115 protein-coding genes, 1 pseudogene and 1 riboswitch (2 of these 117 only partly in view) are annotated in these 112732 nt (G+C 54.9%); of the genes and pseudogenes, 57 read left to right on the top strand and 59 right to left on the bottom strand.

The window, feature by feature from the left end; all coding sequences use genetic code 11:
• Nucleotides 1-523, top strand: the 3' portion of a protein-coding gene (gene pnuC / locus ABSH60_RS15840) for a nicotinamide riboside transporter PnuC (RefSeq protein WP_056772028.1). It extends 200 nt beyond the left edge of the window; the window shows 523 of its 723 coding nt (coding positions 201-723); its start codon lies off the left edge, out of view; its stop codon occupies nt 521-523.
• A 62-nt stretch (nt 524-585) separates the two neighbouring features.
• On the opposite strand, the gene zitB is transcribed toward pnuC, so the two are convergent.
• Together zitB and ABSH60_RS15850 are read right to left on the bottom strand one after the other, a co-directional pair.
• Entirely contained in the window at nt 586-1533 is a 948-nt protein-coding gene (gene zitB / locus ABSH60_RS15845) for a CDF family zinc transporter ZitB (protein WP_183846219.1), read from the bottom strand.
• Nucleotides 1534-1660: 127 nt separating this feature from the next.
• Nucleotides 1661-1999, bottom strand: coding sequence for a protein YbgS (locus tag ABSH60_RS15850; protein WP_056771685.1), 339 nt, complete (start codon nt 1997-1999; stop codon nt 1661-1663).
• Between the two features lie 199 nt (nt 2000-2198).
• Here ABSH60_RS15850 and aroG point away from each other — a divergent pair, with 199 nt between their 5' ends.
• Nucleotides 2199-3251 carry a 3-deoxy-7-phosphoheptulonate synthase AroG gene (gene aroG / locus ABSH60_RS15855; protein WP_056771688.1) on the top strand — a complete coding sequence of 351 codons (1053 nt, stop codon included), beginning with the start codon at nt 2199-2201 and terminating at the stop codon, nt 3249-3251.
• Nucleotides 3252-3320: 69 nt separating this feature from the next.
• Here the strand turns inward: aroG and ABSH60_RS15860 are convergent, their stop codons facing one another.
• The 9 genes from ABSH60_RS15860 to modE form a co-directional block, all read right to left on the bottom strand.
• On the bottom strand, nt 3321-3794 hold the full coding sequence (locus tag ABSH60_RS15860) for a GNAT family N-acetyltransferase (protein ID WP_390974712.1): 474 nt from the start codon (nt 3792-3794) through the stop codon (nt 3321-3323).
• 87 nt (nt 3795-3881) lie between these two features.
• The gene (gpmA, locus tag ABSH60_RS15865; RefSeq protein WP_056771695.1) at nt 3882-4634 is read right to left on the bottom strand and encodes a 2,3-diphosphoglycerate-dependent phosphoglycerate mutase; all 753 of its coding nucleotides are present in this window, start codon (nt 4632-4634) and stop codon (nt 3882-3884) included.
• A gap of 206 nt (nt 4635-4840) precedes the next feature.
• The gene (locus ABSH60_RS15870; RefSeq protein ID WP_056771698.1) at nt 4841-5173 is read right to left on the bottom strand and encodes a PsiF family protein; all 333 of its coding nucleotides are present in this window, start codon (nt 5171-5173) and stop codon (nt 4841-4843) included.
• Nucleotides 5174-5314: 141 nt separating this feature from the next.
• Complete coding sequence (gene galM, locus ABSH60_RS15875; RefSeq protein ID WP_390974714.1) at nt 5315-6361, bottom strand: galactose-1-epimerase; 1047 nt, start codon at nt 6359-6361, stop codon at nt 5315-5317.
• Nucleotides 6355-7503: a galactokinase gene (gene galK / locus ABSH60_RS15880; protein ID WP_056771705.1), complete on the bottom strand. Its 1149-nt coding sequence runs from the start codon at nt 7501-7503 to the stop codon at nt 6355-6357. Before galK ends, galM begins: the two co-directional genes overlap by 7 nt.
• Entirely contained in the window at nt 7500-8552 is a 1053-nt protein-coding gene (galT, locus tag ABSH60_RS15885) for a galactose-1-phosphate uridylyltransferase (RefSeq protein ID WP_056771708.1), read from the bottom strand. The genes galK and galT overlap by 4 nt, the downstream gene beginning before the upstream one ends.
• A 19-nt stretch (nt 8553-8571) precedes the next feature.
• The gene (gene galE, locus ABSH60_RS15890) at nt 8572-9588 is read right to left on the bottom strand and encodes a UDP-glucose 4-epimerase GalE (RefSeq protein ID WP_136375552.1); all 1017 of its coding nucleotides are present in this window, start codon (nt 9586-9588) and stop codon (nt 8572-8574) included.
• 297 nt (nt 9589-9885) lie between these two features.
• Nucleotides 9886-11355: a molybdate ABC transporter ATP-binding protein ModF gene (modF, locus tag ABSH60_RS15895; RefSeq protein WP_390974717.1), complete on the bottom strand. Its 1470-nt coding sequence runs from the start codon at nt 11353-11355 to the stop codon at nt 9886-9888.
• Between the two features lie 125 nt (nt 11356-11480).
• Nucleotides 11481-12263, bottom strand: a complete 783-nt coding sequence (modE, locus tag ABSH60_RS15900; protein ID WP_390974719.1) for a molybdenum-dependent transcriptional regulator — start codon at nt 12261-12263, stop codon at nt 11481-11483.
• Nucleotides 12264-12435: 172 nt separating this feature from the next.
• Here modE and ABSH60_RS15905 point away from each other — a divergent pair, with 172 nt between their 5' ends.
• From ABSH60_RS15905 to modC, 4 genes are all read left to right on the top strand, one after another.
• Nucleotides 12436-12591, top strand: coding sequence for an AcrZ family multidrug efflux pump-associated protein (locus ABSH60_RS15905; protein WP_072158040.1), 156 nt, complete (start codon nt 12436-12438; stop codon nt 12589-12591).
• Nucleotides 12592-12824: 233 nt separating this feature from the next.
• Nucleotides 12825-13598: a molybdate ABC transporter substrate-binding protein gene (modA, locus tag ABSH60_RS15910; RefSeq protein ID WP_056771724.1), complete on the top strand. Its 774-nt coding sequence runs from the start codon at nt 12825-12827 to the stop codon at nt 13596-13598.
• Nucleotides 13595-14284 (top strand): molybdate ABC transporter permease subunit, encoded by a 690-nt coding sequence (gene modB / locus ABSH60_RS15915; RefSeq protein ID WP_122095850.1) that lies wholly within the window; start codon nt 13595-13597, stop codon nt 14282-14284. The genes modA and modB overlap by 4 nt, the downstream gene beginning before the upstream one ends.
• Before the next feature lies 1 nt (nt 14285).
• Complete coding sequence (modC, locus tag ABSH60_RS15920) at nt 14286-15347, top strand: molybdenum ABC transporter ATP-binding protein ModC (RefSeq protein ID WP_390974722.1); 1062 nt, start codon at nt 14286-14288, stop codon at nt 15345-15347.
• On the opposite strand, the gene ABSH60_RS15925 is transcribed toward modC, so the two are convergent.
• Nucleotides 15344-15607: a helix-turn-helix transcriptional regulator gene (locus ABSH60_RS15925; protein ID WP_056771734.1), complete on the bottom strand. Its 264-nt coding sequence runs from the start codon at nt 15605-15607 to the stop codon at nt 15344-15346. The two genes, modC and ABSH60_RS15925, sit on opposite strands and share 4 nt — an antisense overlap.
• A 136-nt stretch (nt 15608-15743) precedes the next feature.
• Here ABSH60_RS15925 and ABSH60_RS15930 point away from each other — a divergent pair, with 136 nt between their 5' ends.
• A complete protein-coding gene (locus ABSH60_RS15930) occupies nt 15744-16013 on the top strand; it encodes a helix-turn-helix transcriptional regulator (RefSeq protein WP_056771737.1) in 270 nt (89 codons plus the stop codon).
• Nucleotides 16014-16101: 88 nt separating this feature from the next.
• Here the strand turns inward: ABSH60_RS15930 and ABSH60_RS15935 are convergent, their stop codons facing one another.
• Nucleotides 16102-16923 carry a pyridoxal phosphatase gene (locus ABSH60_RS15935; protein WP_390974724.1) on the bottom strand — a complete coding sequence of 274 codons (822 nt, stop codon included), beginning with the start codon at nt 16921-16923 and terminating at the stop codon, nt 16102-16104.
• A gap of 206 nt (nt 16924-17129) precedes the next feature.
• On the opposite strand from ABSH60_RS15935, the gene pgl reads away from it, so the two are divergent.
• The gene (gene pgl, locus ABSH60_RS15940) at nt 17130-18131 is read left to right on the top strand and encodes a 6-phosphogluconolactonase (protein WP_390974726.1); all 1002 of its coding nucleotides are present in this window, start codon (nt 17130-17132) and stop codon (nt 18129-18131) included.
• Nucleotides 18132-18396: 265 nt separating this feature from the next.
• On the top strand, nt 18397-19908 hold the full coding sequence (locus tag ABSH60_RS15945; RefSeq protein ID WP_390974728.1) for a methyl-accepting chemotaxis protein: 1512 nt from the start codon (nt 18397-18399) through the stop codon (nt 19906-19908).
• Between the two features lie 69 nt (nt 19909-19977).
• On the opposite strand, the gene ABSH60_RS15950 is transcribed toward ABSH60_RS15945, so the two are convergent.
• The 4 genes from ABSH60_RS15950 to ABSH60_RS15965 form a co-directional block, all read right to left on the bottom strand.
• Nucleotides 19978-21258: a putative acyl-CoA thioester hydrolase gene (locus ABSH60_RS15950; RefSeq protein ID WP_183846236.1), complete on the bottom strand. Its 1281-nt coding sequence runs from the start codon at nt 21256-21258 to the stop codon at nt 19978-19980.
• Nucleotides 21259-21378: 120 nt separating this feature from the next.
• Nucleotides 21379-21861, bottom strand: a complete 483-nt coding sequence (locus tag ABSH60_RS15955; protein WP_122095845.1) for a kinase inhibitor — start codon at nt 21859-21861, stop codon at nt 21379-21381.
• 37 nt (nt 21862-21898) lie between these two features.
• Nucleotides 21899-22594 carry a DJ-1/PfpI family protein gene (locus ABSH60_RS15960; protein ID WP_390974731.1) on the bottom strand — a complete coding sequence of 232 codons (696 nt, stop codon included), beginning with the start codon at nt 22592-22594 and terminating at the stop codon, nt 21899-21901.
• Between the two features lie 27 nt (nt 22595-22621).
• Nucleotides 22622-23659 carry a zinc-binding dehydrogenase gene (locus ABSH60_RS15965; RefSeq protein WP_390974733.1) on the bottom strand — a complete coding sequence of 346 codons (1038 nt, stop codon included), beginning with the start codon at nt 23657-23659 and terminating at the stop codon, nt 22622-22624.
• Between the two features lie 271 nt (nt 23660-23930).
• Here ABSH60_RS15965 and aphA point away from each other — a divergent pair, with 271 nt between their 5' ends.
• Complete coding sequence (gene aphA / locus ABSH60_RS15970; protein WP_390974735.1) at nt 23931-24644, top strand: acid phosphatase AphA; 714 nt, start codon at nt 23931-23933, stop codon at nt 24642-24644.
• A gap of 76 nt (nt 24645-24720) precedes the next feature.
• On the opposite strand, the gene ABSH60_RS15975 is transcribed toward aphA, so the two are convergent.
• Nucleotides 24721-25500 (bottom strand): ABC transporter substrate-binding protein, encoded by a 780-nt coding sequence (locus ABSH60_RS15975; protein WP_136376809.1) that lies wholly within the window; start codon nt 25498-25500, stop codon nt 24721-24723.
• A 41-nt stretch (nt 25501-25541) separates the two neighbouring features.
• Entirely contained in the window at nt 25542-26696 is a 1155-nt protein-coding gene (locus ABSH60_RS15980; protein ID WP_390974737.1) for a methionine aminotransferase, read from the bottom strand.
• Between the two features lie 155 nt (nt 26697-26851).
• Here ABSH60_RS15980 and ABSH60_RS15985 point away from each other — a divergent pair, with 155 nt between their 5' ends.
• Complete coding sequence (locus ABSH60_RS15985) at nt 26852-27814, top strand: LysR substrate-binding domain-containing protein (protein WP_390974739.1); 963 nt, start codon at nt 26852-26854, stop codon at nt 27812-27814.
• A gap of 17 nt (nt 27815-27831) precedes the next feature.
• Here ABSH60_RS15985 and bioA read toward each other — a convergent pair whose 3' ends face one another.
• Nucleotides 27832-29109 (bottom strand): adenosylmethionine--8-amino-7-oxononanoate transaminase, encoded by a 1278-nt coding sequence (bioA, locus tag ABSH60_RS15990; RefSeq protein ID WP_390974741.1) that lies wholly within the window; start codon nt 29107-29109, stop codon nt 27832-27834.
• Nucleotides 29110-29246: 137 nt separating this feature from the next.
• Between bioA and bioB the strand changes: the two genes are divergently transcribed.
• From bioB to bioD, 4 genes are all read left to right on the top strand, one after another.
• Nucleotides 29247-30284: a biotin synthase BioB gene (bioB, locus tag ABSH60_RS15995; RefSeq protein ID WP_056771775.1), complete on the top strand. Its 1038-nt coding sequence runs from the start codon at nt 29247-29249 to the stop codon at nt 30282-30284.
• 3 nt (nt 30285-30287) lie between these two features.
• Nucleotides 30288-31439, top strand: coding sequence for an 8-amino-7-oxononanoate synthase (bioF, locus tag ABSH60_RS16000; protein WP_390974743.1), 1152 nt, complete (start codon nt 30288-30290; stop codon nt 31437-31439).
• Nucleotides 31423-32229, top strand: a complete 807-nt coding sequence (gene bioC, locus ABSH60_RS16005) for a malonyl-ACP O-methyltransferase BioC (protein WP_056771782.1) — start codon at nt 31423-31425, stop codon at nt 32227-32229. The genes bioF and bioC overlap by 17 nt, the downstream gene beginning before the upstream one ends.
• A 63-nt stretch (nt 32230-32292) precedes the next feature.
• Entirely contained in the window at nt 32293-32979 is a 687-nt protein-coding gene (gene bioD, locus ABSH60_RS16010; protein ID WP_390974746.1) for a dethiobiotin synthase, read from the top strand.
• Nucleotides 32980-32988: 9 nt separating this feature from the next.
• Here the strand turns inward: bioD and ABSH60_RS16015 are convergent, their stop codons facing one another.
• The gene (locus ABSH60_RS16015) at nt 32989-33699 is read right to left on the bottom strand and encodes an ABC transporter ATP-binding protein (protein ID WP_056771787.1); all 711 of its coding nucleotides are present in this window, start codon (nt 33697-33699) and stop codon (nt 32989-32991) included.
• Between the two features lie 989 nt (nt 33700-34688).
• Between ABSH60_RS16015 and uvrB the strand changes: the two genes are divergently transcribed.
• The 3 genes from uvrB to ABSH60_RS16030 all read left to right on the top strand — a co-directional run bounded on the left by uvrB (nt 34689) and on the right by ABSH60_RS16030 (nt 37696).
• Nucleotides 34689-36695 carry an excinuclease ABC subunit UvrB gene (uvrB, locus tag ABSH60_RS16020; RefSeq protein ID WP_390974748.1) on the top strand — a complete coding sequence of 669 codons (2007 nt, stop codon included), beginning with the start codon at nt 34689-34691 and terminating at the stop codon, nt 36693-36695.
• A 77-nt stretch (nt 36696-36772) separates the two neighbouring features.
• Entirely contained in the window at nt 36773-37141 is a 369-nt protein-coding gene (locus ABSH60_RS16025; protein ID WP_056771793.1) for a VF530 family DNA-binding protein, read from the top strand.
• A gap of 30 nt (nt 37142-37171) precedes the next feature.
• Nucleotides 37172-37696, top strand: a complete 525-nt coding sequence (locus ABSH60_RS16030) for an isochorismatase family protein (RefSeq protein WP_390974750.1) — start codon at nt 37172-37174, stop codon at nt 37694-37696.
• A gap of 81 nt (nt 37697-37777) precedes the next feature.
• Here the strand turns inward: ABSH60_RS16030 and yvcK are convergent, their stop codons facing one another.
• Nucleotides 37778-38686 (bottom strand): uridine diphosphate-N-acetylglucosamine-binding protein YvcK, encoded by a 909-nt coding sequence (gene yvcK, locus ABSH60_RS16035; protein ID WP_217204902.1) that lies wholly within the window; start codon nt 38684-38686, stop codon nt 37778-37780.
• Nucleotides 38687-38938: 252 nt separating this feature from the next.
• Nucleotides 38939-39094: riboswitch (molybdenum cofactor riboswitch) on the top strand.
• Here yvcK and moaA point away from each other — a divergent pair.
• The 6 genes from moaA to ABSH60_RS16065 all read left to right on the top strand — a co-directional run bounded on the left by moaA (nt 39085) and on the right by ABSH60_RS16065 (nt 42645).
• The gene (gene moaA / locus ABSH60_RS16040; RefSeq protein WP_390974753.1) at nt 39085-40071 is read left to right on the top strand and encodes a GTP 3',8-cyclase MoaA; all 987 of its coding nucleotides are present in this window, start codon (nt 39085-39087) and stop codon (nt 40069-40071) included. It overlaps the preceding riboswitch by 10 nt.
• Nucleotides 40072-40102: 31 nt before the next feature.
• Nucleotides 40103-40615 carry a molybdenum cofactor biosynthesis protein B gene (gene moaB, locus ABSH60_RS16045; protein WP_056778225.1) on the top strand — a complete coding sequence of 171 codons (513 nt, stop codon included), beginning with the start codon at nt 40103-40105 and terminating at the stop codon, nt 40613-40615.
• 2 nt (nt 40616-40617) lie between these two features.
• Nucleotides 40618-41121: a cyclic pyranopterin monophosphate synthase MoaC gene (gene moaC / locus ABSH60_RS16050; RefSeq protein WP_056778229.1), complete on the top strand. Its 504-nt coding sequence runs from the start codon at nt 40618-40620 to the stop codon at nt 41119-41121.
• Nucleotides 41118-41363 carry a molybdopterin synthase sulfur carrier subunit gene (gene moaD / locus ABSH60_RS16055; RefSeq protein WP_056778232.1) on the top strand — a complete coding sequence of 82 codons (246 nt, stop codon included), beginning with the start codon at nt 41118-41120 and terminating at the stop codon, nt 41361-41363. The genes moaC and moaD overlap by 4 nt, the downstream gene beginning before the upstream one ends.
• Nucleotide 41364: 1 nt before the next feature.
• Nucleotides 41365-41817, top strand: a complete 453-nt coding sequence (gene moaE / locus ABSH60_RS16060; RefSeq protein WP_122095833.1) for a molybdopterin synthase catalytic subunit MoaE — start codon at nt 41365-41367, stop codon at nt 41815-41817.
• 117 nt (nt 41818-41934) lie between these two features.
• Nucleotides 41935-42645, top strand: coding sequence for a Bax inhibitor-1/YccA family protein (locus tag ABSH60_RS16065; protein WP_056778240.1), 711 nt, complete (start codon nt 41935-41937; stop codon nt 42643-42645).
• Nucleotides 42646-42804: 159 nt separating this feature from the next.
• Here ABSH60_RS16065 and ABSH60_RS16070 read toward each other — a convergent pair whose 3' ends face one another.
• Nucleotides 42805-44010, bottom strand: coding sequence for a multidrug efflux MFS transporter (locus ABSH60_RS16070; protein WP_122095832.1), 1206 nt, complete (start codon nt 44008-44010; stop codon nt 42805-42807).
• Between the two features lie 375 nt (nt 44011-44385).
• On the opposite strand from ABSH60_RS16070, the gene rhlE reads away from it, so the two are divergent.
• Nucleotides 44386-45783 carry an ATP-dependent RNA helicase RhlE gene (gene rhlE / locus ABSH60_RS16075; RefSeq protein WP_056778248.1) on the top strand — a complete coding sequence of 466 codons (1398 nt, stop codon included), beginning with the start codon at nt 44386-44388 and terminating at the stop codon, nt 45781-45783.
• Nucleotides 45784-45862: 79 nt separating this feature from the next.
• Here the strand turns inward: rhlE and ABSH60_RS16080 are convergent, their stop codons facing one another.
• Nucleotides 45863-46513 (bottom strand): metalloregulator ArsR/SmtB family transcription factor, encoded by a 651-nt coding sequence (locus ABSH60_RS16080; protein WP_056778253.1) that lies wholly within the window; start codon nt 46511-46513, stop codon nt 45863-45865.
• 120 nt (nt 46514-46633) lie between these two features.
• Between ABSH60_RS16080 and ABSH60_RS16085 the strand changes: the two genes are divergently transcribed.
• The 5 genes from ABSH60_RS16085 to pbpG all read left to right on the top strand — a co-directional run bounded on the left by ABSH60_RS16085 (nt 46634) and on the right by pbpG (nt 51556).
• The gene (locus ABSH60_RS16085; protein WP_390974758.1) at nt 46634-48079 is read left to right on the top strand and encodes an MFS transporter; all 1446 of its coding nucleotides are present in this window, start codon (nt 46634-46636) and stop codon (nt 48077-48079) included.
• Between the two features lie 58 nt (nt 48080-48137).
• Complete coding sequence (dusC, locus tag ABSH60_RS16090; protein ID WP_122095829.1) at nt 48138-49067, top strand: tRNA dihydrouridine(16) synthase DusC; 930 nt, start codon at nt 48138-48140, stop codon at nt 49065-49067.
• Between the two features lie 51 nt (nt 49068-49118).
• A complete protein-coding gene (locus tag ABSH60_RS16095) occupies nt 49119-49553 on the top strand; it encodes a VOC family protein (RefSeq protein WP_056778265.1) in 435 nt (144 codons plus the stop codon).
• Between the two features lie 326 nt (nt 49554-49879).
• Nucleotides 49880-50407 (top strand): hypothetical protein, encoded by a 528-nt coding sequence (locus ABSH60_RS16100; RefSeq protein WP_136377541.1) that lies wholly within the window; start codon nt 49880-49882, stop codon nt 50405-50407.
• A 210-nt stretch (nt 50408-50617) separates the two neighbouring features.
• Nucleotides 50618-51556, top strand: a complete 939-nt coding sequence (pbpG, locus tag ABSH60_RS16105; protein WP_056778269.1) for a D-alanyl-D-alanine endopeptidase — start codon at nt 50618-50620, stop codon at nt 51554-51556.
• Between the two features lie 307 nt (nt 51557-51863).
• On the opposite strand, the gene ABSH60_RS16110 is transcribed toward pbpG, so the two are convergent.
• Complete coding sequence (locus ABSH60_RS16110) at nt 51864-52496, bottom strand: aspartate/glutamate racemase family protein (RefSeq protein ID WP_390974761.1); 633 nt, start codon at nt 52494-52496, stop codon at nt 51864-51866.
• Between the two features lie 466 nt (nt 52497-52962).
• Here ABSH60_RS16110 and ABSH60_RS16115 point away from each other — a divergent pair, with 466 nt between their 5' ends.
• Both ABSH60_RS16115 and ABSH60_RS16120 read left to right on the top strand, forming a co-directional pair.
• A complete protein-coding gene (locus ABSH60_RS16115; protein ID WP_136377417.1) occupies nt 52963-53538 on the top strand; it encodes a hypothetical protein in 576 nt (191 codons plus the stop codon).
• Between the two features lie 177 nt (nt 53539-53715).
• Entirely contained in the window at nt 53716-54306 is a 591-nt protein-coding gene (locus ABSH60_RS16120) for a Yip1 family protein (RefSeq protein WP_056778278.1), read from the top strand.
• Nucleotides 54307-54380: 74 nt separating this feature from the next.
• On the opposite strand, the gene dld is transcribed toward ABSH60_RS16120, so the two are convergent.
• On the bottom strand, nt 54381-56072 hold the full coding sequence (gene dld / locus ABSH60_RS16125; RefSeq protein WP_217204882.1) for a D-lactate dehydrogenase: 1692 nt from the start codon (nt 56070-56072) through the stop codon (nt 54381-54383).
• 162 nt (nt 56073-56234) lie between these two features.
• Between dld and phnC the strand changes: the two genes are divergently transcribed.
• The 4 genes from phnC to phnE (ABSH60_RS16145) all read left to right on the top strand — a co-directional run bounded on the left by phnC (nt 56235) and on the right by phnE (ABSH60_RS16145) (nt 59922).
• Nucleotides 56235-57071 (top strand): phosphonate ABC transporter ATP-binding protein, encoded by an 837-nt coding sequence (phnC, locus tag ABSH60_RS16130; protein ID WP_183846262.1) that lies wholly within the window; start codon nt 56235-56237, stop codon nt 57069-57071.
• Nucleotides 57072-57137: 66 nt separating this feature from the next.
• A complete protein-coding gene (gene phnD / locus ABSH60_RS16135; RefSeq protein WP_122095822.1) occupies nt 57138-58070 on the top strand; it encodes a phosphonate ABC transporter substrate-binding protein in 933 nt (310 codons plus the stop codon).
• 65 nt (nt 58071-58135) lie between these two features.
• Nucleotides 58136-58999, top strand: a complete 864-nt coding sequence (gene phnE / locus ABSH60_RS16140) for a phosphonate ABC transporter, permease protein PhnE (RefSeq protein ID WP_056778289.1) — start codon at nt 58136-58138, stop codon at nt 58997-58999.
• On the top strand, nt 58999-59922 hold the full coding sequence (gene phnE, locus ABSH60_RS16145; RefSeq protein WP_390974765.1) for a phosphonate ABC transporter, permease protein PhnE: 924 nt from the start codon (nt 58999-59001) through the stop codon (nt 59920-59922). Before phnE (ABSH60_RS16140) ends, phnE (ABSH60_RS16145) begins: the two co-directional genes overlap by 1 nt.
• 66 nt (nt 59923-59988) lie before the next feature.
• Here the strand turns inward: phnE (ABSH60_RS16145) and ABSH60_RS16150 are convergent, their stop codons facing one another.
• Nucleotides 59989-61110, bottom strand: a complete 1122-nt coding sequence (locus ABSH60_RS16150) for a cupin domain-containing protein (protein ID WP_183846266.1) — start codon at nt 61108-61110, stop codon at nt 59989-59991.
• A gap of 221 nt (nt 61111-61331) precedes the next feature.
• A complete protein-coding gene (locus ABSH60_RS16155; RefSeq protein ID WP_056778301.1) occupies nt 61332-62711 on the bottom strand; it encodes an NAD-dependent succinate-semialdehyde dehydrogenase in 1380 nt (459 codons plus the stop codon).
• A gap of 360 nt (nt 62712-63071) precedes the next feature.
• Between ABSH60_RS16155 and ABSH60_RS16160 the strand changes: the two genes are divergently transcribed.
• A complete protein-coding gene (locus ABSH60_RS16160) occupies nt 63072-63401 on the top strand; it encodes a DHCW motif cupin fold protein (protein ID WP_056778304.1) in 330 nt (109 codons plus the stop codon).
• A gap of 66 nt (nt 63402-63467) precedes the next feature.
• Entirely contained in the window at nt 63468-64565 is a 1098-nt protein-coding gene (ddlA, locus tag ABSH60_RS16165; RefSeq protein ID WP_390974768.1) for a D-alanine--D-alanine ligase, read from the top strand.
• A 70-nt stretch (nt 64566-64635) separates the two neighbouring features.
• Here the strand turns inward: ddlA and ABSH60_RS16170 are convergent, their stop codons facing one another.
• The 7 genes from ABSH60_RS16170 to ABSH60_RS16200 form a co-directional block, all read right to left on the bottom strand.
• Nucleotides 64636-64974, bottom strand: a complete 339-nt coding sequence (locus tag ABSH60_RS16170) for a helix-turn-helix domain-containing protein (RefSeq protein WP_056778310.1) — start codon at nt 64972-64974, stop codon at nt 64636-64638.
• Complete coding sequence (locus ABSH60_RS16175) at nt 64958-65311, bottom strand: type II toxin-antitoxin system RelE/ParE family toxin (RefSeq protein ID WP_390974771.1); 354 nt, start codon at nt 65309-65311, stop codon at nt 64958-64960. The genes ABSH60_RS16170 and ABSH60_RS16175 overlap by 17 nt, the downstream gene beginning before the upstream one ends.
• A gap of 193 nt (nt 65312-65504) precedes the next feature.
• Complete coding sequence (locus ABSH60_RS16180) at nt 65505-66719, bottom strand: MFS transporter (protein WP_390974773.1); 1215 nt, start codon at nt 66717-66719, stop codon at nt 65505-65507.
• Between the two features lie 242 nt (nt 66720-66961).
• Nucleotides 66962-67219 carry a DUF1471 domain-containing protein gene (locus ABSH60_RS16185; RefSeq protein WP_056779142.1) on the bottom strand — a complete coding sequence of 86 codons (258 nt, stop codon included), beginning with the start codon at nt 67217-67219 and terminating at the stop codon, nt 66962-66964.
• 151 nt (nt 67220-67370) lie between these two features.
• Nucleotides 67371-67628 (bottom strand): DUF1471 domain-containing protein, encoded by a 258-nt coding sequence (locus ABSH60_RS16190; RefSeq protein ID WP_056778321.1) that lies wholly within the window; start codon nt 67626-67628, stop codon nt 67371-67373.
• A 167-nt stretch (nt 67629-67795) separates the two neighbouring features.
• Nucleotides 67796-68053: a YdgH/BhsA/McbA-like domain containing protein gene (locus ABSH60_RS16195; protein WP_056778325.1), complete on the bottom strand. Its 258-nt coding sequence runs from the start codon at nt 68051-68053 to the stop codon at nt 67796-67798.
• A 427-nt stretch (nt 68054-68480) separates the two neighbouring features.
• The gene (locus ABSH60_RS16200; RefSeq protein ID WP_390974776.1) at nt 68481-68738 is read right to left on the bottom strand and encodes a hypothetical protein; all 258 of its coding nucleotides are present in this window, start codon (nt 68736-68738) and stop codon (nt 68481-68483) included.
• 205 nt (nt 68739-68943) lie between these two features.
• Here ABSH60_RS16200 and ABSH60_RS16205 point away from each other — a divergent pair, with 205 nt between their 5' ends.
• Together ABSH60_RS16205 and ABSH60_RS16210 are read left to right on the top strand one after the other, a co-directional pair.
• Nucleotides 68944-69603, top strand: coding sequence for a TetR family transcriptional regulator (locus ABSH60_RS16205; RefSeq protein WP_390974779.1), 660 nt, complete (start codon nt 68944-68946; stop codon nt 69601-69603).
• The gene (locus ABSH60_RS16210) at nt 69603-70484 is read left to right on the top strand and encodes an oxygenase MpaB family protein (protein WP_390974781.1); all 882 of its coding nucleotides are present in this window, start codon (nt 69603-69605) and stop codon (nt 70482-70484) included. Before ABSH60_RS16205 ends, ABSH60_RS16210 begins: the two co-directional genes overlap by 1 nt.
• 3 nt (nt 70485-70487) lie before the next feature.
• Here the strand turns inward: ABSH60_RS16210 and abgT are convergent, their stop codons facing one another.
• From abgT to ABSH60_RS16225, 3 genes are all read right to left on the bottom strand, one after another.
• Nucleotides 70488-72011 (bottom strand): p-aminobenzoyl-glutamate transporter, encoded by a 1524-nt coding sequence (abgT, locus tag ABSH60_RS16215; RefSeq protein WP_122095815.1) that lies wholly within the window; start codon nt 72009-72011, stop codon nt 70488-70490.
• A gap of 93 nt (nt 72012-72104) precedes the next feature.
• Complete coding sequence (locus tag ABSH60_RS16220) at nt 72105-73559, bottom strand: amidohydrolase (protein ID WP_390974783.1); 1455 nt, start codon at nt 73557-73559, stop codon at nt 72105-72107.
• Complete coding sequence (locus ABSH60_RS16225) at nt 73559-74875, bottom strand: M20 family metallo-hydrolase (protein WP_056778347.1); 1317 nt, start codon at nt 74873-74875, stop codon at nt 73559-73561. Before ABSH60_RS16225 ends, ABSH60_RS16220 begins: the two co-directional genes overlap by 1 nt.
• A 179-nt stretch (nt 74876-75054) precedes the next feature.
• Here ABSH60_RS16225 and ABSH60_RS16230 point away from each other — a divergent pair, with 179 nt between their 5' ends.
• Together ABSH60_RS16230 and ABSH60_RS16235 are read left to right on the top strand one after the other, a co-directional pair.
• Nucleotides 75055-75951, top strand: coding sequence for a LysR family transcriptional regulator (locus ABSH60_RS16230; protein ID WP_056778350.1), 897 nt, complete (start codon nt 75055-75057; stop codon nt 75949-75951).
• 141 nt (nt 75952-76092) lie between these two features.
• A complete protein-coding gene (locus ABSH60_RS16235; RefSeq protein ID WP_056778354.1) occupies nt 76093-77199 on the top strand; it encodes a suppressor of fused domain protein in 1107 nt (368 codons plus the stop codon).
• An 823-nt stretch (nt 77200-78022) separates the two neighbouring features.
• On the opposite strand, the gene ABSH60_RS16240 is transcribed toward ABSH60_RS16235, so the two are convergent.
• Nucleotides 78023-79519: an MFS transporter gene (locus ABSH60_RS16240; RefSeq protein ID WP_122096108.1), complete on the bottom strand. Its 1497-nt coding sequence runs from the start codon at nt 79517-79519 to the stop codon at nt 78023-78025.
• Between the two features lie 398 nt (nt 79520-79917).
• Between ABSH60_RS16240 and ABSH60_RS16245 the strand changes: the two genes are divergently transcribed.
• Genes ABSH60_RS16245 through ABSH60_RS16260 form a run of 4 tightly spaced genes read left to right on the top strand, consistent with a single transcriptional unit; the run spans nt 79918 to nt 83770 of the window.
• On the top strand, nt 79918-80832 hold the full coding sequence (locus ABSH60_RS16245; protein WP_371414303.1) for an ABC transporter substrate-binding protein: 915 nt from the start codon (nt 79918-79920) through the stop codon (nt 80830-80832).
• Between the two features lie 60 nt (nt 80833-80892).
• Nucleotides 80893-82062: an ABC transporter permease gene (locus ABSH60_RS16250; protein WP_122095811.1), complete on the top strand. Its 1170-nt coding sequence runs from the start codon at nt 80893-80895 to the stop codon at nt 82060-82062.
• Nucleotides 82059-83003, top strand: coding sequence for an ATP-binding cassette domain-containing protein (locus ABSH60_RS16255; RefSeq protein WP_390974786.1), 945 nt, complete (start codon nt 82059-82061; stop codon nt 83001-83003). The genes ABSH60_RS16250 and ABSH60_RS16255 overlap by 4 nt, the downstream gene beginning before the upstream one ends.
• Complete coding sequence (locus ABSH60_RS16260; RefSeq protein WP_390974789.1) at nt 83000-83770, top strand: ABC transporter permease subunit; 771 nt, start codon at nt 83000-83002, stop codon at nt 83768-83770. Before ABSH60_RS16255 ends, ABSH60_RS16260 begins: the two co-directional genes overlap by 4 nt.
• Nucleotides 83771-83833: 63 nt before the next feature.
• On the opposite strand, the pseudogene ABSH60_RS16265 reads toward ABSH60_RS16260, so the two are convergent.
• A pseudogene (locus tag ABSH60_RS16265) lies at nt 83834-83935 on the bottom strand (hypothetical protein); the annotation flags it as partial.
• Between the two features lie 223 nt (nt 83936-84158).
• Here ABSH60_RS16265 and yedA point away from each other — a divergent pair.
• Nucleotides 84159-85073, top strand: coding sequence for a drug/metabolite exporter YedA (yedA, locus tag ABSH60_RS16270; RefSeq protein WP_122095808.1), 915 nt, complete (start codon nt 84159-84161; stop codon nt 85071-85073).
• Between the two features lie 50 nt (nt 85074-85123).
• Here the strand turns inward: yedA and ABSH60_RS16275 are convergent, their stop codons facing one another.
• Genes ABSH60_RS16275 through ABSH60_RS16315 form a run of 9 tightly spaced genes read right to left on the bottom strand, consistent with a single transcriptional unit; the run spans nt 85124 to nt 92016 of the window.
• Nucleotides 85124-85672 (bottom strand): DUF3833 domain-containing protein, encoded by a 549-nt coding sequence (locus ABSH60_RS16275; RefSeq protein ID WP_056778373.1) that lies wholly within the window; start codon nt 85670-85672, stop codon nt 85124-85126.
• A 22-nt stretch (nt 85673-85694) separates the two neighbouring features.
• Nucleotides 85695-86222, bottom strand: coding sequence for a hypothetical protein (locus tag ABSH60_RS16280; protein WP_390974792.1), 528 nt, complete (start codon nt 86220-86222; stop codon nt 85695-85697).
• A complete protein-coding gene (locus ABSH60_RS16285; RefSeq protein WP_056778379.1) occupies nt 86219-86710 on the bottom strand; it encodes a DUF2878 domain-containing protein in 492 nt (163 codons plus the stop codon). Before ABSH60_RS16285 ends, ABSH60_RS16280 begins: the two co-directional genes overlap by 4 nt.
• A complete protein-coding gene (locus ABSH60_RS16290; RefSeq protein ID WP_390974794.1) occupies nt 86707-87939 on the bottom strand; it encodes a class I SAM-dependent methyltransferase in 1233 nt (410 codons plus the stop codon). The genes ABSH60_RS16285 and ABSH60_RS16290 overlap by 4 nt, the downstream gene beginning before the upstream one ends.
• Nucleotides 87940-87941: 2 nt before the next feature.
• Nucleotides 87942-88658 carry a DUF1365 domain-containing protein gene (locus ABSH60_RS16295; protein WP_056778383.1) on the bottom strand — a complete coding sequence of 239 codons (717 nt, stop codon included), beginning with the start codon at nt 88656-88658 and terminating at the stop codon, nt 87942-87944.
• Nucleotides 88655-90010, bottom strand: a complete 1356-nt coding sequence (locus tag ABSH60_RS16300; RefSeq protein WP_390974796.1) for an FAD-dependent oxidoreductase — start codon at nt 90008-90010, stop codon at nt 88655-88657. Before ABSH60_RS16300 ends, ABSH60_RS16295 begins: the two co-directional genes overlap by 4 nt.
• A 1-nt stretch (nt 90011) precedes the next feature.
• Nucleotides 90012-90728: an SDR family NAD(P)-dependent oxidoreductase gene (locus ABSH60_RS16305; RefSeq protein ID WP_390974798.1), complete on the bottom strand. Its 717-nt coding sequence runs from the start codon at nt 90726-90728 to the stop codon at nt 90012-90014.
• Nucleotides 90728-91180, bottom strand: coding sequence for a nuclear transport factor 2 family protein (locus ABSH60_RS16310; protein ID WP_122095802.1), 453 nt, complete (start codon nt 91178-91180; stop codon nt 90728-90730). Before ABSH60_RS16310 ends, ABSH60_RS16305 begins: the two co-directional genes overlap by 1 nt.
• On the bottom strand, nt 91180-92016 hold the full coding sequence (locus ABSH60_RS16315; RefSeq protein WP_056778397.1) for a MerR family transcriptional regulator: 837 nt from the start codon (nt 92014-92016) through the stop codon (nt 91180-91182). The genes ABSH60_RS16310 and ABSH60_RS16315 overlap by 1 nt, the downstream gene beginning before the upstream one ends.
• Nucleotides 92017-92193: 177 nt before the next feature.
• Here ABSH60_RS16315 and ABSH60_RS16320 point away from each other — a divergent pair, with 177 nt between their 5' ends.
• Nucleotides 92194-92763 carry a helix-turn-helix domain-containing protein gene (locus ABSH60_RS16320; protein WP_390974800.1) on the top strand — a complete coding sequence of 190 codons (570 nt, stop codon included), beginning with the start codon at nt 92194-92196 and terminating at the stop codon, nt 92761-92763.
• A gap of 27 nt (nt 92764-92790) precedes the next feature.
• Entirely contained in the window at nt 92791-93327 is a 537-nt protein-coding gene (locus ABSH60_RS16325) for a GNAT family N-acetyltransferase (protein ID WP_390974802.1), read from the top strand.
• A gap of 259 nt (nt 93328-93586) precedes the next feature.
• On the opposite strand, the gene ABSH60_RS16330 is transcribed toward ABSH60_RS16325, so the two are convergent.
• The gene (locus tag ABSH60_RS16330; RefSeq protein WP_390974804.1) at nt 93587-93835 is read right to left on the bottom strand and encodes a hypothetical protein; all 249 of its coding nucleotides are present in this window, start codon (nt 93833-93835) and stop codon (nt 93587-93589) included.
• A gap of 102 nt (nt 93836-93937) precedes the next feature.
• Complete coding sequence (locus ABSH60_RS16335; RefSeq protein WP_390974806.1) at nt 93938-95923, bottom strand: DUF4034 domain-containing protein; 1986 nt, start codon at nt 95921-95923, stop codon at nt 93938-93940.
• Between the two features lie 846 nt (nt 95924-96769).
• Here ABSH60_RS16335 and ompC point away from each other — a divergent pair.
• A complete protein-coding gene (gene ompC, locus ABSH60_RS16340) occupies nt 96770-97897 on the top strand; it encodes a porin OmpC (protein WP_056778409.1) in 1128 nt (375 codons plus the stop codon).
• A gap of 91 nt (nt 97898-97988) precedes the next feature.
• On the opposite strand, the gene ABSH60_RS16345 is transcribed toward ompC, so the two are convergent.
• On the bottom strand, nt 97989-98579 hold the full coding sequence (locus ABSH60_RS16345) for a TetR family transcriptional regulator (RefSeq protein WP_390974808.1): 591 nt from the start codon (nt 98577-98579) through the stop codon (nt 97989-97991).
• A 110-nt stretch (nt 98580-98689) separates the two neighbouring features.
• Between ABSH60_RS16345 and ABSH60_RS16350 the strand changes: the two genes are divergently transcribed.
• Nucleotides 98690-99157 carry a DUF1348 family protein gene (locus tag ABSH60_RS16350; protein WP_390974810.1) on the top strand — a complete coding sequence of 156 codons (468 nt, stop codon included), beginning with the start codon at nt 98690-98692 and terminating at the stop codon, nt 99155-99157.
• 5 nt (nt 99158-99162) lie between these two features.
• Here the strand turns inward: ABSH60_RS16350 and ABSH60_RS16355 are convergent, their stop codons facing one another.
• From ABSH60_RS16355 to ABSH60_RS16365, 3 genes are all read right to left on the bottom strand, one after another.
• Nucleotides 99163-99549 (bottom strand): helix-turn-helix domain-containing protein, encoded by a 387-nt coding sequence (locus ABSH60_RS16355; protein ID WP_056778417.1) that lies wholly within the window; start codon nt 99547-99549, stop codon nt 99163-99165.
• A gap of 515 nt (nt 99550-100064) precedes the next feature.
• On the bottom strand, nt 100065-101837 hold the full coding sequence (locus tag ABSH60_RS16360) for a penicillin-binding transpeptidase domain-containing protein (RefSeq protein WP_122095796.1): 1773 nt from the start codon (nt 101835-101837) through the stop codon (nt 100065-100067).
• Between the two features lie 220 nt (nt 101838-102057).
• Nucleotides 102058-102300, bottom strand: a complete 243-nt coding sequence (locus ABSH60_RS16365) for a DinI family protein (protein WP_056778422.1) — start codon at nt 102298-102300, stop codon at nt 102058-102060.
• A gap of 195 nt (nt 102301-102495) precedes the next feature.
• On the opposite strand from ABSH60_RS16365, the gene ABSH60_RS16370 reads away from it, so the two are divergent.
• From ABSH60_RS16370 to ABSH60_RS16385, 4 genes are read left to right on the top strand one after another with little or no spacing between them, the layout of a single operon-like run.
• A complete protein-coding gene (locus tag ABSH60_RS16370) occupies nt 102496-102873 on the top strand; it encodes a copper resistance protein (protein WP_390974813.1) in 378 nt (125 codons plus the stop codon).
• Between the two features lie 55 nt (nt 102874-102928).
• Nucleotides 102929-104968 carry a protein-disulfide reductase DsbD domain-containing protein gene (locus ABSH60_RS16375; RefSeq protein ID WP_390974815.1) on the top strand — a complete coding sequence of 680 codons (2040 nt, stop codon included), beginning with the start codon at nt 102929-102931 and terminating at the stop codon, nt 104966-104968.
• On the top strand, nt 104968-105552 hold the full coding sequence (locus tag ABSH60_RS16380; protein WP_056778432.1) for a DsbA family protein: 585 nt from the start codon (nt 104968-104970) through the stop codon (nt 105550-105552). Before ABSH60_RS16375 ends, ABSH60_RS16380 begins: the two co-directional genes overlap by 1 nt.
• A complete protein-coding gene (locus tag ABSH60_RS16385) occupies nt 105539-106039 on the top strand; it encodes a thioredoxin domain-containing protein (RefSeq protein WP_390974817.1) in 501 nt (166 codons plus the stop codon). Before ABSH60_RS16380 ends, ABSH60_RS16385 begins: the two co-directional genes overlap by 14 nt.
• Nucleotides 106040-106114: 75 nt before the next feature.
• On the opposite strand, the gene yejM is transcribed toward ABSH60_RS16385, so the two are convergent.
• Both yejM and ABSH60_RS16395 read right to left on the bottom strand, forming a co-directional pair.
• Complete coding sequence (yejM, locus tag ABSH60_RS16390; RefSeq protein WP_056778439.1) at nt 106115-107896, bottom strand: LPS biosynthesis-modulating metalloenzyme YejM; 1782 nt, start codon at nt 107894-107896, stop codon at nt 106115-106117.
• Between the two features lie 24 nt (nt 107897-107920).
• Nucleotides 107921-108148: a YejL family protein gene (locus ABSH60_RS16395; RefSeq protein ID WP_056778441.1), complete on the bottom strand. Its 228-nt coding sequence runs from the start codon at nt 108146-108148 to the stop codon at nt 107921-107923.
• A gap of 221 nt (nt 108149-108369) precedes the next feature.
• Here ABSH60_RS16395 and yejK point away from each other — a divergent pair, with 221 nt between their 5' ends.
• On the top strand, nt 108370-109371 hold the full coding sequence (gene yejK / locus ABSH60_RS16400; protein WP_056778446.1) for a nucleoid-associated protein YejK: 1002 nt from the start codon (nt 108370-108372) through the stop codon (nt 109369-109371).
• Nucleotides 109372-109498: 127 nt separating this feature from the next.
• On the opposite strand, the gene rplY is transcribed toward yejK, so the two are convergent.
• A complete protein-coding gene (rplY, locus tag ABSH60_RS16405; protein WP_056778449.1) occupies nt 109499-109789 on the bottom strand; it encodes a 50S ribosomal protein L25 in 291 nt (96 codons plus the stop codon).
• A gap of 160 nt (nt 109790-109949) precedes the next feature.
• Nucleotides 109950-111713: a DEAD/DEAH box helicase family protein gene (locus ABSH60_RS16410; protein ID WP_390974820.1), complete on the bottom strand. Its 1764-nt coding sequence runs from the start codon at nt 111711-111713 to the stop codon at nt 109950-109952.
• Nucleotides 111714-112064: 351 nt separating this feature from the next.
• On the opposite strand from ABSH60_RS16410, the gene rsuA reads away from it, so the two are divergent.
• Nucleotides 112065-112732: the 5' portion of a 16S rRNA pseudouridine(516) synthase RsuA gene (rsuA, locus tag ABSH60_RS16415; RefSeq protein WP_056778457.1), read on the top strand. It continues 40 nt past the right edge of the window; 668 of the gene's 708 nt are visible here — the first part of the coding sequence; its start codon is at nt 112065-112067; the stop codon falls past the right edge of the window.

Here is a 112732-nt window from a genome sequence, read left to right on the forward strand (position 1 = left end):
TTACGCAAGCCTCTTGCTTCAGGTGTTTTTCTTCGGTGCCAATATTTACGGCTGGTATGCCTGGAGCCGTCAGACGGCAGATCAACAGGCAGAGCTGCAAATTCGCTGGCTGCCACGTGGAAAGGCGGTGGTGTGGGGCGTGGTTTGCCTCGCGGGTATTTTACTGATGACGTTCAACATTGACCGTGTATTTGCTGCGCTCACGTTGCTGGCCGTCAATCTGATGCAGGCATTAGGGCTGAATGTTCAGATGCCGGAATTGCAGCCGGATGCTTTCCCGTTCTGGGATTCTTCCATGATGGTGCTGTCAATTGTCGCGATGTTGTTGATGACCCGAAAATACGTCGAGAACTGGCTGCTGTGGGTGGTGATCGACGTGATAAGCGTGGCGATATTCGCTTATCAGGGCGTGTATGCCATGGCGCTTGAATATGTGCTGCTCACACTGATTGCGCTGAACGGTTCATGGTTGTGGATCAAAAGCGCGAAGCAAAACGGTTCACTGCCGCTGCAAACGGCCTGAGTTCCTTGCATTAGCAAAACGCCTCCGGACGGAGGCGTTTTGCTTTATGAAACAGCTGACAGTCAGTGATGATGTGCGTGGCTATGACCGTGATGATCGTGTCCCGCGCTGGCGGCAGGCACTTCGTTGATCACACAATCTGGCGTTTCGCATGTACCGTACTCCATCTGTATCGTTGCATGGCCAATGCGGCATTTTTCCAGTAAGTGATGCTGAATACGGTCAAGCAGTGCGTCGTGGTCATGTGGCGGAACGACCTGAACATGCAACGTCATCAGCCGTTGCTCGCCAATCTGCCAGACGTGAACGTGATGCACATTGCGCACTTCGGGAATGCTCTGCGACAGGTCCCTGCGCAGCTGCTCGATATCGATTTCCTCCGGGGTCCCTTCCAGTAACTCATGGAAACTCTCGCGCAGTAACCGCCACGCATTACTCAGCACTAAACAAGACACCAGCACAGACAGAATCGGGTCAATCGGCGTCCAGCCGGTATACATGATGATGAGCGCTGCACCGACCGCACCAATCGACCCGAGCAAATCTCCCAGTACGTGCAGCGCGGCAGCACGCACATTGATATTGGCTTTTTCTTCACCCTGATGCAGAAGCCAGAATGCCAAAATATTGGCAAAAAGCCCGGCAATGGCGATCACCAACATCGTGGTGCCCATCACCGGCTGCGGATTGAAGAAACGGGCAATCGCCTCCCAGACAATCAGCACGACAATCACCAGCAGCGCCGCCGCGTTCACGAAAGCCGCCATGGTGGTCAGGCGCAGATAACCAAAGGTATGTCGCGAGTTAGGCTTACGTTTAGCGAAACGTACCGCCAACAGCGCTACAAGCAGTGCAGCTGCGTCTGTCAGCATGTGTCCCGCGTCGGCCAGCAGCGCCAGCGAGCCGGAAATTAAACCGCCGATCACTTCCGCCACCATAAAGGTGACGGTGATTAAAAACGCCAGCAACAGACGGCGGCTGTTTTTATCCTGAGGTAAAAAAGAAGACATAGTTGTATTCACAAAGATGATGAATAGAGGGGATTACAATAACGTAATCTTGAGGTGTTGCAAGAAGGGGAAAGGGCAAAAAAAGAGGAACCGAAGTTCCTCCTGTTCAGCATTGCCGGGGCGGGAATTAGTTACCCGTGGCTTTAGACTGGTTAGTGCCTGGGACCTGATCCGGACAACGGCCGTCCTTACACATGGCTTTTTTATGGTCGACTGTTTTCTTACTCATGTTGTGAGTTTTGTCAGTCGTTTTGTGCGTTTTTTTATGGACTTCATCAACGGGTTTATTGGTTTCGTTGATTTTGCTGTTATCGACACCTTTAGGTGCGATTTTCTGAATTGAACCCGGGCTGTCTGACTGATTTGCTGCGCCGTTATTTGAACCAGCGTCTGTGCCTTCTGCAAGCGCGGCACCTGAAGTCAGGGCCAGAGCTGCGGTAAAAAATGCGATTGCGAACTTATTCATATTGTCATCTCCATTATTCCAGAAGGATCCGTCGTCGTTTTTTGTGAACTCTTAAAGCCTAGCTAATGAATTCATGTCCTGAATCAAAATGAGACTATTCGTAAGTGTAAAAGTAGATTTACACCGTCACCCAATACGGCTAGATTGAACGCGGTCAGCGTTTCGCTTCGTCTCTTATGAATACCCGAATGGAACAGTTATGAATTATCAAAACGACGATTTACGTATTAAAGAAATTAAGGAACTTTTGCCACCTGTCGCCTTGCTGGAAAAATTTCCTGCGACAGATAAAGCGGCGAAAACAGTCTCTCAGGCACGCAATGCCATTCATAAGATTCTGAAAGGAAACGATGATCGTCTTCTGGTAGTGATCGGTCCCTGTTCCATCAATGATCCCAAAGCTGCCAAAGAATACGCCGCCCGCCTGATGAAAATGCGTGAAGAACTGCAGGGCGAGCTGGAAGTCGTGATGCGTGTTTACTTCGAAAAACCGCGCACGACCGTCGGCTGGAAAGGCCTGATTAACGACCCGCATATGAACAACAGTTACCAGATTAATGATGGTTTACGCATAGCACGCAAATTGTTACTGGATATTAATGATACCGGCCTGCCTGCGGCGGGTGAGTTCCTGGACATGATCACCCCGCAATATCTGGCCGATCTGATGAGCTGGGGCGCAATTGGCGCGCGTACCACCGAGTCTCAGGTTCACCGCGAGCTGTCCTCCGGGTTGTCCTGTCCGGTCGGTTTCAAAAATGGCACCGACGGCACCATTAAAGTGGCGATCGATGCGATCAACGCCGCGGGCGCACCGCACTGCTTCCTGTCGGTCACCAAATGGGGTCACTCCGCCATTGTGAATACCAGCGGAAATAACGACTGCCATATCATTCTGCGCGGCGGCAAAAAACCAAACTACAGCGCGCAGGATGTGCAGGAAGTGAAAGAAGGCCTGAAAAAAGGCGGTCTTCCGGCGCGTATCATGATCGATTTCAGCCATGCCAACAGCAGCAAACAGTTCAAAAAGCAGATGGAAGTCTGTGAAGATGTTTGTGCGCAGGTCGCTGGCGGCGAGCAGGCTGTCATGGGCGTGATGGTCGAAAGCCATCTGGTAGAAGGTAATCAGAATCTCGACAGCGGCGAGCCGCTGGTTTACGGCCAGAGCGTAACGGATGCCTGCATCGGCTGGGAAGATACCGAAGTGCTGCTGCGCAGCCTGGCTGACGCGGTAAAAGCGCGCCGCGGTTAATTCCACTCTCTGTCATTGCCTTTACAAGCCCCGTCTGTCTTGCGGGGCTTTTTATTATCAGAATGCGCCTTACAGCTCGCAGCGCATATCCATGCAACGCAAATCAGCCTTCGCCATCTCAGAGCGGTGCAGACTCTCTTTCACCAGACTGAACCCGTTCTTCTTATAGAATTCAAAAGCATTGGGCGTGGAAGCCAGCGTCAGCGCTCTGAACCCCCTGGCTTTCGCCTCGGCTTTTATGGCCTCAAGGATTTGCGTGGCGAGGCCTTTCCCTTCGAATTCCGGCAACGTAAAAATCGCTTCAACACTGCCATTTTTCAGATCGAGAAAACCGGTTGCCGCGGGCGTATCTTGCCCGTGCGTGTGCGCGACGAAAAACGGGTTTTCCTCAATCGCTTTGCGGTAGCCGGGAGGCATTTGATCCGGCGTCCACGCCATGACAACCCCGGCATCATAAGTATTGTGACATCCGTGGCGGATAGCCCGGTTACGGATGTCCCACAGTGTTTCTGCTTCATCGGGTGAGGCGAGTCTGACGGGCATAGGTTTTCTCCTGCGGGTGCACAGACAAAAAAGGCACGCTTTCGCGTGCCTCTGTCAGTTTTTCTGCGTGACGCAGAAAACGCGAAATTACTTCGCTTTACCCTGGTTTGCCACGGCCGCTGCTTTCGCTGCGATTTCGTCGGCATTGCCCAGATAGTAATGTTTAACAGGTTTGAAGTTTTCGTCGAATTCGTAAACCAGTGGAACACCAGTAGGGATGTTCAGTTCCAGAATTTCGTCTTCACCCAGATCATCCAGGTATTTCACCAGAGCACGCAGGGAGTTACCGTGTGCTGCGATGATCACGCGCTCGCCGCTTTCGATGCGTGGTTTGATCACTTCAGTCCAGTAAGGGATCACGCGTTCGATGGTCAGCGCCAGGCTTTCAGTGGTCGGCAGCTCTTCCGGTTTCAGTTTTGCGTAACGCGGATCGTGGCCTGGGAAACGCTCGTCGCTTTTTTCCAGTTCTGGTGGTGTCACGGCAAAGCCACGACGCCATTGTTTAACTTGCTCGTCACCGTATTTTTTCGCGGTTTCAGCTTTATCCAGACCCTGCAACGCACCGTAGTGACGTTCGTTCAGTTTCCAGGATTTCTCAACCGGCAGCCATGGCTGATCCAGTTCGTCCAAAACGCTCCACAGGGTATGGATGGCACGTTTCAGCACAGAGGTGTAGGCGAAGTCAAAGTGGAAGCCTTCGTCTTTCAGCAGTTGACCGGCCGCTTTTGCTTCGGTACGGCCCTTCTCGGACAGTTCAACATCATGCCAGCCGGTAAAACGGTTTTCTTTGTTCCACTCACTTTCACCGTGTCTTACCAGTACCAGTTTGGTTACAGCCATAGCTAAACTCCTCAGTTAACTGAATTTTCAATGATAACAATTATCATTATAGGGTCTTGGTATCCTCATCGGCAATCTGTATGTACGCTGATTGGCGGTGTGTCATACCGTTTGAGGTTAAACATAACGAATTTGCTGCGGGGATGTAAAACAAAACGCGCAGACGGTTGCCCGAACCGCGCATTTTGTCTAAAAGTGCAGCGTAATTAGCTGGCTTTTTTGAGGCAGGTACTCATGAACGTTTTACGCGCGTCGCCTTTCAGGTCTTGCTTCGCCGCATCGGCATTACAGGTTTTCATCTTCTTCTGCTGAGGATTCATTTTATCGTCAGTTTTGGCCTCTGCTTTCAGGCAATTACTCATGAATTTTTTGCGGTCTTCACCCTTGAGTGACTGCGTGGTGGCCTGCGAATTACAATCTGTCATCTTTTGACGTTGCGCAGTCTGTGCCGCAGAAGGGGTTTTGACCGGGTCGGCCGCCAGAGCTGAACCGGCGGTGCACAAGGTAGCCAGCAGGGTGAATAAAACAGGTAAGCGCATAACGAACTCCTTAATGAACGTCCTTTTCGCAGGACACCCCTTAAGCGTAGATGCGGCGGAAGTCTTTAGCAGAAAATGTGCTGATGCAGATGCGGGATGAGTCACAAAAAGGACAGGATCGGGCGATCCTGTCCTCAGGGATTACAGCGCGAAGAACTGATAAGTCGTGGCCGACTTATAGGTCTGCCCCGGTTTTATCCAGCAACTTGGCTGCGGCCAGGTGGCGTGGTTGGGGCTGTCTGGCAGGAATTCACTTTCAAGCGCCACACCGCTGTAGCTGGCATATTCACCGCCGCTGCGGTTTGGCGTTCCGCCAAGGAAGTTGCCGCTGTAGAGCTGCAATGCCGGGGCTGAGGTGAAAACGCTCATCTGAACTTTACCGTCAGCGGACCATAAATGCGCCGCCGGGAATTCACCGGAATTGCAGGTACGGTTGAGCAAATACGCATGATCGTAGCCTTTCACACGTTGCTGATCGCGGTCGCTGAGGAAATCTTTCGCCAATGTTTTTGGTGCATTGAAGTTCATGCCGGTGCTTTCCACCGTCGTCGGATCAGCACACGGAATGCCGTCGCTGTCGACCGGCAGGAAGCGATCGGCAAACAGCTGTAACTTGTGCTGGCGCGCATCGGTGCCTTCGCCATCAAGGTTGAAATAGGCGTGATTGGTCAGATTGACCGGACACAGTTTATCCACGGTGGCTTCGTAGCGGATTTCCAGACGGTTATCGTCAGTCAGCTGATAATGCACCGTGGCGGTCATATTCCCTGGGAACCCCTGATCGCCGTCGGCGGAAAACAGCTGGAAACTGATTTTCTGTGCGGTCCGGGACAGGATCTTCCAGCGGCGCGCATGAAAACCTTCCGGCCCGCCGTGCAGCTGATGAACGCCCTGGTTGGCGACCACCAGATGCGGTTTACCGTCGATCTCAAACTGAGAACGGGCTATTCGGTTGGCATAGCGTCCCACGGTCGCGCCAAGGTATGCGCTCTGGTTCATGTAGTCGTGTGGCGACTCACAGCCGAGCAACAGCTCTCGTGTGGAACCGTCCGCCAGTGGCAGCGTGAAAGAGAGCCAGGTTGCGCCCCAGTCCATGAATGTGGCAGTGGCACCCGCCGCATTCTGTAACGTTACCTGTTCAAACGGCTGGCCATCGGGGGCCAGCTGTGTGTTTTCAGGTTTTAACATACGCCTGCTCCTTGAGAAGCGGTGCAGACGTAGAAGGTTTCTTTCAGGCCGCTGTGCGCCTGATATTGCTGTTCAACCGCGTGACGGACTTTTTCCACCATGTCTTCCGGCACCAGCGCCACGATGCAGCCACCGAAGCCGCCGCCGGTCATGCGCACACCGCCTTTATCGCCGATCACTTCTTTGACGATGTCCACCAGCTTGTCGATTTGCGGTACGGTGATTTCGAAATCATCGCGCATGGAGGCGTGAGATTCCGCCATCAGTTCGCCCATACGTTTCAGGTCACCGCTGGCCAGTGCGTCAGCCGCTGCCAGCGTGCGGTCGTTTTCAGTGATAACGTGACGCGCACGGCGGGCCACCACCGGATCCAGCTCGTCCTGAATGGAGAAGAACAGGGCAGGGTCTACGTCACGCAGCGCTTTCACGCCGAAGAAGCGGGCCGCCACTTCGCACTGTTCGCGACGGGCGTTGTATTCGCTGTCCACCAGGCCGCGTTTCACGTTGGAGTTGATGATGACGACGGCTGCATTTTTCGGCATAGACACCGCGCGGGTTTCCAGCGAGCGACAGTCAATCAGCAGGGAGTGATTTTCCTTGCCGAGTGCGGAAATCAGCTGATCCATGATGCCGCAGTTACAGCCGACAAACTGGTTCTCCGCTTCCTGGCCGTTCAGCGCCAGCGCCACGCCGTCCAGCGGCAGGTCGTACAAAGATTTCAGCGCCTGACCCACCGCCACTTCCAAAGATGCCGATGAACTCAGGCCCGCGCCCTGTGGCACGTTGCCGCTGATCACCATGTCTGCGCCGGAGAAATCTTTATTCCGCAGCATCAGATGTTTCACCACGCCGCGCACGTAGTTGGCCCACGGGTGCGTGTCGGAGTGCAGAATAGGTTCGTCGAGAGAGAAGCTGTCTTCATCGTTGTCATAATCGGCGGCGATCACGCGGATCGTGCGGTCATTACGCTGCGCGCAGGCGATCACTGTTTCATAGTCGATGGCACACGGCAGCACGAAGCCGTCGTTGTAATCGGTATGTTCGCCAATCAGATTCACGCGACCCGGCGCCTTGATGGTGATGGTCGCAGGGTAGCCGAATTTATCAGCAAAGATTTCAAGGGTTTTAGTTTTCAGATTCATTGTTTTTCTCCGGCCTCACGATAATGGACATCACTCACCGCCCGCAGACGTTCAGCGGCTTGTTCCGCCGTCAGGTCGCGTTGGGTTTCAGCCAGCATTTCGTAGCCGACCATGAATTTGCGTACCGTGGCTGAACGCAGCAACGGCGGATAGAAGTGGGCATGTAACTGCCAGTGCTGGTGGTCGCCTTCGGTAAACGGCGCGCCGTGCCAGCCCATCGAATACGGGAAAGAACACTGGAACAGATTGTCGTAGCGGCTGGTCAGTTTTTTCAGGGCCAGGGCTAAATCACTGCGCTGTGCGTCGGTTAAATCAGTGATGCGCAGGATGTGTGCTTTCGGCAGCAGCAGTGTCTCGAATGGCCACGCCGCCCAGTAAGGCACCACCGCCAGCCAGTGTTCGGTTTCCACCACCGTACGGCTGCCGTCGGCCAGCTCACGCTGAGCATAATCGACCAGCATCGGCGAACCCTGTTGTTCGAGATAGGCACGTTGCAGGCGGTCTTCACGTTCAGCTTCGTTTGGCAGGAAACTGTTGGCCCAGATCTGGCCGTGCGGATGCGGGTTGGAGCAGCCCATTGCCGCGCCTTTGTTCTCGAAAACTTGCACCCACGGGTAGGATTTACCCAGATCAGCGCTCTGTTCCTGCCAGGTTTTCACCACATCGGTCAGCGCTTCTACGGAAAGTTGCGGAAGCGTTTTGCTGTGATCGGGCGAAAAGCAAATCACCCGGCTGGTGCCGCGCGCACTTTCCAGACGCATCAGCGGATCGGTACTTTCCGGCGCAAACGGTGTGTCTGGCATTAGTGCAGCAAAATCGTTGGTGAACACATGGGTGCTGGTGTACTGAGGATTCACATCACCGGTGACGCGGGTATTCCCCGGACACAGGAAGCAGTCAGGATCGTGCGCCGGCAGAACCTCATCCGAAACGGCTTCCTGCTGCCCTTGCCACGGGCGCTTGGCGCGGTGCGGGCTGACTAAAATCCACTGATCGGTCAGCGGATTGTAGCGACGATGTGGGTGATCAATTGGGTTAAACGTGGTCATAAAGATTCCTTAGTCCGCCTTAGTCTGGGTAACCTTGCGGGTTTTTCGACTGCCACAGCCAGGTGTCATTCGCCATATCTTCCAGCGTACGGGTGACTTTCCAGTTGAGCTCTTTTTCGGCTTTGGCCGGGTCTGCCCAGTAGGCCGGTAAGTCGCCGTCACGGCGTGGTGCAAAGGTGTATTTCACCGGTTTGCCGCAGGCTTTGCTGAAGGCGTTGATCACTTCCAGCACGCTTTGGCCGAAACCCGCGCCGAGGTTGTAAATGTGAACGCCGGATTTATTGTGCAGGGTTTTCATCGCCGCCAGATGGCCGTCGGCCAGATCGACCACGTGGATGTAATCACGCACGCCGGTACCGTCTTTGGTCGGATAATCATTGCCAAATACGGCAACGGACTCACGGCGCCCGACAGCCACCTGTGCGATAAACGGCATCAGGTTATTCGGCACGCCCTGCGGATCTTCGCCCATCAGGCCTGACGGATGTGCGCCGACCGGGTTGAAATAGCGCAGCAGCGTCATGCTCCACTCCGGCTCAGCGCGCTGAACGTCTTCCAGAATTTGCTCGACCATCAGTTTGCTGCGGCCATATGGGCTGGAAGGGTTACCGGTCGGGAAGTCCTCAACGTAAGGTGTTTTTGGCTGATCGCCATATACAGTCGCCGAGGAACTGAAAATCAGGTTTTTGACGCCCGCATCGCGCATGGCTTCAAGAAGGACCAGCGTACCTGTGACGTTATTGTCGTAATACGCCAGCGGTTTGGCGACGGATTCGCCCACGGCTTTCCAGCCTGCGAAGTGAATCACCGAATGAATCTGGTGTTCGCTGAAAATTTTATCGAGGATCGCGCGGTCACGGATATCGCCTTCGTAGAACAGCGGCGTTTTGCCGGTGAGCGTGTTGATACGTTCAAGCACGCTGACTTTACTGTTGTGAAGGTTGTCCAGAATGACGGGTGTGTAACCCGCTTCAATCAACTGCACGCAAGTATGACTGCCGATGTAACCGCTACCACCTGTGACTAAGACGTACATAATCGCTCCCCGATGAGTATCAATGTTGCAACGATATCACGCTGCTAGGCTGAAAAAGGTGATCCATCCCCAATAAAATGGAATCGCTTACACAAACAGTTTACCACCTTTCCACGGCGCTAAACAGGTGATACCGGCGATATCGAAAGCGGAGTGTAAACCATCTCGCCCCACAACAGGCTGCTTGTGTAATCGATTACACTGATTGTTCAGCAGGGTTTGAAAACAGTTTCAGGGGAGAAAAAAGCAGGATGTCGTCAGAAAAGCGGCCTTCCGCAGCATGAAGGCCGTGAGGGATTACAGCTGTTCTGTCTGATACCGGTAGATATCGCCGTCAGGAATAAAACTCAGGCGGTGAGTAATGCACTCAGGCGCATCTTCAGCGTGATGCGAAACAAACAGCAACTGGGTGTCACCTTCGCCAATCAGAATATCGACAAAGCGGCGCACCAGCTGACGGTTGATCGGATCCAGACCCTGTAACGGTTCATCGAGGATCAGCAGCGCAGGGTGTTTCACCAGCGCGCGGGCAATCAGGGCCAGCCGTTGTTGCCCCCACGACAAACTGTGAAACGGCGTCTCTCCGGCGCTGCCGCCGAGGCCGAGAAGAGTCAGCCACTGCGCGGTGAGCAGGCGCTGCCGATCGGAGACGGCCTGATAAATCCCGATGGAATCGAAGAAACCCGACGTAATGACGTTGCGCACGCTGGTGCTGACGCGGTAGTCGAGATGCAGGCTGCTGCTGACGTAACCGATATGGCGTTTGATGTCCCAGATGGTTTCACCGCTGCCACGACGGCGGCCAAAAAGCGTCAGATCGTTGCTGTAGCCCTGCGCGTGATCGCCGGTAATCAGGCTGAGCAGGGTGGATTTACCCGCTCCGTTTTGCCCGGTGATTTGCCAGTGCTGACCGGGGTCAACCTGCCAGCTCAGGTGATGCAGGATTGGTTTATCGTCGTATTGCACCACACCGTCGCGCAGAACGATCAGCGGGCAGTCTGCCGGCGGGCTCACGCGTATCGTCGGGTCTTCGGCTTCCGGTACCGCCATGCCGCTCAGGCTCTCACTGTGCGCCAGCTGCGCCACCAGGGCATCGGCCATCACCTGTTCACGCGGGCCGAATGACGCCAGCGTGCAATCGGCCAGCACGCCGACGTGTTGAACGAACCGCGGGATATCGTCAAAGCGGTTCAGCACCAGCACCATGGTCTGCCCGTGTTCTGCCAGCGTGGCGAGCAACTGTGCCAGCTGGGCGCGGGCGTTGACGTCCAGACCGTCGAAGGGTTCGTCGAGCACCAGCAAATCGGGTTGTTGCATCAGCACCTGACACAGCAGTGTTTTGCGGGTTTCGCCGGTAGAAAGGTATTTGAAGCGGCGATCGAGGAGTTTCTCAATGCCAAATTGGGCTGCGAGGGCGGCACAGCGCGCCGGATCCTTCACCTCTTCCTGAATGATGTCAGCGGTGGTGCGGCCGGTATCGTCCTCGCCTTCACTGAGCAAATCGGTGTTGTTGCGCTGCCATTCATCGGCCACCAGTTTTTGCAGCTGCTCGAAAGAAAGCCGGACGATATGCGCAAAGCTGGTCTCGCGCGTGCCTTTGAGAAGCGTTAAGTCACCGGCAAGCGCACGCGCCAGCGCGGATTTTCCGCTGCCGTTGGAGCCAACGAAGGCCCAGATGTCACCCTGCTGCAGGGTCAGATCGGAAAGTGTGAGGGTTCGGGTATCGCTCAGGCGGAAAATACCTTGCGAGATGTGCAACGACGGCATGATTTATCCCTTTTTATGCAGGCATGTTATGTAAGAAGGGATAAGCGCTGCCGCCGTGCAAGTCAATTGACAATTCTGCAAAGTGTTAACTCTGATTCTGCAAGGATATGATTAACAGGGCATTTTTAGCACAGCGTGGCAAGAATCACTTTATCGTCATCAAACTGAGCAAACACAGACTGACCGGTCGCCAGCCGCAGACTGTCGGTATCCTGGTTCGGCACTGTCGCGCACAACGTCTCGCCGCCGGTGAGTTTCAGCAGCACCTCGCTGTTCAGTTCGCCGCGCTGAATATGGGTCACTTCGCCCGGTAATGCGTTATGCGGATTTTCCGCGCTGAGCCCGAGGGTGATCCACGGCGCTTTGATCAGCACCAGCACTTCTTTGCCGGGCGTCAGCACCAGCCGGTCAGCACTTTGTTCGGTGATGGCGGCGCGGATCCGGGTTTTGCCATCAGCCAGCACCACATCAATATGCTGCTGTACCGTCTCGTGGCTGCGTTCCACCACGTTGCCGAAGAACTGATTGCGTGCGCTGGTCTGCAGGGAGAAGCGCGAAATGGCGGCCAGCAGGCTGTCGAGAGGCAGGGAATCTTCTTTCAGCACATCAAAGGCTTTTTGCTGGATCTGCGCCAGCAGTTCGTACAGCTGGATCAGCCGCTCACCGTAAGGCGTGAGGATCGCGCCACCGCCGCCTTTACCGCCGGTACTGCGCTCGACCAGGGTATCATCGGCCAGCTGGTTCATCTCGTTGATGGCGTCCCACGCGCTTTTATAACTGATACCCGCCAGCTTCGCGCCCTGGCTGATTGAACCGGTATGGCGTATCTGGCGCAGTAATTCCATACGACGCGGGTCAGCGAACAACCGCTCCCGCAGCTTGAGGGTTAACAGGATTTCAGCTTGCATGTCAGCTTCCTTAATGGACGAAGGGGCATTGTCGCCGTTAAACCGGTCTGCAGGCAAGTTGGCGAAATGCTAAAGTAATTGCAGCCCCGTGCTGTTATTATCCGTCACAGTCTGTAATTCAGTTTATGAACATCGCCGTGTTGTGCGATTCAGCCAGTCAAGTGAGGCTATCATGTTAGAATTAATCGAAAGTTTGGTATTCGCTGCCATCATGGTGCCGATCTTCATCGCGGTGATCCTGGGCCTGATCTGGGGACTGGGCGAAGTTTTCAACATCATTTCGGTCGTCGGCCACTCTAAAGAGTCCCGCAATAAGCCTCATTACTGATACCTGCAGTATTGATTCGAATAACCCGGCCCCTGTGCCGGGTTTTCTTTTTTCTAAGCGCAGTTGAAAAGACAACCCTTTGAAAACTCTTCAGCGAAGCCAGATCAACAAACATCAAGTTCCTGCCATTTCCGCCGATAAATCAGATGACACTCCTTTTTCCTGCGCTATATTGTTGCGTACATAACGCATCTTCAAAAGCATGAATAACCCATAACAGGCGAGGAAAAATGATGAAAACTTCTTGGGCTAAATTATTAACGGCGACCGTGCTGGTGGCTGGTCTGAACGTTCAGGCTCAGGCCGCAGAGAAAATCACGGTGTTTGCCGCCGCGTCGCTGACTAACGCCCTGCAGGATATCGCCACGCAGTATCAGAAAGAAAAAGGCGTGCAGGTGGTGTCTTCTTTCGCGTCGTCATCCACTCTGGCACGCCAGATTGAACAGGGTGCACCGGCCGATCTGTTCATTTCTGCCGATCAGCAATGGATGGATTACGCCATCGGCAAGCAACAAATTGTCGATAACACCCGTTATACTCTGCTCGGCAACGAGCTGGTGCTGATCTCCGCTAAAACCAGCAAAATCGATAAAGTCGATATCTCTGAGAAAACAGAATGGCTGAAACTGATTGGCGACAGCCGCTTAGCCGTGGGCGATCCGGATCACGTCCCGGCGGGCATTTATGCGAAAGAGGCGCTGCAAAAACTGGGTGCCTGGACCACGCTGGAACCGAAACTGGCGCGCGCCAGCGACGTGCGTGCCGCGATGGCGCTGGTAGAGCGTGAAGAAGCGCCGCTGGGTATCGTGTACGGCTCTGATGCCATCGCCAGCAAAAAAGTGAAGGTTGTCGGTATCTTCCCGGCTGCAAGCCATAAGCCGGTTGAATATCCGATGGCTATTGTTAAAGGCCATGAAAATCCAACGGTCAGCGCGTTTTACGATTATCTGAAAACGCCTGCTGCCGCTGAGATCTTCACCCATTATGGATTTACGCCACGCAAATGATGTTGAGTGAATATGAGTGGCAGGCGGTATTTCTCAGTCTGAAAGTATCGAGCCTGTCCGTAGTTTGCAGTCTGCCACTTGGTATTCTGATGGCGTGGATTTTGGTCCGCTGCCGTTTTCCCGGCAAATCCCTGCTCGACAGCATTATCCATCTGCCACTGGTGTTACCGCCGGTGGTGATTGGCTATTTGCTGCTGGTGGTGATGGGAAGGCGCGGCGTGGTGGGCGAGTGGTTGTACGCGTGGTTCGGATTCAGCTTCAGCTTCAGTTGGCACGGCGCGGTACTGGCTTCTGCCGTCGTTGCCTTCCCGCTGATGGTGCGCGCCATCCGCCAGTCGCTGGAAGCCGTTGACCCTAAGCTGGAACTCGCCGCCCGGACGCTCGGCGCCTCACCGTGGCGGGTGTTTTTCACCATTACCCTGCCGCTGTCCGTTCCTGGCGTGATTGTCGGCGTGGTGCTGGCATTTGCCCGCTCGCTGGGAGAATTTGGCGCAACCATTACCTTCGTCTCCAACATCCCTGGTGAAACCCGCACCATTCCGCTGGCGATGTACACTTTGATTGAAACCCCCGGCGCAGAGGGCGCCGCCGCGCGGCTTTGCGTGCTGGCTATCCTGTTGTCACTGGCGGCATTACTGATTTCTGACTGGCTGGCAAAGCGCAGCCGAACGCGGCTGGGAGGCTGACATGCTGGAACTGGATTTCAGTCAGCAACTGGGTGAGCTGAATTTACAGGTCACACAAACCTTACCGGCGCAGGGCATTACTGCCATTTTCGGGTTATCCGGCGCAGGGAAAACCTCGCTTATTAACGCCATCGGAGGGCTGACAAAACCCGACAGCGGCCATATTTCCCTGAATGGCCGTCTGCTGTCAGATGTGCAGGGCAAGATTTTTCTGCCGCCGGAAAAGCGGCGTGTCGGTTATGTGTTTCAGGATGCGCGGCTGTTCCCGCACTATCGGGTGAAGGGAAATCTGCAATACGGCATGGCGGCGTCGATGCGCGGCCAGTTCGACAGTATTGTCCGTTTGCTGGGCATTGAAGCTTTGCTCGACCGTTTTCCGCTCACACTTTCCGGCGGAGAAAAGCAGCGCGTCGCCATTGGCCGTGCGTTACTCACCGCACCGGAAATTTTGCTGATGGATGAACCGCTGGCTGCGCTGGATCTTCCGCGTAAACGCGAACTCATGCCTTATCTCGAACGGCTGGCGCAGGAAGTCAGTATTCCGATTTTATACGTGACGCACAGCCTGGATGAAATTCTGCGGCTGGCGGAAAAAGTCCTGGTGCTGGATGCCGGTAAGGTATTAGCGATGGGCACTCTGGAAGAGGTCTGGGCGAGCAACGTGATGCGCCCGTGGCTGCCGAAGGAAGAACAAAGCAGCGTGCTGAACGTCAGCGTGCTGGAGCACCATCCGCGTTACGAAATGACCGCGCTGGCGATCGGCGATCAGCGTTTGTGGATAAGCAAAGTGGAAGAAGAACCGGGCACGCCGTTGCGGGTGCGGGTCAATGCCACCGACGTTTCGCTGGTGCTGCAACCGACCGCCAATAACAGCAGCATTCGCAACGTACTGCCCGCGCAGGTGCTGGAATGTCTGGAGGTCGGCAATCAGGTGGAAGTGAAACTGGCGATGGCCGGCCACGTCATCTGGGCGCGTATCACGCCGTGGGCGCGGGACGAACTGATGATCCGCGCAGGCCAGTGGCTGTATGCGCAGATTAAAAGCGTGTCGGTCAACCGTTAATCTTTTGGCGTATTGAAGTTTTCATACAGGCTCAGAACCTGCTCGGCGAAATCGTCGTCAATAATATAGAAATAGCATTCCGGTACGTTCAGCACGCGCGCGAAATGGCACAAGGTGTCGAAGTTCGGGCTGTACGTCCCGCTCTCATATTGCGATACCCGCGAACGTGCGGTGCTTTCATCAATGCCTCCTAACACACCCAGTTTCTCCTGCGTGAGTTTGGCTTTTTTCCGTGCTGATTTCAGTCTGTGCGGGATCATAGTCAATAACCATATAAACTGTATTGACGTTATGTTAAGCATCCCTTAACATATTGTTGTTTAGAGTTACTGAACGACGTAACGAGAAAGTGTAGACCACATTTCAACGGCTGAACCTACAACAAAAGGAAGAACGATGAAAAAGGAAAGTGACTGGCATCCGGCGGATATCATTGCCGGACTGCGTAAACGGAAAACGTCGCTGGCCGCGGTATCCCGCGAAGCCGGATTAGGGTCTTCGACGCTGGCAAATGCACTGGCGCGCCCCTGGGCGAAAGGCGAAATGATCATTGCGAAAGCGCTGGGAGTGCCCCCGGCGACTATCTGGCCAAGCCGCTATTTCGATGAAGATCACCAGTTAATTCAGCGCCGCGTCCGGCCTGAAAAGCATAAGACGGAATGCTGATGTTCCGCCCGGCATGACATAAAAAAAGCCTTCCTCGTGGCGGAGGAAGGCTTTAACGGTGTGTATGTTGACAGGTGTGAACGCGGGATCAGTTCAGGACTTTACTGCGGATAACCTCCGCGATGCCCGGCGTTTCATGGTCGCCAATCACCAGCGCGGCTCGCTCTTTAATGGCATCGACTGCATTGCCCATCGCGACGCCCAGCCCGACATTTTCCAGCATGCTGAGATCGTTAAAGTTATCCCCGAAAGCCACCACATCCTGCATGCTCATGCCCTGAGATTCGACCCATTCCTGCAAACGACGGCCTTTGCTGTTCCCGCCTTTGGCGACGTCCACCTGATCGTGCCATGACCACTCGCAGGCCAGGCCCAGTTCATTTTCTGCCTGAGCGGCAAAAGTGTGCAGCGCATCCAGATCCTGATGTGAGGTGGCGAATTTCCACACGGACTGCGCTTCATCGGCCGCTTCCAGCAGGCTGTTGACGTGAACGATGTTCGGGCGCTGGCCTTCCGGCAGCGTCTCACCCCAGGCGATGGAACGGCTGACGTGGCCGCTCGGTTGCTGATAAAGCATGGCATCATCCACATACAGCAGGCCATGAATGCCGTGATATTCCAGCAGATCGACCACTTTTTTGGCTTTCACTTTGTCCATCGGATCGGAGGTCAGAACCTTACGTGCCTGATAATCATACAGATAGGTACCGTTACAGCAGATAGCCGGTGTATCCAGCTGTAAGGCCTGATAAAACGGATGGATCGCGACGTGATGGCGTCCGGTGACGATGACCACTTTGATTCCCTGTGCGCGGGCGTCGGCCAGCGCAGACAAAGATTCCGGCAGAATACGTTTTTGACGGTCGAGCAACGTACCGTCGAGATCAAGTGCGATGATGCGATAAGTCATGGGCAGTCCATCATAAAGTGAGAGGATCGAAGAAATTATCATCATGTTACCGTGTTAAGCCTGCTAATTAAACCTGCAAACCCGCCATACTTGTGCAGTGAATGCCCTGCCGGACGGCCAACAGATTTAGGGCATGGCTGCTGCCGGGTTGTTGGGTTATCCTGAACCACGCTTTCAAATCTAATGAGATTTAATAAGGAGTTGTGATGAAGCAAGTTGTCTACGTTGCCAGCCCTGATAGCCAGCAAATCCACGCTTTTCGTTTAGAGGACAAGGGTGAACTGAGCCTGCTGCAAACCGTGGAAGTGCCGGGGCAAGTACAGCCGATGGTGATCCATCCTGACGGTCACCGTATGTATGTGGGTGTGCGTCCTGCATTTGGCGTGCTCACTTACCGTATCGATCACGAAGGCAAACTCGAAGAAGCGTCGATGGCCCCGCTGCCGGGGAGCCCAACGCATCTGGGTATCGATCTGCAAGGGCGCTTTGTGTTCTCCGCCTCCTACAGCTTCAACAACGTCAGCATTCATCCGCTGGATGAGCAGGGCCACGCGCTGGCACCGACGCAGGTTCTGGAAAATATTCAGGCTCCGCACTCTGCCAATATCGATCCGACCAACCAGCTGCTGATGATCCCGGCGCTGAAAGAAGACCGCATCCGTCAGTTTGATTTCAGCCAGCAGGGTGAGGCGACGCCGCATGAATCCGCCGAACTGCGCACGGTGGAAGGGGCCGGTCCGCGCCACATGGCTTTCCATCCGAACCACCACTTCGCCTACTGTGTGAATGAACTCAACAGCAGCGTGGATGTGTATCAGAAAGATGTGACCAGTGGCGAATACCGTCAGGTGCAGACGCTGGGCATTATGCCTGCTGATTTCACCGGCACCTGCTGGGCTGCAGACTTGCACATTACGCCGGACGGCAAATTCCTGTATGCCTCTGACCGCACGGCCAGCCTGATCTCGGTAATGACCGTATCAGAAGACGGCAGCGAACTGACGCTGGCGGGGCATCACGCGACACAAACGCAGCCGCGCGGTTTCAACATCGATCACAGCGGTCAGTTTGTGATCACTGCCGGTCAGAAATCCGATGCCATTGAAGTGGCGAAAATTGATCCGGCAAACGGCCAGTTGACCACGCTGAAAACTTACCCGGTGGGCAAAGGCCCGATGTGGGTCAGTATTCTGGACATTCGTAACTGAAACTGAAGGCTAAACAAACCTCAATCAATGCGTCAGGCTTATGATTCATTTTGTGTGGGTGAATAATACCGTCAGGTAATAATGATCAAGCCCCTGTATTAAGGGGCTTTTTTATCCCTGAGCTTCCCGTGCTATTGTTAAGACTTATTTTCATCTCCCTCTAAATATTGTGCCTATCAGGTCGATAACTCTCCCGCTATTCACTCATTCTGTGCTGGCCTTGCCACCTCAGAGTCAGTCCTTTTGGTCAATCAGGGAGAAGAAAATGAATGTACTTTCAGGGATCGCTGGCCCCGTTCGCCACGCCACTATCGCTAATAAACTGGGAGCCGGTTTCGCACTGGTGTTGCTGCTGGGCTCGCTCGTGGCGGTATCCGGGATCTACCATCTGACCCGTATCAATGAGCGGGCAGAAAAAGTGACGCTGCTCAAAACCGTCAATGATCTGCTGAGCAGCGCGAAATTTTCACGCCTGTCCTACATGGCGACCAAAGATCCAAAGTTTGTCGAAGAGAACGCTCAGGCGCTGGATAAACTGGAGGCCAGACTGGCCGATGTTGCCGCCTATACGTGGGACGAACAGGATCAGCCTCTGGAAGAGGCGATGCCGGAAAACATCCGTCGTTACCGGGAAAGCTGGCAACATACGCTGAATCCTCCGGCCGGAAGCAACACGCAAGACATCGCCGCACAACTCGCCGCCGCCGGGCTGGCGCTGACCTCAGCATCCAACACGATGCTCGATCATGAAATCGCCAACACCCATCACGAAGTCAGCCAGACCATCACAGAAATGGTGGGCATTGTCATCGCCACCATCATTGCAGGGGCGTTGATTTCATGGCGTATGACCCGCCAGCTGACCCTGCCGTTGCGCCGGACGCTGGCGACGGCGGAGCGCATTGCGGCCGGTGATTTGACTGTGCACAACGCCAGCCACAGTTTTGATGAAGTCGGGCAACTGAGCCGCGCCATCGAAGGCATGAACAAGAATCTGCACGGGATCATCGGCAATATCCGCGAAGGCGTGACGCAGGTGTCGCGTGCATCTGGTGAAATTGCTGCCGGAAATATCGATCTGTCGGCGCGCACCGAAGAGCAGGCGGCGGCACTAGGGCAGACCGCGGCCAGCATGGAAGAGCTGACTTCGACGGTAAAACAAAATGCCGATAATGCCACGCAGGCCAGCCAGCTGGCATCCGACGCCGCAGACACCGCTGCACGCGGGGGCAAGCTGGTGAGTGATGTGGTGGGTGTCATGAAAGAGATTGCCGTCAGCTCGAAGCAGATTTCCGAGATAACCACCGTGATCAACGGCATTGCTTTCCAGACCAACATTCTGGCGCTGAATGCGGCGGTTGAAGCGGCGAGAGCCGGTGAACAGGGGCGGGGCTTTGCGGTTGTCGCCAGCGAGGTGCGCAGCCTGGCACAGCGCAGCGGGCAGGCGGCGAAAGAGATTGAAGGGCTGATCCAGAAGTCCGTCGCCAACGTGAATAACGGCTCGCAACTGGTCGCTAAAGCGGGTGACACCATGGAAGAGATTGTCGGATCTGTCCGTCACGTTACGCAGATTATTCATGAAATTGCATCGGCGTCGGATGAGCAAAGCAGGGGGATCAGCCAGATTGCGCTGGCCGTAGCGGAAATGGATACCGTGACCCAGCAAAACTCGGCGCTGGTGCAGCAGTCAGCCAGCGCGGCGGCATCGCTGGACGAACAGGCGGTGACGCTGGAACGAACGGTGTCCGTCTTCCGTCTGGGTAACGAAGCGCAGTAAGGTCTTCTCTGAACGAAAAAAAAACCGCCGGAGGCAACCCCGGCGGTTTTTTCATCGCATCAGACTGAATTACTTCGCAGGCTGAGTCAGCACGTTGTTGTACTGCCACAGGCGGTTGAAGTTTGTGTCGTTCAGGTTGCGCTGCTGTTTTTCATCTTTCGGCACATTGCCCGCGAACGGACGGCCTGAGAATGCTGCTGCGCCCCAAGGGTTCATCTGGTCGTAGCTGTTGTCGAAGCTGCTGTCGCGGATAACCAGCTGGCTGCTGGCACCGTCCACATCCCACGCACGGCCCATTTTCGCTTTCGCTGCCTGCTCGAAACCACGGTCGCCGGTCAGATTACTGTCGATGACCAGGAAGCCATAAGGCGCATTGGCCGGAGTATTCGGGGCGAAGACAGACGCTTCTTTCACGCCACGGCTGCTGACGGTGTGGAATTCCACATGGTCAAACACCGCAAGGGCACGGCCAAACACGTAATCCACATCACCCACGATCAGGCTGTTGTGCACGTAAGCGCGGCTGTAACGGTTGTTGTCCGTTTCATTATGGATGTTGGCGGTATTGACCATATAGGTGTTCTGACGGCCAATCAGGCGCACGTTATCGATCACCACATTGTCGCCATCGGTGCGCAGCGCCACGGCGGAATGATCGCCTGCGTCAACGGTGTCGAGGGTGGCATTACCGATCGTCAGGTTTTGCAGTTGCAGGCCGTTGCTTTGTGACCAGACGGTGGCAGAACAGCCGGTGCCGATAGTGTCGGTGGTCAGCGTTGCGCAGTTTTTATACATGTAGAATGCACGATCGCCTGGCAGGAACTGGCCGTTAGGGCTGACGGTTGCACGGTAAGTTGCCGGTGTGCTGGCCGCTTCCAGACCCTGAGACAGGGTGACGTCAGAAGGGCTGGTGCCTGCACCGAATAAGGTGACTGGCGGAGAACCTGCCGGAATGTAAACCGCGCCGTTATAGGTGCCTGGCAGGATCTTGATGAAGATGCGTTCACCGTGGTTACGCACGGCCAGCGCTGCGTTCACCGCCAGCTGTACGTTAGTGTATGCCGCGCCGTCGGTACCCAATTGCGGGCCGACCACGAAGTCTGTTTTTACGCCATCCGTGCTGGCCAGTTTAGGGAACCAACCCTGTTTCTGAACCTGCAAAGAAGGGCCGCCAAAGGCCAGATAATTTTTTGTTGTGAAGTTGGCCGCTTCGTCCGCAGATAACACGGGCAGGGACGCGGTGCCCGGAGCAACCTGGCTCGATAAGCCTTCGTGGCTGCTGCTACATGCCGCCAGGAACAGGCTGGCTGACAACACAGCGCACGCGCGCGACAGGGTGGAAATATTCACTGTGACTGACTCCTTGATGAAGAACATTATTCTTTTTTTAAAAGTTGCGGTGAAAGCCGCAATAAAAAACGGTGGTCAGCAAAACTGACCACCTTTTCTGGTTCTTTTATACCACAGGAATCAGCTGTATATCACTGTCAGTGATGCTTTGCCGAGCGTATGGAAGTGCACGTTGAAACCGAGGTAGGCACCGCTGGCCTCTTCGTTGACGTCGAGGTGTTCCACATCGAGGGCATACACGGTGAAATGGTAGTGGTGATGCTCGCCCTGCGGAGGTGCTGCGCCGCCGTATCCGGCCTTGCCGAAGTCCGTACGGGTTTGCACGGCACCGGCAGGCAGACCGCCTTTGCCGGAACCTGCGCCCTGCGGCAACTCGCTGACGTCAGCCGGAATATTGGCGACGCCCCAGTGCCACCAACCGGATCCGGTAGGCGCGTCCGGGTCATAGCAGGTGATCACAAAACTTTTGGTGCCTTCCGGTGCGCCGGACCAGGCCAGATGCGGTGACAGATTGTCGCCGGTGTAGCCCATACCGTTGAAGACCTGCGTTTCCGGCATTTTCTCGCCGTCGCGCAGATCGTTACTGGTCAGTGTAAATGCCATAAAACCCTCATCTGATAGTGTGTCGTTGTTCGTCAGATTACTTGCCAGCCGCCTCAGCGCCCAGCATTTTCAACAATGCCTTAGCAACGGCGGTTGAAGAGGCCGGGTTCTGGCCGGTGATCAGTTTTCCGTCGGTCACGGCATAAGAATGCCAGTCGGCCGCTTTACTGTAATCCCCGCCATTTTTTTTCAGCTCATCTTCTACCAGGAACGGCACGATGTCGGTGAGGCCCACGCCATCTTCCTCGCTGTTACTGAACCCGGTGACGCGCTTGTCCTTCACCAGCGGCGTGCCGTCTTCCAGCAGAACATTGCGCAAAACGCCCGGCGCATGGCAGACGGTGGAAACCGGTTTGCCCGCTTTCCAGAATGCCTGAATTAACGCGATGGAATGCGCATCTTCTGCCAGATCCCACAACGGGCCGTGACCGCCCGGATAAAACACCGCATCAAAGTCTGCGGCGCTGACGTCGGCGAGTTTCACCGTCGTGGCCAGTGCGTGCTGCGCCTCTTTATCCTGCCGGAATCGGTCGGTGGTTTCTGTCTGGGCGTCCGGCTCATCGCTTTTCGGATCCAGCGGCGGCTGACCGCCTTTCGGTGAAGCCAGCGTCAGCGTGGCACCCGCATCCAGAAATTCATAATAAGGCGCGGTGAATTCTTCCAGCCAGAAACCGGTTCTCTTGCCGGTTTCGCCGAGTTTATCGTGCGATGTCAATACAATCAGTAATTTCATGTTACCTCCTGTGGACGTCAGCAGGGATTAATCCTGCCCGACACGGACAACCAGTTTGCCAAAGTTTTTCCCCTCAAGCAGCCCGAAGAATGCCTGCGGTGCGTTTTCCATTCCTTCCACGATATCCTCGCGGAACTTCACTTTACCGGCCTCAAACCATTCGCTCATTTGTGCCGCGAATTCATGATAACGGTGGCCGTAATCATCAAAAATAATGAAACCTTGCATACGAAGGCGTTTCTTAAGGATAGTCCCGGTCAGCAGCGACAGACGATCCTGCCCCTCATTCAGGCCGGTGGCGTTGTACTGTGAAACCAGCCCGCAGACCGGAATACGCGCTTTGGTGTTGAGCAGTGGCAGCACAGCATCAAACACCTCGCCGCCGACGTTTTCAAAGTACACGTCGATACCGTCCGGGCAGGCGGCTTTCAGGCGCTTATCCAGATCGGGTGCGCGGTGATCCAGACATTCGTCGAAACCGAAATGCTCAACCGCGTAACGACATTTCTCTTCACCCCCGGCGATACCGACTACGCGGCAGCCTTTGATCTTGCCGATCTGCCCGACCAGCGAACCGACCGGGCCGGTCGCCGCGGCCACAACCAGCGTTTCGCCTGGCTTAGGTTCGCCGATATCCAGCAGGCCCATAAAGGCGGTAAAGCCCGGCATACCCAGCACACCCAGCGCCAGTGAAGGTTGTTTCAGCGCGGCGGCTTCCAGTTTCTTCACGGTTTTGGCGTCTGTCACCGCGTAATCCTGCCAGCCGGTGCTGCCGACCACCAGATCGCCGGTTTTGAAATCCGGGCTGTGAGATTCGACCACGCGGGAAACGGCGCCGCCGGTCATCACTTCACCGATTTGCACGGGCGCAGCATAAGAAGGGGCATCGCTCATACGGCCGCGCATGTACGGGTCGAGTGAAAGCCACACGGTGCGCAGTAATAACTGACCGTCTTTGGCCTGCGGTAAAGGGGCTTTTTCGAGGCGGAAATTTTCGTCAACGGGTTTACCGTGAGGGCGTGAAGCCAGCACGATGCGGCGGTTTTCGGACTGTAATTGAGGCATACCTGTTCCTTTCCGTTTGCGTATAAGAGCGTTAAAAATTCAAACAATAGGGAATAAGTATAGGACGCGAAGTCATTTGCGCATAAAGCGGTTGATGCTGTACCTGGCTAAGTCAGACGATTCTGCATCAAAGTGTGATCATCATCTTTTCCTATGATACCCGCCGGGAAATCCCTTTGCCCGGGAGAGGTACACAGGTATGTTTGGTAAGATTTTTGACCAATTGCTCCATCTTATCTTCAAGATTAATAAGCATAAAAAAGGGATCACGATGCGTAAAACAACACTGGCACTCAGTGCCATTTGCCTGATGCTCAGCCTGAATCACTCTGCGGTTGCCAAAGAGTCCGCACCTGCGCCGCTGTATCCGGGCGTCAACGTGGCGCAACTTGCGCAGCAGTCGCCGGTACACTGGGTATCCGTTGCACAAATCGAAAACAGCCTGCAAGGGCGCGGGCCGGTGGCGGTCGGGTTTGATATTGATGATACGGTGCTGTTCTCTTCGCCGGGCTTTTATCGCGGGCAACTCGAGTTCTCGCCGGGCAAACAGGATTATCTGAAAAACCCGCAATTTTGGGAAAAGATGAACAACGGGTGGGATGAGTTCAGCATGCCGAAAGAAGTGGCGAAAGGCCTGATTGCCATGCACATCAAACGCGGTGACAGCATTTATTTCGTCACCGGCCGCAGCGAAACCAAAACCGAGACGGTCACCAAAACCTTGCAGGAAGATTTCCAGATCCCACAAGACAAAGTGAATCCGGTAATTTTCGCCGGTGATAAAGCCGGGCAGAACACCAAAACGCAGTGGCTGAAAGACAAGCAGATCAAGATTTTCTACGGCGATTCAGACAACGACATCACCGCAGCGCAAGCCGCAGGTGCCAGGGGCATCCGTGTTCTGCGTGCGTCTAACTCAAGCTATAAACCGCTGCCGCAAGCCGGCGCCTATGGCGAAGAAGTGGTGGTGAATTCGGAATACTGACGGGCAGTAAAGCCGCAACACAAAGCGCCTGCAGATAATGCCAGTTGATCATATCAACTGGCATTGGCTCGAAAATTTACTTCACGCTCACATCAATATCGCCGAAATATTTCTTCGACAGCGTTTGCACGGTGCCTTCCTGCTTCACTTTGGCGATGGCTTTGTCGAGTTTCTCTTTGGTGGCGGTATCACCTTTACGCAGACCGAATGCAATGCCGCTGCCGAGGATCTTATCGTCACGCACCGCGTCACCGACAAATCCGTAATCTTTTCCGTCCGGACGGGACAGGAAACCGGTCTGACCGGCAGGAGCCAGCACTAATGTGCCGTCAAGCCGGCCCGAGGAGAGATCCAGATAAACCTGGTTCTGATCCTGATATGACACCACATCCACGCCTTCAGGTGCCCAGTGCGCCTTCGCATAACTTTCCTGAATCGAACCCTGTAACACGCCGATGTGTTTCCCTTTCAGCGAGTCAACGACAGGCAGCAGGCCGGAGTCTTTTTTAGCGATCAGTTTGCTGGGTACGCGGTAAATGACGTCCGTGAAATCAATGGCCTGACGGCGTTTTTCGGTGACGTTCATTGCGGAGTTAATGGCGTCAAATTTTCGTGACTGCAGGGCGGCAATCAGGCCATCGAAAGAGGTGTCGTACCATTCGCATTTTACGCTGGCGGCAGCGCAGACGGCGTTGCCCAGATCGATATCAAAACCCTGTAATTCGCCGGTGGCGCTTTTAGATTCGAACGGCGGATATTGCGCTTCCAGGCCAAATTTCAGCGTGGAACCGTCAGCCAGTGCGGAGAAAGACGCCACGGCGCAACCTAACAGTAATGCGATTTTCAATTTTTTCATTATTCACAATTCCCCAGCGTGATGCAGATAAATACAAAGGCTCAGACGCGACACAGGCGGCGTGCGCCTTCATACAACGTGTCGTTATCTTTGGCGAAACTCAGGCGGATAAGCCCGGTGGGTTTGTTATTGCTGTAAAACGCCGACAGCGGAATCGTCGCAATCTGATGATCACGGATCAAACTCAGCACAAATTCGTCGTCGGAGAGCGGGCTGAAATGGCTAAAACGCGCCAGCATAAAGAAACTGCCACGGCTGGGCAGTAATTCAAAGCGGGATTCACTGAGCGCGTCAGCCAGTAAATCACGCTTTTGCTGATAGAAATCCGCCAGCCCGAGATAACTTTGCGGATCCGCCATCGCTTCGGCGAAGGCGACCTGCATCGGCGTGTCGGCGGAGAACATCATAAACTGATGCACTTTGCGGATTTCATTCATCAGTTCTTCAGGCGCCAGGCAGTAACCGACGCGCCAGCCGGTGACGTGATACGTTTTGCCGAACGACGACACAATGACGCTGCGCTCCGCCAGTTGCGGGTGGCAGGCCATGCTCTCGTGGCGTTCGCCATCAAACACCACGTGTTCGTAAACTTCATCGGACAAAATGATGATGTCGGTGTTTTCCGTCAGCGCGGTCAGGCGTTCAATGTCGAAATCGGAAAAGATGGCGCCGGTCGGGTTGTGCGGGCTGTTGATGATGATCATTCGCGTGCGGCTGTTGATTGCACTCGCCACCTGATCCCAGTCGATGCTGAAATCCTCCATCGACAGGCTGATAGCGACCGGTTTTGCCCCCTGCAATCGCACAATCGGCGCGTAACTGTCGAACGAAGGTTCGAAGTAAATCACCTCATCGCCCGGATGCACCAGCGCGCTGATGGCGGAGTAAAGCCCTTCGCTGGCGCTGGCCATGACCGTGACCTCCGCATCCGCGTCATACTGGCAGCCGTAAAGTGCCTCGACTTTCGCCGATAACGCATGGCGCAATGCCGACACGCCGCTCATCGGGGCATATTGGTTATGACCTTCACGCATGGCTTTGGTCACGCTGTCGATGAGCGACGGCTGACAGGAGAAATTCGGTGCACCCTGCGACAGATTAAGGGCATTGTGCTCGGCGCTCAGCTGACCAATCACCGTAAAAATGGTGGTGCCGACGTCCGGTAATTTTGACTGCGGTAACAGTGCGCTTTTCATGGCAGACTTCCCAAAAATTCAGGCCAGACGGCCATCAGTAGGTCAAAACAGGTGTTCAACGATTAAGCAACAGTTCCCCTGTGCCGACAATAGAAAATTTGTCATACTCGCTATGACTTTTCGTCATGGCTTATTGCGGTTTTAACGAGGTATGTGTGGCCCTTTCTCCTGAACTGTCGCATCTCAATGCGCTGAATTTACCCTCGCTCAATGTGCTGAAAACCTTTGCCGTCGTGGCGCAGACGCTGAATCTGACCCACGCCGCCACCTTACTGCACATCACGCAGGGCGCGGTCAGCCGTCAGATTACCGGGCTGGAAGTGGCGCTGGGCTATCCGTTATTTTTACGTCAGGCGCGCGGGTTAACGCTGACCCCGCGCGGCGCACAGCTGTTGCCACCGGTACAGCAGGCGCTGGCACTGATGGGGGATGCCCTGAAACGTGTCGGTTCTCATCCCGATACCTTACGCATCAAATGCCCGACCTGTTCCATGCGCTGGCTGCTGCCGCGGGTGATCCAGCTGCAAAACGACCGGCCTGATATGCGTATTGAGCTGACGGCGTCGATTGCTCACGGTGTAGATTTCAGCAATGAACATTTTGACGCGGCGGTCATTTTTGGCCGCCCGCCGGAGTCACCGCGCCGCGCACATCATCTGTTTGATGAAGTGCTGACGCCGGTGTGCACGCCAGATTTTTTACCGCGTCACAACGGGCGCACCGAAGTCGCCGATCTGGCCGATAAAACCCTGCTGCATCCGACACGCGATCGTCGCGACTGGCTGATGTGGCTGCGGGAAGAGGGGGTGAAGAGTTTGCCGTCAGGCAAATCTCAGCACTTTGATACGCTGGATCTGGCGATCAATTCGGCGTTACAGGGGTATGGCGTGGCGATCGGCGATCTGACGCTGATCGAAGATGATTTGCAGGCGGGCAGGGTGATAGCACCTTTCCCGCTGTGTGTCGCAAGCGGCGCAGCTTACACCCTGTTATATCCGGAAAATCCCACGCCCGCGCTGACCGTGGCGATAGAGTTTCTGACAGAAGAAGCGCGGCTCAGCCGTGAGAAACTGAGCGCGCTGCTTTCCACCTCTCATCGCCTGGTCAGCGCTTTGTAGCGTTGCTTTCGCAGGCGTTAATACAGCGCCGCCAGCGCACCGGCAATCGCGCCGGTAAGCCGGGTCAGTTCGGCGGATGAGATGATGTAAGGCGGCATCAGATAAATCAGTTTGCCAAACGGACGGATCCACACGCCTTCGGCCACGAAGTGTTTTTGCAACTGCGCCATGTTCACCGGCTGATGCATCTCCACGACGCCGATCGCGCCAAGTACGCGCACATCCGCCACCGCCGGGTGTTCAGCCAGCGGCTGCAATTCGGCACTCAGTTGTTTTTCAATGCTGAATACCTGCGCCTGCCAGCGGTTTTCCGACAACAAGTGCAGGCTCGCATTGGCGACCGCGCAGGCCAGCGGGTTGCCCATAAACGTCGGGCCATGCATAAAGCATCCGGCCTCGCCGTTACTGATCACCTCGGCCACATGACGGGTCGTCAGCGTGGCGGAAAGCGTCATGTAACCGCCGGTCAGGGCTTTGCCGAGACACAAAATGTCCGGCGAAATCCCCGCGTGATCGCAGGCAAACAGCTTGCCGGTGCGGCCAAATCCGGTAGCGATTTCATCGGCAATCAGCAGCACGCCGTATTCATCGCACAAGTGGCGCACGCGTTTGAGATACAGAGGATGATAAATCCGCATCCCGCCTGCGCCCTGTACCACCGGCTCTAAAATGACCGCCGCGATCTTGCGGTGACTCTCTTGCAGCATTCTGGCGAACGGTGCGATATCCGCCTCGTCCCACTCCCCGCCAAAACGGCTTTGTGGCGCATCGGCAAACAGATGCTGCGGCAGGTATCCCTGATACAAACTGTGCATCGAATTTTGCGGATCGCACACTGACATCGCGCCAAACGTATCGCCATGATAGCCGTTACGCAGCGTCAGCAAGGTCTGGCGTTTTTCACCGCGCGCCTGCCAGTATTGCATCGCCATTTTCAGCGCCACTTCGACCGCCACAGAACCGGAATCCGCCAGAAACACGCATTCCAGCCCGGCCGGAGTCATCTCAACCAGGCGGCGCGACAGCGCCACCGCCGAAGGATGGGTGATCCCGCCAAACATCACGTGGGACATTTTGCCGATTTGTTCGATCGCCGCCTGATTCAGCTGCGGGTGATTATAACCGTGGATCGCCGCCCACCAGGACGACATGCCGTCCACCAGCTCGCGGCCATCGGCGAGATGCAACATGACGCCCGAGGCAGATTCGACCGGATAGGCAGGCAGCGGTTTGGTCATAGACGTATAAGGATGCCAGATGTGGCGCTGGTCGAACTCGAGATCGGCGGGGTTCATAAAAGAGTCCTGCGGTGAATAAGTTGTAAACTAAAAAATATAATTATCGTTGACCGTAAACTAAAACGAATCGAGAATGGTTGACAGTATACCGACCATAAAAACGTTCACGAAACATTTATTTTGGAGTTGTCGCGATGACCACCCGCACCCAATGGACGCTTGAGAAGACTCAGGCACTGTTTAACAAACCTTTTCTGGAGCTGATGTTTGAAGCTCAGCAGATCCACCGTCAGCACTTTGATCCGCGCCAGGTGCAGGTCAGCACTTTGCTGTCGATCAAAACCGGTGCCTGCCCGGAAGACTGTAAATATTGCCCGCAGAGTTCCCGTTACAAAACCGGGCTGGAATCAGAGCGTCTGATGGAAGTCGAGCAGGTGCTGGAATCGGCGCGTCAGGCGAAAGCCGCCGGTTCCACCCGATTCTGCATGGGCGCCGCGTGGAAAAACCCGCACGACCGCGATATGCCTTACCTTGAGCAAATGGTGCAGGGCGTGAAAGAGATGGGGATGGAAACCTGCATGACGCTCGGATCGCTCAATACCACGCAGGCGCAACGTCTGGCGCACGCCGGGCTCGATTTCTACAACCATAACCTGGATACCTCGCCGGAATTTTACGGCAGCATCATCACCACCCGCAGTTATCAGGAACGTCTGGACACGCTGGCGGAAGTGCGCGGTGCGGGCATTAAAGTCTGTTCCGGCGGGATTGTGGGTTTGGGTGAAACGGTGAAAGACCGGGCCGGTTTGCTGATGCAGCTGGCGAACCTGCCGGTGCCACCGGAAAGCGTCCCGATCAACATGCTGGTGAAGGTCAAAGGCACGCCGCTGGCGGATAACGACGACGTCGATCCGTTCGATTTTATCCGTACCATTGCTATCGCGCGCATCATGATGCCGCAATCTTACGTGCGCCTTTCCGCAGGCCGTGAACAGATGAGCGAGCAGACGCAGGCGATGTGCTTTATGGCCGGTGCCAACTCCATCTTCTATGGCTGCAAATTGCTGACCACGCCAAACCCGGCGGAAGACAAAGATTTAATTCTGTTTGGCAAACTGGGGCTGAACCCGCAGACCTTCGAAACCGAGATGGGCGATAACCAGCAGCAGGCCGCGCTGGCTGAACAGCTGGTTCATGCGGATACGCCACAGTTTTATAACGCTGCCGTCTGATTCATGAGCTGGCAAACGCGGATCGACGCCGCGATTTTGGCCCGTCAGCAGGCCGCCGCTTTCCGAGTGCGGCAGCCAAACCGGGGCGGCAGCGCGCGCTATCTGACGCAGGGCGACCGCCGCTATCTGAACTTCTCAGGTAATGATTATCTGGGGCTGAGTCAGGACGCTGAGGTGATCGCCGCCTGGCAGCAGGGCGCGGCGAAATATGGCGTCGGCAGTGGCGGTTCCGGGCACGTCACCGGCTACAGCGATGCGCACGCAGAGTTTGAGCAGCAGCTGGCAGCCTGGCAGGGCTATCCGCGCGCGCTGCTGTTCATCTCCGGTTTTGCTGCCAACCAGGCGATTCTGGCGGCGCTGATGCAAAGTGAGGATCGCGTGCTGGCCGACAAACTCAGCCATGCTTCCTTGCTGGAAGCTGCTGCCCATGCGCCTTCGCAGCTGCGTCGTTTTCATCACAATCAGCCGGGATCCTTACAGCGCTTGCTGGAAAAACCGGTGATCGGGGAAACGCTGGTGGTGACCGAAGGCGTGTTCAGCATGGACGGCGATGCCGCACCGCTGGCAGATCTGCATAAGCTGTCCCAGGCGCACGGCAGCTGGATGATGGTCGATGATGCGCACGGGGTGGGCGTTATCGGCGAGGCAGGGCGGGGAAGTTGCTGGCAGCAGGGCATTCGCCCGGAACTGCTGGTGGTGACCTTCGGTAAAGCGTTCGGCTGCAGCGGGGCGGCGGTATTGTGTGATGATGCGACCGCAGATTACCTGTTGCAGTTCGCCCGTCATCTGATTTACAGCACCGCAATGCCCGCCGCACAGGTGTGTGCGTTACAGGCATCGCTGGCGCGGATCCAGCAAGACGACGGCCTGCGTGATAAACTGGCCGCCAATATTGCCCGTTTTCGTTCAGGTGCCGCCGGATTGCCTTATAAGCTGACCGGCTCGCAGACCGCGATCCAGCCCGTTATTGTGGGCGAAAATCAGCCCGCGCTGGATCTGGCCGCCAGGCTGCGCGAGCGCGGGTTGTGGGTCAGCGCCATCCGTCCACCGACGGTACCGCCGGGCAGTGCGCGGTTGCGTATCACGCTGACGGCGGCGCACGGGCCTGAAGATATCGATTTTTTGCTGGAGTCCCTTCATGGGTGCAGTCACTGAATTAGTGAATAAACAAGCGGTGGCCGACGCGTTCAGTCGTGCCGCCATCAGTTATGAAAACGCCGCACAACTGCAGCGTGACGTGGGGGAGGAATTGCTGTCTCTCGCCGCGCCTTATCTGAAAATGTACGGTCTGGACGGGACAGGGAATACCGTCGTGGATGCAGGCTGCGGCACCGGTTATTTCAGCCGCTTCTGGAAAGCGCAGGGGCAAAATGTCATTGCGCTGGATCTCTCCGAAGGCATGTTAAACCGCGCCAGGGAACTGGATTCGGCTCAACAGTATGTGCCAGGCGATATCGAGCGACTGCCGTTTGCGGATAACTCCGTCGATATCTGTTTCAGCAATCTGGCCGTGCAGTGGTGCAATGCATTGCCCCGTGCGCTGGAAGAGATGCACCGCGTGACGCGCAACGGCGGGCTGGTGCTGTTTTCGACGCTGGCGGAAGGTTCGCTCAATGAGCTGGCCGCTGCCTGGATGAAAGTAGACGGACGTCGTCACGTGAACAAATTTCTCACGCCGGACAAAATTGCCGAGGCCTGCGCGCCGTATCGCCATGAAGTCACCTTCAGCGATCACATTGCAGAATTCCCGGACGTGATGTCGCTGATGCGCTCACTGAAAGGCATCGGCGCGACGCACATTAAAAATGGCCGCATCGGCGGGCTGGGTGGCCGGGAGCGCCTGCAATTGCTGGAAAAACACTACGTTCGCCGCGACGGCATACTGCCCCTCAACTACCGGCTGGTCTACGGCATTTTGCAGGTCGAAGAACTGATCCCACGCTGATCAACTCCTCCCCTGTGAAGGGGAGAGAGCTAAACCCACATCAGATTTTTAGCAGAATAAATCATGACAAAATACTTCATCACCGGTACCGACACTGAAGTCGGTAAAACCGTCGCGACTACCGCATTTTTACAGGCCGCAGCGCGTGCCGGACACACCACCGCCGGGTACAAACCGGTGGCCTCTGGCAGTGAAATGACGCCGGAAGGACCGCGCAACAGTGACGCGCTGGCGCTGCAGGCGTTCAGCACTGTGGGTTTACGTTATGACGAAGTGAATCCGTGCACCTTTATCGAACCGACCTCGCCGCACATCGTCAGCGAACTTGAAAAGCGTCCGATCGATCCGGCGGTGTTATCGCAAGGGTTGCGTCACCTCGAACCGCTGGCAGACTGGGTGGTGGTGGAAGGCGCAGGCGGCTGGTTTACGCCGCTCACCGCCAGTTACACCTTTGCCGACTGGGTGAAGGCTGAACAGTTACCGGTCGTGCTGGTGGTCGGTATGCGCCTGGGGTGTATCAACCATGCCGTGCTGACCGCGCAGGCCATCGCACACAGCGGTTTACAGCTTGCGGGATGGATAGCCAACGATATACAGGAAACGGGGAAACATCATCAGGCGTATATCGATACGCTTACGCGTATGCTGCCTGCGCCACTGCTGGGCGAGATCCCGTACCTGTTAACCGGGCCTGACGGCAATCTGGGGCAATATCTCGATCTGACCCGCCTCGGCCACACTGAGCCTTAAAACCGGCTGTCAGAAGGTCAGATAGTCTTTGACCAGCGTATCGTCGAGCTGTGCCAGCGTGCCCTGCGCGACGTTACGCCCGCCATCAACCAGACAGAACCGGTCAGCGACGGTGCGGATAAAGGGCAGCTTATGGCCCACCAGCAGCAGCGTCAGGCCGAGATCACGGTTAAGGCGGTGAATGATATTCCCCATATTCGCTGCCATCGCCGCGCTGGTGTGCTCGGTCGGCTCGTCGAGGATCAGCAGTTCCGGCTGCTGAACCAGCGCGCGGCTGATCGCCAGTTGCTGTTGCTGGCTCTCATCGAGCTCTCCCGCCTTGCGCGCTCCCATCTCCTTAAGTACCGGAAACAGGTCGTACACCTGCTCAGGCACGCGACGCGTCTTATTCCGGCTGGACATCATGGCAATTTGCAGATTTTCATCGACGCTCATCTGCGAAAAAATCTGCCGCCCCTGCGGCACGTAGCCAATGCCCATCTGCGCCCGGCTTTCTACCGGCAAATTCAGCAAACTTTGCGGTTCTTCATTGGCTGATTGCCAGAAAATCGCGCCGCTTTTCACCGGCAGATGCCCCATGATGCAGTTGATCAGCGTGGTTTTCCCCACGCCGTTTCTGCCGATAAGCCCGGTACATTGCCCGCGATAAAGCTCGAGATTGATATCCCAGAGAATGTGTTTTTGACCGTAATACTGATTAACTGATTTTACACTTAACATCAGACCTCCCTCGCTCACGGAGCTTTCCGCTGAACATCACTTTGACGGCCACTGTCATTTTTCTGACATTTTTATTCCACTGTTTGCACCTTACGCAGCGGAATGCTTCATAAAATCTCTCACAGCAGGGAATTTGCAACTCTCAGGCCAAGTTTCTTGTGGTGACAATAAAAAGAGAAGTTACCGGGCTGTTAACGCGGCAGCGGGCAGGGATTTCGGATTATTCATAAGCGTTGCTCAGGTTTTGATGTGGTTCACAGTGCATATGGAGAATAGCGCTGCACTTTGCCAGTGCCGATTCACTGATTTTGGTGCAAGAGGGTGGGGCATATTTTGTTCAGCCGTCCTTCAGAGTTGGGGTTTTGGTTTTTGCAAGAAACTTACGCCCTGAAATTCAGTCAAAATAGGCATAAATAAGGTGATAAAAAAGATAAAAAATAACTAAAAAAGACCACTCAGGGGTCCCGGATGCCTAAATGATGTTTTTTACTAACTCCCGCTGTATGCGGCGCGCTGTGACTTATCCACTATTCCTGTGGATAACCTTGTGCATGAGAGTGAGAAAAGATGCTACAGGCGAGACGGGACGCGGGTTGCGCTCGGTTTGCCCGTATTCGCAGCTTTTTCATGAAGTGATTTATTATCAACAGGTTAGTTAAAAGCAATACGGTCACAATTCTGTCGTCTTCACTGTGTCAGTTTTCGTCAACCTGTTGTCAGTAAGTTATCAGATGATAAATTTTGGGGATAAATGTCATCTGATGGTGAAAAGAAGGGATTGTCATCACCTAAAAAAGTGCAGGTAAGGCAACCGGTTAAGGCTTGTGTGAAGAATAGTCATTGGAGGCTGGTTTTATATACAGTATTATAGCGGCGGTAAAAATCAAGAGTGGCAAAAAGCGCGGAGTCTTCCATACTCATTCACCGCCCACGGTCTTGTTCTTTTAGAATGGTCTTGTGCGTTTTCTTCTTCAGTCAGGTAGCCCGTCATGAGTAAAGTGTTCAAACTGCATTCCGAATTTAAACCATCAGGCGATCAGCCCGACGCGATACGTCGTCTCGAAGAGGGGCTGGAGAACGGCCTGGCCCATCAGACGCTGCTCGGTGTAACCGGCTCCGGCAAAACCTTTACCGTGGCGAATGTGATCGCCGATCTGAACCGCCCGACGATGGTGCTGGCGCCCAACAAAACGCTGGCCGCACAGCTCTACGGCGAAATGAAAGAGTTCTTCCCGGACAACGCCGTCGAATATTTTGTCTCTTACTACGATTACTACCAGCCCGAGGCGTATGTCCCGAGCTCTGACACTTTTATCGAAAAAGATGCCTCGGTAAACGAACACATTGAGCAGATGCGTCTTTCGGCCACGAAAGCACTGCTGGAGCGTCGCGACGTGATCGTGGTGGCGTCAGTGTCGGCGATTTATGGTCTGGGCGATCCGGATCTGTATCTCAAAATGATGCTGCATCTGACCAAGGGCATGATTATCGATCAGCGCTCTATCCTGCGCCGTCTGGCCAAACTGCAATACGCCCGCAACGACCAGGCGTTTCAGCGCAGTACCTTCCGCGTGCGCGGCGAAGTGATTGACGTCTTCCCGGCGGAGTCAGACGATCTGGCGGTGCGCATTGAGCTGTTTGATCAGGAAGTTGAACGGCTGTCGCTGTTTGATCCGCTGACCGGTCAGGTTCAGCATGAAGTGCCGCGTTTCACCATCTACCCTAAAACGCACTACGTGACGCCACGCGAGCGTATCGTGCAGGCGATGGAAGACATCAAAATCGAACTGGCCGACCGGCGTAAAGTGCTGCTGGATAACAACAAGCTGCTGGAAGAGCAACGTATCAGCCAGCGCACGCAGTTTGATCTCGAAATGATGAATGAACTGGGCTATTGCTCCGGTATCGAAAACTACTCGCGCTATCTTTCTGGCCGCGGGCCGGGCGAGCCGCCACCGACGCTGTTTGACTATCTGCCCGCCGATGGCCTGCTGATTGTCGATGAGTCCCACGTCACCATTCCGCAAATCGGCGGCATGTACAAAGGCGACCGTTCGCGTAAAGAAACTCTGGTGGAATACGGATTCCGTCTGCCGTCCGCGCTGGATAACCGCCCGATGCGCTTTGAGGAATTCGAAGCCGCCGCTCCGCAAAGTATCTACGTCTCGGCGACGCCGGGCACCTATGAGATGGAAAAATCCGGTGGCGATGTGGTGGAACAGGTGGTGCGTCCGACCGGTCTGCTCGACCCGCTGATTGAAGTGCGCCCTGTAACGACTCAGGTTGATGACCTGCTGTCTGAAATTCGCAAACGTGTTGCCATCAATGAGCGTGTGCTGGTCACTACGCTGACCAAACGGATGGCGGAGGATTTGACTGAGTATCTGGAAGAACACGGCGAGAAGGTGCGTTACCTGCACTCTGACATCGATACCGTGGAGCGCGTGGAGATCATCCGCGACCTGCGTCTCGGCGAATTTGATGTGCTGGTCGGCATCAACTTACTGCGTGAAGGGCTGGATATGCCGGAAGTGTCGCTGGTGGCGATCCTCGATGCGGACAAAGAAGGCTTCCTGCGTTCAGAGCGCTCGCTTATCCAGACCATTGGTCGCGCAGCGCGTAACCTCAACGGCAAAGCCATTTTGTACGGCGACCGCATCACCAAATCGATGGCAAAAGCTATCGAAGAAACAGAGCGACGCCGCGCCAAACAGGAGCAGTACAACCTGGAAAACGGCATCACGCCGATGGGCCTGAACAAAAAGATTTCCGACATTCTGCAACTCGGTCAGCCAAAGACCAAAAAGAACAAAGACAAGCGGGATGCCGAAGCGGCGCAAACCTTCAAGTCACTTACGCCAAAAGCGCTGGAGCAGCGCATCAAAGAGCTGGAAAGCAAGATGTATGCGCATGCCCAGAATCTGGAGTTCGAAGAGGCAGCCAATACGCGCGACGAACTGCATGCCCTGCGCGAACAGTTTATCGCCGTTTCGTAAACTCCGCCGCGCGCAGTGCCGGCAACAAACAAAAGTGCTAGACTGCGCGCCCTGAATTTTGTTGAGTGAGCTTGCTGATGACTGATACACCACAAAACCCCGGTGCGGCGAAAGACCCGTTGCACGGCGTCACGCTGGAAAAACTGCTGACAACGCTGGTGGATAACTTCGGCTGGCCGGCGCTGGCTTCGCAGGTGAATATCAACTGCTTTAAAAGCGACCCAAGTGTCAAATCCAGCCTGAAATTCCTGCGTCGTACCCCCTGGGCGCGCAAGGAAGTCGAAACGCTGTATCTGGATTTTATCGAAGGCCACCTGCGTCCGGACATGACCCGCAGCAAACGCCGCACACCACTGTCGGCACAGGCGCCGCAAAAACCTAAAGTCAGTACCGCCAGCCCGGCGGCTGACAGCCCGTGGAATAACCATCCGCTGGTGAAAAAGTAATTCAGGTTTTTCTTTTGAGGGGGAAGGATTGTGGCAGAGCAAAATGTACTGATTGTCGTGGACATGCAAAATGGCGTTTTTGCCTCTGAACGTATGGATCGTGCCGGACGTGTTGCGCAGATTAACCGTCTGATTGACCAGGCCGGTCGCGTTATCTTTATCCAGCACGCTGAAGGCGACATGAGCGAAGGCAGTGCGCTGTGGGATCTGCTGCCGGAACTGCATCACCCGGATGACGCGATTTCCGTAACCAAGACAGCCTGCGACTCGTTTTACCGCACCGGGCTGGAGGCGGTTCTCAACGACCTGCAGGCCACGGGCTTTACGGTGTGCGGTTGCGCGACCGATTATTGCGTTGATACCACCATCAAAGTCGCGGCCAGCAAAGGCTATGCGGTTACCGTCGCTTCGGATGCCCACACTACCGGCGACCGGACGCACGTGACGGCGAAGCAACTGATCGCCCAGCACAATGAGGTGTGGCAGGAACTGTCGGTACCGGGCAATCCGGTGACGGTGAAAACCACGGCGCAGATCCTCGCAGACTGGCAGTAACGCATTCCCTCGGTTCTGATATGACTCTGATATGACAAAGGCCGCATTGCGCGGCCTTTGTGTTTTTGATGGGGCTGGGTTTTATTGCATCTTTTGCAGCGCTTCTTCCAGCGCCATTCGCAGCATTTCGCGATCATGGCGATACGGAATATCGCTGGCTTCCAGCGGGCTTTGAATAACCAGATGCTCAGTGGCGCAGTGGCCTACCTGCACTTTGGGTCCGACAATCGCGGCATCGGCGCGGCGGCCAATACGTTTCTCAATCATCTCCAGTTTATCGTCAAGTGTCAGGGATGCGGCGGCGACGCTCAGTTCTTTGCCCAGATTACCGATATACACAATGTGCGCACGGCTGCGGCGCAGGGCAGAGGTGAGATCGTTCATCAGTAACAGCGGCATCAGACTGGTGTAAAAACTGCCCGGCCCGATCAGGATCAGATTGGCTTCGGCAATCGCCAGTAATGCTTCACGCGTGGCCGGAACCTGCGGTTCAAGGCGCAATTCGCGCGGTGTCTGCTTGAGTTTATCAACATTCACCTCGCCATGAACCGTTTCACCGTCGGCGTCGATGGCCGTCAGATCCACCGGATGCTCTGACATCGGGATCAGCTCCGCATCGACTTTAAGCAGGCTGCGCACCAGATTGATGGCTTCCAGCGGGCGCACGGTGAGATGATCCAGCGCGCGCAGCATCAGGTTGCCGAGATTGTGGCCGTCCAGCTCGCCCTGACCGCTGAAGCGGTATTCAAACATCGCCGATGCCAGGCTCGGTTCAGTGATCAGCTGATTCAGACAATTGCGCATGTCGCCCCAGGCGATACCGCCCACCGAGCGGCGGATACGGCCTGTCGACCCGCCGTTATCCGTGGTGGTCACGATGCCCGTCAGGCGTGGCCCAAGGGCGGAAAGCGAAGACATCACGCGGCCAAGCCCGTGGCCTCCGCCTAATGCCACCACCCGGTCGAGATCGGCTAAAGTTCTGTTGCGCATAATTTCCTTCTGAAGCGGGTGAGGGAGTCTGTTTCCTGCTGCGGATTTTACATAATTTTGCAACAAGATGTTATCACTTCACCGTTGTCTCACTGTATTCAAAAACCAGTGCTTTTGGCGTTGAAAATGCGGCTTTTTGCAGTGAAAAAACGTTATATATCAAAATACATAACGAAAAACCATCTTGGTGATCCGGACTTTGCGGCGTTAGAATATGCGCCGTTACCCGAGTTCATGGCTTCTGCAAAGAATGCAATGAATCAACTCCTAGCCTTTGTTCCTAAGTTGCTTTCTGACGATTTTCCCACAGAAACAATATGGTGCGCTGGCCGTGACGAACGTCACCAGGGTGCATGGCAGAAATGCCCGCATCTCCCGTATTTGGAAAGGTGTTTAAGGTGCTTCAACTTACTGATGCTTTTGCCCGCAAGTTTTATTACTTGCGGCTGTCGATCACCGACGTGTGCAATTTTCGTTGCACCTACTGTCTGCCGGACGGTTACAAGCCGCACGGACACAGCAATAAAAGTTTTCTCTCGCTCGATGAAATCCGTCGGGTCAGCCGCGCGTTCGCTAATCTGGGAACGGAAAAAGTGCGCCTGACCGGTGGCGAACCGTCGCTGCGCCGCGACTTCTGCGAAATCATTGGCGCCGTGCGCGAAAACCCCTCGATCAAAACCCTTGCGGTGACCACTAACGGTTATCGCATGGCGCGTGACATCAGCAAATGGCGTGATGCCGGGCTGACCAACATCAACGTGAGCGTTGACAGCCTCGATGCCCGCCAGTTTCACGCGATCACCGGCCAGGATAAATTCCGCGAGGTGATGGACGGCATTGACGCTGCCTTTGATGCCGGTTTCAGCAAGGTGAAAGTCAATACCGTGCTGATGCGCGATGTCAATCACGCCAGCCTCGGCACCTTCCTCGACTGGATAAAAAACCGCCCGATTCAGCTGCGTTTCATTGAACTGATGGAAACCGGCGACGGCGGAGATTTATTCCGTAAACACCACGTCTCCGGCGAAGTGCTGCGCGAGCAACTGGTGCGTCAGGGCTGGCAGTTACAGATCCGCTCCCGCAGCGACGGCCCTGCGCAGGTCTTCAGCCACCCGGATTACCTCGGCGAAATCGGTCTGATCATGCCGTATGAAAAAGACTTCTGCGCCAGCTGTAACCGCCTGCGCGTATCTGCCACCGGCAATCTGCATTTGTGTCTGTTCGGCGAGCAGGGTATTGCGCTGCGCGATTTACTGGCCGACGACATGCAGCAGGACGACCTGATGGACCGCATTCAGGGCGGCCTCAGCCGTAAAAAACAGACTCACTTCCTGCATGAAGGCAATACCGGCATTACCCAGAATCTGTCGTTTATCGGCGGCTGAATCCGGTACTAATCGTTTAAGGAGCAAACTGATGAGCAAAGCCAGTAAAGATTTTTTGCCTTTATCTGTGGCGATCATGACGGTGTCTGACCGCCGCACCGACGCTGAAGACACTTCCGGGCATTACCTGAAAGAAGCCGTGACCGAAAGCGGTCACCACGTCGTCGCACAGCACATCGTCAAAGAGAACATTTACAGCATCCGCGCGGTGGTTTCCGCATGGATTGCGGATGAAAAAACCCAGGCGATTCTGATCAACGGCGGTACCGGTTTTAATGCCGGAAATAACACCCCGGAAGCGCTGAAACCGCTGTTTGACCGCGAAATCGAAGGCTTCGGCGAGCTGTTCCGCATGGTGTCATTCGAAGATATCGGCACCTCGACCATTCAGTCACGGGCCATTGCGGGCATCGCCAATCAGACCGTGATTTTCGCCATGCCGGGCTCCACCCGCGCCTGCCAGACTGCCTGGGATAACATCATTGAAGCCCAGCTCGACGCCCGTCAGGGCCCGTGCAATTTCACTCCACATTTGAAGAAATAAGCATGTCAGAACTCACACACATTAACGCTTCCGGCGACGCCCATATGGTGGATGTCTCCGGTAAAGCGGAAACCGTTCGCGAAGCCCGCGCGGAAGCCTTTGTTGAGATGGCGGAAAGCACGCTGGCGATGATCATCAGCGGCAATCACCATAAAGGTGACGTGTTCGCCACGGCGCGTATCGCCGGCATTCAGGCGGCAAAAAAAACCTGGGATCTGATCCCGCTGTGTCATCCGCTGTTGCTGACCAAAGTAGAAGTGAATCTGGAAGCACAGCCGGAACATAACCGCGTGCGCATCGAATCCCGCTGCCGCCTGAGCGGTAAAACCGGCGTGGAAATGGAAGCGCTGACGGCGGCTTCTGTGGCCGCGCTGACCATCTATGACATGTGTAAAGCGGTTCAGAAAGACATGGTCATCGGCCCGATCCGCCTGCTGGAAAAAACCGGCGGCAAATCCGGGGACTTTAAGGCGGAAACTCAGGCAGAAGGTAAGGCGGAGCTATGATCGACATTTTATTTTTCGCTCAGGTGCGCGAACTGATCGGCACTTCTGCGCTGCAACTGCCGGCGGAATTTCCGACCGTGAATGATTTACGTCAGTCACTTGCCGGGCGGGACGACCGCTGGGCGCTGGCGCTGGAATCGGGAAAACTGCTGGTGGCGGTCAATCAGACGCTGACTGACATGGCGCATCCGCTGAAAGCCGGTGATGAAGTGGCATTCTTCCCGCCGGTGACCGGAGGCTGAGATGGATCAGACCAAAATTATCGTCGATGCAGCCCGGTTTAACGTCGGCGACGAGTACAACTGGCTGGCGCAATCTGACGCAGATGGCGCCGTGGTGACCTTTACCGGCAAAGTGCGCAATCACAATCTGGGTAATCACGTCAGCGCGTTAACGCTGGAGCATTACCCTGGCATGACCGAAAAAGCGCTGGCTGAGATTGTCGCCGAAGCCCGCAGCCGCTGGCCGCTGCAACGGGTGTCTGTTTATCACCGCATCGGCCCGATGTTTCCGGGCGATGAAATCGTGTTCGTCGGCGTGACCAGCGCGCATCGCAGTATGGCGTTTGAAGCCACTGAATTTATTATGGATCATCTGAAAACGCGTGCGCCATTCTGGAAGCGTGAAGCAACGGAAGAGGGCGACCGCTGGGTGGATGCCCGTGACAGTGATAAAGACGCTGCCGCGCGCTGGTAAATCGCGCCTCAACCGCATGCAGACCGTCCATGCTTTTCTGTCTATCTGTGATACGCTTTAAAAATCGGGAGGCTGATTCAGCCTCATTTTCGTCCTCCATGCAAAAGGGTAATCATCATGGATCGATATCCACGCAGTAACGGTTCAATTGTTGAACGCGCGAATACCGGCATTCAGGCTTATATGGCGCAAGTCTATGGCTGGATGTTCTGTGGTTTGCTGCTGACCGCATTTGTGGCCTGGTATGCTTCCGGTTCTGAAAAAATAATGAGTTTTGTTTTCTCAAGCCAGATTACTTTCTTCGGTCTGATCATCGCGCAGCTGGCGCTGGTCTTCGTGATTTCCGGCATGGTGAATCGCCTGAGCGGCACGGTCGCGACCGGCCTGTTCATGCTGTATTCGGCGCTGACCGGCCTGACGCTTTCCAGTATTTTCCTGGTTTACACCGGTGACTCGATTTTCGGCACCTTCATCGTGGCAGCCGGGATGTTCGGTGCGATGAGTGCGTACGGTTACGTGACTAAGCGCGACCTGACCGGTATCGGCAGCATGTTGTTTATGGCGCTGATTGGTCTGGTTCTGGCGTCACTGGTGAACATGTGGCTGAAAAGCTCTGGCCTTGCCAACATCATCTCTTACGCCGGTGTGCTGATCTTCGTGGGCCTGACCGCCTATGACACCCAGAAGCTGAAAAATATGGGCGCGCAGCTGTCCGCAGACGACCGCGATAACTTCCGCAAATATTCGATCGTTGGCGCGTTGACGCTGTATCTGGATTTCATCAACCTGTTCCTGATGCTGCTGCGTATTTTCGGCAACCGTCGTTAAGGTTTTTGATTGAAATGACAAGGGACACTGAGAAGTGTCCCTTTTTTTATGCCGATGGCCTTGGCCTGGGCGGCTTTGAACACTTTTAGAAAGGTGAAAATTTTTAAATCAACAAGTCCCCCTCTTTCCCAATGACCCAACCCGCCCCGGATACCCCGGTTAGGGTATTCTGATCCGCCCCGTCGGTACCTGCCGAAAACTCCACCACACCTGAACCGTATTAAACAGCACCAGAATCGCTGTGACGATAAACACCCAGCGGAATCCGAGCAGCGCCGAGGCGCTCGAACCAATCAGCGGGCCTATGACATTGCCGAGGTACATGAACGACTGGTTGTAACCGAATATCCGGCCTGTCACCTGATCGCTGCTGTATTTCACCAGCAACGCCTGCACGGCGGGCATCAGTGCGCCATCGCCGAAACCCAGCATGAAACGCAGGATGCCCAGCTGCGTCGGCGTATTAATCAGCGCCATCAGACAAAACAGAATGAAACAAAAGACCAGGGCGGCGATCAGAATACGGTGCGCGCCGATGCGGTCGCCGAGCTTGCCGAGCTTAGGTGCGGCCATCAGGGCGGAAACGCCCGGCACGGCGGCAATCACGCCGCTGATAAAGGCGATATTACTGGTGTCTGAGGAGAGTTCGCGGATAAACAGGGTAAGGATCGGGCTGATGGACCCGTTGGCTAACTGGATCATCATGGTGGTCACGAACAGGCTGACAATCAGCCACGGATAGGGCAGCGTGGTGAAGACGGCTTTGCCGCTGAGCCGGTTGGCTTTGGTGACCGGTACCACGCGCTCTTTAATCAAAAACAGCGTGATTAGGAAACTGATAAACAGCATGCCGCTGGTGACGAAAAACACCGTGCGCAAACCGAGATGGTCCGCCATAAAACCGCCCAGCAACGGGCCGATAATCACCCCGGAAACCTGACCGGTTGACAGTGTTCCCAGCGCCCAGCCACTTTTATCGCGTGGCACCTGCGAGGCGACCAGCGCCATGGCGTTGGGAATGTAGCCGGACGTCAGCCCCATCAGCGTGCGCAAGATGAACAACTGCCAGACGTTGGTGGCGAAACCCTGCAACATCATCACGATAGCCATGCCGAGCGCCGCACGCAGCAGCATCAGCTTGCGGCCTTTGCGGTCGGCAAGGCTGCCCCATAACGGCGCGACAATCGCCGAAACCAGAAAGGTTCCGCTAAAGACCAGACCCGACCATAAACTCAGGGATTCGTGGGAAGTGACGCCCAGCTGTTCGATATAAAGCGGTAAAAAAGGCAGGATTTGACTCATCGCCATGCCGGTGAAAAAACACCCCAGCCAGACGGAGATTAAATTTATTTTCCAGGTTTCCATGGTGCTGCGGTGCGGCCTTAAGCAGAGAAAGGGAACTCTCAGCAGCATAGCAAGCTAATCCCCACTGCGGAGTTCAAAAAGTGGGAACGTATTGATAAGGTGAATAATTGATTATCCTGTATCAAAGTTTCTGGATATATCGGTAGAAAATCCGGTCACATAATTTCACCTGCGTCTGTGACTGACATCACTGGTTACAGCCAAAAGGAGATTATTTCACGCGAAGCGGCGTTCTGTGCTATTATCGCCCCAACTGGCGCACTGCAGTTTGTGCCGAATCCTCGTGGTAATGCCTCATTTGCCTCGTCTGATCATCCACTCTTGAAACTGCACCGAACCCCGTTCGGGTTAGAGTGGACTGGAGCTTTTCCTTATATGTCATTTGATTCCCTCGGCTTAAGTGCCGAAATTTTGCGTGCTGTTGAAGAACAGGGCTATCGCGAACCTACGCCTATCCAGCGTCAGGCTATTCCTGTTGTGTTGCAGGGTCGTGACCTGATGGCCAGCGCGCAGACCGGTACCGGTAAAACCGCTGGTTTTACTCTGCCGCTGCTGAATATGCTGAGCCATACCAATGCGCAATTCAAAGGACGTCGCCCGGTTCGTGCGCTGATCCTGACCCCGACCCGTGAACTCGCGGCACAGATCGGTGAAAACGTCCAGGCTTACAGCAAATACCTGACCTTGCGTTCGATGGTGGTATTTGGTGGTGTGAGCATCAACCCGCAGATGCTGAAACTGCGCGGTGGTGTGGATGTGCTGATCGCAACGCCGGGCCGTTTACTGGATCTGGAACATCAGCGTGCTGTTGATTTATCTCAGGTTGAAATTCTGGTGCTCGATGAAGCCGACCGCATGCTGGACATGGGCTTTATTCACGACATCCGTCGCGTGCTGGCCAAACTGCCTGCCAAGCGTCAGAACCTGCTGTTCTCCGCCACTTTCTCTGATGAGATCAAAGGGCTGGCGAGCAAACTGCTGACCAACCCGGCCTCTGTCGAAGTGGCACGCCGTAATACCGCGTCAGAACAAATTGATCAAACGGTTCACTTTGTTGATAAGAAACGCAAAAGAGAACTGCTGTCACAGATGATCGGCGAAGGCGACTGGAAACAGGTGCTGGTGTTCAACCGTACTAAACACGGTGCTAACCATCTGGCCGAACAGCTGAATAAAGACGGCATCACTGCCGCAGCGATTCACGGCAACAAAAGTCAGGGCGCCCGTACCCGCGCACTGGCCGATTTCAAAGCCGGCTCAGTACGCGTACTGGTTGCGACGGATATCGCGGCACGTGGCCTGGATATCGATATGCTGCCGCACGTCGTGAACTATGAACTGCCAAACGTACCGGAAGATTACGTTCACCGTATCGGCCGTACAGGCCGTGCAGAAGCCACCGGTGAAGCGGTGTCTCTGGTGTGCGTAGACGAACATAAACTGCTGCGTGACATCGAGCGTCTGCTCAAGCGTGAAATTCCGCGTGTCGCACTGCCAGGTTATGAACCAGACCCAAGCATCAAAGCTGAGCCGATCATCAATGGTCGTCAGGGCAGTGGTGGTGGCGGCGGTCGTGGCGCACCACGTCAGGGCCAGCGTCCGGGCGCACCGCGCTCCGGTGCTCCACGTTCTGGCGCTCCGCGTCCGGGCGGCAGCAGCGCGCGCAGCGGTACTTCTGAAAACCGTGGCTCCGGTGAAAACCGTCCGGCCCGTGCGCGTCCTGCACATGCAGGCCAGCGTCGCAGCGGTCCTGCGGGCAGCGGCAACAAGTAACGCTCCCCGACAGTCCGATGCTAAACCGCCTTCCATGAAGGCGGTTTTTTTTTGCCTGTTTTTCGTTAAGCCTGTGCCGTCAGGGGGTGATCACATACGCACAACGGCGTGCACCCTGCAAAATATGCTCGGTGCGTTCGACGCTGGCGCAAAGCACGTTGCTGAATACGTCACGTTCGGCCCGGCAGAATCCCTGACAGGTCGCGGCCGCGGCACAAATCGGACAGTGGTTTTCGACAAACAGGTAACTGCCGTCATCCTGCAGCGTCCAGTCCGCCATATACCCTTCGCGGGTGCGGATCTCCGTCAGCCTTTGCAGTCTTTCCTCCAGTGAATTCGCCCCGTTCATCGCCAGCTGGTAATTATCCTGCGTCAGGTTTTCCCGTGAGGTGATCAACTGATCCAGCGCAGAATCACCCAAAGAAGTGCGGATAAGCTGTAACAGTTGTACAGTCAGATCGGCGTGTGCATCGGGGAAATGTGCATGTCCCTGTGCGGTAAGTTGCCAGAACTGTGCCGGACGCCCGACGCCCTGCGAGACAGATTTGGCTTCCACCAGACCTTCTTTCGCCAGTTTGACAAACTGCTGCCTCGCCGCTTCGCCGCTGGTGCCTAAAAGATGACCGGCGTCGCTGGCCTGTAATTCCCCGCGGGTTTTGAGCAACGTCAGGATGCGTTCAGCCACGCTGTGCCTGACCAGATTGTTATTTTCCAAGTCACTGCTTGACATATTACCTCGCCGGGTTCTAGATTACGTAAAACATATTCCAAGTTATTTCTTGTTTTAATCATACCATAACCACAACATGCTTCAATGCGTGGACAGCACAAACCAAAGGGATGCAGAGAAATGTCGGAAAGTCAGAGCGGATGGTCGGATTTATTCAGCGCGGAAAACCGGGGCAGTGCCATTACCCTGAGCGCCGGAGTCGCGCTTTACGCCACCAACAGTTACATCGTGATCACGATTTTACCGTCCGTCGTGCAGGATATCGGCGGGCTGGCGTGGTATGCGTGGAATACCACGCTGTATGTGGTGTGTTCGATCCTCGGCTCCGCGTTATCTGCCCGGCTGATGCGCACCGCCGGGCCACGCGGCAGCTATCTCACCGCCACCGCGATTTTTATCGCCGGAGCGGCCATTTGTACGGTGGCGCCGAGCATGCCGGTGCTGCTGCTGGGGCGGGCGCTACAGGGGCTCGGAGGCGGATTCCTGTTCGCGCTTTCCTACGCGATGATCAATCTCCTGTTTAAGGAATCCCTCTGGCCGCGCGCGATGGCGCTGATTTCCGCGATGTGGGGGATTGCCACGCTGGTGGGCCCGGCGATTGGCGGGATTTTTGCGGAGCTGCATGCCTGGCGCTGGGCATTTGGTTTGCTGCTGCCGCTGACATCGTTGTTCGGTTTCTGGGTCTGGCGGCTTTTACCAAAATCTCAGCGGGTGAAACAACCGCAAGAACCGCTGCCGCTGATGCAACTGGCGTTACTGACGGGCGCGGTGCTGGTGGTGTCTGCCGGCAGTTTGTCCACGCACGGCCTGGTTAATCTTCTCGGATTTGGGGTTGCGGTTCTGATGATGCTGATTCTGCGTCACCGGGAATTTACCGCCGATGTCCGGTTGTTACCGCGTGATGCGCTGCGTACCTCATCGCCGCTGTACGGTTTATATCTGGTGATGACGTTACTGATTATCGGTCTTGGCTGCGAACTCTTCGTGCCTTATTTGCTGCAACATCTGCACGGCCAGACGCCGCTGGCCGCCGGGTATATTACCGCCGCCGCCGCCGCGGGCTGGACGCTCAGTGAAGTGGCCAGCTCAGGCTGGACGGGGCGTCGCGCCGATAACGCCATTATCTCGGGGCCGCTGATTCTGGCCGCCGGTTTGCTGTTATTGCTGTTCACGGTGCCGGTGGCTTTCGGGATGCCATGGCTGAACATCAGCGGTGTGGTGCTTGGCCTGACGCTGGCCGGATTCGGGATCGGTCTGGGCTGGCCGCATCTGCTGACCCGCGTGCTGCAACAGGCTCCTGAAGAGGATCGCGAAAAAGCCGGTGCATCGATAACCGTGGTGCAGTCGTTCGCCGCCGCGTTGGGTGCCGCACTGGCGGGCACCGTGGCGAACTTTGCCGGGGTGAATCAGGGCGATGCCGGTGCATCCAGCGCCGCGTTCTGGATGTTCCTGCTGTTCGCTGTTCCCGCTTTGCTGGCCGTGTGGATTGCCTGGCGTTCGGTGAAGGCGCGGCAGGTGCAGAGTGCCACGCAGACGCAACTTGACCGCGATTTATCACAGGGGTAATTGCCGGAAGACGGGCCTTGCGTTACTCTTGCGCGTCATTTTTAAGGGTTGAACTGCAATGCGCGTATTACTGGCTCCGATGGAAGGTGTACTTGATCCCCTGGTTCGTGAACTTCTCACCGAAGTGAACGACTACGATTTGTGCATCACTGAGTTTGTGCGTGTGGTCGATCAACTGCTGCCCGCCAAAGTCTTCCATCGTCTGTGCCCCGAATTACATCACGACAGCCGCACGCCTTCCGGTACACGGGTTCGCGTGCAGCTGCTCGGCCAATATCCTGAATGGCTGGCAGAAAATGCCGCGCGCGCCGTCGAACTTGGATCATACGGCGTCGATCTCAACTGCGGTTGTCCGTCGAAAATGGTCAACGGCAGCGGCGGCGGGGCGACCTTGCTCAAAGATCCGGAGCTGATTTATCAGGGCGCGAAAGCCATGCGCGCAGCGGTTCCCGCGCACCTGCCGGTCACCGTGAAAGTGCGGCTGGGTTGGGATTCTCTGGACCGCAGCTTCGAAATCGCCGATGCGGTGCAACAGGCGGGCGCGACCGAACTGGCCGTGCACGGGCGCACCAAAGAAGACGGCTATAAAGCAGAGCGTATCAACTGGCAGGCGATCGGCGAAATTCGTCAGCGTCTGAGTATTCCTGTTATCGCCAACGGCGAAATCTGGGATTACGCCAGCGCTCAGGCCTGTATGCAAACCACCGGTTGCGATGCGGTGATGCTGGGGCGCGGCGCGCTGAATCTTCCCAACCTCAGCCGGATGGTGAAATACAACGAACCGCGTATGCCATGGCCGGATGTGATGACGCTGTTGCAAAAATATACCCGTCTTGAAAAGCAGGGCGATACCGGGTTGTATCACGTGGCGCGCATCAAACAGTGGCTGGGATATTTGCGAAAAGAGTACGACGAAGCCTCGGAGTTATTTACTGAAGTGCGCGTGCTGAAGACGTCGAAGGACATTGCCGAACGCATTAACCGGTAGTGTCACTCCATGACTTCTCCGCGCGGCAACGCTTAAATAGGGAGAAGTATCATGGAAAACAACGATATCGGTTTGAGTCACATTGCTTTTGCGGTGAAAGATCTTGATGCCAGCATCAGGTTCTACCAACAGTTTGCCGACATGAAAGTCATCCACCGGCGCGGCGAGCGGGGCACGGATGCCAGACCCGTGGCATGGCTCAGCGACATGACCCGCCATTTTGCCATCGTGCTGGCCGAAGACCCTGAAAACACCGACACCCGACTCGGCCCGTTCGGTCACCTCGGCGTCGCCTGTGCTTCGAGAGAAGCGATGGATGCCCGACTGGCCGAGGCACGCGCTGCGGGCGTTCTGCGTCAGGAGCCAACGGATTCCGGCGCACCGGTCGGCTACTGGGCATTTCTCGATGACCCCGATGGCAATACGCTTGAACTCTCTTACGGGCAGGAAATCGGTTATCTGATTGAATCTAAACCGACCTTGTAATGACCTCTCCAGGTTGATCATTGAAATAAACGAACAGGCTAGCGAATTACGCAGCCGGATTAACAGGCTGCGTAATTCGTTCAGTGATGAATATCCAATGCATTGTTTATAAGCATAATCAATATAGTAATTTTGCGCAGTGACTTTTTAAAGGCGAAATTATTTATCATATTCAAGGGTTATTTTTATAAACTCGAATGGTATTATTTTCAGGTAAATTAAGGTTTTAAATTCAGATGGTGAATTTAAATAGATCATCTATATATAAATATTGAGTTATTAAGCATGCGACAGACGAAGGACTGATAATAAAAAAGGAGTGACTTGTGAAAAGACCATTAAAAATATCCCCGCTAAAAATTATTAAAACGCATGAGCAGCCGCAGTATCTGAAAATGTTATCTCATGGCGTCTGCTATGTTCATGGATCCCACAGCGGGAGCTTCGCCGGCCTGGTGCGCTTCCGGGCTTTGCTGAGCATGGAAGAGATCGATGGCACCGGCTGGTTTGCCCATCACTCACTGACGTCAGGAGAAAGAGGTTATTCTGTCGAGAATATTTATAAGAACCAGCCCATTTCTAAAGGCGTAAGTATGAATTACTTGCAGAATTATTTGGAAAGCGCAGGAAATTATTCATCAATGGGGTTAACCGGTCAGAATTTCCCTGTGTTGTATGGGTTAAATCAGGCGGTGGCTGTTCATCCTACGTTTATTGACCATCCCGTCAGTCAGGGGGGCATTAACATTGATTTTATTGCGGCGATATACGTACCCGAAGTGAATGTCATTGACGCAAAAAACCAGCTGACGAATATCCCGCGCCTGCAAAAATTGGTCTATCCCCTTCTGTAACCGATTTTCCCTTCCGCACCGTTCACCCCGTACGTCTGTGACTTCTGTGGCGAGTGTTCACTTACTCGCCAATCCACGGTTTGCGGGGAGGGATGACAGACTTTGTGACAAATAGATTTGCAAATTGCGAGTGCTAAGACTATTCGCCTAACTTATAATTCGGCGGCTGTTTCGACATGATTTTATGACAACTTTCTTAAATACAGAGCAATGCATGTGAAAATCCGTCTTCTGGTTCTGAGCTTATTCGCCTTAAATACAGGCATGTTGTCTGCCCCAGCCGCGCTCGCTGCAAAGCACGAGCAGGCCGTCGCCCCGATGGTTCAAATTGCTTCAGGCAGTGCCATGGTGGTTGATCTTAAAAGCCATGAAGTGATTTACTCGCGAAATCCGGATGAGGTGAGGCCGATTGCCTCCCTGACCAAACTGATGACCGCCATGGTGACGCTGGATGCGAAACTTCCGCTCGACGAAGTCATCAATATTGATATCAGCAATACCCCTGAAATGCGCGGCGTCTTCTCCCGCGTGAAACTCAACAGTGAAATTACTCGCCGTCAGATGATTCAGCTGGCGCTGATGTCTTCAGAAAACCGCGCGGCTGCCAGTCTCGCGGCTCACTATCCGGGCGGTTACAGCGCCTTTATTAAAGCAATGAATGCCAAAGCCAAATCACTGGGCATGACGCATACCCGTTATGCCGAACCAACCGGTTTATCGCCGCGCAACGTCTCCACCGCGCGCGATCTGACTCGCCTGTTGCTGGCTTCGCAACGCTATCCGCTGATTGGCGAACTGAGCACGACCTCTGAAAAAACCGCCGTGTTCAGCCATCCGTCTTATGCACTGCCTTTCCGGAATACTAACCATCTGATCATGAACCCGTCCTGGAGCATTCAGCTGACCAAGACAGGTTATACCGATGACGCCGGGCACTGTCTGGCGATGCGCACCACCATCAATGGCAAACCGGTGACGCTGGTGGTAATGGATGCCTTCGGGAAATTTACCGCCTTCGCCGATGCCAACCGTCTGCGCACCTGGATGGAAACCGGTAAAACGGTGCCTGTTCCGCAGATTGCGAAAAACTACCGTAAACAGAAAGATCAGCAGAAGTCGCAGCCGAGCGTGGAAGAGGCTCAGGACTGATTTACGCGTCAGCCTGAGTCGCGCAAAGCGCGTTGATGAGCAGAAATCAGATGAAAAAAGTCCGGCGCAATGGCCGGACTTTTTCTTTTGTGCGCAGAAACGTTCAGACGTGCCGATCAGAAGATCAGTTTAAATACCCCTGTCAGGGTCAGTAAGCCGACGATAAAGATAATGGCGATAATCCACAGAATAATTTTCATATTTTTTCCTTAATCTACTCTTAGTCTTCACCGGCCTGATGTGCTAAGCCAATGATATTTCACCTTGAGTATAGCCACTCTTTCGATTTTCGCCTTTTTGTTGCCTGTTACTGAGACACGGCGGCCCGCAGGCCACAAACCGGTGCGGTGAGCGGCGTCCCGATCTGTGTCAGTTCTGCCGCACCGGTCATCGAAGCCTGAGCCAGCGCCACACAGTCAGCGCCTTGCCGGTAAGCGGTGTCGGCGGCAGCGGCAATTGTTTGCAGATAGCCCGCCAGATTTCCCTGTTTAAATTTCTCCCATGCTCCCGCCACCAGCCGGACCTCCAGCACCGCCAGCGGATGCCTTTCTGCCTGTTCAAACAGCCGCCGGGTGGTGTCCAGGGTGGTTTCCACCGCGCAAAGCACCACCACGTTTCCCGGCGTTTTCATCGCCTGCTCTGCCAGCGCCTGATCCACGCGAAAAATCGGTGCCGGACTGCTTTCGTTTGCAAGCGTTGCCGCAGCCCCGAGCGTTGAGCAGGTCAGCAGCACACGGTCTGCATGGGTGGCAAGGCTGCGCAGGAGTTGTGCAGTTTGATGTTCTAAATCCGCCGTCATTCCGCCGGTGCTTTCCGCCGCCGCCAGTAAGTCTGGCCGGGAGAGATGCGTTATTTCATGATGATCAAGCCCAAGCTGGCGGGCGGCGTTATCGAAAACGGCAATATTACTGTCGGCGGTGTGTAAGCAGGTGATGCGCATAGCGGCCTCCTTGAGAGATTCAGCCTTTACGTTAACGGTTTGTGGGGGGAATGGGGAGTAGCTGGCGCCGGTTAAAACGCGTTACCGGGTGTTTTGACTGCCCATAATAATCATAACGCATTGATAAAAATACATTATTTTATTCAGCACTCCGTCTTTCCTGCGGGCATAAACGGCGTCAACAATAACTGGCGACGGGATCGAGATGCAGGGCGGATATGCTGCGACGTCGGTTATAGCGGTTAAGTTTGTTTTCTTGTAACTCACCACCGTTACCGCCACGCGTAACACACTAATTTATCTGGAGTTATTGCTTTGCTCAATGCAACGACCTCAAACATAGATACATTAAAATCGGTGTGTTAAACGAGCAATAAATTGATTTGAGGTGGTTATTTATACAGTGCACACTGGTTGCAGATTAAGGATATCTGAACAGGGAAACGCATGTGAGGGATAACCAACTATGTATCAGCTCAGCACAATGGATATATCGCCCGTCAACCCGACGCTCTATTTCCCAGGCGCACCAGCCTGGCCGGAAGCACCCAAGGAGAAATCGCTGATGGAAAAGCTTTTGCAAAATCAGATCAACAGTATTGAAAAGCAGGGAATTAAAACCGGTGAGGAACTTGCCGGCCTGAATTTGCGTGTGGGGAAGGTGGAACAGCAGGTCAGTCAACTGACCGACGTGATCACGGATACTCACCTCCGAGTCGGCAAGCTGGAACACCAGATGGTCACGCTCACTGAAACCGTGACAGATATGGGGGTGCGTCTCGGGAGAACCGAGCAGAGCATCGCCCGCATCGACGGACACCTGCTGAGGATTGACGATCATCTGGTCCGGATCGATAACCAGTTTGAACAGGTGAATAAGCAGTTTGAAAAGGTAGACGAACGCTTTGTGAAAATAGAAGCTTCCCTAAGCGGCATGCAGGCCATGTTTTATGATCTGATGATTCAACAGACACGCTGGATTATCAGCATGATGCTGGTGTTAGTTGGCATGACTTTTACCGCTGCACGCTTTATTCATTAAAGGCGACCCAAGGCGGCCGATGATCCTTCATGCAGAATTGGCCGCCTCTGCAAAATCAACAATAACGGCTATAATTTAGACAGGCCGCCACCTTCCTTGTGCCTCAGCGTAACGGGCATTCCTGAAGGTTTATCACCGCACGCCGCTGGCGGCTTTCGGCGTACAAGGGGGTGTTTCATGGTAAATCATGTGTGGGGACTGTTGTCCCATCCAGGTCCCGAACTGCAACAAATCCAGCGTGAACGGGAAACCGTTTCACATGTGTATTCTCATCATGTTCTTCTGATGGCGCTTATTCCGGTTGTCTGTTCCTTTATCGGAACCACGCAGCTTGGCTGGAATTTCGGTGACGGGCAGAAACTGCTGGTTTCCATGTTCACCGCGTCCTACATCGCCGTTATTTTTTATGTTCTGATGCTCGGTGCTGTCGCCCTGATGGGGCGAATTATCTACTGGATGGCGCGTCGCTATGACAGTCGTCCGACACTCAACAACTGCATCGTGTTTGCCGGTTACGTCGCCACACCGATGTTCCTCAGCGGGATCGTCGCGTTATATCCGATGGTCTGGCTGTGCCTGTTCGTCGGTATTATTGGTTTGTGCTACAGCGGATATCTGCTGTATCTCGGTATTCCGAATTTCCTGAATATCGACCGCCGTGAAGGCTTCCTGTTCTCCAGTTCAACTCTGGCAATGGGTGTTCTGGTTCTTGAGCTGCTGCTCGCGCTGACGGTGATCATGTGGGGTTACGGAACTCAGCTATTTTGATCTGCACTGCTCCCTCCACTGCGAAGGGGAGGGAGCAACAAACTAACCCCGCATAATCCTGGTACCCGGATTTGTTATTCCTGCCAGTTTTTCAACTTACTGGTTTTTCCTATTCCCGGATTGAAGCTGTTGGTGGGATCGGCCTGCTGGTAGAAGGCTTTCAGGTGCGGTTTCGCCATATACAGATGCCCGACGTTATGCTCGGCCGGGTACTCCGCGCCTTTGGCGTCGAGAAGCTCAAGCATCCTGTGTTTCAGCGCCTTGCTGTTCGCGCCTTTTTTGACGATGTAATCCTGATGGAAAACGTGGCACATGAAATGGCCGTAATACAGTTTTGCCACCAGCTGGTTATCGATATCCTCCGGCAGGGTTTCAAACCATTCGCGGTCATTGCGTCGCAGCGCGATGTCCAGTGCCAGAATGTCCTCCACCTCTTTTTCATGCACTGCGTGATAACGCACCGCGGCACCCGCTGCGGCGAAGCGATGCAGGAAAGCTTTTTTACCTTCATCGGCAGAACAAATAAAGAAATCGCCCTGACCGTCACTGAAGAATCGGGTGAGGAAGTTTCTGGCCTCATCAATGCCCTGACCTGACATTTTCAGCAGCAGATGATGTTCAAAACGATCGCGGTATTGTTTCATCCGTGGAGGCAGATGATTGGGCAGGGCTTTGCTCAGGCATTGCATGACGCGGTCGCTGAAGTTTTTCGGCAGAAAAGGCACTTTGCTGGCGTGGGCATCGAATTTACCTTTGGCGGTAAACATATCCGGCATTTTATCGGTGCCAAGTTTGTCGATCATCATGAAGGTGTCTTTGCCATAGACTTCGGTGATATCGAAAATGTCACGATGCATGTATTCGCCCGCAACAGGCAGATGAGTGAAGTCTCGCAGGATTTGACGGCGCAGTTCAGTGAGGACGGCGGTGTCATTGGTGCCGATGTAAAACACCTGCTGCTGGGTTTCTGCCGGGAAAGTGTCGAGGCGTACCGCAAATACCGCCAGCTTTCCGGCGCAACCTGAGGCCTCAAACAACCGGCGCTGGTCGGCGTTAAAGCGTGACGGCGTATCAGCATCCACTTCACGAACGCGTGAGGCGTATTCGTTATCGGACGCCAGCCGCTTATCGTGCAGGATATCGGTTTCAAGATATTCCGCTTTTTCCAGACGCGTCAGGATCTCCTCGGGTGTATCACCGAGGTTGATGCCCAGATGATTAATCAGCTTCAGCTCTCCCTGCTCATCTATCTGTGCGTAGAGTGCCATTTCGGTATAGGCCGGGCCGCGTTTGACCAGCGAGCCGCCGGAGTTATTGCAGATCCCGCCGACAACGGAGGCACCGATGCAGGATGATCCAATCACCGAGTGAGGTTCCCGGTTGTACGGCTTGAGCATTTTCTCCAGCTTATAGAGTGTGCTGCCGGGAAAGCCGATCACCTGATGGCCGCCGTCGAGCAACTGGATCTTATCCAGCTTCAGCGTACTGAAAATCACTATGTCGCGGTCGTAATCATCACCGCTGGGGGTTGAGCCTTCGGTCAGGCCGGTATTGGCAGCCTGCATGATGACGATTTTATCGGCCTCGATGCACACTTTCAGCAGTTGCCACTGTTGCAGCAATGTCTGTGGGAATACGACCGCCAGCGCTTTGCCTCCGCCGGAGCGAAACCCTTTACGGTAGCGCTCGGTGTTGCTGTCACCGGTCAGAACATGGCGGATGCCGGCAATCTCTTTCAATGCGGCGATGAGTGTCTGATTATCCATTTCATCTTCCTTTTTTGACGTGATGCGCATTTGGCACCTCTACAATCATAGACTTATTCCCGCGCCTTTTTGTCATGCGCTGTCCATTAAATCGTCATTGATGTGTCATAAAACTCGCGCTTAATGAACGCCAGATAATGAAAGCAACCGAGAGACAGCATCATGGCGCAAGCACAACTTAAGCTGGCACAGGCTGAATATCCTCAGGCCGGGACACAGCATCTGAACAAAGTACTCGACGTCAAAGGCCTGGTGAAATCCTATAAATCCGGCCAGCGGGTTCTTGATGACATTAATTTTGATCTGCACGCCGGTGAGTTTGTCGCGGTGATTGGCCGCTCCGGTGCAGGAAAATCTACGCTGCTGCACGTTCTCAATGGCACCATTCCGTTAACCGACGGCAGCGTGGTGTGTCATTACGAAAATGGTGAACAGCAGGAGCTTGCCGGGCTGACCGGCAAAGCGTTGCGCCGCTGGCGTTCCGGTTGTGGCATGATTTTTCAGGATTTTTGCCTGGTCCCGCGTCTGGATGTACTGACTAACGTGTTGCTCGGGCGTCTGAGCCATACCTCAACGTTCAAATCATTCTTTAACCAGTTTAACGACGAAGACCGCGCCCGGGCGATTTCCCTGCTGGAATGGCTGCACATGTTGCCGCATGCGTTACAACGCGCCGAAAATCTTTCCGGCGGGCAGATGCAGCGGGTGGCGATATGTCGTGCACTGATGCAAAACCCCAAAATTTTGCTGGCCGATGAACCCGTTGCTTCTCTCGATCCAAAAAATACCCTGCGCATCATGAATGCACTGAAAAAAGTCAGCGAAGAAAATATCGCGGTGATGGTGAATTTGCATTCGGTCGAACTGGTGAAAGATTATTGCACCCGTGTTATTGGCATTGCGAAAGGGCAAATTATATTTGATGGTCATCCTGATCAGTTAACTGACGGGATCCTGCATCAGTTATACGGTGAGGAACATGAAGCCGTAGCGGTTTAATTATAAGACTCAATTTTGGCACGCTTTATTTCTACTTTCTCTCAATCTACACAAGGTTACCATTACATGAAGAAGTTATTACGTCTGGCAGTCTTTGTTGCAGGTTCCTTTACCGCAATGCACAGCATGGCAGAAGATGCGCCTAAAGAACTGAACTTAGGTATTTTGGGCGGGCAGAATGCGACTCAGCAAATCGGGGATAATCAGTGCGTCAAAGATTTCTTCGATAAAGAATTAAATGTGGATACTAAACTGCGTAATTCCTCCGATTACTCAGGTGTTATTCAGGGTTTATTAGGCAAGAAAGTCGACATGGTATTAAGTATGTCTCCGTCGTCTTTCGCGTCGGTTTATATTAATAACCCGAAAGCAGTGGATCTGGTGGGTATTGTGATCGACGATACTGACAAATCCCGCGGTTACCACTCGGTTGTCGTGGTCAAAGCCGACAGCCCGTACCAGAAAATTTCTGATCTGAAAGGTAAATCCTTTGGCTTTGCTGATCCGGATTCCACCTCCGGTTACCTGATCCCGAATCAGGCGTTCAAGAAAGAGTTTGGCGGCACAACGGATAATAAATACAACAACTTCTTCTCCAGCGTTACCTTCTCCGGCGGCCATGAGCAGGACATTCTTGGCGTGCTGAACGGCCAGTTCGAAGGCGCGGTGACCTGGGCTTCAATGATTGGTGACCGTGAAACCGGTTATACCTCAGGGGCATTCAACCGAATGATCCGTATGGACCATCCGGATCTGATGAAGAAAATCCGTATCATCTGGGAATCTCCGCTGATCCCTAACGGCCCGATTTTAGTGCGCAGCGATTTGCCACCGGCATTTAAAGCCAAACTGGTTTCTGCCATCAAGAAACTGGATAAAGAAGACCACGCCTGCTTCGTGAAAGCCGTCGGCGGTAAACAACACATCGGTGAAACGTCGCTGGCGGAATATCAGCAGATTATCGATATGAAGCGTGAGCTGACTAAAGGCGGTCGTTAATCCGTAGTTTCCTCCTCCTTTTCAGGGGGAGGAATTATTATTATCTGTAAACCGGAAATATTATTTTGAATAAAGATTTCAATCGTTATTATCAGCAGGTGCGCGGGAAACAAAAGCGTGAAGCGCTGATCTGGTCAGGATTGATGCTGGTTTTATATCTTTGGTCAGGCAATGTTTCCGAGCTAAATCTGAAAACCATTATTGTTTCCGCGCCGAGTTTTTTTGATTATATCGGTGAAACGGTGCCGGTATTGCACTGGCCGTTGTTATTTGCTGATGGCCATACTGAAGGATCTTTTGCTTACTGGGGCTACCGGCTTAATATTCAGTTGCCGCTGATCTGGGAAACTATTCAGCTGGCACTTTCGTCGACGATTTTATCCACCGCGCTGGCCATTATTCTGGCATTTCTTGCCGCCAATAATACCGATTCGCCAAAATGGATAAAATTCAGTATCCGCACGTTTGTCGCTTTCTTACGCACCATGCCGGAACTGGCCTGGGCGGTGATGTGCGTCATGGCTTTTGGCGTGGGGGCAATCCCCGGTTTTATCGCGCTGACATTACATACCGTTGGCAGCCTGACCAAATTGTTTTACGAATCCATTGAAACCGCCTCGGATAAACCGGTGCGTGGCCTGCGTGCCTGCGGCGCAGGGCGACTGCAGCGCATGCGTTTCGCCATGTGGCCGCAGGTGAAACCGATTTTCCTGTCTTACAGTTTTATGCGCCTTGAGATCAACTTCCGTCAGTCCACCATTCTCGGGCTGGTCGGTGCCGGTGGCATCGGGCAGGAGCTGATGACCTCAATCAAACTCGACCGTTATGATCAGGTCAGCATGACCTTACTGCTGATTATATTGGTGGTATCGATAATGGATTATCTCTCAGGAAAACTGCGCAAACGCGTTGTGGAGGGCACTTTCTGATGTTAACCGATGCGCTTGAACCTCATGTTGTCAGCAGCCTGAAACAACAGCACGGACATTTGTTTGCCGCGCAGCGCCGCTATCTGCGCTACCTCGCGATACTGGCCGTGGTGATTACGCTGTATTACGTCTACTTTTTCAGTTACTTCGGCATTCCGTGGAGCGAAGTGGTGCGCGGCAGCCGTGAAGTCGGGCGCTATTTCCTGCGCATGTTCGTCTGGCACAACGTCTCCGAATGGCCGTTTATGTACTATTTTTCGCAAATTGGCATCACGCTGGCGATAGTCTTTGCCGGGACGATCACCGCCTCTTTCCTGGCATTGCCGTTGTCATTTCTGGCTGCGCGAAACGTGATGAACACTCCCTTGCTCAGACCTGTTTCGCTGATCGTTCGCCGGCTTCTTGACGTGCTGCGCGGGCTGGATATGGCGATCTGGGGGCTGATTTTCGTTCGCGCCGTTGGTATGGGGCCGCTGGCAGGCGTGCTGGCGATAGTGATGCAGGATTTAGGGTTACTGGGCAAATTATTCGCCGAAGGGCATGAAGCCGTGGAACGCTCGCCAAGCCGTGGCCTGCGGGCGCTGGGCGCTTCACCGCTGCAAACCCACCGCTTTGGTATCTTTACCCAGTCGTTCCCGACCTTCCTTGCACTTTCGCTGTATCAGATTGAATCCAACACCCGTTCTGCCGCGGTGCTCGGCTTTGTCGGGGCAGGGGGGATTGGCCTGGTGTATGCGGAAAATATGCGGCTGTGGAACTGGGATGTGGTGATGTTTATCACGCTTATTCTGGTGGCTATCGTCATGATAATGGACAAGATTTCCGCGATGCTGCGGGCGAAATATATTCAGGGTGAAGAGATAGCGCTGTTTGAACCTGAAGTGCTGAGATCGAAAACGCCGGTCGAGCTTTACCGGCCATAAAACGCGGAATAAAAAAGGCGGCGTCCCTGTCGGATGCCGCCTTTTTCGTTTCAACCGCGTCAGTTTTTACTCGTCAAAAAACCAGTAACCCTGATTCACCAGATCGGTCAGTACAGCGATAAACTCCGGATCCTGTACCGCGTTCCCCAGCTCATTTTTACTGATGCAGGTGTAACGGCACAACGCATCGGCCGCCTTCACGTTATCGGTTTCCAGCGCTTCGCTGTTCACGAAGAAACGCCCACCCACATTCAGCACGCGCAGGCCGCTGAGACGGGTCAGGCTGTCGCCCTGCGTCAGGGCATCGACAATTTCGTGAGCTTCAAACGGCGGTTCAGCGGGAGCGATGTCCAGTTCATGGCGAGGCGTGGTGGCGAAGCGTCCGAACCATTGTTTAAAGGATTCCGGCTCATTGATAAGCTCGTGCATCATATTGCGCACACGATCCAGTTCGTACTCTTCAACTTTGCCCACATGCTCGCGCAGTGTCAGATCCGGGTCGCTGTAGTGGTTGCCACCGAGATCGTTTTCCAGCGCATAATCCGCAAAGCTGCTGATGAAATCACGGGTGTTCGGGCCACGAAAACCGACGGAATAGTTCAGCGCCGTTTCATGGGTGAAACCGTCATGCGGGAAGCCTGGCGGAATATACAGAATGTCGCCAGGTTCCAGATCTTCATCAATGATTGGCGTGAAAGGATCGACGTGTAATAACGCCGGATGCGGGCAAAACTGGCGCATCGGCAAAGCATCTCCCACACGCCAGCGGCGGCTGCCCATGCCCTGAATGATGAATACGTCATATTGATCGATATGCGGGCCGACACCGCCGCCCGGCACGGAATAGGAGATCATCAGATCGTCGAGACGCCAGTCAGGCAGTACGCGGAACGGGCGAACCAGTTCGGCAGAAGGCGCGTGCCAGTGGTTAACCGCCTGCGCCAGCAACGACCAGCCGGTTTCACCCAAATTATCGAAATGTTCGAAAGGCCCGTTGCTCGCCTGCCATTGCCCGTTGGTATGGCTGACCAGGCGGCTGTCCACCTCAGGTTCCATCGCAAGGCCGGCTAACTCATCCGGAGTGATCGGATCGACAAAGTTTGTGAACGCTTTTTTGATAATAACAGGTTGTTTTTGCCAGTATTTTTCTAAAAACTCTGGCCAGTCGAGATTGAGTTCATACGCCATGTGATTCACCAGTGGAAAGACAAACAGCCCCGATTATAGAGAGGCTGTATGCAATACCGCTTTGTCGTGGGTCAAGGCTACCCGTCATAATTCAAACCGCAGGGGCGTTGGCGACATTCAGTCACCCGAATCACTGGCATAAGTCAGCTCATCGGGTTTCCTTCGCTTGCTACCTTCCAGCCGCCTGAATTATTTTGGGTACAGAACTCTGGTTGAACTAGTTACGATTTCGCAGCCAGCACGACCAGTTTCTGGTTCACAAATTCTTTAATCCCCAGATCTGACAGCTCGCGACCAAAACCTGAGCGCTTAACCCCACCAAATGGCAGTTCAGCGGCGGTGTCTGTCGGTGAATTGACATATACCATGCCGGTTTCAATCTGGCTTGCCAGCTTACGGGCACGGTCCATGTCTTTGGTGAAGACCGAACCGCCGAGGCCGTAGTGCGAGTCATTGGCAAGTTTCACCAGTTCCTCGTCATTTTTCACCACATACACCTGGGCGACCGGGCCAAAGAACTCTTCAAAATATGCCGGATTGTCGCGGGTAATGTGCGTCAGAATCGTTGGCTCGAAGAAGTTACCCGGATTGTCTGTCACCTTTTTACCGCCAAAGTGCAGTTTCGCCCCGTGTTTTACGGCGTCATCCACCTGCTTGCTCAGCGTTTTCACCGCATCGGCAGAGGACAACGGGCCCAGCGTGGTGGATTTATCCAGCGGATCGCCCATCTTCAGCGCTTTAAAGTGTTCGGTGAATTTTTTCAGGAATTCATCGGCGACTTTTTCATGAATGATGAAACGTTTGGCCGCGGTACACACCTGACCTGCGTTGGAGATACGTGCCTGCGCACCGGCTTTAGCCGCTTTATCGATATCCGCATCGTCGAGCACGGCAAACACGTCGTTCCCGCCCAGCTCCAGCGTGGATTTTTTCAGCTTACCGGCAGCACGGGCTGCAACCACGGCACCGGCTTTTTCCGAACCGGTCAGCGCCACGCCCTGAACGCGGTCATCGTCAATGATTGACGCGACCTGATCCTGCGAAATAAACAGGTTGGTATAAGCGCCTTTTGGCGCACCGGCTTCGGTCACCAGCTTTTCAAAGGTTTCCGCACAGTGCGGCACAATGCTGGCGTGTTTCACAATCACGCTGTTACCGGAAGCCAGGTTCGGTGCCAGAACTCGCATCAGCTGGTAGAACGGGAAGTTCCACGGTTCGACGGCCATGATCACGCCGATTGGATGGTGCTCTACCCAGGCTTCACCCAGGTCTGACTTATAAGGCACAGGTTTGAGGAATTCTTCCGCTTTTTCGGCATAGAATTTCGCGATATCTGCGCAAATTTGCACTTCGCCACGGCTTTGCTCAATAAGCTTGCCCATCTCGACGCTGACAATTTTGGCCAGTTCATCGACGCGCGACGACATGATTTCCGACAGTTTATGCAGGACTTTCACACGTTGCTGGATATCGCCCTGCGCCCAGTCGGATTTGTACAACGCATGCGCGGTGGCCAACGTTTCCTCGACCTGCTTATCGTTGTGCGTCTGGTATTCTTTGATGAGTTTGTTGTTGAACGGATTTATCGTTTGATATGGCATGTGGTGCTCCTTGTTTTGTGGCGCGCCGCTTTAAAAATCAGCCGCGCGTTGGAATTGAGGTGCGTACGCCTTTCTGCGTTATGTTTCCGCTGTCTCATTCGAACAATAAGCATAGTCGATAAAACGTGAAGTCTGTCGCACAGACACCTCCGGCAACACAGTCTTTTCACCGTATTTTGGCTGCCTGCTTACAGGCCACAGCCCGCGAGGGCTGCGGGCTGTCTCTGAGATTAATCGTCTTTACGTAACTTTTCTTCCAAAGCCGGTTTTTTCTCCTGCGGTTTTGTTTTAGCAAGCGATTGATAAATTAAGCGCTCACTTTTATGCTGGCTTTCCTTGTTTTCCGACACTGAGAAATTCATGAAGCTTGATGCGATTCCGTTTTGCACCACCGACTGGCGCGAGGTCACGCCGACTCAGCATCCGGGCGATGTAGGGATGGCGCTGTGGCGCACCCAGAAATTTGGCGATATACGCGTACGCATCGTGGAATATTCCGCCGGTTATGAAGCGGATCACTGGTGCAGCAAGGGCCACGTTCTGTTTTGTCTGGAAGGTGAATTGCATACGCGCCTGGAGGATGGCCGCACGTTTACGCTTTCTCCGGGGATGAGTTATCAGGTGGCGGACAATGCCGAGGCGCATCGTTCATCGACGCCGGTTGGCGCGAAATTATTTGTGGTTGACTAGTTTTAAGCCAAAACGTTAACAGAAAAATTCGCTGCCAGCCCTCACGCTGGCAGCAAGGAGCAGCAGGTGAGTAAATTACGGGTAGGCATCATTTTTGGTGGTAAATCGGCAGAACATGAAGTGTCATTGCAGTCGGCGAAAAACATAGTCGATGCCATTGATAAACAACGTTTTGATGTGACGTTATTGGGTATTGATAAGAAAGGCGAATGGCATATTAATGATGCCAGCAACTACCTGATCAACGCTGAAAACCCCTCGCTGATTGCCCTTAACCGCTCGAATAATCAGGTCGCGCTGATCCCCGGTCAGACCGAAAATCAGTTAATCGAAACCCACAGCGCCAGTGCGTTGTCGCAGGTGGATGTGATCTTCCCGATTGTTCACGGCACGCTGGGGGAAGACGGCTCCTTGCAGGGTTTACTGCGCATGGCGAATATCGCGTTTGTCGGCTCCGGCGTTTTAGGGTCGGCGGTCAGCATGGACAAAGACGTGACCAAGCGTTTGCTGCGCGATGCCGGGCTTTCCGTCGCGCCATTCGTCTGTCTGACCCGCGCGAATCGTCAGAAAAACACCTTTGCCATTGTTTCGCAGCAACTCGGTTTGCCGTTATTTATCAAACCGGCGAACCAGGGATCATCGGTCGGTGTGAGTAAAATCAGCGATGAGGCCGGTTACCTTCGTGCTCTGGATGACGCGTTCAGCTTCGACCATAAAGTATTGGTGGAGTCGGCAATCAAAGGCCGCGAAATTGAATGCGCGGTATTAGGCAACGATCATCCGCAGGCCAGCGTGTGCGGCGAAGTGATCCTGCATGACGACTTCTACTCTTACGATACCAAATATATCAATGAGTCCGGCGCATCCATCGCTGTGCCCGCGGATTTGCCACCGGAAACACACGACCGCATTCGTGCAATCGCATTACAGGCATTTCAGGTTCTGGAATGTCGCGGCATGGCGCGGGTCGATGTCTTCCTGACAGAGCAGGGTGACGTGGTGATCAACGAGATCAATACCTTGCCGGGCTTCACCAATATCAGCATGTACCCGAAACTCTGGGCAGCCAGTGGTTTAGGTTACACCGACCTGATTACCCGCCTGATCGAACTGGCGCTGGAGCAACATCAGCAGGACAACCAGCTGAAAAGCTCGGCTAACTGACCGGCGGATTTCAGGGGAGTATGAAAAAAGGCAGGGAGAGATCTCTGCCTTTTGTATTTTGTGATGCTACTTATTCAACCACCAATTTCACCTGTTTTCCGGCCAGACTCAGCATCAGAATCAGGGCATCGAGCGTAAATTTATCGGTTTTTTTGTTCACCACGTCGGAAACCCGCGGGCGGGAAACCTGGAGCACTTTAGCGGCATCGCTCTGACGTAGATTTTGCATCGTTATCCAGCTGCCAATCTCAGTCATCAGTTGTTCTTTAAGCGCAATGGTCTGTGCGATTTTAGCTTGCGAATCTGCATGTAAACGTTGCGCTTCTTCTTCGCTGAAGCCTAAATCAGCAAAAACGTTGCCGTCCGCCGGGGTGATATGGCGTGAAGCGATATCAATCTTTTCTTTCATTTTCTCTCCTTTGACGTTCCCGGACTATCTCAGCGTATCGTGCTTTTATGATGGCAATATCCGTCAGGCTGGTTTGCTGAGTCTTTTTGGCAAAACAGTGAAGGATGTAAATGGCATCTTCAAATTTTGCGATATAAACAACCCGAAATGCGCCGGCAAAGGTATCAAGTTTGATTTCAACCACACCTGATCCCCAGTCATTGATGGACTTCCACTGTGTCGGTGGCAGCCCATGTTGGATCTGTTCAAGTTCATAACCCGCCCGTTTTTTTACGTCGGTAGGGAAATCGCGTAAATCTTTGAGTGAACTTCCTCGCCAGTCGATATTTTTAATCACCGCCACTTTCCTTGTGTATAAAATTTTATACCTAAACATCCCTCACGCCAACACCTTTATATGACGGCAGGGGCGATAAGGGAGAAAGCGGAGGTGTTTTTTGCGCGATGCGCCGTAACAAATGGGGTTATACCGATCTAAAAATGAAAAAAGGCAGGGGGAGATCTCTGCCTTTTATATTTTCCGATGCTAATTACGCCCGGTAGCGCCAGAGCAGAAGGGCGACACCGGCCAGACTGGTGAGTGAAACGCTATAAAGTGCTGTCGCGGCACCGGTATTTTCTGCCAGATATCCGGCAATGCCGGTAGCGATAGCGGCAATAAACACCTGTCCGCGCCAGGCGAGGGCGCTGGCCCGCGCAACATCAGCGTCCTGAAAATGTCTCAGTACGCCGAACGTCCCCAATGCAAACACCACGTTCGAGGCCAGATGCGCAACGAAGATGAGCGCCAGTGCGGCAAGCGGCCATAAGGCAACGTGCGGTAACAGAAAATATCCGCCCAGAAACAGCGTCAGACATAACAAAAGCCGCAGATTGCTGGCGCCGTAATGCCGCAGTTTATCTGCATTGAGCAGCAGCGGGCCGCAAAGTTGGCCCAGACTGCGCGCAAATAACAACGGCAGCGCCAGGCTGGCCGTATCCTGCGGTTGCATTTGTTGCGCCAGAGCCGGCAACAATGCCATCGCCGGAGAACCCACCGCCGCGAGTGCCGGTAGCAGCAAGACGCTTCGTTTTTGCAAAGGCGTAAACGTTTTCCAGTGTAAGGGCGGTTTCGCATCGGTGTCAGGCGGGGCAGCAGTGGGGGAACACGTTTTGAAGAGGGCTAATGATCCGGCCAGCAGAGCCGCAGAGGCTGCAAAACTCAGCGCATCCAGGGCCAGCAGGCTAAGCGGTGAAAACAGATCAAACAGCAAAATGCCCAATCCGGTGCCAAGCAAAACCTGCGCGGAAAAAATCAGTGTTTCAAGCGCCGTGGCCGCCGGCAGTTCTTCAGTGCTAAGTCCGCGTTTGAACAACAGCGTCAGCGCCGGATAACTCATGCCGCTAAATAAAGCCTCCGCAGACTGAACGGCCAGCAGTGCCGGGATATTATGCGTAAGCACACCATACAGCGGCATTATCAGGGCCAGCATACCGAGTAATTCACACAGGATCAGAATGCGCAGCGGTGACATTTTCCGGCAAAGTCTTTCGCCCCAGACACTGCCGAAAAAACCGGGCAGCGTTGCGAGCATATACGCGAGTGTCAGTGTCGCGGGCGAGGCCTGCCAGCGCAGCAGCTGACCAAAAACCACCACCTGCGTCAGACCATTTCCGAGCGAGGATAAAATAAAGGCACAACCCATCAGACGCAGCCAGCGGTGACTGCGTAATGCGCGTATCAGCGCATGCAATAACGAATTCATGAATGAGATTCTCATCTGAAATAACAGAAACCCCCGTATTGCCTGGAGGCAACAGGGATATAAAAACTGTCAGCGATGAGAATTCGTTACATTGGAATGAAGAGCCTGAATGGAAACGTAAGACAAAAATGTAGCACAAAAAGAAGGGGATGAAAGCGTGTGAAGTGATTTGTCGGATCGCAGGCACGAAAAAGGCGGCAAACGCCGCCTCTTCTGCTTACTGTCTGTTTATACCATCAGACTTATTTGTACAGCTCAGCTGTACCGTACAGATGATTGTCGCCTGACGCACCGATGATGCGGTAAGAACTTGCACCGGCTTCGCTGGCTTTAGCACTCAGTTTGTTCTGCAGGCTGGTCAGGCTGTTGCCTGCTGTTGCGCTGACAACACCGATTGCTTGCTGATCTGCTGGTGCAGACTGAACTTCAGTGGCTGCCAGCGTTGAGAATGAAGCGGTAGCCAGTGCGAGAGCGGCGAGAGTCATAGTGATGTTTTTCATAATATTTTCCTCAATTCGTTTTTTTAAGCTTTGCCCGGCGTTGTCACCAACGTTCATTTATTGTGCAAAGCTGTCTTCTGTCCGATTTAGCATTTAAGTTATTAATGGATAATTTAAATGCTGATTACCCTGGTGCTAAGGTCCTGCGAGCTTATTTATACAGCTCAGCAGTACCGTAAAGATGGTTGTCACCGGAAGCACCAATGATGCGGTAAGAACTTGCACCGGCTTCGCTGGCTTTCGCGTTCAGCTTGTTCTGCAGGCTGGTCAGGCTGTTACCGGACGTGGCGCTAACCACACCAATGGCTTGCTGACCTGCCGGAGCAGACTGAACTTCAGTCGCGGCCAGGGTGGAGAAAGAGGCGGTAGCAAGGGCGATTGCCGCGAATGTCATAGTGATGTTTTTCATGATGTCTTCCTTTTGATTCTGTTTATCAGCAGATGATTATTCAGTCCGACGTTATTAATTAACGTTCGATAAGTAAATCTTAGACCTGGATCACATTCTGCGCAACTTATTTATTTATTAATCGTTAACTAATTGTGCGGAACAATCTGCTAACGCGTTCATCATTCTTATTTGTAGATCTCAGCAGTGCCGTACAGATGGTTGTCACCGGAAGCACCGATGATGCGGTATGAACTTGCACCGGCTTCAGTGGCTTTTGCATTCAGTTTTGACTGCAGGGTACTCAGGTCACCATTTGATGACGCACTGATGGTACCGACGACTTGCTGGGAAGCGGGTGCTGACTGAACTTCTGTTGCTGCCAGTGTTGAGAAAGACGCTGTAGCGAGTGTCAGTGCTGCGATGCTCATTGCGATAGTTTTCATGATGTTTAATCCTGTGCGTTATTTTTTGGTCGGGGCCACTTGTTCAGAGGCCTCAGTTTTCAGGTCAACGTTATTTATTAGTTAACGTTCGATAAGTAAATGTTAGAGGTTGGCGACAGTTTGTGCAAGATGTTTTTTTAATGAGCGTTAACTTATTGTGCTGTGACAGAGATCACACGAAAAGGCCGGTTTGTTTGGTTTTCGTTAATTTTATGTTTTTAAACTACTTACCCGCACGAATGAAAACTGCTTATCCAATTTTGTGCTGAATGAATCATTAATGATCGCTAGGTTAATGGTTGGTTCTGACGGGGGAGGGTGTTAAAACTGGGGGCGTTCTTACCGGAAGAGTAAAAGATAAGGCGACCAGGGCCGCCTTATCGTGATTCCTGCGCTGAGAGTCAGTCATCAGTTGCCCGGTTCTTCCTTAATAGTAGATAGAAGCGGGTGTATGACCCGAGGCTGACGGAGCAGGTGGCTGAGTCGGAGAAGTTGAAATACGGCTTTGTGAGGTTTTTTTACTCACATAGGTACCGGGTTTGCAGTAATTGCTGTCCCCGGTCACATTGACCATGGCCACTTCCTGACTCAGTAAAGGCATCATGATAACCTGCTGTGCGGCAACATTGGCAACCGGGACAGCGGTTAAAGCCATAACTGCAAGAAGGATTTTAAGATTACTCATGATGTTACGTCCTGGGTGTGTTACGTGTAAAAACGCTTATAGCTTGTGCAGCTTTGCGGGTTTGAGTGATTTTCTTATCGCTCGATAATTAAATGATAATCTCCGCTGGACTTGTGCGCAACTATTTTTAATAATGATCGTTAAGTTATTTTTATAACGAATAGTTTTAACAACCATAATCACAATGGTGATGGAAGGAGGGTGTATGAGCACTGAACAGACGGCTTTGGTCCGGAAAAGTCGCGGTCGCCCAAAACAGTTTGACCGTGGAACTGCTCTGAGCAAGGCCTTGAATTTATTCTGGCGCCACGGCTATGAGGCCACGTCGCTGGCGGATCTGGTCGAAGCGACAGGTGCAAAAGCGCCCACGCTGTATGCCGAATTCGGTAATAAAGAAGGGTTATTTCGCGCAGCCGTTGAACATTATCTGACTAACTTTTACGAAAAGAGCTCATGTTTATTGAGCAAAACAGATTTGTCCGTCGAAGAAACCATCGGCCAGTATCTGCGGGCTATCGCGGAGCTGTTTACAGACTGCGACACGCCGAGCGGCTGCTTTATGATCAGCGCCTCGTCCGGGATGTCTTCATCCTCTGCGGATATCGCAGAAATGCTGCGCGCACGCCATCTCTCTCAGGAACGCTCATTGCTTGAGTTCTTTGAGAAAAGAAAACAGGCTGGCGAAATGCCCTCTGTGACTGACAGCGCCCTGCTGGCGAAATACCTCGCCTGTACGATTCAGGGCTTCTCGGTTCAGGCACGCGATGGCGCCTCTTCCGCCCAGCTGAATCAGCTGATTGACGTGGTCATGAACATCTGGCCACAGCTGAGCAGGGCAACCGTAGTCAGCACTGCCGCGCATTGATGAGTCCTGAGGCATGGGTAAGAAAGAGAATTGAACGCCAGGTGCTGAGTCTTTCGGGCCTGGCATCCGGTGGTATCGATTTTGAACATCCGCCGGGCGATCCGGGGCTGTTTGGCCCGGAAAGCGTGACCTGGCGGGTGCATGGCGATTTTACTTCTATGCTGTGCGGCGGCGTCAGTGCCTTGCTATTGCAGATGCTTCATCCGCTGGCGCTTGCCGGTGTCTGGGATCACTCCTCATTTCGTGAAGACATGCTTGGCCGCTTGCGGCGCACCAGCCAGTTTGTTTCCTGCACCACATTCGGACCGACGCGCGATGCCAATGCGTTAATCGAAAAAGTAAAATCCATTCATTTACGCGTAACCGGCACGGATGCTTTTGGCACGCCGTATGCCGCCAGTGACCCGCAGCTGCTGGTCTGGGTACACGTCACCGAAGCCTACAGTTTTCTGCAATCCCATCTTCGTTACCGCAATCCGGCACTCAGTCTGGCCGATCAGAATCGTTATTATCAGGAATTCGCCCGTGTGGCGGAAAGTCTGGGTTCTGCCAACGTTCCGGACAGCGTGGCAGCCGTGGAGGCTTATCTGCAGGCCATGCGCCCGCAGTTACGCTGTGATGAACGCACGCGGGAAGTGGTGAGATTGTTGCAAAATGCCCCCGCCCCAAGCCGTCTGGCAAAGCCGGTTGGCAGCCTGATGATTCAGGCGGGCATAGAATTATTGCCTGACTGGGCGGCCAGGCAACTGGGTATTTCCATTTTCAGGCCGAAACGTCAAATGTTGCGTTTCGCCATCCGCCGCATTGCCAGCGTGCTGCGCTGGGCGGTAAGAAACGGCTCATGGCACCGCGCCATGCGCCGTATGGGACGTCTTAACTGAGCGTTACAGATGCGGATACACGCCCGGTCCAATCGGTAATCCGAGCAGATACCAGCCCACCAGCATCAGCAGCCACACCACGAAAAACACAATCGGATACGGCAGCACCAGCGAATAATAGGTGCCGAGTTTCGCTTCTTTGATGTACCGCTGGAGGAATCCGAGGAACAGCGGCACAAACGGCGACATCGGCGCAAGCGGGATCACCGAGGAATCGGCCACGCGGAACACGATTTGGGCGAACGCCGGATGGAAGCCGAGCAGCATAAACATCGGCACAAAAATCGGAGCCAGAATCGACCAGATGGCCGAGCCGCTGGCGATAAACATGCACAGCAACGCCGAGAGAAAAATCAGCCCAAGGAAAGCCGGAATGCCGGTCATACCCAGATTTTCCAGCACATCCGTCAGCCCGATCGCCATGAATTTCCCCATGTTGCTCCAGTTAAAAAATGCCACAAACTGGGAGAGCGGGAACACCATCACAATAAAACCGGCCATCGATTTCATCGGATCCACCAGCAGGTCCGGCACGTCACTGGCGCTGCGAATTTGCTTTGTCACCATGCCGTAAGGCACGGAAATCACGAAGAAGAACAAAATGATCAGCGGCACAATGCCCTGAATAAAGGGCGAAGGAATGATGCCACCGGTTTTCGGATTGCGCAGCGGTGCGGCTTCAGGCACCACCAGCAACGCCACCAGCGCGATAAACACCAGCGCCGCAATCCCGCTCGCCATCAGGCCACGGTTCTGTTCCGGCGTCAGCTTTTTCATCTCTTCATTGCGCTCGCCCTGATACACCGGCAGGCGCGGTTCGACGAATTTATCCGTCAGAACGGCGCCGACAATGGTCAGCAGGATCACCGACGCTGCCATAAAGTACCAGTTGTCGATCACGCTGACCTGCACCGCCGGATTAATGGCTTTCGCCGCTTCGGTACTCAGGCCGGAGAGCAACACATCGGTGGTCACAATCAGCAGATTGGCGGTAAAACCGCAGCCGACCCCCGCAATGGCGGCCAGCAAACCGGCCACCGGATGACGCCCGACCGCGAGGAAAATCAGCGCGCCCAGCGGCGGCATCACCACCAGCGCGGCGTCGGAAGAAATGTGGCTGAAGAAGGCGATAAAAATCACCATATAACTGGCGTAACGGGCATTCACTTTGGAGGCCATTTTGTACATCAGGCTTTGCAACAGCCCGACACGTTCCGCCAGCCCGGCACCGATCACCAGCGCCAGTATTGAACCCAGCGGGGTAAATCCGCTGAAATTCTTGATGACGTTTGGCAAAATCCACTGAATGCCTTCCACGCTCAGTAAATTTTTAACCTGGATGATTTCGCCGTTGCTCGGATTTACCGCCGTAATATTCAGCCATGAAATCACCGCACTCGCGACCATCAGCACGGCAATCAGATACACAAACAATAAAAACGGGTTGGGAATTTTATTACCCACACGTTCAACCCACTGGAGAAATCCTCCCGGACTCTGGCCGGAATCTTGCGCCTGAATACTCATCTGTTAACCCTCTGTCGTGTTTGTCTTTTTTTATATTTATGCCGCTCATGCGTGCCGGAACGGGGCGCGCATGAGCGGGTACCTGCTGATGATTTACTTCAATGGCGAAGGTTTTACGCCCGCCGGGATCGGGCAGTGATACGCACGCCGTGCGCGTTGTGCGTCGCGCTCTTTCTGGCAGGCCGCCAGTAAATCCGGCTGAGTGAACAGGTCTATGGCGGTCGATGACATGACTTTTGCCGCCAGACACATGCCTTTATGGGCGATGGAGGTGCGCCCCTGGGAGACAATCTGCCAGGTATGCAGCGGCGAACCGACCGCAAAACACGGGCTGAAACACTGCGCGGTGGGCACCAGCCAGCTGACATCGCCGACATCCGTTGAGCCGTAGAGGATATTGCCGTTCGGGGCATACGGCGCAACGGCGTCTGTCAGCGGGGAGTGGCGCAGGGTTTCGGCGAATGCCACGCCTTCTGCGCCGCTGGTACGGGAAATATTCAGCAGATTATTATCGATATCCTGATCGCTCAGCGTGGCGTGAATCGACGCTGCAAACGCCCGCTCTTCGGCGGTGTAATGCGGCGTGCCGAAAGCCTGCACGTACTGATACATCGCGCTTTCCAGCGTACGGTTTGGCACATAGTTGGAGCAGGCTTTATCGAAACGCATCGACATCTGTGTGCCGGTCATCAGCGCCGCGCCTTTGGCGATATCCACCACGCGCTCGAAAATCGCCTGTGCCTGATCCATTTGCGGTGCGCGCACCAGATACAGCACCTCGGCATCGGCCTGCACCACGTTTGGCGAAATCCCGCCTGCGTTGGTGATGGCGTAATGCAGGCGTGCTTCCTGAATAATGTGCTCGCGCAGGAAATTCGCCCCGGTATTCATCAGCGTCAGGGCATCCAGCGCGCTGCGGCCGAGATGCGGTGCGGCGGCGGCGTGTGAGGACACGCCTTTAAAGCTGAACGATGCCTGAATATTGGCCAGCGTCTGGTTGCTGAACATGCCGCTGTAGGTTTCCGGGTGCCAGGTCAGCGCGGCATCGACATCATCAAACAGCCCTTCGCGGGCCATAAAGGTTTTGCCGGAACCGCCTTCTTCGCCGGGACAGCCGTAAAAACGCACCGTGCCCTGAATGTTTTCGCGCTCCATCCAGGCTTTCACCGCCAGCGCGCCGCCGAGTGCAGCGGTGCCCAGCAGATTATGGCCGCAACCGTGGCCGTTACCGTTTTCCACCAGCGGCTGCGCCACGTCGCAACCGGCTTTCTGGCTTAAACCGGCCAGCGCATCGAATTCGCCGAGCAGGGCGATCACCGGTTTGCCGCTGCCAAAACGGGCAATGAACGCGGTGTCCATGCCGCCGACGCCGCGCTCAACGACAAATCCGCTGGCTTCCAGTGTGTCGGCCAGCAATGCTGAGGAGAACGATTCGGCAAAGCGGGTTTCAGGGTGATCCCAGATGGCATCACTGATTTTCGCCAGCTCAGGTTGCTGGTTATCGATGAAATCATTGATAAAACTGACGATATTGTGTTGATCCGCCATCAGTTCCCTCCTTTGAATTCAGCGATGTTCAGCGCCAGCGCCGCCAGCGTTTTAATGCCCTGAGTCATCACTTTTTCATCGAAATCAAACAGTTCATTGTGATGGCCCGCGCTCAGATCGGTGCCGAAAATCACGTAAGAGGCTTCGCCGCCGCGCGATTTAACCCGCTCCATCATATAGGTGGCGTCTTCCGAACCGGCCGCGCCTTCCTGACGGTCAATGATTTGTTCGAACTCGCCGAGTTTTTCCGCCTGACGGTGGATGTAATTCACCCAGGCTGGCGTTGGCGTGCTGCTTTGCGCCGCGCCCATCAGTCTGATGTCGAATTTCACCTGATGCATTTCGGCTGCGCCGGAAATCACTTTCAGCGCCTGCTGATAAATAAATTCGTTCACCTCATTGGTCGTGCCGCGCGTTTCCACTTTCATCGTGGCGCTGGAAGGCACCACGTTACGCCCGGTACCGGCCTGTAAAACGCCGACATTGATGCGTGAATCACCGCCGCTGTGGCGCGGGATCGCGTGTAACCCCAGCGTAGCCTGCGCCGCCGCCAGCAGGGCGTTACGGCCGTCTTCCGGTTTTCCGCCGGCGTGCGACGCCACGCCGGTGAAATGCACGTCCAGCTTGGTGGTCGCCATAAAGGTATCGTTACCGCAAACGATGTGATTCGCCGGTACGCCGGTGCCGATATGCACGGCGGTGAAATACTGCACGTCGTCCACCACGCCTGCTTCCACCATGGATTTCGCGCCGCGCGTGCCTTCTTCGGCAGGCTGGAAAATCAGTTTGATGGTGCCGCAGAGCTGGTCGCGCATCTGCATCAGTACTTCCGCCAGCCCGAGGCCGATGGTGGTGTGGCCGTCGTGGCCGCAGGCGTGCATCATGCCGTTATTGGCGGACGCAAACCCTTCGCGGAACGGACGATGCCCGTCTTCCAGCACTTCACACAAATCCAGCGCGTCCATATCGACACGAAAACCCATCACCGGGCCGGGACGCCCGGTGTTCAGCGTGGCGACAATGCCGGTGAAACCGCCGGAAAAATGCGGCATCCAGCGGGCAATCGCCCCCTGTTCCAGCGCGCGCTGTTCCTGTTCGGCTAATACGGCGGCGGAGGGCAGACCCATCCGCGACTGCGCGTCGATCACCTCTTTGCCCAGTTGCAGCGAATAGCCGAGCTTTTCGAGACGATCGGCCACCAGCGTGGAAGTACGGAATTCCAGCCAGCCGGATTCGGCATATTTGTGCAAATCACGGCGTTGTTTTTGCAGGGAAGGGAACAGCTGTTCTACGCGTTCAGAAATCTCATTTACCATCACGGACTCTCTTATTTTCACAGACATGCAGGCTTTCTGCGGCGGGAGGCAGAAAGGAGGAAACCTAAATCTGGAGGGGACTTGCCGGCCTTAGATGATTTTCAATGTACATAAAGCAATCAGGGCATATAAGATGCCAAAATCTTCTTAGTGATAATCAGGGGTTATCAAAGAATCTCATGCCATCACAAATTAAAATGCATCAACTGAGGGCGTTTGTGTCCGTCGCGCGTCATGGCAGTATTCGTGCCGCGAGCCGGATGATGAATCTTTCTCAGCCCGCGCTGACCAAATCCATTAAAGAGCTGGAAGAAAGTCTCGGGGCAAGATTGTTTATCCGCCGCCGTCAGGGGGTGACGCTGACCGACTGTGGCGAGGGGTTTTTCAAGCGCGCAAGCCTGATTCTGGAAGAGCTGCGGGTGGCGCAGGAGGATATTACCCAGCGTCTGGGCGGCACCAGCGGCAGGGTGAATATCGGGGTCGGTGCCAGCATTGCGCGCACCGTTATGCCGGAAGTGATTGATCGTTTTCACCGCGAATTCCCCAATGTGAAGGTGCGCATCGCCGAAGGACAGCTGGTGTCGATGATCCCGGAGTTGCGGCAGGGCGAGCTGGATTTCACCGTCAATACCTATTATCAGGGCCCCTTTGATAACGAACTGTTATATGAAAAGCTTATGGATAAAGAGTATCGCGTGGTCGCACGGCGCGGGCATCCGATGCAAAACGCACGTTCAATGAAAGAACTCTTGCACTGCGACTGGACCTTGCCCACCCCGCGCGGCAGTTACTACAAACTGCTCAGCGAAGTGTTCAGTGAAATGGACGCGGAGCCCAATATCAGCGTGATTTGCGAGACGTTTATGTCCTGCACCAGCCTTATCGCCAAAACGGATTTCCTCAGCGTGTTGTCGGTGGATGTGATAAGCGATCCGGTGATTGGTCAGAGTCTGGTGGCGCTGGATCTGGATGTTCCGCTGCCCACGGCGACCTTTTATCTGATTCAGCGGCGAGACACGACGCTCACCCCGATGTCGGCACATCTGGCGCAACTGTTTCGTCTGTATTGCCGTTAACCGCCTCATTTTGTGAAAAAAGCGCGTGTTTCGATGATTTATCGGGGATTTTTGGGAATATTGCCCGTTATCGGGCTTGCTTATACGTTCTACACTGGCCATCACAGGGAATAATAAGCTTCCTAATATTGCCGAGGTCATATGCGCCAGTCCGACATTGTTGCTGAAGTCAGTAACGACAAACAAACCCTGACCGCGCTGGTCGAGCAGGACAACCGCGTGGTGTATTTCTACATATTCGCCCGCGAGGATTTGCGCGACCGTTTTCCGAAAATGCGTGCCTGCTGGGTGCGTAACCTGGTGCCTGCGCCGGTAAACGATGACACGCAGGCGATGGAGCACGGCATATCGCCGATGCTGGCGGCGCAATATTGCCGCAATCTGGAGGGCGAAGCGCCGCTGGATCCGTCGCAGATCCAGATCTTATGGAACGAAAGTGATGACGGTGCCGCGTTGTGGTATCAGGGTTTGCTGCTGGCGGTGATCCCCGGCTGGAGTTTGTATATCGATCATTCGGTGTGTTATTCCGCCGGCTGCATCAAAGAGAACCCGCTGACTTTCCCGCTGGGTTCTGCCTCAACCAACACGCAGTGCGAACTGGCGGAAAAAACCCGTCTGTTCTGGCGCGACTGGCAAAATGAGTTCAGCAACCCCTGGCCGAAAATCCAGCGCAAGCTGCTGGAATCTTATGAAGACCGTTTTGGCCCCTCACTGAAATACTATCTGATCAATCAGGGCAGCTGGCCGCCGATGGCGATTTCCCAGCATGAGGATGATGAGAATTACTATTTCTTCACCGTGGGCATGAGCATCCGCCCGATGCCGCAAATCGATATTATTTTCAACGATGAAGCCGAAAAGCACCGTCGTATCGAACTGGCTTTTTCGGTCGGTAAAGAGTACGTCAGCGAAGAAAATGCCGTGCAGATGGCAAGCGCGCTTTCCGGTTATGCGCAGGTGCCCTGGACCACCCTGAGCTGGCTCGGTGAAGGCCACACGCTGATGTCACCGATGGCCCCGATGGGTTTCGAAGGCCACGTGATCTCCTCTGCCTTGTGCGGGCCTGCGGACAAAATGCGTCTGCCGAAAATTTACGGCGACCCGGTGAATCAGTTTTGGGTATCCCCGGTGTTTACCAGCGAAATGGAGTTTGCCCAGAGTAAACCGAATGGCGGATTCGAGCTGGTGGCCGCGATGATCGAAAGTGGCGTGGGGTATGTTTTTGCGCCGAGAAGCGCGGTGATTTGATGCGTTGAGTTAGCCGCTCAACACTGGCTTTAAGGTCAAGACCGTGGGCTCGCCGCCCACACTGGCCCAAAGGACGCGTAAGCGCGCGCCCTCTGGACTCCCGCGCTTTTTTCACTGCGCGCTCCGCTCGCTGGCTATGTTTCAGGGACCGCAGCGATAGCCGCAAAATCCCGCCGCTACGCGGTGCCCTTCGTTCGGGCTACAACCCGCGCAAAAAGACGCGCGGTTTTGCGCCTCTCCTCCGGCGGAATTTTGGAACCGGCCTCAGGCTATTACTTCACAACCTCACTGATTTTGATTTGAAAAGCTAATGGGAATGGGTTTTGAATTTAAGAGCGTGCGGGCGATTCAGAAATCTTGCCTCCGGCGGAATTTTGGAACCGGCCTCAGGCTTTTACTTCAAAACCTCACTGATTTTGATTTGAAAAGCCAACGGGAATGGGTTTTGAATTTAAGATCGTGCGGGCGATTCAGAAATCTTACCTCCGGCGGAATTTTGGAACCGGCCTCAGGCTTTTACTTCACAACCTCACGTACTTCATTCTTTAAAAAGCTGCGGGCGATTCAGAAATCTTGCTGAGTGAGAGGTTGCAGACCAGAGGCTGCAAACCCGAAACGAAGGCACCGCGCAGCGGCAAGATTTCCAGCCTGTCGCCGTGGTAACTGAAACATAGCCAGCGAGCGGAGCGCGTGTTGAAAAAGCGGGGAGAGATCCAAGAGAGGGAAAGCACTTCCCTCTCTTGGGCGGTTTCGGCGCAGCGTGATAAGTGATCACCGCACGTAAGAAACCGAAATTTTCTCGTTCTGAACTGATTAAGCCGCCTTAATGCCCGGCTTCGGCATTAAAATCCTCTGCATCGACATCATACCCTGAGGGTTCCCACCGTATCGCGGTCAGCACGATCAATCCGGCCAGCGGTGCTAACGCGATCACCCAGAATACGCCGGTGCCCAGTGCCGCAGAAAGTACCGGGAACAGGAACAGGGAAAGCGTTGAGCTGGCGCGCATCAGCGTCTGGTTGAAGCCGACGCCCATGCCGCGCAGGGAGGTCGGATAACTCAGCGAGGCAAAAGTCATGGTGTGCGAGCCGGGTCCGAAACCCTGACCGAACAGGAATAATGCCAGCATAGCGATGGAGATCGCCGCTTCACCACCGTCTGCCGGGCGGCCCACCAGCGCGAGGCCGATCATCGCCACCAGCTGGCAGGCGTAACCGGCGTAGGTCATTTTCCATGCGCCAAATTTCGACACGTAACGCACCGCAATCAGCCCGCCGACGAAGGCGAAGCACAGGTTCAGACCGAGTGAAAACAGAATGGTGCTGATCATCGACTGTTGCAGGAAGCTCGATAAAATCACCGGCAGCCCGAACGCCACGGCGTTATAAGCAAACGACGAAGCCACGGCGGTGACGGTCGCCAGCACGGTGCGGCGCAGGTAAATGCCCTGCAACAGCGTGCCGTAGTTGCGCCATGCGGCTTTGCGCACTTTCACCTGCGGCGTTTTATCCGCATCGTCGGCAACAACGGCATTGATGTTATAAGACTTGCGCAGGATAGCCGCCGCACCTTGCAGGTCGCCCTGATTGGCCGCCCACACCGGCGATTCATTCATATAACGGTGGCGGATGGCGATAATCAGAATGGCAGGCACCGCGCCGAAACCGAGGATCAGACGCCACAACCAGTCGGTGTGCGTGGCGGGCAGCACCGCATACAGCAGCAGCACCAGCAGATAGGAGACGCTGATGGCGGCGTACCACGTCGGGCACCACATCGCCACGCGCGAGGCTTTATTGCCGCGCCCCTGAAGTTTTGAGAACTCCGCCAGAAACGCCATCGCCACCGGCAAATCGATGCCCACGCCCAGCCCCATCACAAAACGCGAGCCGCCCAGCACCCATTCATTTGGCGCAAACGCACAGGCCAGCGCCGCAATCACGAAGAAGAACATATCGGCCATGAACACGCGATAACGGCCAATTTTGTCGGTCAGATACCCACCGAACAGTGCGCCGACAATCGCCCCGAAGGTGATCGCCGAGGCCACAAAGCCTGCGCCGGAAGGCGTCAGCCCGAACTGGCGGGTGATATCTTTCATGCCGAAGGCCAGCGCGCCGAGATCGTAAGCGTCGAGGAAAACGCCGCCCAGTGCGATGGCAATCACCACGCGCGCGTCGCTGAGTTTCGCGGCGCCGCGGTTAACTAACTGCGTAATATCGGAGGCGGAACGGATCACCACCGGTTGATCAGACGCCGCATCCGCCGCGCCGGAGTACCCTGAAGAGGCGGCGGGAGAGGCCGCAATAGAATCAGACATAATTTTGTTTACGCTTTTTGACAAAAAAACCAGCATAGTGGCGACGTGATGCCGCTCACAAGTCCTGATTACCCGAGACATCACATCAAATGGCTATAACTTAAAACAAAGGGATCTAAGCCTGCGCTTAAAACCCCTCATCAGTTCACCTCCCGCCTTCTGCACGCTGTGCCAGCCGGCATTATCCATTTCGCAGATTAGCTGTGCAGCAATACGCATTTCCCAGGCCGGTTACGCCCTGCTTTTATACCTCACCATCAGACCCCTTACCCAAAATTGAACTATCCTTGTCAGCACGCTGTTTTCACTGATGAAAGCTAATTTGCCAGACCGTCGCCCGGCGACATACACCCAAAAAATCAAAAAGAGGACTTACCATGACTGCAAGAACAGGGCGGATGCGGGGAATGACCGCAGCATTGCTGGCGCTGTCGGCAATGAGTTTCACCGCACATGCGGCGGATGAGACGGTGCGCGTGGGGTCGAAAATTGATACCGAAGGATCGCTGCTCGGCAACATCATTATTCAGGTGCTGGAAGCTAACGGCATCAAGACCACCAACAAGCTGCAACTGGGTACGACCAAAGTGGTGCGCGGCGCGATTTCTGCCGGTGAAATTGATATCTACCCGGAATACACCGGTAACGGTGCCTTCTTCTTCTCAGACGAAAAAGACCCGGCGTGGAAAAATGCGCAGGCCGGTTTCGACAAAGTGAAAAAGCTCGATTACGACCAGAATAAAATCGTCTGGCTGGATCCGTCCCCGGCGAACAATACCTGGACCATCGCGGTGCGTAACGATCTGGCGAGTGCGCATGGCCTGAAATCACTGGCTGATCTGGGCAAATACATCAGCTCCGGCGGGGATTTTAAACTGGCGGCGTCGGCAGAATTTATCGAACGTCCTGATGCGTTACCGGCGTTTGAAAATGCGTACGGCTTCAAGCTGAATCAGGCACAGCTGCTGTCACTGGCGGGCGGCGATACGGCGGTCACTATCAAAGCCGCAGCGGAAAAAACCTCCGGTGTGAATGCGGCGATGGCTTACGGTACTGACGGCCCGGTGGCCGCACTCGGCCTGCAAACGCTGGAAGATCCGAAAGGCGTTCAGCCGATTTATGCACCTGCGCCGATCATCCGTGAGGCCGCGCTGAAAGCCCATCCGAACATTCCGGCGCTGCTGAAACCGGTCTTCGCTTCGCTGGATACTAAAACGCTGCAAACGCTGAATGCGAAAATCGCGGTCGGCGGGCTGGATGCGAAGAAAGTCGCGGCGAAGTATTTGCAGGAAAAGGGTTTCGTTAAAAAATAATCGGGCAGTGACGCCCAGAGCACGGCCTGCGGGTCGTGCTCTCCGGACTCAGGTACTGTTTTGACTCATCATTCATTCGTCAAAAACCGCGTGCTGCTGACGCTGGTTTTGCTGCTTTTGCTGGCCGGTTATGGCCTGGCATTTCTCAGCCATGCGCCGAACCGGCTGGTGTCGGGGCAGGGCATTTCATTAGTGACGCTGCTGCACGGCACCTCCACGCTGATTTTGCTGCCCGCGCTGTTACTGCTGGCGGCGGCCTTCCTCACGTTATACGGAAAACATCACCTGCTGGTGATGTTGCTGGCGGAAATTCTGCTGGCGGCGCTGGTGTGGCTGGCCGGGCACAGCGCAGTGCAACTGACCGGTGGCGATGAGGACAGCATTGCGCGCACGTCGCTCGGCGGCGGTTTCTGGGCTGCCTCGGCGCTGTGTCTGCTGATCGCCTCTGACGCCATCTCCCGGTTTACCCGCAACCACAGCCTGCGGATTGTGCTCAACGTCCAGATGATATTGCCGGTGGTGTTGCTGCTGGCGTACGGGCAGCTGGCCGAACTTTCTCTGTTAAAAGAATACGATAACCGCTCCGACGTGTTTAACGACGCCTTGTGGCAGCATCTGGGCATTTTGTCCGGCACGCTGCTGCCTGCGGTGCTGATCGGCCTGCCGGTCGGTTTGTTCTGCCATCGCTCACCGCGCTGGCGCGGCGCTGTGTTGTCGGTGCTAAATATCATTCAGACCGTGCCGTCGATCGCCCTGTTTGGCCTGCTGCTTGCGCCACTGGCCGGGCTTGCGAAAGCGCTGCCGTGGCTGGCGGAACATGGCATCAGCGGTATCGGGCTGGCACCGGCGATTATCGCGCTGGTGCTGTATTCGCTGCTGCCGCTGGTGCGCGGCGTGATCGCCGGGCTGGATTCGGTGCCGGAAGCGGTGATCGAGTCGGCGCGCGGCATGGGCATGAACCGCGTTCAGATATTTTTCCGTGTACAACTGCCCATTGCTTTGCCGGTCATCCTCACCGGCATCCGCATTGTCGCGGTGCAAACGGTGGGCATGGCGATGGTCGCGGCGCTGATCGGCGCGGGTGGCCTCGGTGCCATTATGTTCCAGGGATTACTCAGCAGCGCACTGGATCTGGTGCTGCTGGGCGTCATCCCGGCGGTGCTGATGGCGGTGGTCGTCGACAGCCTGTTTAAATTCGCAGTCTCACTACTGGAAACTTCACGCAGATGATTCATTTCAAGCAGGTTAGCAAACACTTTGCCGGAAAAGCGGTCGTGCGCGATCTCACGCTGGAAATGGCCAAAGGCGAATTCACGGTGCTGATCGGTACGTCCGGTTCCGGAAAATCCACCACGCTGAAAATGATTAACCGGCTGGTGGAGCACGACCGGGGGGAAATTCTATTTGCCAGTGAACCGATAGAAAAATTCCGCGCGCAGGATCTGCGCCGCCGGATGGGCTATGCGATCCAGTCGATTGGCCTGTTCCCGCACTGGACGGTCGAGGAGAATATCGCCACGGTGCCGCAACTGCTGAAATGGCCGAAGGCGAAAATCCGCGACCGCGTGACCGAATTGTTGTCGCTGCTCAATCTCGATCCGAAACAGTTTCGTCAGCGTTATCCGCATCAGCTTTCCGGCGGGCAACAACAGCGCGTCGGCGTGGCGCGTGCGCTGGCGTCTGACCCGGAAGTGCTGCTGATGGATGAACCTTTTGGCGCGCTTGACCCGGTGACCCGCGCCACGTTGCAGGAAGAAGTGGCGCGCATCCATAAAATGACCCACCGCACCATTGTGCTGGTGACACATGATATTGATGAAGCGCTGACGCTGGCCGACCGCATTGTGCTGCTTAACGACGGGCAGGTGGTGCAGCAGGGAACGCCGCTGGAGTTGCTGACCAAACCGGCGACGCCGTTCGTACGCGATTTCTTTGGCGGCAGCGACATGGGCATTCGTCTGCTGTCGTTGCAGGATGTCAGTTCGCGCACCCGCCACGGCGAGCACTATACCGGCAGCCAGAAACCGCTGCGGGCGTCGATGAGCCTGAGTCAGGCGTTGTCTGCGTTTGTCGCGCAGCAGGCTGCGCAGCTGCCGGTGGTGGATGAGCAGGGGCAACCGGTCGGCGTGTTGCATTTTGCCGATCTCACCGCGCAAAGGAGTGAGGCATGAAACGAGGTTTACGGCGGGTCATCACCGATCCCTTACCCTGGTTGTTCGCGTTATTGCTGGCGCTGATTTTCGGCATGACCTCGCTCGGCGGGGTGTTCCACTGGATGTTTCCACAACTGAGCCGGCCGGTTTATCAGCAGGAAAGTTTTGCCTCGCTGGTGGCCGCGCATCTGATGCTGGTCGGCATATCCAGCCTGATTGCGGTGGCGATCGGCGTGGCGGCGGGGGTTGGCGTTACGCGCCCGGCGGGGAAAGAATTTCGCTCACTGGTGGAGACACTGGTGGCGATGGGGCAGACCTTTCCGCCGGTGGCGGTGCTGGCCGTGGCGGTACCGGTGATGGGGTTCAGCGAAAAACCGGCGATTATCGCGCTGGTCCTTTACGGCTTGCTGCCAATATTGCAGGGAACCATTGCCGGAATTGAATCAGTGTCTGCCTCGGCGCGGGAAATTGCGCAGGGCGTCGGCATGAGCCGCTGGCAGATGTTGCGTAAAGTGGAGATTCCGCTGGCGGCGCCGGTGATCATCGCCGGGATCCGGACTTCCGTTATCATCAATATCGGCACGGCGGCGATTGCCTCGACGGTCGGTACATCGAGCCTCGGTTCACCGATCATCATCGGGCTGAGCGGCTTCAACACCGCCTATGTGTTGCAGGGGGCGGCGATCGTCGCGCTGCTGGCGATTTGCGTGGATATGCTGTTTGAACGCTGGAGCCGCTGGTTACACCGCTGGCAGCAGCGGTCAGCAGACGAATCAGTTCGCTGACGCAGAGGGTGGCGCAGGCACCACGGACGGGGCATCGTTATCGCTGACCGGTTTGGCGTCATCCTGAATAACCACGGCGTAGCCTGCAACCATCACGCCACCGATCGCGCCAATTGCCATCAGACCAAACAATGCGATAAATAATTTTTTGCCAAGCGAGTTCATGTGCAGTACCTCAGAAAATGAGTCGGGAATTATAAATTGTTTCGTTACCCCTGCAACACACTATTCATGCGGCGATTACTTTATCGCTGATCTCAGCGCATGTTTTGTCATATGCAGAAACTTTTTAGCAACATTTTGATGCGATCGCACAGATTTCCTTGCCGTTAATCAGGGCAATAGCGTTAACTGTCTGCCTTCGTTATCACGCTAATAAGTTACTCCTATGCCTTCAGTCTCCCGTTCCTTGCTGCCGTTAATCGCTGCTTTGTTTGCGCTGTATTTTATCTGGGGTTCTACCTATTTTGTGATCCGCGTCGGTGTGGAAAGCTGGCCACCGCTGATGATGGCCGGGCTGCGTTTCTTTCTCGCCGGCTGCGTGATGTTCACTTTTCTGCTGCTGCGCGGGCATAAGTTCCCCGGTCTGAAACAGTGGCTGGCCGCCGGTGCGGTGGGTATTTTGCTGCTCTCGGTGGGCAATGGTCTGGTGACTGTCGCGGAACATATGCAGGTGCCGTCCGGCATTGCGGCGGTAATGGTGGCGACCGTGCCCCTGTTTACGCTGTGCTTTAGCCGCCTGTGGGGGATGCCGAACAGCCGTCTGGAATGGACCGGCGTGGGCATTGGCCTGTTCGGGATTGTGCTGCTCAATACCGGCAGCAATCTGGGGGGCAATCCGTGGGGCGCGGCGCTGATTCTGCTGGCCTCGATAAGCTGGGCATTCGGTTCGGTGTGGAGTTCGCGTCTGCCGCTGCCAGCAGGCCTGATGGCCGGTGCAGCAGAGATGATTGTCGCCGGTGTGGTGTTGCTGATCGCCAGCCAGTTAAACGGCGAGCACCTGGCCGCCACGCCTTCGCTGCACGGCTTTCTGGCGCTCGGTTATCTGATTGTGTTCGGCTCGATGATCGCCATCAGTGCGTACATGTTCCTGCTAAAAACCGTACGTCCGGCCCTCGCCACCAGCTACGCCTACGTTAACCCGATCGTCGCCGTTCTGCTTGGCATTGGCTTCGCCGGTGAATCCCTGTCACCGGTCGAATGGGTCGCGCTGGGGATTATCCTGTGCGCAGTGCTGCTGGTCACGCTGGGGAAATTTGTCTTCGGACGAAGGAAATCGGTCATTAAGGAAGTGAAGGTTTAACCGAAAGCCGATGTGTTTTATTTCTCCCCTTTGCAGGGGAGGGGGCAGACCTATTTCTTCTCAAAGAACAACGTCACCCGCGCCACTTCTACGCCGAATTTTTTCAGCGAGGTGACGTTAAACAGGTGCTGTTCATCCTGCTGGTAAATCCAGTCATCGAACGTCAGGCGGTAGGTGCTGCCGCCTGATTTGACGTCCATTACGTAGTTCCAGTTAAACGCATTGCCCGCCGACTGGCCTTTTGCGGTGCCGATGATGTCGCCGGCGGTGCCGGTGTAGGTGCCGTCAGCCAGTTTGCGGATGTGCCAGACGCGGGTCTGTTTCTCGCCATCGTCATAGACAAAATCTTCATGCAGCGTCAGGGTGTCGGCAACCACATCGCCGCGAATTTTCACCGCGAAACGCCGCGTTTGTTTGTGCGTGTAATCCTGCACCATGCCGTAAGCCACGCTGTCACCGCTGAAATAAGTGAAAATATCCAGTTTCGGTTGCGTCTGTGCGTAATCTTTGATGTCTGCGCTGCAACTGGTGAGTAACAGCACGCAGGCTGTCATCAGACCGAGAAAACCTTTGCGCAGAACAGAGCGGGAAACTGTCATAAAACCTCCGGTCGGATGAACCTTAATCTGACGCCGATGCGCCGATGAGCTTGCTGCGTAAATCAGGATACTGCGTGGCGGGAGAGAGCCAGATCGCCAGAAATGCATCGCGAAACGCCGGGCTGAAGCTTTCGCCGACGGGCGCTGTCATCACGCTGTTGGGGGCGCGGCTGTAAAACTGACCGCCTTTTTCAGTGGCGAGAAAGACGATCTGGCTGCCATTACTGACATCCGGCCAGGTCTTTTCAACGGCTTCCAGCCAGCCATTTTTTTGCGCCTCACTGTCGATGCCCAGTTTTTGCCACTGTTCTTCAGTGGCTTTGGTCAGCTCCTCGCGATCAATACTGCGCAGATAATCAATAACCAGTGCCTGCGGCCATTTTTGCGCCTGATATTTCCCCCCCGGTGTCAGTAATGAGGAGTGATAAACCTCGAACGGCCCCCAGGTTAAGGTGGCGCGGCCAACCTGTTGCCACTGCGCCCAGGGCGTGGAGGCAAACGCAGAGAAGGAAAGCATCAGTGCCAGTGCTGCCGTTAACATACGTCTCATGGTTTTCTCCTGTGCAGTAAAACCGGCAGGCTGATAAGCGGCAGGAACACCGCCCAGCCCGCTGCCATCAGCAACCAGACGTGAGCGGGAGAGGCGAGAAGTTCCATCGCCCCCAGACGCATACCGATGAAATACGCCAGCGGGCCGCTGACCGCGCCGAGCGGGATCAGCCAGTACCAGGCGAACTGTAAATAGCCCAGAAGCCACAACCACCACGCGCTGAAACCCAGCCACAGCGCCATCATCCATGGCGGGACGCCGGTCGAACCGGTGAACTCAAACAGCCCGAGAATGCACCAGACAGAATCAAGAATAATGCCCAGCGTGCAGGCCACCGCCACCCATAACCGGCGGCGGGACGGTGTAAACGCCAGCATCAGAAAGCTGCTGATCAGCAGAAAAACAATAACGCGTTCGCGCCCCCACACGGCCAGCGTCCACCAGGCATCAAAACCCAGCGTCAGCAGCCAGAAGCGCAGGGTGCTCATGCGCGCCGCTCGGCGATAAGCTGCACGGTGCTGATGGTGCGCGCGCGGAATCCGGCCTCGCAGTAGCACAGATAAAACAGCCACAGGCGGCGGAAACGTTCGTCCTGCGCGCCGTCCAGCTGGGCATTCCAGTAACGTTGTACGCGTTCACGCCATTCATGCAGCGTGCGGGCATAGTCGAAACCAATGTCGAACAGATCGCGTACCACCAGGCCGGTGCAGCGGGTCATGGTGTCGTTCATGGCGGTGATGGAAGGTAAAAAACCGCCGGGAAACACGTAACGCTGAATGAAATCGACGTTGCGGCTGTAAGAGGCATAACGCTGATCGGCAATGGTGATCGCCTGAATGGCCATGCGGCCGTTCGGCTTGAGCAGTGCGTTGCAGCGTTTGAAAAAGGTTTTGAGGTAGCGTTTGCCGACCGCTTCGATCATCTCTATCGACACCAGTTTGTCGAACTGCCCGCGCAGCGCGCGATAGTCTTCAAACAGCACGGTGACGCGACCGGTCAGTCCGGCCTTTTCGATGCGCTCGCAGGCATAGTCGTACTGCTCGCGGGAAATCGTGGTGGTGGTGACCTGACAGCCATATTCACGGGCGGCGAATTCCGCCATGGCTCCCCAGCCGGTACCGATTTCGAGCAGGTGATCCCCTGCATGCAGGTGCAGCTGATCGCACAGACGACGCATTTTTGCTTCCTGCGCCTGTTCCAGCGTCATCTGCGGTTCCTGATACCAGGCCGACGAATAGAGCATTTTCTCATCGAGAAAACCCTGGTAAAAATCGTTGCCCAGATCGTAATGGGCTGAAATGTTTTTGCGTGCCTGCGACGGACTGTTGCGGCGGAAAAAGTGGATCAGGCCGTTAAGCGGCGCGGTGACCCAGCTCAGACGGGCCTCGAGCTTATCAACCAGTTTGAGGTTTTCCGCCAGCAGTTGCAGCACGGTGGTCAGATTGGGCGTCGTCCAGTCGCCGTCAATATAACTTTCTCCCGCCGCAATGCTGCCGCCGAGCAAAACACGGCGGTAGGCGCGCAGGTTGTGTACTTCGATTTCCCCCTGCAGCGGCGCGGTCGGGTCACCAAAAAACAGCGAATTCTCGCCTGCTTCCCGCAGGGTCAGACCGGCACCATGCAGCTGTTTTAACACGCCGAGGATCAGTGCGCGTGCAGCCTTGCTGCGCCGGTTTGTCGCCCCTTCGCGGGCGAGTTGCACTTCGGGTTGGCTCATGATCAGTCCTTATCAACAGGAGGATGAGAATAAACAGGTGCCCGTTTCAGCCACAGTTTTACCGCCTGCCAGTAAATGGTCAGGGCGGTTTTCGCGGTCATGAGGGGCAGTCGCCACAGTTGCTTACGCAGCGCCTCGCGGGTCAGCGGCAGCGCCCTGAGCGACAGGGCAGCATCGAATTCACGTTCTTTGCGGTGATTTTCGATAGTGATGTGTAACTCTTTCCCGGGGGGGGTGAGACGCCAGTGATAGACCATGTCCATCGGATTAAAGGGCGACACATGAAAGGCTTTCGGCACCGGTTGCGAGCCGTCAGGGAGCACGGCGTAGGTGTGGCGTTCGTTCCAGGGCGTATTGCGTACTTCGGCCAGCATCCAGCGCAAAATACCTGCCTTATCATACAGGTAGTAAAAATTGACCGGATTGAAATAGCAGCCGAAATAGCACAGCTGACACAGCAACATCACCCGGCCATCCGGGCGTTCTCCGGTCAGTTCGGCAATCCGGTCCTGCGCTTTGGTTTTGATGTCGCCGCCGCCGAGATAATCTTTGCGGCGAAAGCTCGCCGCAGAAAACCGCTCAAGGCGGATCCCCACGGCGGGGAGTTGATCCAGCTCGTCAAGGTCGATCAGCGGCATGAAAATGTCGTAGTCGAAGCGGTGATCGACCGGCGTAAACCGGCGATGGCGCACCGTGCCGACGTACAGCGTGCTGTTCATGACGCGGCCTGCTCAGACGTCCGTTGTTCTGCTTCACGGCTGAGTTGCAAATCCAGTTGCGCGACCACATCGCGGGCGCTGTTGACCCCGTCTTCATGAAATCCGTTATACCAGTACGCGCCGCAAAACCAGGTGCGGTGCTGGCCGTTAATGCGAAAACGCTGTTGCTGCGCGTGGTGACTTTCCAGATTCAGCACCGGGTGCATGTAGGTGGTGCGAAAAAGCACCTTGCTTTCATCAATCGGCGTCAGCGGATTGAGCGAGACGCAGAAGGTGTGTGGCGCATCCAGACCCTGCAAGATATTCATGTTGTAGGTCACGCTGGCGCGGCGGGTGTGCGCCGGGCTGGTATCGCGCATATCGGCACGGGTGGAGGATTTCAGCGAATTAGGTAACTGATAATTCCAGCTCGCCCACGCGCGCTTTTCACGCGGCAACAGATGGGTGTCGGTGTGCAAAATCACGTCGTTAGCCTGGTACGGCAGCGAACCGAGTATGGCGCGTTCATCCGCCGTGGCGCTGTCGCCTAAAATCGCCAGCGCCTGATCGGAATGGCAGGCAAAAATCACCTGATCATAGGTTTCTTCGCCGCGTGCGGAGTGCAGCGTCACATCGTAAGTGCTGCGGGTGATGGCAGTCACCGGCGTATGGGTTCTGAGGGTCACGCTGCGCGGTAATTTTTCGTGCATCCGGCGGATATATTCCCGCGAGCCGCCCGGCACCACCATCCACTGCGGGCGGTTAGCCACATCCAGCAGGCCGTGATTGTCGAAAAAGCGCAGGAACATCGACAGCGGAAAATTCGCCATGTCGCTCAGGGAAGAGGACCAGATCGCCGCGCCCATGGGCAGCACGTAGTGCAGGGCGAAAAACGGGGTAAAGCCGTTCTGATCCAGCAAGTCAGCCAGCGTATCTTCATCGTTATGCGCATTGAGCAGACGCGCCTTGCACAGTTTATTAAAGCGCAGAATTTCGAGGATAAACCGCCAGAACTGTGGCTTAAACAGGTTGCGCCGTTGGGCAAAAAGGCTGTTCAGCGAGTGGCCGTTATACTCCAGCCCGCTCACCGGGTTACGCACCGAAAAACTCATTTCGGTGGTCTGGCCTTCAATGCCCAGCTCTTTCAGCAGGGCAATAAAATGAGGATAGGTGCGGGTGTTGTAGACAATAAAACCGGTGTCGATGGCGTACTCTTTGCCGTCGCACACCACGTCCTGCGTGGCGGTGTGCCCGCCCAGCGTCGCCGCGGATTCATACACAGTAATTTCACAGTCAGGCTGACGCTGCGCCAGTAACCACGCACAGCTGAGGCCGGAAATACCGCTGCCGACGATCGCCACTTTTGTTGTCATCTTATCTCACCATTTTTCGGCTTAACCATTTTTGCACGCCCACCGGCAGCAATGCGGCCGCCTTCAGTAAATGGGCAAAAAGTGGCGGGAAGGCAATTTCACTGGCTCCGTGCGCCAGCTTTTTACGGATGTGCGCCGACGCCTGACTGACGGTCACCATCATCGGCATCGGAAAGTCATTGCGTGAGGTCAGCGGGGTATCGACAAAGCCCGGCTGGATCAGCGAGATGTGGATATTGCGCGACACCAGATCGACCGACAGCGAACGGGCAAGATACGCCAGCGCCGCTTTGGAGGCGCCATAGGCTTCGGCGCGGGGGAACGGCAGCAAGGAGGCGGTTGAACCGACCAGCGCCACGCGGCTGCCGGGCGCTAAACCGGGCAGCAGGGCATCGAGGCAGTTCACCGGGCCCATGAAATTAGTGTTGATGACCCGTGCGACTTTTTCAGCTTCCACCACGCCGTTATCCAGGTATTCACAGGTACCGGCGCAGAGGATCACCAGATCGGCCTGCACGCCCTGAAGTGCCTGACGCGTTTGTGCCAGATCGGTGATATCAAAACTCAGCGGGACGATAAGCGGGCTGTGCCCGGCAACGGCGTCGAGTTTGCCGCCATCGCGGCCGCAGGCCGTGACTTCCCAGCCTTCATCAGCGTAATCCTGCGCCAGTTGCTGACCGATACCCGAACTGGCACCGGTGATCAGTACGCGGCGCATTATTTCAACCTAGCTTTGATGGCGCGAACGGCACCGCCGAGCATCGGGACGTGCTCGTAAATCATGGCACCGAGATCGTAATAATCGCGCTGATAAATGATGCGGTTTTCGGCAAGGCGTAAATGGCTTGCACCGTTAAGAGACATCGCCTGACCTTTTTTCAGTGAAGGGTGGGAATACTCCATACGCCAGAACAGCGACGCCTCTTCGCCCTGAATCAGCGGAGGCTGAATGTCAAAGCGGCAGTAATTCACTTTTTTGAGCAGTTGTGCGAAGTATCGCTCAAGGGCATCTACGCCGTCGTAATGGGAGACCGGATCGATAAACACCACGTGCGGGTGATAAATGCGCGAAAGCTGGGGCAGCAGGCTCATGTCCAGATGACGGTAGAATTCACACAGTCGCGTCAGGACATCGGCTGAAAGAGGGGGTTCAGGAAAATGTTTAATCATTATTTTTCCTTAAATTTGTGTATCGGAACAACCGTCTCATCATCGGCAACTGCACAGATTTCAGCCTCTTCGTGACTTCCAGTCTCAGCCGCCAGCAGCACCGATGCGCTGCCAAGCAGGTAAATCGTCAGCCCCTGATCGACCCACTGCGCCATGCGTAAACGCTGAATTTGCGTCAGTTTTCCTTCCGCCCACAGGTAGACTTCATCGCACAGCACGTTTTCCAGATGTGGGTCTTCGAGATGACCGGGCAGAACCTCCACCTGCATCCCTTCTTCACACCGCACGATGGCTTCGAGCCACAATTCGGTGGTATCGATTGCGCCCCAGCCCAGCAGCGCAGCCCGCACCCCAGGACGTTTACGGGCGGCATTCATGCACATCACCGCATGTTCGATCACCAGGCCATCGAACAGACTGCGCAGGGTGCGCAGGCGGTGATCGCCGGGATTGAGCCGGGCACGCAGCGGGCGAAATACATTGTTCACCAGCGCCGCAGCGGGATATTCGCGCCCGAGTTCGGTTATCACCTGACGCACTTTCTGGCTCTGGCCTCTTTGCAGGGCCGTCAGCAAACGGTGCTCGGATTCCGACCAGTCGCCTGACACCGCCTCAACTTTACCTTCCAGCAGGGATTTCACCTGACCGACCGGGATACCCCGTTCAATCCAGCCTAAAATGGTGCGGATGGTGTCGAGATCTTCATCATTAAACAGCCGATGGCCGCCTTCGGTACGCTGCGGTTTGAGCAGGCCATAACGGCGCTGCCATGCGCGAAGCGTGACCGGGTTGATACCACAAATGCGAGCAACCTCGCCGATGCTGTAAAGTGACATGTGTTGGCCCAAATATTCATAAAACTAATGTTAACTCTAGCGTCTCGTCGCAAAGTTGTACAACTTTATTATTTTTGTACAACTTACCTAATACTAACGGATTACATTATATTAACTTGCCTGTTTCCCTGATAAGAGATAATTTCCCTGTATTGAGAAATCAGGCGGGGTAATGAAATGGAGAACGGGCAGGAAAGTCACGATCTGCGGCTGGCAGAAAGGCTGGCGGAATTACGCATCGCACAGGGCTGGTCGCTGGAGTCTCTGGCGCAGCGCACGGGGATCAGCCGGGCAACGCTTTCAAGGGTGGAGCGCGCTGAAACCAGCCCGACGGCGTCTGTGCTGGGTAAACTGAGTGCGGCCTACGGGCTGACCACCTCACGGCTGCTGATGGCGCTGGAAGATAATCCGCCAGAACTTATCCGCGCCGCACAGCAACCGGTCTGGCATGACCGCGAAACCGGCTTTGAGCGCCGTTCTGTGTCTGCACCGGCGCCGGGATTTCGCGCGGAGCTGATTGCCGGGCATCTTAAAGCCGGTGCCACGATTGTCTACGATTCACCGCCGGTTGTGGGTCTTGAGCAGCACATCTGGATGCTGGAAGGGCTGCTCGATTTCACACTGGATACGCGCAGTTACCGGCTCGAACCGGGCGACTGTCTGCGTTTTCATCTTCATGGTTCCTCCTCTTTTTATGTTCCGGGCCCGGCCGATGCGCGTTATGCCATCGTTATCACCCGTCCTTAAACTCTGTCAGAAATAAGGCTTAACTCTATGCAAAGTGTCAGTGAAGTAGTGATCAGTGAAGTGCAGGGCGGTGCATTGACGGTGGCCGATCTGGAGGCGTTAGCCGATACGCTGATGCAGTCCGTCGCGCTGGGGGCGAGTATCGGTTTTGTGCTGCCGTTTGGGTTTGTGCAGGCGCAGGCGTTTTGGCAAAAGCTGTTACCCGCTTTCGAGCTTGGGGAGCGGCGTCTGCTGGTGGCGCGGCTTGACGGGATCATTATCGGGACGGTGCAGCTGGTGGTTGATCAGCCTGCCAACGGCGCACATCGGGGCGATATCGTCAAACTGATGGTGCATCCCGACGGGCGTCGCCGGGGCATTGCCCGCCAGCTGATGGCCTGGGCAGAAGCGCTGGCGCGGGTGGAAGGAAAAACGCTGCTGGTGCTCGATACCGTTACCGGCAGCCCGGCGCAGACCTTATATGAGGATCTCGGTTTCGTGCTGAGCGGCACAATTCCGCATTACGCGATGTCTACCACGGGGATTCTGGAATCCACGAGTGTGATGTATAAGGTGCTGGTTTGATCAAGTTCAAGTTCAAGGTCGTGGGCGTCGGCCCACACCGACTTGGGGGTGGCTTATCGCCGCCACCCCCAAGACCCCCAGGCTCTTTCACTGCGCGCTGCCGCTCGCTGGCTATGTTTCAGCACCCTCCGCTATTGCCGCAAAATCCCGCTGCTGCGCAGTCCCCTCCCGTCGGGTTTCAACCCGCGCAAAAAAACGCGCGGTTTTCCACCACTCCTCCGGCGCGATTTTTGAGCGCGGCTGGGGGATTTTTAGGTCGTCACCTCACTAACTTTGATTTTTTAAAAATTAAAAGGGGCAGATTGGGTTTTATCTTTAAAAATAGTGAGATGGCGCGCTCAAAAATCTGGCCGACCGGGGGTTCGAGACGCAGGGCTCGAATCCCGCGGGGAGGGAACCGCGCAGCGGCAAGATTTTGCGCCACATTGGGGAGTATCAGATCATGTCCATCGACCCAGCGGCAGCGCGTGTTTAAAAAAAGCGAGGAGAGTGCAGAGAGGAAAAGCATTTTCCTCTCTGCTCGGTTTCGGCGCGAAAAGCCAGGCGAGCAACGCTATTGAGAAACCGAAATATTCACGGTTTTGACGATAACGTATCCCATAACCACCCTTTACTCCGGCAACCGCCCCCTAAACCCCCGTGTCGGATCATTACCTTCAACTTTCCGCTTATCCTGCCACAGGTTCATCCGCGATCTGAGTGAGCCGTTAAGCTCATCATGCACCTGCTTAGCCGCTTCAGATTCAGGATTCAGCTCCAGTACAAACTCCATAAATTTACCGGCGATGTAACGATTTTTCTTAACGCCGGTGCCGGTCAGCCACGCCATGCCGAGGGTATAGGCCGCTTCGGCGCGATCGGGATGGTCTGCGTTGTGCAAAATCTCCGGCAACCACTGCTCGGCCGCCTGACGTTTTTGTGCGTCTGAACCGTTATCAAGGGCACAACTCGCGCGCCAGTAGGCGGCAGATAAATGCCCCGCATCCATCGCACGCTGATACCACTGCATTGCCTGCTCGTAATCGGGTTCACCACCGAGGCCTTCGCGCAGGGCGTTTGCGCAGGTGAACATCGCCGGAACCATGCCGGAACGTGCTGCGCTCAGCACACAATCCATGGCGTTGCTGTCGTTGTGATACTGCGCGGGGACGTCCTGATGCCAGGTGTTGCGATAGAAAAAATACAGCTCATAACAGTGGATGGCGCTGCCGTGACGCGCCATTTCGGTCATCAGGAAATGCGCTGCATCCAGATCGTCATTGATCGCCATATCGTGTGCCAGCGTCACCAGATCTTTTGCGAAGCGATCGTCGCCGGATTGCTGCATCAGCGACCAGGCGTGATCCATCAGCCCTGCGCACAGCTCCGGTTTTGCCGGTAAGCCGTATAAACCGTATCCGAGCGCGGCGGCGGCAAAGGCCACCAGCGTCGGGTGAGTCGCCTGGCTGAGGGCGCGGGTCAGCAGCGCCGTCAACACCGGCATGCCTTCTTCGTGGCCGTTCGCCAGCACCGCGCGGGAAATAAACATCGTGGCGAAATCTCCCGGCATGGCCTGCGGGCTGACGGCAAACAGTTCCTGATAGACGGCTAAACCTGCCTGATCGTCATCCTGCCAGTAGGCCACGCAAATTCCGGCCAGATCCAGCAGGCGGATACGCGTGGCCGGATCAAGAGACTGCGCCAGGAGCTCGGCCAGACGCTGTTGTAACTCAAGGGCGCGGGGCGAATCGCGATCGGCGATATCCCCGGAGAGCGCATCGCACAAGGCGTTGGCGCGAAACTGATTACGTTCTTCTTCGCTGAATTCCGCACACAGCGGGCTGTCGATGATTAACATCTGCTGTTCATCGCTGCCGCCCCAGAAGGCGGAATGGAAAAGCAGATAGGACTCCATGGTGCCGACGTCGGCATGACGCACGGACATCGCCATGCGCAGCCAGTGATCCACCGGTTCTTCATCCTGTTTGCGGGTGTCCTGCAACGCCACCGGTAACGTCTGCGGCCACTGTGTCGCCGGTTCGAATCCGAGCGCATGAATGTGGGCGACGCCGGCCTGCCAGATTTCGCTGCCCTGAATCGAAAACTTCTCATGCAAGGGCAGCGGAACTTCACCGGCAAACAGAGATTTTAGCCAGTAGGGTTCACCGAATCCGCCGCTGAGATTCATCATATGGCGGAAGGCGTGCGTCGGGCGCTGATGCAATTCTATTGCACGTAAAAAAGCCAGCACGGCGTAATCACAGCACAGCTGAGCACCGAGCCACTGGTGATCTTCCACTTCCTCACCGGCCGCTGTCTGGCGAATCAGCCAGGCGTTTTCATGCCAGACCATGCCGAGCAAAACGTGGGCGTGGTAACTCTGCGGACATTGCTGCGCCCAGTCGCTGAGAATTTCCAGCGCATTAAGCGGTGGAGTCTCGCTGCCGGTAAATAAGGTTGCGGGATGCATCAGCAGCCCATACACGGAATCCCCTTCAGTCTGATTCTGCCATCCACGCATCAGTGACAACAGCCACTCGTCGAGTTTCAGAAAACGGCGGGTTGCCAGCAGCATTCTGGCTTTGGATAGGGTGTCGGACTGATCCTGGTGCGGCATGAGTTTCCCTGAACGGTTGAGGAGCCTGAACTATCGTATAAAGAAGGTATTACGTGGCAACGCAGTCTAACGTTGTTATGCGCACAGGTCAGCGAGATTGCTCTGACTTTAGGTAGATCCCTTCATGCTTGCCGTGGCGAGGAGGCGGTGTCGCGTCCCGCAGCGGAAATTATGCTGGCTATAGTAACGGATCCGCTCCTGAGTGACGAACAAACCCTGCACAATTTAACGCTGAATAAACCGGCATTATTCCCTGTCTATTTCGGTATTTAGATATCGGATATTAATTAAATGGTTGTCTGAAATAAGGAGAAAGGGTGAATTAATTATGGAGGAAGAATGTCAATATGTGTAATAACCACCCGCATTTAATATCACGCCACGCAACCATTAATCCGCAAGCAAAAAAAAACCGACCACAAAGGGCCGGCTGTTGTTTCCACAAAACGGGGAATGAGGGTAATTCAATAACAAATAATGATGATAGCGAGGAGAAGTATATATTATTGTTTGGCGTTTGCTTTATCACTTAGTGCGGTAATTATTTGTATTAACTTAATGATTTAATTGAATTAAATGATAATTTAGCTTTGCGTGCTTTAATTTAACAAAAATAAACAGACGCAAACTGACTCTTTTTTAATATTTTGTTACATCTATCAATAAATAAGAAATGTCTTAACTAACTTCGTATCATTTTCTTTCTGGCTTATTCGTCGTTATATCCAGAGAATGGGGTTGCCATGTCGGGCCAACAATTCTTAAAAAAGTTTTACCTCAGTAAAAAAGAAAAAACGATACTTTACATTCAGTGGCGCGGCTCGACACCTATCGAGGATAAATATAATGAAACTCCGTATTCTTTCGCTCATGATCCCTGCGTTATTGGTCGCAGGATCAGCCAGTGCGGCAGAAGTTTACAATAAAGATGGCAACAAACTGGACCTCTACGGTTTAGTTGATGGTTTACACTATTTTTCCAACAACGCGGGTTCTGACGGCGATCAGAGCTACATCCGTTTAGGCTTCAAAGGAGAAACGCAAATCACCGACCAGCTGACCGGCTACGGTCAGTGGGAATATCAGGTTCAGGCTAATCAGGCAGAAAGCTCTGACGATGGCGATCGCGCATTTACCCGTTACGGGTTTGCGGGTCTGAAATTTGGTGATATGGGGTCATTTGATTACGGTCGTAACAACGGCGTGCTGTATGACGTCGCCGCCTGGACCGACATGCAGCCTGAGTTCGATGGTTCCACCTACGGCGCGGATCAGTTCCTCTTCCAGCGCACTAACGGCGTGGCGACCTACCGTAACGATAACTTCTTCGGCATGGTGGATGGCCTGCACTTTGCCCTGCAATATCAGGGTAAAAACGACAGCGGCGGCGGTGAGCCGGGTACCCGTGATGTGCTGACGCAGAACGGTGACGGTTACGGTATGTCTCTGAGCTACGATATTGGCGCAGGCGTCAGCGTGGCGGGTGCTTTCTTTAACTCCGACCGTACTGACGAGCAGAATTCCGCTCCGGGCATTATGGGCGAAGGTAAAAAAGCGGAAGGTTACACCGGGGGTCTGAAATATGACGCCAACAATGTGTACCTGGCGGCGATGTTCACTCAGGCATATAACGCTTCCCGCTTCGGTTCTACCGATTCAGAAGCTTACGGTTATGCCAACCAGTCTCAGGCGTTTGAAGCCTACGCCAGCTACCAGTTCGACTTTGGTCTGCGTCCGTTCGTGGCGTATAACCAAACGCGCGGTAAAGATTTAGGCACAGACCGTCTGGGCAACAACTATCAGGATCAGGATCTGGTGAAATTTGTCGATCTGGGCGCGAGCTACTACTTCAACAAAAATATGTCGGCCTACGTTGATTACAAAATTAACCTGATCGACAGCAGCACCTTCACCGATAACGCCGGTATCAATACCGATGACGTGACGGCGGTAGGTCTGGTGTATCAGTTCTAAGCGTGCCTTTCTCAGACACAGAATGACGCTCAGGATGATAGAAAAGCAGTGAAAGCGTGAGAAAAGCGCGGCCCTTACCGGCCGCGTTTTTTTATGGGCGTTGAACCGCCGGGGGCTGCCCGGTAAAAGCCACCAGCGTGGCTTTGAGCATGGAAAGCACCTGCGGGATGTTGCGGTTGATTTGAGCGGTCACAATGGCTCCGTCAGTTATCATCGCAATGGCCTGCGCGCTGAATGCACGCTCCGCGCTTTCAGGAAGACAGGCCGCGATGGCATCGGCCATCTGCTGTTTATGGCTGGCCGCGATGTCGAGCACCTGCGGCAGCGGTTCCGAAAATTCCAGGGCGCTGTTGATAAACGCACAACCGCGAAAATCCTCAGACTCAAACCATTCGGCCAGCGTTGCCGTCAGCGCCAGCGGAAAATCGCCGGCACACGCGTCCATTTCCTGCGCCAGTTTTTCCTCAAACCACGTCATCCAGCGTTCATGCCGGTAATCGAGAAATGCGCTGACCAGCAGATTCTTACTGGCAAAATGACGATAGAACGTCACCTTGGTCACCCCGGCTTGCCTGATGATGAGGTCAATCCCCGTGGCGCGGATCCCTTCGCGGTAAAACAAGTCATGGGCGGTCAGTAAGATCCGGTCACGGGCGGACAGGGCAGAACGATCGACAGACATTGAAAAAACCTCCGGAAGTGAATGCATCGATTGTAGACAACTCTGTCTACATGCGCTAGGCTTTTGTGTAGACAGACTTGTCTACATCCTTTTTTCCTCATGAGGTGCTTATGTTAACTAAACCGCCGTTGCCCCCCTTCAGCCGTGAAAGCGCAATCGAAAAAATCCGTCTGGCGGAAGATGCCTGGAACAGCCGCGACCCGGTGCGGGTCAGTCAGGTTTACTCGGCGGATACCCGCTGGCGAAATCGCAGCGAATTCGTGAACGGGCAGGATGCCGTGGTGGCTTTCTTACAACGTAAATGGGCCAAAGAGCTGGAATACCGGCTGATCAAAGAGTTATGGGCGTTTGATGGTGAGCGGATTGCAGTGCGTTTTGCTTATGAATGGAAAGATGATTCGGGTAACTGGTTCCGCAGTTTCGGGAATGAGAACTGGGCGTTCAACGAGCAGGGACACATGTTTGAACGTCACGCCTGTATCAATGATTTACCGATTCAGGAAAGTGAACGCAAATTCCACTGGCCGCTGGGGCGCAGGCCGGATACGCATCCGGGCCTGACGGAGATGGGTTTTTAACAGCCTCAGGCTGATTTCTGGTGGATCAGATGCAGCGGCGGAGAAACATCGAGTTTGATGTCGGGGTTTTGGCGGAATTCATGCGGCGTAATATTAAAACGCTTGCGGAACATGTAGGTGAAATGCGACTGCGAGCCGAATCCGAAATCCATTGCGATATCAAAAATCGGTGTTTCACTGCTGCTCAGCTGATAAACAGCGCTCGCCAGACGACGTTCCCTGATGTACTTCCCCAGAGAAATGCCTGTCGATTCCTTGAACAGTTTTTGCATGTGCCAGAGCGAATAGCCGGAGTACTCAGCCAGTTCTTCCAGATGGATCACACGGCCCAGATGGCCTTCGATCCATTTGCTGAGTGCGCTGACGATTGCGAGATGAATGTCTTGAGCCATAACCAGTCTGTATTGATGTCGAATAGGCCTATTATACACGACTTAGCGATGATGGCGTGGCAGGTCTTGCGGATGAGAAGGGTTCACAAAAATGGCCCGCAGATCAGAACTGCGCGTGCAGCCTGACGGGCCATGATTTACCGCAACAGCATCCAGTGAATTAATCTGGCAATGCCATCGTCCAGAAGTACGATCCCGACGAGAATAAGAACGATCAGAATAATAAAGTTCTTACGGGTTGGCATAGGGATACCTCAGTTACCAGGGGCCGCTGCCCTGCATATTCAGCGCAATAACACCCATACAGACCACTACAAATACCAGCAAAACGATAAATAGCCGCTTCATTCTTTTCTATCAGAGCCTGAGCTCTTCCTCCAGCGTGGGGCTAACCTGCAAATGACGTCACTTCTGTGCTGAAAACCTGTGTGTTTACCAGCATCAGTTTTACCAACAAATCACGCGCACGTTAACCCTATTTACCGCACAAATCCAGTGACAGCGCTGCTGCGGCGCTATCCCTCGGTGGCCGGACGTCTCACCAGATCGGTTTTCTGACCGCCGTTAATGACAGTGGTCGGCGGCGTTTCAGGCACCAGCGCATCCGGGGCGATATTCATGTGATTGAGGACTTCGCCCATGATTTGCCCGAATATCGGGCCAGCCACTGAACCCCCGAAGTGTTTACCGGCCTGCGGATTGTTGACCATCACCACCAGCGCCACGCGCGGATTACTGGCCGGTGCGACACCGGCCGTATAGTTGATGTAGCCGCCGTCATATTTGCCGCTGCTGCCCATTTTCTCTGCCGTACCGGTTTTGATCGCCAAACGATAACCGGGAACCGCGGCACTGAGGCCGGAGCCGCCGGGCAGGGCGTCGCTTTCCATCATATGAATGACGGTTCGCACCACGTCAGCAGACATGATCCGGGTACCCAGTACCGGAGGCGTCACTTTGGTGATCGACAGCGGGCGATAAATCCCTTCTGAGCCAATCGTGGCGTACTCGCGGGCGATTTGCAGCGGCGTCACGCGCAGGCCGTAACCGAACGAGAAGGTGGCACGCTCGATGTCTGCCCAGCGTTCACGGTGCGCCGGGAAATAACCGCTGCTTTCGCCGCCGATACCCAAGTCTGTAGGTTTGCCCAGCCCGAACGACTGGTAGAGTTGCACCAGCACGTTGGCTGGCATTGCCAGAGCGATATGGGACACCGCGATGTCGCTGGATTTTTGCAAAATACCGGTGATGGTCAGGGCAGGCCAGTGGCCGACGTCTTTGATCAGGTGGCCGTTAACGGTGTAGGGGTGGGTATCGAGAACGGAATCAGGGCGGATCATCCGCCGTGCCAGACCGGCCATCACCACCAGCGGTTTCACGGTAGAACCTGGCTCGAAGCTGTCACTGATGGCGACGTTACGCATGTCTTTGACCGCGACACCGGCATAGTTATTCGGGTTGTAGGAGGGGAACGACGCCATCCCTAAAATTTCGCCGGTATTGACGTCCACCAGCACGGCGGCGCCAGATTCCGCCTGGTTGAGAAGAACGCCGGTGCGCAGACGCGAGTAAAGAACGTACTGCATAAAGCTGTCGATGCTCAGATTGATGGTCGGCGGTTGTTGCGGAGCGACCTCTTTGAGCACGCCAATGACGTTACCGTGGCGATCCTGACGGTATTCACGCATTCCCGGCTTGCCTTCCAGCAGCGCATTGAACCCTTTTTCGATGCCGTTCAGCCCTTCATTGTCGGTGCCGACCACCCCGACCAGGTTGGCCGCGGCTTCGCTCATCGGGTAGTAGCGGCTGTCATCGTGAATACTGCTGATGCCGCCGAGATGCAACTGACCGATATCTTCGGCAATGCCTTCTTCAATTTTGCGACCAAGGTAGACAAAGCGGCGCTGCGGATCGCTGTTGATGGTTTGCTGCAACTGCGAAAGCGGCATATTGAGCGCGGAGGCCAGATATTGCCATTTCGGACTGTTCAAATCGCTGTGCAATTCAAGGATGCGGAACGGGTCGGCCACGATGTCTTTCGATGCGACGCTTAACGCCAGCGGGTGGCCGTTACGGTCGGAGATCGTGCCACGTACGGCAGGAATGACGTTGGAACGCAGCGAGCGGGAGTCGGCTTCTTTCTCCAGCATCGGCTGATTCAGCAGCTGTAAATATCCCACCCGGCCAAGCAGAAGTGCCATACAACAGACAATGCCCAGACAAATCAGCGCAAAGCGCTTGGCATAAAAGTGGGGTTGGGCGCTGGATTTTTTTGAGCTCGGTGGCATGGCGGTTTCGCAAAGTCATGAATGCATTTGAAGCGAAAAGCGAGGAGGCGGGGACAATAAAAACCGGATAATTCTCTCCAGTCTGTACCCAATATAATGCGACTCATCGCTCTGATTGATAATGAATTTCGTATATCACCGACATCTTATATTAAGCCAAAGGCATGGATTGTTTATTTCAATTGCGCTTTGTAAGCAAGTGCAACGGCAAAGCCCGTTTTTATTCCACCGACAGCCATTCATCCGCTTCTTCGAACATTTCCTCTAACATTTGATTTAATTGTGAGCGTTCCTGCTTACTGGCCCCGTGAGTATTCAGGCCGTTCGCCTGCATGGGCTTCACTTTGACTTCCGCGTCAGGGAACATTCGGTGAACACGTTTCGCCAGCTCGGCTTCAATTTTTTCACTGGCGTTTGGGATGCCGGAGACATTCCGTTTGTCAAAAATCAGTTCAACCCGCATAACTTTCCTCGTGATTATTGTATGTGATTAACTGGCTAAATATACAGTAACTGACCGGTCTGCTCTAGCGATTTTTGACCCTGACGGTGGAATCAGATTCACCTTTTTCAGCGTAAATTCATGTAATTCGCCAACCATAACCCTTGTGAATGTTTTCCTGCCCGCTAGAATGGCAGCGAACTATACGAGGGAAATGTGGATAAACAACGGCGTTCAGCACTGATTTTCTTTTGCCTGGCCTGTCTCGTCATACTGACTTGTATGACGCAGCGCATTGCCGGGCTGAACGCGTTATCTGCCATTTTGAATCAGCCTCTTGTGACGCAACCCGCGTCTTCTGCACTGGCTGAAAAGCCTGCCGGGGTGGACACCCTCCCCACACCCTGCGAACTGAGCAGTAAATCACTGCTTTCTGTTCCGCCTCTCCTCCTGGAATTTGCGTTGCTGGCGCTGAGCCTGCTGCTGGCCTTTTTGTCACGCGGCACGATGGCGGCCATTCGCTTACGTCTCCCCGACGCCGTGCCGGTGCCCCGATTGCGGGTGCATCTGCGGCTGTGCGTTTTCCGGGAATAAAAATACACCTGCGTTGTTCAACGGAAGGTGACCTTTTTATTTTTGGAGAAAATCTATGCGAAGTTTATTCAGGGCGGCGTTTGGCTGCTTTCTGATGCTCTGGCTGCACGCCGGAACAGCAGCCGATTCCGGCTGGCTGCAAAGTCCGCAAAATACACATGCCAGGGTGCGTTTACAGGCGCAGCCTGCGGATGGCATGGCCGGAGAAACCCGGATGCTGCTGTCGGTCAGTCTGGAAAAAGGCTGGAAAACCTACTGGCGCTCGCCCGGTGAAGGGGGCATTGCGCCGTCCGTTAGCTGGGAAAGCGAGGCTGTCGCCGGTGCCGTGACCTGGTTCTGGCCGACGCCGTCGCGGTTTGACGTGGCGGGCATCACCACGCAGGGCTATCACGATAACGTCGATTTGCCGCTGATCATCAGCGGTCAGGTGCCTGAGAAACTCGCCGGTACACTGACGCTGCCGGTGTGCAGCAACGTCTGTATTCTGACTGATTTTCCCTTCAGCCTTGAGCCCGGCGCGGGCGCTGACCGTGAGGATTTTGCCCGCCAGTTTGCCATCGCGATGGGAAAAGTGCCTATTGCACAAGGTCTGACAGACCGCGCCTCGGCAGGTTATCGCACGGGCAGCCTGCTGATTTCTGCTCATCGCGAGCAGGGCTGGCAAAACCCCGAGCTGTTTATTGATACGCTCGACGGCAGTGCGTTTGGTAAGCCGGTCGTGAAGGTGGACGGGGCGCAGTTACAGGTCACGCTGCCGGTGACTGACGAGTGGGGCGATGTGGCCGGGGATCTGCGTGGCAAAAGCGTCAGCGTGGTGCTGGCAGACAGCGGCCTTGCCCAGCAACTTAACCTGAACGTCGGGGCGCTGCCCGCGCCCGCAGGCCGCGGTGCGGTGCTGTGGCAGATCGCGCTGATGGCGCTGGCGGGCGGATTTATTCTCAATCTGATGCCGTGCGTGTTGCCGGTGCTGGGGATGAAACTCGGCACAATTTTGCAGGTGGAACACCGTGACCGGCAACGCGTCCGGGTGCAGTTTCTGGCCTCATCCGCCGGGATTATCACGTCGTTCCTCGCGCTGGCGCTACTGATGACGGTGCTGCGCGCCACGAATCAGACGCTGGGGTGGGGCATTCAGTTTCAGAACCCATGGTTTATCGGGCTGATGGTGACGGTCACCGCGCTGTTCACCGCCAATCTGCTGGGCCTGTTTGAGATCACGCTGCCTTCCCGCCTGACCACGCGGCTGGCGACGCAAAAACGCAGCGGTTTAGCCGGTCATTTTGCCGAAGGCGCCTTCGCCACCTTGCTGGCAACGCCGTGCTCTGCGCCTTTCCTTGGCACCGCCGTGGCTTTTGCGCTGGCGGCGTCGTTGCCGGTGTTGTGGGGGTTATTTCTGATGCTGGGAATGGGCATGAGCCTGCCGTGGCTGATGATCGCCCTCTGGCCGGGTCTGGCGTTGCGGCTTCCGCGCCCTGGCCGCTGGATGCTGCGTGTGCGGATGGCGCTCGGTGCGCTGATGCTCGCCGCCTGCCTGTGGCTGCTCAGCCTGTTGCAAAACCATCTGCCCGAACGCGGGGCAATGGTCATCGCCGGGGTTCTGCTGCTGATACTGGTGGTGGCCTGCGCACGCCGTTATGGCCTGCGCGCTGCGGCAATCGCCAGCGGTGCCGGGCTGGTGGCGGGGCTGGCGCTCTTCTTCAGCCTCTCCTGGAACACCGGTATCCACCCCCCGCGGGATGAAATTCGCTGGCAACCGCTGTCAGAGCAGGCGATTCGTGATGCGCTGGCAGAGAAAAAAGTGGTGTTTGTGGATGTTACCGCTGACTGGTGTGTGACCTGTAAAGCCAATAAATACAATGTCCTGCTGCGTGATGATGTGCAGCAGGCGCTGACGGACAAACAGGTCGTCGCCCTGCGCGGTGACTGGAGTTTGCCGTCGCCCTCCATCAATGAATTTTTGCAAAAGCGCGGCAGCGTCGCCGTACCCTTCAATCAAATTTATGGCCCGCAGCGGCCTGATGGCGAGATTCTGTCGCCGCTGCTGACCCGCGAAGCCGTGTTAAAGGGGCTGAAAAATGCCCAGGGAGCTGAATAATGAAAATGTTAATGCTGATACTGATGATGGTGATGTCTCCCGCTGTGCTGGCGATGACGCCGGAAGAGACGCTGTTCAATAATCCGGCCACGCCGCACTTTGGTGCCAAAAATCCCCGGCTGACGATCGTGTCTTTTACCGATTACAACTGCCCGTACTGCAAACAGTTTGATCCGCTGCTCGCACGCGTCGTGAAGGAAAATCCGCAAGTAGCGGTGGTGATCAAGTTGCTGCCTTTTCGCGGTGCCAGCTCGATCATTGCCGGTCGCGCGGCGATGACCGTCTGGGAGCAGCATCCCGACAAGTTTCTGGCTGTACATCAGCGCCTGATGTCCAAAAAAGGGCCGCATGACGAGGCCAGCGCCGTGGAGGCGGTGAAAAGTGTCGGACTGGCGCCGATCACCGTTACGCCAGCCAGTTATCTTGAGCTGAAAACCAACGTGGAAATTGCGGAAGTGCTGGGCATTCAGGGGACGCCAGCCACGATCATTGGCGATCAGCTGGTGGCGGGTGCCATCAGCTGGGAAGATCTGAACAAACTGGTGAAGGAGCAACTGGCGAAGGCACAACATGACAAAACTTAAGCGCCGGTTACGCGAAGGGGCGGTGATGGCGCTGCTGATCATTGCCGTGACGTCCGGCATGGATTTCCTGCGGGCGCCGCAGGCTCCGGCGAATTTCGGCAATCAGGCCCTGCAAACTCTGGAGGGGCAACGCATCACGCTGCTCGAACAAAGCCAGCAGCGGCCGCTGCTGGTCTACTTCTGGGCGACGTGGTGCGGGATCTGCAAGATGACCACGCCAGGGGTGGCAACGCTGGCGCAAGAGGGCGGGAATGTGATCACCGTGGCGCTGCGTTCGGGCGATGCGGCAAAAATTCAGCAGTATCTGACCGCGAAACATTTCGTCATGCCGGTGGTTAATGATCCGCGCGGCGAGATCTCTTCGCAGTGGGATGTGGGCGTGACGCCGACGTTTGTGATCATCAGTAAAGGCGAGGTGGTCAGTAGCACCACCGGTTGGACGTCTTCATGGGGGCTGAAAGCCAGACTATGGTGGGCGGGGCTGTAAACCGCCCGCGCCACTGACAAACAAAAAGGCCTTCACTGACGCATCGGTGAAGGCCTTTTTCTTAACACAAGCGAATCAGTTAGCCAGGAAGCGTTTCTCGTCTGTCAGTACCTGCAGCAGCAGGCTGAGTTCAGGTTTCTGATCTTTAATGTGTTTGCCGTTGGCGTCGAAGGCGCGGTAATCCCCGTCGCTTTCCAGTTCCAGCGTCTGGTCCGGCGTGGTGATGACCAGCGTGCCATCGTCACTGGTGGTCACCCAGTTGTGGCGACGTTTCGCAGCAAACAAATCTTCACCCTGCGAGTAATCCGCCGGCGATGTGGTGACGTGCAACAGGCGCTGCATCAGCGTGGTCATTACATCGGCATGTGCCGTCAGCTTATCGATATTCTGTGCCGGTGTGCCCGGCCAGTGAATGATCAGCGGCACCTGCAACTGCTGGCGGTTCATGGCATTGCCTGAACCCCAGGTACCGTTCTCATTGAATTCAATGCCGTGCGACGCGGTGATCACTACCACGGTTTTATCCAGCTCACCGCGATCTTTTAGCGATTGCAGGATAGCCGTGATTTGCTGATCGACGCTTTGTGCGCCGCGCTGGTAACGGTGAATAAAGGTATTCCCCACCGGCACGCTGTCGCCGTTCTGGCGCAACGAAGCACTGATGCCGTTCAGATTCACGTAGGAGAACCACGGGCCATTGCCGCGCACGTTCAGCCATTGTTGCCACTGCGCCACCGTCTGTTGATCGGACTGTTTCACCGGCGCTGGCAGCGTAAAGTCGGTCAGTAATGCCTGACGGTACAGCGGATTATCAAAGCCGTCAGAGGCAAACAGGCCAAACTCGTAGCCCTGCTGTTCCAGCGAGGTCACCAGCGCAGAAGGTTTACGGGCAGCGAGAATGCCCTGCATGTAGGTCGGCGAGATGCCGTAGAACAGGCCGAACTGGCCGGTATCATCTCGATTGCCGGAGCTGAAATGCTGCTCAAAACGGATGTTCTGTTTGGCAAAATCGTTCAGTGCAGGCATGTCCTTATCCAGCGTGGAAGTATGCACGCCGTCCAGCACCACCATCAGAAGATTGTATTTGGTGCCGGTATTGCGGAACGTGATGCTGTTGAGCGGGTATTCCACCGCCAGCGCTTCCGGATTTCCCTGCTCGATAAGGCGCCGCTGGTACTCTTCGGCATTCAGCAGACCATGTTTTTCAAGGAATTTGCGCGCGGTCATCGGGTAAGAGAGCGGCAGATTTGAACGCTGCATGGTGATCGGGCGATAGAAATTGGCATCCGCCCAGATATACATCAGGTGCGAGGCAAAGAAGCTGACGATGAACAGCACGACGATGGGTTTGGCAAAATTGCGGCGGTTGAGGCTGCGCAGCTTTTGCCATGCCCAGGTCCCGAACAGCATTTCGAGCAGGAAAATCACCGGCACGGCAATAAACATCAGCTGCCAGTCGCGCGCCATCTCGCCCCGTCCGGGGTTGACGACCAGTTCCCAAACCACAGGATTGATGTGCAGGTGGAAACGGGTAAAGACCTCGGTATCCACCAGCACCAGCGTAAGCCCGGCAGTCGCCAGTATCGCTGACAGGAAACGCAACAGCCTTTGCGACATCACCACGAAGGTCAGCGGGAAGATGATCAGCAGATAGGCGGCGAAACCGATAAAACTGAAATGCCCAAGCCAGCTGACCAGCGCGTAAATGCGCCCTTGCAGGGAAGAAGGCCAGTCAGAAACAAACAGGTAGCGGCTGCCGATCCCAAGAATGAGCAGGATATTAAACAGGGCGAACCAGTGCCCCCAGCTGATCATCTGGGAAACTTTTTCGCGATAGCGCTGACTATTTGTCACCATGAGAGGTATTGGGCAAGTAATGGATTAATGGGCTTTATCTTCTCTTATCGACGCTTGCAAGGCATTAGCAAAAGACTGTGATAACGCTTTGCGCTGTGCAGGAGCGACGCTGGTATTAATCAGGTTAGTCACCATATTGCCCAGAACCATCAGAGAAAGATCGGTTGGGGCGCGGTGCTTTTCAAGAACGGTTGCCAGCTCGGAAAGGAGCTGTTCAACATGTTCGTCACTGTAACGGGATGATTGTGCCATAGAGTATTGTGCTTCTTGATCTGACAAAGTCCAATATCTTAGCTGATCACGGCATCAGTTTCCGCATTTTTATAACGGAGATAACGTTCCGGTATTGATCGCATCTATTAATCAGTGTTTCAGCGGCGGGAGTGGTTGCGGCTTTGGCGCTTCAGTGTTTGAATACGCCCCGCAGGCAAACCCCCCTTATACGGCTGCATTTCTAACAGGAGAAATTCCCCATGAGTCTGGATATCGAGCAGATCGCTCTGCACCAGTTGAACAAACGCGATGAGCAAACGCTGGATGTTGTGCTGCGCGACACGCTTTTGACGCCAAATGCTGCCGTTGATGAAATGATGGCGGAATTGCACCGCGTCTACAGTGCAAAAAGCAAAGCGTACGGTCTGTTCAACGAAGACAGCGAGCTGGCCGTTGCACTGCGTGGCTGCCGCAAAGGGGACGATGATTTCCTGTCATTCAGCCGCGCCGCCACCGGCCGCCTGCGTGACGAGCTGGCTAAATATCCGTTCGCCGAAGGCGGCGTGGTGCTGTTTTGCCATTATCGCTTCCTGGCGGTGGATTATTTACTGGTCGCGGTGCTGAACAGCCGCAGCAGTATGCGCGTGAATGAGCAACTGGATGTGAGCAGTATTCATTATCTGGACATCAACCACGCGGACATCGTGGCGCGTGTCGATCTGACCGAATGGGAAACCAATCCTGAATCCACCCGTTATCTGACGTTCCTTAAAGGTCGGGTAGGGCGCAAAGTTTCTGACTTCTTCATGGATTTCCTCGGCGCGTCCGTGGGTCTGGACACCAAAGCGCAAAACCGTGGTTTGTTACAGGCGGTGGATGATTTCTGTACCGAAGCGCAGCTCGATAAAAATGAGCGTCAGAATTACCGTCAGCAGGTTTACACCTACTGTAATGAGCAGTTGCAGGCAGGCGAAGAAATCGCCCTGGATGATTTGTCCGAAGAGCTGCCGCCGTGGAATGACAAGAAATTCAAAGAGTTTACTCAGGAGCAGGGATACGCGCTGGAAGAGACGTTCCCGGCGGACCGCAGCACCTTGCGTCAGCTGACCAAATTCGCCGGCAGCGGCGGCGGTCTGAGCATTAATTTCGATGCCATGCTGATGGGCGAACGTATTTTCTGGGATCCGGCGACCGATACGCTGACCATTAAAGGCACGCCACCCAATCTGCGGGATCAGTTGCAGCGTAAAAGCGGGAAGTAATTCCCGGTTCTCTCCCTTATGAAAGGGGGGAGAAAACCTGAACAGCGCCCAATAAAAAACACCGCCTGAGCGGTGTTTTTTATTTGTTCTCGCACGGCGTCCCGATGCGCAACAACTTAGTCAGCGATTAAACGCGAACGAAGTCGATGTGAGCCAGTTTTGGCTTGAACGGGTGGCGCTGAACAGCCTGAACTTTAACTTTGGTTTCTTTACCGTCGACAACCAGAGTAATAGCTTCAGAGTAGAACTCCGCTTTAACTTCCATGTTCTTAACAGAATCATGGTCCAGTTTGATTGAAACTGGAGCAGCTGAGCCACCGTAAATGATAGCTGGGAATTTGTTTTCTAAACGCAGGCGGCGGCTCGCACCTTTGCCCTGCTCTGCTTCCGGACGTACTTCAACATTGATAGTGAACATTGTATGTTTCTCTATTAGCACTACTTCTAAGATTTGCCCCGCCACCTGCGACCGAGTGACGAGTTGAGTATTACGGCTTCCACACAAGGCGAAAGCGGGCGGTATGATACCGGAGCAGGGCGGTGGCAGCAATATAAATAGCCAGTATTCGCTTATTTACTCACCCGCGCAGTTCATTGGCACGCCGGTATCGCCCCTCATAATCAAACATTTTCTCCCGCACCTGCCAGAACTGGCCCTTCATGCGGGCCACCACGAAATCCGGGTGGCGCAGTAAAACTTGCAGGGCGACGATATCCGCCGCCGTCTGCCATTCCAGCGGTACACCCGGTGCGCGCTGGTGAGGGCGCAGGAAATTGTGCAAAAACGCCATGCGTTGGGCGGGCGTGCTGAGACGGTAACGTTCGGAGACATCCGCGCCGTCTTCATCGTAATAGGTGATTTTCAGCCATTCGCCTTTATCGTCGCGCCCCTGTTCCAGATTCATGCCGCTACAGCGCAGCACCAGCGCATCTTTCAGGCGCAGTGCGGCTTTCAGCATATCGTCCGGATCGACCAGAATTTCCTGGCACTGGTGGCAACGCCGCGCGGCGATATCATTTTCCGCGCCGCAGTGCGGGCAACTTTTAAAGCGGAAACGGAAATCGCACTGTTCGCGCTGGCCCTCGTCATCTTCCAGCACGCCCTGACAGCGGCGGCCAAAATGTTCGATGATCGTGCCGTCTTCGGTGGTTTTCCCCCAGAAGATATTGGCGAAGCCGCAGGCGGGGCAGAAGACCTGCACCGGTTTGTTATCGCCCGCCGGTTTATGGCTGCCGACTTCCGGCGTGAAAAGATCGTGCGGGTTTCCGGCGTAATCGAGGATCAGACAATCGGTTTTACCCGGCGCCAGACGCAGCCCGCGCCCGACGATTTGCTGATACAGGCTGACCGATTCCGTCGGACGCAAAATGGCGATCAAGTCCACGTGCGGGGCGTCAAAACCGGTGGTCAGCACCGAGACGTTCACCAGATAGCGTAACTGCTGCGCTTTAAATGCCGTGATCAGCCGGTCGCGTTCGACGGCGTGCGTTTGTGCGCTGATAAGGGCCGCTTCGCCTTTCGGCAGCAGGCCAAAAATCTCACCCGCATGTTCCACCGTGGAAGCAAAAATCATGACGCCTTTGCGATCCTGCGAGAACTCCACGATCTGGCTGATGATGTGTGGCGTGATACGTTTTTGCTGGCGCAGTTCGTTATTCAGATCCGCTTCGCTGAACAGCCCGTTGCTGTTGGCCTGCAACCGGCTGAAATCGTAACTTACCACCGGCATATCGAGCCGCTCAGGCGGCACCAGAAAGCCGTTTTTGATCATGTAACGTAACGGCAGTTCATAGATGCAGTCGCGGAACAGGCTGTTGGCATCGCCGCGCACCATGCCCTGATGGTGGTACTGATAAATCCAGCCTTTGCCGAGCCGGTAAGGCGTGGCCGTCAGCCCGAGCAGGCGCAGACGCGGGTTTTGCGCTTTCAGGTGGGTAATGATTTGCTGATACTGGCTGGTGTCATCGTCAGAAATGCGGTGGCATTCATCGACGATCAGCAGGGAAAACTCACCGCTAAACGCCGCCAGATTGGGGGCCACGGACTGCACGCTGCCGAACACCACTTTGCCGCTGCTTTGTTTGAGGTTCAGCCCGGCGGCGAAGATATCCGCCTCCAGCCCGTAGGACAGGTATTTGCTGTGATTCTGGGCCACCAGTTCTTTGACATGCGCCAGCACCAGCACACGGCCACGGGCGACGCGGGCGAGTTCGGCAATCACCAGGCTTTTTCCCGCGCCGGTAGGCAGCACGATCACCGCCGGTTCATCGTGCTGACGGAAATGACGCAGCGTGGCGTCCACGGCATCTTGCTGATAGGGGCGGAGCGTAAAAGCAGTCACGGGTCGGCCATCACCTGTTCATTTACATGTTAATAAATACAGTGGTGGAGTATGCCAAGAAATCTGCCGCATGGCGATGAGCAATCAAATCACGCCGTGGGAATGTGTAGCCTGCTTATTTTTATGCTTTCCTCCTAGGATGCGTCGCTAAGCGCGGCTATACTCTCTGTCTCAATGCGGCAGTGCATCTGCCCCCTCGAAGTAATAATCACGTTTTGCAGTAATTGCGAATTGAAAGTATTACGAATCGAACAACCCTGAACCCTGTCAGTTGCTTGAATGCGGCGGCGGGGTCTTGTGTTTTATCAGTAACGCGATCACTCAGATCGCCATGTAAGGCAAGCCGATCCAATGCGTCTGGACAAGTTTTTATCTCAGCAATTAGGTGTAAGCCGCGCGCTCGTTCTGCGTGAGCTTCGCAACAAACGCGTCACCGTTGACGGTGAAATCGTCAAAACCGGCGCGATGAAAATCAGCCCCGAGCAGCGTGTCGAATTCGACGGTAACGTGCTGGATCAAATCACCGGCCCGCGTTATTTCATGCTTAATAAGCCGCAGGGCTATGTCTGTTCCACCGATGATCCCGATCACCCGACCGTGCTGTACTTCCTCGAAGAGCCGGTGGCGTACAAACTACATGCCGCAGGGCGTCTGGATATCGACACTACCGGTCTGGTGTTAATGACCGACGACGGCCAGTGGTCGCACCGCATTACGTCTCCGCGCCATCAGTGCGAAAAAACTTATCTGGTGACGCTCGAAAATCCGCTGGCGGATGATACAGCCGCACAGTTTGAAGCGGGCGTTCAACTGCACAACGAAGATTCCCTGACCAAACCGGCACAGCTTGAGCAAGTCGATGAGCGCGTGGTGCGTCTGACCATCAGCGAAGGCCGTTACCATCAGGTTAAACGCATGTTTGCCGCCGTGGGCAACCACGTTGTGGCACTGCACCGCGAACGCATTGGCGGGATTGTGATGGATGAAGATTTGGAGCCAGGCCAGTATCGTCCGTTAAC

The organism is Rahnella sp. R3(2024), from assembly GCF_042920125.1.
In the GTDB taxonomy this organism is placed as follows: Bacteria; Pseudomonadota; Gammaproteobacteria; order Enterobacterales; family Enterobacteriaceae; genus Rahnella; species Rahnella rivi.

Coding starts and splice junctions, on each gene's coding strand:
- ABSH60_RS16325 (WP_390974802.1), top strand. CDS start 92,791: ATGCAAAGTGTCAGTGAAGTAGTGATCAGTGAAGTGCAGGGCGGTGCA.
- ABSH60_RS16095 (WP_056778265.1), top strand. CDS start 49,119: ATGGAAAACAACGATATCGGTTTGAGTCACATTGCTTTTGCGGTGAAA.
- ABSH60_RS16160 (WP_056778304.1), top strand. CDS start 63,072: ATGAAGCTTGATGCGATTCCGTTTTGCACCACCGACTGGCGCGAGGTC.
- rhlE (WP_056778248.1), top strand. CDS start 44,386: ATGTCATTTGATTCCCTCGGCTTAAGTGCCGAAATTTTGCGTGCTGTT.
- bioB (WP_056771775.1), top strand. CDS start 29,247: ATGACCACCCGCACCCAATGGACGCTTGAGAAGACTCAGGCACTGTTT.
- galK (WP_056771705.1), bottom strand. CDS start 7,503: ATGAATCTGAAAACTAAAACCCTTGAAATCTTTGCTGATAAATTCGGC.
- ABSH60_RS16345 (WP_390974808.1), bottom strand. CDS start 98,579: ATGTCTGTCGATCGTTCTGCCCTGTCCGCCCGTGACCGGATCTTACTG.
- ABSH60_RS16185 (WP_056779142.1), bottom strand. CDS start 67,219: ATGAAAAACATCACTATGACTCTCGCCGCTCTCGCACTGGCTACCGCT.
- ABSH60_RS15975 (WP_136376809.1), bottom strand. CDS start 25,500: ATGAAAAAATTGAAAATCGCATTACTGTTAGGTTGCGCCGTGGCGTCT.
- ABSH60_RS16380 (WP_056778432.1), top strand. CDS start 104,968: ATGAAAATGTTAATGCTGATACTGATGATGGTGATGTCTCCCGCTGTG.
- rplY (WP_056778449.1), bottom strand. CDS start 109,789: ATGTTCACTATCAATGTTGAAGTACGTCCGGAAGCAGAGCAGGGCAAA.
- yvcK (WP_217204902.1), bottom strand. CDS start 38,686: ATGCGCAACAGAACTTTAGCCGATCTCGACCGGGTGGTGGCATTAGGC.
- ABSH60_RS15945 (WP_390974728.1), top strand. CDS start 18,397: ATGAATGTACTTTCAGGGATCGCTGGCCCCGTTCGCCACGCCACTATC.
- ABSH60_RS15870 (WP_056771698.1), bottom strand. CDS start 5,173: ATGCGCTTACCTGTTTTATTCACCCTGCTGGCTACCTTGTGCACCGCC.
- ABSH60_RS16065 (WP_056778240.1), top strand. CDS start 41,935: ATGGATCGATATCCACGCAGTAACGGTTCAATTGTTGAACGCGCGAAT.
- bioF (WP_390974743.1), top strand. CDS start 30,288: ATGAGCTGGCAAACGCGGATCGACGCCGCGATTTTGGCCCGTCAGCAG.
- ABSH60_RS16385 (WP_390974817.1), top strand. CDS start 105,539: ATGACAAAACTTAAGCGCCGGTTACGCGAAGGGGCGGTGATGGCGCTG.
- ABSH60_RS16375 (WP_390974815.1), top strand. CDS start 102,929: ATGCGAAGTTTATTCAGGGCGGCGTTTGGCTGCTTTCTGATGCTCTGG.
- zitB (WP_183846219.1), bottom strand. CDS start 1,533: ATGTCTTCTTTTTTACCTCAGGATAAAAACAGCCGCCGTCTGTTGCTG.
- ompC (WP_056778409.1), top strand. CDS start 96,770: ATGAAACTCCGTATTCTTTCGCTCATGATCCCTGCGTTATTGGTCGCA.
- galE (WP_136375552.1), bottom strand. CDS start 9,588: ATGTACGTCTTAGTCACAGGTGGTAGCGGTTACATCGGCAGTCATACT.
- ABSH60_RS16355 (WP_056778417.1), bottom strand. CDS start 99,549: ATGGCTCAAGACATTCATCTCGCAATCGTCAGCGCACTCAGCAAATGG.
- ABSH60_RS16310 (WP_122095802.1), bottom strand. CDS start 91,180: ATGATTAAACATTTTCCTGAACCCCCTCTTTCAGCCGATGTCCTGACG.
- yedA (WP_122095808.1), top strand. CDS start 84,159: ATGCCTTCAGTCTCCCGTTCCTTGCTGCCGTTAATCGCTGCTTTGTTT.
- pbpG (WP_056778269.1), top strand. CDS start 50,618: ATGCATGTGAAAATCCGTCTTCTGGTTCTGAGCTTATTCGCCTTAAAT.
- ABSH60_RS16150 (WP_183846266.1), bottom strand. CDS start 61,110: ATGGCGTATGAACTCAATCTCGACTGGCCAGAGTTTTTAGAAAAATAC.
- ABSH60_RS15960 (WP_390974731.1), bottom strand. CDS start 22,594: ATGAAATTACTGATTGTATTGACATCGCACGATAAACTCGGCGAAACC.
- ABSH60_RS16195 (WP_056778325.1), bottom strand. CDS start 68,053: ATGAAAACTATCGCAATGAGCATCGCAGCACTGACACTCGCTACAGCG.
- ABSH60_RS16285 (WP_056778379.1), bottom strand. CDS start 86,710: ATGAGCACCCTGCGCTTCTGGCTGCTGACGCTGGGTTTTGATGCCTGG.
- moaD (WP_056778232.1), top strand. CDS start 41,118: ATGATCGACATTTTATTTTTCGCTCAGGTGCGCGAACTGATCGGCACT.
- ABSH60_RS16350 (WP_390974810.1), top strand. CDS start 98,690: ATGTTAACTAAACCGCCGTTGCCCCCCTTCAGCCGTGAAAGCGCAATC.
- ABSH60_RS16330 (WP_390974804.1), bottom strand. CDS start 93,835: ATGCTTTTCCTCTCTGCACTCTCCTCGCTTTTTTTAAACACGCGCTGC.
- dusC (WP_122095829.1), top strand. CDS start 48,138: ATGCGCGTATTACTGGCTCCGATGGAAGGTGTACTTGATCCCCTGGTT.
- ABSH60_RS16200 (WP_390974776.1), bottom strand. CDS start 68,738: ATGAGTAATCTTAAAATCCTTCTTGCAGTTATGGCTTTAACCGCTGTC.
- modF (WP_390974717.1), bottom strand. CDS start 11,355: ATGCCGTCGTTGCACATCTCGCAAGGTATTTTCCGCCTGAGCGATACC.
- ABSH60_RS16180 (WP_390974773.1), bottom strand. CDS start 66,719: ATGAATTCGTTATTGCATGCGCTGATACGCGCATTACGCAGTCACCGC.
- modA (WP_056771724.1), top strand. CDS start 12,825: ATGAAAACTTCTTGGGCTAAATTATTAACGGCGACCGTGCTGGTGGCT.
- ABSH60_RS16070 (WP_122095832.1), bottom strand. CDS start 44,010: ATGGAAACCTGGAAAATAAATTTAATCTCCGTCTGGCTGGGGTGTTTT.
- yejM (WP_056778439.1), bottom strand. CDS start 107,896: ATGGTGACAAATAGTCAGCGCTATCGCGAAAAAGTTTCCCAGATGATC.
- ABSH60_RS15925 (WP_056771734.1), bottom strand. CDS start 15,607: ATGATCCCGCACAGACTGAAATCAGCACGGAAAAAAGCCAAACTCACG.
- ABSH60_RS16335 (WP_390974806.1), bottom strand. CDS start 95,923: ATGCCGCACCAGGATCAGTCCGACACCCTATCCAAAGCCAGAATGCTG.
- ABSH60_RS16360 (WP_122095796.1), bottom strand. CDS start 101,837: ATGCCACCGAGCTCAAAAAAATCCAGCGCCCAACCCCACTTTTATGCC.
- ABSH60_RS16305 (WP_390974798.1), bottom strand. CDS start 90,728: ATGCGCCGCGTACTGATCACCGGTGCCAGTTCGGGTATCGGTCAGCAA.
- ABSH60_RS16085 (WP_390974758.1), top strand. CDS start 46,634: ATGTCGGAAAGTCAGAGCGGATGGTCGGATTTATTCAGCGCGGAAAAC.
- pgl (WP_390974726.1), top strand. CDS start 17,130: ATGAAGCAAGTTGTCTACGTTGCCAGCCCTGATAGCCAGCAAATCCAC.
- modB (WP_122095850.1), top strand. CDS start 13,595: ATGATGTTGAGTGAATATGAGTGGCAGGCGGTATTTCTCAGTCTGAAA.
- galT (WP_056771708.1), bottom strand. CDS start 8,552: ATGACCACGTTTAACCCAATTGATCACCCACATCGTCGCTACAATCCG.
- ABSH60_RS16220 (WP_390974783.1), bottom strand. CDS start 73,559: ATGGCGGATCAACACAATATCGTCAGTTTTATCAATGATTTCATCGAT.
- ABSH60_RS16295 (WP_056778383.1), bottom strand. CDS start 88,658: ATGAACAGCACGCTGTACGTCGGCACGGTGCGCCATCGCCGGTTTACG.
- ABSH60_RS16155 (WP_056778301.1), bottom strand. CDS start 62,711: ATGCCATATCAAACGATAAATCCGTTCAACAACAAACTCATCAAAGAA.
- aroG (WP_056771688.1), top strand. CDS start 2,199: ATGAATTATCAAAACGACGATTTACGTATTAAAGAAATTAAGGAACTT.
- ABSH60_RS16290 (WP_390974794.1), bottom strand. CDS start 87,939: ATGAGCCAACCCGAAGTGCAACTCGCCCGCGAAGGGGCGACAAACCGG.
- ABSH60_RS16205 (WP_390974779.1), top strand. CDS start 68,944: ATGAGCACTGAACAGACGGCTTTGGTCCGGAAAAGTCGCGGTCGCCCA.
- dld (WP_217204882.1), bottom strand. CDS start 56,072: ATGGATAATCAGACACTCATCGCCGCATTGAAAGAGATTGCCGGCATC.
- ABSH60_RS16275 (WP_056778373.1), bottom strand. CDS start 85,672: ATGACAGTTTCCCGCTCTGTTCTGCGCAAAGGTTTTCTCGGTCTGATG.
- ABSH60_RS16225 (WP_056778347.1), bottom strand. CDS start 74,875: ATGGTAAATGAGATTTCTGAACGCGTAGAACAGCTGTTCCCTTCCCTG.
- ABSH60_RS15860 (WP_390974712.1), bottom strand. CDS start 3,794: ATGCCCGTCAGACTCGCCTCACCCGATGAAGCAGAAACACTGTGGGAC.
- ABSH60_RS16235 (WP_056778354.1), top strand. CDS start 76,093: ATGCGCCAGTCCGACATTGTTGCTGAAGTCAGTAACGACAAACAAACC.
- phnE (WP_390974765.1), top strand. CDS start 58,999: ATGTTAACCGATGCGCTTGAACCTCATGTTGTCAGCAGCCTGAAACAA.
- ABSH60_RS16240 (WP_122096108.1), bottom strand. CDS start 79,519: ATGTCTGATTCTATTGCGGCCTCTCCCGCCGCCTCTTCAGGGTACTCC.
- ABSH60_RS15935 (WP_390974724.1), bottom strand. CDS start 16,923: ATGACTTATCGCATCATCGCACTTGATCTCGACGGTACGTTGCTCGAC.
- ABSH60_RS16255 (WP_390974786.1), top strand. CDS start 82,059: ATGATTCATTTCAAGCAGGTTAGCAAACACTTTGCCGGAAAAGCGGTC.
- ABSH60_RS15850 (WP_056771685.1), bottom strand. CDS start 1,999: ATGAATAAGTTCGCAATCGCATTTTTTACCGCAGCTCTGGCCCTGACT.
- ABSH60_RS16260 (WP_390974789.1), top strand. CDS start 83,000: ATGAAACGAGGTTTACGGCGGGTCATCACCGATCCCTTACCCTGGTTG.
- ABSH60_RS16320 (WP_390974800.1), top strand. CDS start 92,194: ATGGAGAACGGGCAGGAAAGTCACGATCTGCGGCTGGCAGAAAGGCTG.
- phnD (WP_122095822.1), top strand. CDS start 57,138: ATGAAGAAGTTATTACGTCTGGCAGTCTTTGTTGCAGGTTCCTTTACC.
- moaB (WP_056778225.1), top strand. CDS start 40,103: ATGAGCAAAGCCAGTAAAGATTTTTTGCCTTTATCTGTGGCGATCATG.
- ABSH60_RS16170 (WP_056778310.1), bottom strand. CDS start 64,974: ATGAAAGAAAAGATTGATATCGCTTCACGCCATATCACCCCGGCGGAC.
- ABSH60_RS16015 (WP_056771787.1), bottom strand. CDS start 33,699: ATGTTAAGTGTAAAATCAGTTAATCAGTATTACGGTCAAAAACACATT.
- ABSH60_RS15905 (WP_072158040.1), top strand. CDS start 12,436: ATGTTAGAATTAATCGAAAGTTTGGTATTCGCTGCCATCATGGTGCCG.
- ABSH60_RS16110 (WP_390974761.1), bottom strand. CDS start 52,496: ATGCGCATCACCTGCTTACACACCGCCGACAGTAATATTGCCGTTTTC.
- modC (WP_390974722.1), top strand. CDS start 14,286: ATGCTGGAACTGGATTTCAGTCAGCAACTGGGTGAGCTGAATTTACAG.
- modE (WP_390974719.1), bottom strand. CDS start 12,263: ATGCAAGCTGAAATCCTGTTAACCCTCAAGCTGCGGGAGCGGTTGTTC.
- ABSH60_RS15955 (WP_122095845.1), bottom strand. CDS start 21,861: ATGGCATTTACACTGACCAGTAACGATCTGCGCGACGGCGAGAAAATG.
- ABSH60_RS16230 (WP_056778350.1), top strand. CDS start 75,055: ATGCCATCACAAATTAAAATGCATCAACTGAGGGCGTTTGTGTCCGTC.
- ABSH60_RS16210 (WP_390974781.1), top strand. CDS start 69,603: ATGAGTCCTGAGGCATGGGTAAGAAAGAGAATTGAACGCCAGGTGCTG.
- ABSH60_RS16190 (WP_056778321.1), bottom strand. CDS start 67,628: ATGAAAAACATCACTATGACATTCGCGGCAATCGCCCTTGCTACCGCC.
- ABSH60_RS15980 (WP_390974737.1), bottom strand. CDS start 26,696: ATGAAAAGCGCACTGTTACCGCAGTCAAAATTACCGGACGTCGGCACC.
- abgT (WP_122095815.1), bottom strand. CDS start 72,011: ATGAGTATTCAGGCGCAAGATTCCGGCCAGAGTCCGGGAGGATTTCTC.
- galM (WP_390974714.1), bottom strand. CDS start 6,361: ATGTTAAAACCTGAAAACACACAGCTGGCCCCCGATGGCCAGCCGTTT.
- bioA (WP_390974741.1), bottom strand. CDS start 29,109: ATGAACCCCGCCGATCTCGAGTTCGACCAGCGCCACATCTGGCATCCT.
- ABSH60_RS15930 (WP_056771737.1), top strand. CDS start 15,744: ATGAAAAAGGAAAGTGACTGGCATCCGGCGGATATCATTGCCGGACTG.
- ABSH60_RS16315 (WP_056778397.1), bottom strand. CDS start 92,016: ATGTCACTTTACAGCATCGGCGAGGTTGCTCGCATTTGTGGTATCAAC.
- yejK (WP_056778446.1), top strand. CDS start 108,370: ATGAGTCTGGATATCGAGCAGATCGCTCTGCACCAGTTGAACAAACGC.
- ABSH60_RS16115 (WP_136377417.1), top strand. CDS start 52,963: ATGTATCAGCTCAGCACAATGGATATATCGCCCGTCAACCCGACGCTC.
- ABSH60_RS16280 (WP_390974792.1), bottom strand. CDS start 86,222: ATGAGACGTATGTTAACGGCAGCACTGGCACTGATGCTTTCCTTCTCT.
- moaE (WP_122095833.1), top strand. CDS start 41,365: ATGGATCAGACCAAAATTATCGTCGATGCAGCCCGGTTTAACGTCGGC.
- bioD (WP_390974746.1), top strand. CDS start 32,293: ATGACAAAATACTTCATCACCGGTACCGACACTGAAGTCGGTAAAACC.
- ABSH60_RS16395 (WP_056778441.1), bottom strand. CDS start 108,148: ATGGCACAATCATCCCGTTACAGTGACGAACATGTTGAACAGCTCCTT.
- bioC (WP_056771782.1), top strand. CDS start 31,423: ATGGGTGCAGTCACTGAATTAGTGAATAAACAAGCGGTGGCCGACGCG.
- ABSH60_RS16080 (WP_056778253.1), bottom strand. CDS start 46,513: ATGTCAAGCAGTGACTTGGAAAATAACAATCTGGTCAGGCACAGCGTG.
- ABSH60_RS15965 (WP_390974733.1), bottom strand. CDS start 23,659: ATGCCTCAATTACAGTCCGAAAACCGCCGCATCGTGCTGGCTTCACGC.
- phnC (WP_183846262.1), top strand. CDS start 56,235: ATGGCGCAAGCACAACTTAAGCTGGCACAGGCTGAATATCCTCAGGCC.
- ABSH60_RS16365 (WP_056778422.1), bottom strand. CDS start 102,300: ATGCGGGTTGAACTGATTTTTGACAAACGGAATGTCTCCGGCATCCCA.
- ABSH60_RS16120 (WP_056778278.1), top strand. CDS start 53,716: ATGGTAAATCATGTGTGGGGACTGTTGTCCCATCCAGGTCCCGAACTG.
- gpmA (WP_056771695.1), bottom strand. CDS start 4,634: ATGGCTGTAACCAAACTGGTACTGGTAAGACACGGTGAAAGTGAGTGG.
- moaC (WP_056778229.1), top strand. CDS start 40,618: ATGTCAGAACTCACACACATTAACGCTTCCGGCGACGCCCATATGGTG.
- aphA (WP_390974735.1), top strand. CDS start 23,931: ATGCGTAAAACAACACTGGCACTCAGTGCCATTTGCCTGATGCTCAGC.
- uvrB (WP_390974748.1), top strand. CDS start 34,689: ATGAGTAAAGTGTTCAAACTGCATTCCGAATTTAAACCATCAGGCGAT.
- ABSH60_RS16300 (WP_390974796.1), bottom strand. CDS start 90,010: ATGACAACAAAAGTGGCGATCGTCGGCAGCGGTATTTCCGGCCTCAGC.
- ABSH60_RS16245 (WP_371414303.1), top strand. CDS start 79,918: ATGCGGGGAATGACCGCAGCATTGCTGGCGCTGTCGGCAATGAGTTTC.
- ABSH60_RS16025 (WP_056771793.1), top strand. CDS start 36,773: ATGACTGATACACCACAAAACCCCGGTGCGGCGAAAGACCCGTTGCAC.